Below are 102,123 nucleotides of genomic sequence, written 5' to 3' on the forward strand. Positions count from 1 at the left end.
CTTTAATAACAAAATCTATTAAACCGCTGCATGCTGTTACGCGTAATGGTTAAGCGTTTTTACTACACTATCCTATTTGAATGAGTCACTATCTCTTTTAACTGCACCTGTGAGCAGCTTTGGTTGACCAATAAAAGGCATAAAGGTGTGAAAAAGTGATTAATTAAATACTTTTTTCGATCTTCAATTCAACACACCAGCGACAATTAATTTCACAGTAATGGATTTTTCCGATAGTCATATTGATGATTTAATCACCGATATTGAAAATTTAAAGATATTATGGCATTCTCTCTATCCCCCGTTTTATATGCGTTCGATCTCTGTTCACAAAAAGTCATATAGGAAGTTAAGTGCAAGATTCTTTACTACAATACTTTGGTGAGAGTGAAATTTCTTTTGACCATTTTGTTATTAAAACGCCTTCCGGGTCGGTCCTTAAAGACACAAAGCCAGTCAGGTTAGAGCCCCAAGTTTTTACCTTTCTACTATTACTCATTCGACATAAAGATCACATTGTTAGTCGAGATGAAATAATCGCACAGGTTTGGATGGGCAAAAAAGCAAGCGATGATGCAATTCGTTCTCTGGTTAAAAAGTTAAGAATAGCATTAGGTGATAACGCAAGAGCCCCTAAGTTTCTTAAGACTGTTCCGCTGCAAGGATATTTGTTCATCATGCCGGTGCACATTGAATTTAATCAATCCAATTGGTGGCAATCAAAATATGTCATGTATGGCACTTCTGCAGTGGCAATTATCTCAATTACTCTCTTGCTTCAGGCTAAGTTTGGTACATTTAACCGAAATGAAAACAAGCCAAAACGAGACGTCCTCGTTTCTACAATCACCCAAATGAAAGGTGCAGAAGTAAGCCCTTACTTATCAAAAAATGAGCGACTACTGTTTTCTCATCGAGGGATAAACGACACGTCTTTACAACTATATGTGAAAGACCTTAATGCGGTAGTTTCAAAGCGAGTGACTTGGGACTCAGCAGATTATGTAGAGGGTATTTTTTCTTCTGATGCAAGTCAGGCGATCGTTAAGCGAAAAGACGGTAATGAAGAGTCACTTATACTATTTAATTTTGACGCCAATTTTAACGTAGTGGACTTCCAAGAAATCAAACTAGATAACGCAATATTGTCGCAGCGCATTAACGCTATTTCTTATTCTCAAGATGACAATAACCTATACCTTTTTGATGAGGCAAACACAAACGATGCATTTACATCCAGTGCCTTGCTAAATAGCGACTCGACAAATACCACGGATGTATTGTTGTCACCAGTCGACAACGTTGAAAATGAAGCTGAACTCAGCGACGACTCATATACAGCGTATACTGAGGTCATCGACCAAAATGTGAATATTCAAGTCCAAGCAATTAACTTTGGGCTAATTCGTTACAATATAGAATCAACACAGTCTGTGGTGTTAGCATTCCCAGTGCCCAAAGGCTCTCGTGTTATTGATGCTAAGGAATCTGCTGATGGCGAATTTCTTGGAGTGTTAATTCGCGATGCAAACCACGCTGACATATACATTCAAGAATTAAACTCTAAAGAAACCAAATTGGTCAAACGAGTTCCTTGGCTTTCCAATAGCCTAGTGTGGGCAGCGGACAACAGTTCAATTACATTTTCAACCGAAGGCGGTGAGTTATTAAATCTTAATATCGCTAAGCAGCGCTTATACAGTTGGGGAGAATTACCAGTTAAGGCCAGTGAAGTGGTCAGTCAGTGCGGTGAGTATTGTTTTGTAATAAAGGAAAGAGAGGCTGACTTAATAAATATTGTTGAACGCCCGTTTGTGTTCAACAGTCAAGCCTATATAAGTACAAACCAATTTTCATTAACCTCGAATGACCGTTTCCCTCAGTATTTTGGACAAACAACCGGAATTTATTTTTTATCTCTTTGCGACAACGTATTAGCGATTAAACGCTACGTCGACGGTAAAGGTGTGGAGTCAATCTATGAGCTACCAAGAACCAGTGATATTAACTCGTTGGTATTGAGTCCAAATGAAAACTTATTTGCTGGTGAACTCGATGGCAGGATATTTTTGTATAACCTAAACATGAGAACGTTTATGTTCCTAACTTCCACTGCCAGCAAAAATACCAACCCAGTGTGGATTACCGACGATATAGTATTGTATCAACAAGCCCAAAGTGAGGGTTCAGTGATATACGCTCATGACGTTGTGTCTAATAAAGTGAAGGTGCAAGCCAAGGGACTGCAGTTTATTAAACCGGTAGGTAAAAATCAGTGGCTGTTAGTAGATGAAAAATCCCAAGGCTATCTTTATAAAAGCAGTTCAAGTGAATCCGATGTACGTAAATCAGAGTCTGAATTACCTGTATTTTCTCCCGATTTACTACATGAAAATATGAAGTTTGCTGACCTAGATTCGATAAGTAGCAGTGGTTTTCATGTTCTTAACGATGGCCTATTTTTTATTAGCCATCATAACGGTCTTTATCTTATGAATAGAGTGGCACTCGATACTGGGGAGCTTGAAAGTCGTGATTTAGGGCGACAATCAGTGTTACCTCAATTTGATATTCACCCCAATATGCAAAAAATGTTGTTGGTCGAATCGTCATTAGCACAAAGTAATTTGCTTAAGGTAGACGGACTCACTCTCACCACTCGCCAGATCAATCAGGTGGTTACCGAAACTCCCTCGTTTTAGTGTCTAATTGCGCAAGCAGGTGAGTTTGGTCAATCAGCCTGCCTGCAATAATATGTATTACATCGCCATCACCCCGCTCCAAAATACCCTTTATTTGTAGTATTTTAGCATTCATATAAGCCTTCTTTTGTTCCCTCGCAGACGATTGCCACACTACAACATTAATATTCCCTGTATGATCTTCTAAGGTAATAAATGTGACTCCTGCAGCGGTGCCAGGGCTTTGTTTACCGGTCACAACACCAACCACACTGACTAGCGTTTGATGCGGTACAGTGGCCAAAGTATTCGCCAAATAAAACTTGGGTAACAAATTCGCCTGGCTAAGTAAGGCAATAGGATGTAAGTCGATAGAAAGGCCTGTACTGGCATAGTCTTCAACTAAATTATCAAATAATGAGGGCTGTTTTGCATAGCTGTCATTAGCGCTAGTATGCTGTGCAAACAAAGGTAATTCCATAACTGAATCCATTAATTCCCATCGAGCTTGATAACGGTTATCTGCCATACTTGAAAAGGCATTCGCACTGGCTAGCGCCTGTAAACAAGGAGAAGGGATCGCTAACTGACGTATCTGGTCAATGCTTTGATAACCACCTACCGGTCGGTATTTAACGACGGTGTTTATTGACTCGGACTTGAGCCCTTTAATTAGACGTAAGCCCATTCGAATAGATAAACCTGTGTTATCTTCAAGTTCAGTAGCGCTCTTAATACTGGGCATTGAGCGTTGTAAACTATGGTCATAATTTGACTTGTTGACACAAAAACCAAGTACTTTCACGTGATGTTGTTTGGCGTCTTGAATAATCTGCGAGGCGGAATAAAACCCCATGGGTAAACTGTTAAGCAAACCAACATAAAAGGCCTCCGGATAATAATGTTTCAACCAAGCTGACACATAAGCAAGTACCGCAAATGATGCGGAATGTGACTCCGGAAATCCATATTCACCGAAACCACAAATTTGCTCAAAAAGGCGCATAGCGTAATCATGGCTATAACCTCTTTGTGTCATACCGTCGGTAAGCTTCTGTTTGAATTTATAAAGGTCTCCGTTTTTCTTCCAGCTAGCCATCGCTCTTCTCAATCCATCGGCTTCACCACCGGTAAAGCCGGCAGCGACCATTGCTAGTTGAATAACTTGTTCTTGAAAGATGGGAACGCCCATTGTGCGCTCGAGTATTTTTTGAACTTCGGGTGAAGGGTATTCAACGTGTTCTTTGCCATCCCTGCGCCGCAAATAGGGGTGCACCATGTCGCCTTGAATAGGACCTGGTCTAACAATTGCTATTTGTACCACTAAATCATAATATTTTTTAGGTTTGAGGCGCGGTAACATACTCATTTGTGCACGTGATTCGATTTGAAAAACGCCAACAGTGTCCGCTTTTTGGATTTGTTTAAATACTTGAGGGTCGTCCGGTAGAGCGGTAATAAAGGGAATATTGTAGTCATGCTGATAATACTGCTTTATTAAGCTAAAACTTTTGCGAATAGCGGTTAACATGCCTAAGGCTAATACATCTACTTTAAGTAGTTTTAAGGTTTCTAAATCATCCTTATCCCATTGGATCACAGTCCGATCTTGCATTGATGCGTTTTCAATCGGTACCATTTCATACAATGGCCCTGCTGAAATCACGAAGCCACCTACGTGTTGCGATAAATGCCTTGGAAAGCCAATGAGTTGTTCAACTAAGTGAATAAAATGTTTACCACTTTGTGAGTCAGGGTCGATGCCCAGTTCACTCAGTTGTGATTGCCAACTTAGGTCGCGATCGCGACGGTTAACGTTCTTAATAAAATAATCAAGGTCGGTTGTATTCACGCCAAGGACTTTACCCACTTCTCGTAATGCGCTTTTAAAGCGATAACACACAACAGTCGCTGCAATAGCGGTACGTTCACGACCGTATTTTGCGTAAATGTATTGAATCACCTCTTCACGTCGTTCGTGCTCAAAATCGACATCGATATCAGGAGGCTCATTGCGCTCTTTGGAAATGAAACGTTCAAACAATACGCTAATTTGACGCGGGTCTACGGCCGTAATCTCTAAGCAATAACAGACAATAGAATTAGCTGCCGAACCACGTCCTTGATAAAGAATATGTTTTGACTTAGCAAATTGTACAACATCATAAATGGTCAAGAAAAAGTACTCATACGCTTGCTCGTGAATGAGTTTTAGTTCTTTTTCGATGATGTCGCGAATACCTTGGCTAACACCATTTGGAAAGCGTTCTTGAATTCCTTGCTCGACCAATATTCGTAAATATTCTGATGGCGTATATTTGGAAGGCAATATTTCAGCCGGGTATTGGTAGGCTAATTCAGATAAATCAAAAGTACAAAGCTTGGCCACTAATACCGAATTATCTAGCCATTCGGTGGGATATAAATTAGCCAATTTATTCAATGGCCGCAAACAAGCTTCTTTATTAGACAATGCATGACGGCCCAATTCCTTAATTAATTTTCCTTCGCGAATGGCATGCTGGCAATGCTGTAAAGCTTGTCGATTAGGGTCGTGCATGAGTGCACAAGAGGTTGCAACTATTTCTAAATGAAAGTGTTCAGCGAGTGTTTCACAATGACTAATATATTCGTACTCGTTGGCGGTTAACCATCGTTTAATACCCAACCACACACGCCCAGAGTAATGTTTTATTAGCCAGCGGGCCCAATCTTGATCTTTACTTTCATTGCCACAGGGAAGCCAAATACACAAACAGTGTTTAATTGATTTCAAATCCCATTCGCTGAGTTCGTATTCCCCTTTGTTAGCGCGTCGTCGCGCATTAGTGATAATTCTGCAACACTCACTGTATGCTAATTTATTCGGGCACAGGAGTACGATGGTATTACCGTCAAATACGAACTTACTACCAACAATCATCTTAATGGGTAAGTGATGTTGGGATATTTCGGCATAGGCTCGCACAATACCGGCCATTGAACATTCATCCGTTATTGCTATCGCTTTGTATTGCAAAAAATAAGCTTGGCGTACCATTTCTTGAGGATGTGACGCCCCATGTAAGAATGAAAAGTTAGTTTGGCAGACTAATTCGGCAAAGCCAATATGCCGCTTAGGTTTAGATAAAGTAGCCATGCACAAACCAGTTATCGTCGATGGTTCTAAATATCCACATTTGTTGGCCTTGATGACTTTGCGCTAAAAAGTAGTCACGTTGAACCTCGTGATTGTCCCACCAACCTGAAGCGATGCGTTCAGGACCATCAATAATACTTACTTTTGTATTCAGTGGAATGGGTACTCTAAGTAAAAAACCTGGACGATCCAAAAAATGAGGTTTATTAAGGTTATTATTTTTCTGCTGTTTATTGATGGTTTTAGTGAATAACTGAGTGCAGCATTCAGGACGGTAATCATCGTGGTATTGCATTAGTTTCACTTGCTGCTCACCTAGCTTGGCTTTTAATCGCGATAATAAGGTCATGGCTGCAACATGCGTTGACTTTTCACTAAAAAAATCGCTCTCACAACCATCGGCCTGCTCTATTTTGTCGCATCTAATAGTAATGCCGTAGACCCCTGAACTTAGAGCAAGGTGTTCAAAACGCAGTGCGATAATGTCCAGCCAATGTGCACTTTTATAAATAGGCAGAGCGCTGTTGATAACTTGCGTAATAGGTTCATGTTCACGTTGAAATAGAGTGATATTAATGCTCAGCGCCAATCCATTTCGGACCAATAAATAAGCCTCTAATGTATCCAAACATTTTCCAATAACAGGCAGTAATCTGGCCGTGATTTCAAGGTCATACAACAGCTCAAGATAATGTTCATAGCGCTGTGGTGGCTGATAAAAACGTAACTTTGCCGCCGATTCACCGCGTAATTCCGACATAATTTGTAAGCTAAACTTAGACACTCTGCTAGCAAAGGCTGACAAGGGTTGCTCAAATAAATCGGCAATGCTTTTAATGCCGATACGTTGTAGCTTTTCAATGTCCTTTTTATCAATGTCGGTAAGCAACAATGAGCACTCTTGCAATTTTTTATGGATTAGCTTTTTGTTATCAACAACATAGTGCTGTTCGTGCTTAGCAATCAGTTTAGCTACATTCACGGAGTAAGCGCTCGCATAATAAACGTCGTAACTTTGCTTGCTGATAACCTCCATAATGACTTGCCAGTATTGCGCTAACCCCCCATATAAGCGCAACATATTTTGCGCGCGTAAAAACAGACCCGAGGGCTCATCGATGACAATGTCTGAAGTAACCAAGTAAAGTTGATTCGCGAGTTCCTGCAGTGCCTGTATCGCAATAGTTTCTTTATATTCACTGACCACTAAGTGGCTACATATAATACTTGCGCTAGCGAGGCCCATTCCTTTCTTTATACCAAGTTTTTGAGCTTGCGCATTCAATTGTAATACTTGGTTCAATTTTGGATGATAGATGATTTGAGCTGGCGACTCATCAATCTCACGATGTTTATCGCCAGCACTCAGGTGTTCGGCATGTACTTGCTGAATATTGAGTTGCAAATTAGGTAAATATAAATATATCCACAATGAAGAGGTATCAAACTGCATCTGTTCTGGTTACTTAGTTTTTGGCGTTAAATGCAATGACATTGTGCGCAGGTTTAGGTTTTGAGCGATAACGCATGGGCGACCCAAGCTTCGCTTTAAAGGGAACTTTGACGCTGAAAGCGGGTATTGGCCACCCCACCTTTTGTTTATTGACACAAATCTCCAACTGGCTGTTTTTACGTTGGATAGACAATGACAAACTCACTGGTAAATTATCGGCTTGGTGCTTTGCATCGGCGAAGAAAAAGCTCAAGCAGTCACCTTTTAATGCTGCCAGTTCCAGTTTTTTTGCCTGTATTTGCTGTAGCTTCGTTTGCCAAATAAAAACCGCACTACAAGCGCCACTTTTTGCACATTGTTCTGCGCTCCAAAATGCTTGTTCTGGCGTGTCAGCTTGAATAAACAAAACCTGTTCAAGTTCGATACCTTGCGCCATTAAAAATTCTGCATTAAGCAGATATGGTGGTGCAATAAAAGCATATAAACGATTCTCTCGCTGTCTGCTTACAATCGCGGGAACGACTAAACGCATTTCGCCGCATCCCATTACTGAGGTGATATGAATAAGACCAGACTGCGGAAAGCCACCATTGAGAGCGTCATCAAGTTGCTTGTAACCTGTTGCAACACGTTCCTTATGTTGGTCGAGATTAGCGGCAGTCCACACGAGCTGTTTTTTCTGTAAATCATGCAGGAGAGATTTCATTTTTAACCTAATCATTACTAGTTCACATGTATATACGTACAGTATAAATATTTGTGTTTGATGATCAACAAAATGTTTTGCTAACCACACGAAAACCCCATATAAAAAAAGTAACATTATGATTTAATTAACTATTTAGATCTCACAAAGTAGTATCTAAAATAAGCTTAAAAGTGTTTCATTCAAAATTGCTTAAAATTCAGTGATCTCTCTATTCTATTTGGCTAGCACACAAGAATAAACATAAAAAAAGACCAGAGTTAAGTCGATAACTCTGGTCTTTTTTAAAATTTACTTACAACGGCTAACTACAATAGCTACTTATAGGCGCATTACTTTCCCGCTTAACGTAATTAGAAAGGAAGCGGCATCGGATTGCCATTTAGCATTGCTTGACCGTCTTGCATAGTGAAGGTCATTTCATATTCACCATCAACATTAACGGTAATCATGCCTTGCTGAGTAAACATCTCAATCATGCCTTCGACTTGTTCACCAGCAATCGCTTTAATTTCTTCATCCGTCATACCAGCAGCATTAGGATCAGATTGAATTTGGTTAGCAACAAATTGCTCACCAACCCAAAGTGCCATTGCTTTATCCAGTTTTAGATTTGAATCTATAACCGCTTTTGACAGCCAAAATGCAGGATCCTCAAGTGGCTCTGGTAAGCTGTCAACGGCGCTGACTTTTGCCATTACTTTACCTGAGAAATTACCTTCAGCCACTTTGCCAGACATTTCGGTAATGTTGAATTCAGGAGAGGCTTGTAATTGAGGGAGTAATTTAGTTTCAATTATATCTGCAATTGATTGTTCCATCTGTGCTGGCTTTGCTGACGCTTCTTGATATGCTTTAAAGAACGCTCTTTCCAGATTATTTACTTCAGTTTTAACGATTAAATCACGACCAGAAAACTGAGGAGCTTGGATAGATCCAACAGCATAGGTGATATCCATATCCATTAAACTATCGTCTTCACTTTTCTGTGTTTTCACATCAATAAAAAGTTTTTCAAGTTTTGCATTTGTATCCAGCATAGGCATATCAAAATTAATTGAAGCAATTGCTAATTGACTCGCTGAATTATAAAAATCACCTTGCATTGGTGCAGTCCAGTCGCCTTCAAGTGATCCTTCAAAGATCATTGATTGCATTTCAAAACTAACACCTTCAGCACTCACGGTAACTAAATCAATAGCACCAGAATATGCGGCACTCTCAGAAGATGCCGTGCCTTTACCATTCCAGCCACTGAAAGTGATAGCCTCGTCGCCACCATCCTGAGGAATGACAGTAAACTTAGGCATTATATCTTCAAAGCTAACACCACCAAATAAACCGACGCTGCCGGTAACGCTATACAATTTTTCATCTTCAGCATAAGCTAAGAATTCGCGAAATACAGATTGATCAACTTCCGCTTTCCACGCAGACAAACCTAAGCTTAAACCGTTAAGCGTCAGAAATGGGCCATGCTGTACAGTCACATTAATAGTTGCAGACAAGTCTTCAAAAGGCGCAATTTCTGCAGGGTCCAAACCAGATCCAGCAAACATAAGGGGATCAATACCGACATTGATAAGCGCAGAACTTGAGAACCAGTTTGTTTCACGACTCTCAATAGTGGCGATATAACCAGGTGATTTATCTAGGATAGAAACGAAGTTATCTAGTCCTTCATTGATGCCGTTACCAGTGAACTTTGGACCAACAACACCAATTAGGACTATCGCGGCCACTGGAATAATAATTTTTTTCATGTTACATCCTTGTTAGGAATTCGGTGTAAAACAATGAACAGGATTGAATCAAGTTTACTCTAAAATAGTTCAACAGATTAAAGGCCAGCCATCGTTTTGATTTGATTTAACATGTAGCTTACCTGACAAATAATGGCTTTGCGACTATATATCTTTGGCTACACACCGACTTATTATCAGGTAGATATCATTTTAGTTATCTTTTTCCACTGCGCTTTTTTGTTCAATAAAACGTTTAATGTTTTTTTCAAGTACAAATAAAGGAACGGAACCATGCGCTAGCACGGCATCATGAAATTCACGAATATCAAACTTATCACCTAATCTTTCTTCTGCCTCTGCACGCAGCTGTTTAATTTTAATTTCGCCAATTTTGTATGACAATGCTTGTGCAGGCCATGAAATGTATCTGTCGATTTCAGTACGCACGTTATGCTCAGACAATGCGGTGTTTTCTAACATATAATTTAAGGCTTTATCGCGACTCCAGCCAAACATATGCATGCCGGTGTCGACGACTAAGCGACAAGCACGCCACATTTCATAGCTTAAACGACCAAAATTGTCATACGGGTCGTCATACATACCCACTTCTAATCCAAGGTATTCTGAGTATAACCCCCAGCCTTCGCCGAACGCTGAAATGTAGGTTGAACGCCTAACTTCGGGTAGTTCGGTCATTTCCGCAGCTAATGATATCTGCAGGTGATGACCAGGAACGGCTTCATGCAAGGTCAGTGCTGGTAAGGCATATAATGGACGTTTATCGAGTGCATATGTGTTAACCCAATAATAGCCTGGTTGGTCGTCACTGCTAGGGGATATATACCGTCCTGTGGTATATTTAGGTGCGATGCTTTCTGGCACAGGCGCTACACCGTATGGTGTTCGTGGTAGCTTTTTGAATAATTTAGGTAACTGAGCATCCATTTTTTTAGCAATGTATGAGGCTGTAATGATTAAGTCTTCGGGTGTTTGTGCATAAAAACGAGGGTCGGTGCGCAAAAACTCGATGAATTGGTTAATGTTACCGTCAAACTCTAATTCATCAACAATAATCTGCATTTCTGCCCGAATACGTGCCACTTCTGACAAACCTAGTTGGTGGATTTCCTGAGCTGTCATCTCTGTAGTGGTGTAATATTTAATACGGTTTTGATAAAAAGCTTCACCTTCTGGCCAGGTTTTCACCGAAATATCGCGCTTCGCCATTGGAATATAGTCGTTAGTTAAAAAGTCATAAAACTGCTGATAACTCTCACTAACCTTAGCAATTGCGTTTTTGGCAACTTGCAAATTTTGGTCCGTTTTGAACTCGTCAGGCATGTCCGCAAAAGCTTGATAAAAAGGGCTTTCGTTAGGTGTTTCTGCAATAAAAGCGAGTACCGATTCTTCGTAACCTTTTAAGGCCACTTTCGGTTGAACTTGGCCTGCTTGCATACCTTCTTGCATATATAAAATTTGCTGCGAAAAGTGCCCTGGCATTTCGGTTAACAACATCATATAGTCAGCCAGTTGCTGTGCATTGGTAATACGAGCATTGCTAGCTTGGCGACCCAATCCACTATGGAAACCATATTCAGAGGTAATAGGTACCCGGTATTCTTTGAATTTGTGCATATCGACGTAGTTCTGAATACGATATTTTTGCATCAGCAAGGTGATATTTTCAGAGTCAGATAATTGCGTTGAATCAACTGTATCTAAGGCTGTTAAGAAGCTCTGAAATTTTGCTGCTTCAGCGTCCAGAGCCGCTATGCTGATATCTCCCAATGCACGCTTTGTTTTTTGACCTCTGGATTTTGCCATGCCCGGTGAAATTGACAATTCATATTGCCAAATATCATCTATCAGGGTTTGCAGTTGCGTTGAAGTCTGCTTTTGCAACACTTCAACTGTCGCTAACACTGGTTCTGTTATTGGCTGTATTGTTGAGCCGCAAGATCCTACAGACAAGGCCACAGACACCGTCATTGCAATTGAGTAAACTAGCTTTTTCATAGACCGCTCTTATTTTGTTAGTTATTTTTGAAGCTCTAAAGGCTTCCTTGAGTTACCTCTTTGACGCTGTCCAGCTCAATAGGGTAATAGGGTAATAATTGTAATCCTAAATGCGTAACAAGTTGCTCAATAGTGCAGCTTGTTTCATATTTCTATACTCGACATCAGCTCGCTCATGGCAATAATGACATCGTCTTCGCCGTCTTGCAGGATGCTCGAAATAGCAAAACCTTGAGTAAAGCAGGTGAGCTGTAATGCCACCGACTCTATATTGATTGTTGATTGAATTTGTTGATGTCGTTGCGCTCTTTCTAAGCAAGCGATGAAGCACAGTTGTAACGTATCATAATAATGTCGAGCTATAGATTGGACTACTTCATCATTTCTACCTAGCTCACTAATGCAATTAACTAGTAAGCAACCTTGTTTAGATATCAACTGATGATAAGCACTAAAATAGTCGTAAATAGCTTGTGTGCCATACTCGGCACGAGCAATCAAACTTTCCTGACATGCCGACAACTGATGCTTAATGTAATATTGCAGTACGGCATGTAAAAAGCCCTGTTTGCTTTTGAATTCGATGTAAAACGCGCGCCGATTAAACTGTGTTCGCGCAATAATCTCTTCCATCGATGTTTTCGCGAAACCTTGTTGTGTAAAAATATCAGCGGCATAAGTCAGAATTTCGGGTAAATCATATTGGGCTTGTTTCGGCATGTTGGGCTTCTTTTCAGCACGTTTTGTGGCGTTTCATTTTAAGTCTATTTAGAATCGATAAACAGCCTACTAGTAACATAAGAATACACATTCTTTAATTCTACTATAGCGATATATAGCAGTCTTTTTGTTAAAAACCAAATTTGCTTGTGTTTTTCTTCTTGCTAGTTTTCCTGCTACTCTTTTTGCTACTCTTCCTATTACGTACCTCATGATGCTAACTACTTTAGAAAATGAAAATGTTACACAATATTTCAAAACCACCCTTAAGCAGCAAATTCATTTGAACTTGTGATATAACACGGCAGTAAAAATGGTGATGTTTACGCACTCAGTTTAGACTTGTAGATAGAGATAAATTGAAAAAACACCCACCAGTCATCATCATTAACCATCGAGTATCCACGATGGTTCTCTCTATGGAAAATTATATGAAGCGTCAAACACACATGTTAATAAAAGTATTCATAAAGGCGACACTCGCGGCAGCGACTAGCGTTTTAGTCTTAGGTTGCTCAGCCAATGACCAGTCCACAACAGAGGCAGCTAAAACGCAGCGCGCTTCTTTTGTGCCGACACCTAATGTAGAAAATATTAAATCGCACATGCATTTTCTAGCCGACGATTTGTTACAAGGTCGTGAAACTGGGTCACAAGGTCATGAAATTGCGTCTTTGTATATTGCCGGTGAATTTGCTAAATATGGTTTAAAACCGGCGGGCGACCAAGTTGATGGCAAAACAAGCTTTGTACAACGCATAAATTTTCGCAAAGGTTTACTGGTTCAAGAGTCACCTAGTTTCAAGGTTGAGGGCCCTAACGAAAACTTTGAATTATCTTATCCAGATGACTTTTTAAGTAGTCCTGATTTAGTCTCAACTGAATCTGACGTGACCGCGCCACTGGTCTTCGTTGGATATGGCATTGTTGCCCCAAACCTAAATCACGATGATTACGCAGGGCTAGACGTTACAGGTAAAATCGTGGTCGCGCTGTCAGGCAAGCCTAGGTCATTCCCTTCTGAAGAGGGGGCTCATGTTGCTTCTAGTTCGCAAAAGTCAACGTATGCAGTGGAGCATGGTGCCGTTGGTTATATTACGCTAACAACACCGAGTAATGAAAAAGTAAGGCCTTACAAGAACTCGCTTAACTACATTTATTCACCCCGTATGCGTTGGGTCCAAAACAATGGCATTCCAGCTAACGTCAACCCTGAATTAAAAGGGGCTGCTTATTTGAGCTTACCAGCCGCAGAAAAATTGTTTGCTCAGGGTCCAACGCCCATTGACGACATATTTGCTCAATTAGAAAAGGATGAATCACCACTAGGATTTGAGCTACCGCTAACCGTTAGCTTACAAAGACAAACCACACATGAAGATCTCACAAGTCCAAATGTAGTGGCTATTTTAGAGGGCAGTGACCCAATATTAAAAAATGAATATATCGTTTTTTCAGCGCATTCTGATCATATCGGGATTGCTAAAACCGTGAAAAAGGACAAAATTAATAACGGTGCTATGGATAACGCCAGCGGTACCTCTGTATTAATGGAAACGGCACGTATATTTGCCAATTTACCGACGCCACCAAAACGTTCAATTATCTTCATTGCGGTAACAGGGGAGGAAAAAGGACTATTGGGTGCGGACTACTTCGCACGTAACCCAACCGTGCCGGTGGGCAGTATGGTTGCTAACGTAAACTTAGATATGCCTATCCTCACTTATGAGTTTGCCGACATTATCGCGTTTGGTGCAAATCACAGTTCGATGAAGTCTTCTGTAGAAGCTGCTGCGAAGTATGTAGGACTTACATTAAGTGATGACCCTTGGCCAGAGCAAAATTTGTTTACACGCTCCGATCACTACAGTTTTGTGAAGCAAGGTATTCCAGCCGTATTCTTAGTACCGGGTTTGCAAGCTAAGGACCCTAATGTCGATGGCAGTAAGGTATTTGGTGAATTTTTATCTACAAATTACCATAAACCAGGTGACGATATGACTCAAGCATTTAAGTGGGAAGCGGCTAAAACATTTACTGAAGTAAACTTTCAAATTGGCTTAGCCTTGGCAAATCAAGCACAAAAACCCACTTGGAATGAAGGTGACTTCTTTGGCGAAACGTTTGCCAAATGAGTGGTAGGTATTAGACCAAAAATAGGCAAAACCATGGCTCACATTGAGCCGTGGTTTTGATATTTCACTTACGGTATTAATGCACGCTATCGGGGGTGGTGTTAAAGATATAGTTCGACCGTGTTTTGCTTTTTAAAAATAATTTTTTATTCCACCTAAGGCCTGTTTCTAGGTAAACTAATGTCGAATGTTACACCGCGTTAATTTCTGATATGGTTGATAGTAATATTGACATTAATAGCGATAATATGAAAACTGTTTATTTCGACCTCTTACATTTATACTACCTGCCGCAATTTTTACCTGTCGCTCAGGCTTTGTGGGATAAAGGAACTAAGGTACTGTTTGTTGTTTATGTTGAGAATGACGTCATTGATATCACCAAGAAAGCGATTAATGACGAAGGTTTTGATTACGTCACCGTAAGTGATAAAAAATCGGCAATCGAGTATTATTTTCAGCATAAACCCGATTGGATTATTTTTGGTAAAGCGCCCGCTACTATTTACAACGCCCTCAACGATACGTCTATCAAAATGGCTTTTATGCAACACGGCATAGGTCCAAAAGCTTGTTATTATTCGTCTAGTGAATTTCCGTTTGATGTCAGGTTTGTTGAAGGGGATACACGTAAACAACGGCTGCAAGAAATGTTTCCAAAAGGAACGTTCGTCGATGTTGGTTATGCCAAGTTAGACCCATTATTCAATGGTGTCGAGCAAGCTATATCTTTAACATCTTTGGGCCTAGACCCAAACAAAAAAACATTGCTGTATGCACCCACTTTTTATCCTTCTAGCATTGAATGTTTTGGTGAAGACTGGCCGCAGGACTTAGCTAATTATAATTTAATAATAAAACCTCATTTTTTCAGCCTGACTAAATCGAAATATCGAAAACAGCAGGCTTTATTAGAGAAGTGGTCTAGCTACGATAATGTCTATCTTGGTTCAGTAGACTGCTATTCATTGTTACCTTTTATGCAAGTTTCTGATGTTCTTTTATCTGAAGCGTCATCAACTGTATTTGAATTTGCAGCGTTAGATAAACCCGTTGTTTGGTGTGATTTCTACCATGTTAGATGGAGCTACAAAGGACTCTTTAAATTCAGGTTTACGAAGCGTATGGACAAAGATATCGGTTTATTTGAGGAGCTGTGTGAGCGCGCAAAAACGCCAAGTGAGGTGTTATCAAAAGTTCAGTATTGTTTGGCCAATAAAGAAGAAAAATCAGCATTGAGACAAAAGATTACATTCTCGATGGCGGGTAGAACAGATGGAAAATGCAGTGAGCGTATTGTTCATTTTTTGTTAGAAAATTAACGCCGATAGCTGTCAATTCAAACCCGCTTTGTGCAACATAATTTATCTTCTCAAATGGGCATAACGCAAGCGTTGCTGCTAAATATCTTTAATAACTTCGATAATTTCAGTAGTTGAAATAGACGGTGTTCTGGTGAGGTATTTTACCTCACAAATATCTGTAAATTGGTCGAATTTGCCGGTCCAATCATCGCCCATTACTAAAATATCAGCTTGATGCTCAATAATATATTTACGCTTTAAATCTAAGGACTCTTCTACAAATACTTGATCTATATATTTAATTGCATGAAGAATGTTCATTCTGCTCCTTAGCGGATAAATAGGATTGCGGCCTTTTTTACTGAAATTAAGCTGGTCGGATGAAATGCCAACAACCAAACGGTCGCCCATTTCTCTGGACCGACGTAGTATATTTACATGACCCGAATGAAACACATCAAAGGTGCCAAAAGTAATGACGGTTTTCAGTTTCGTGTGCCCCTCAAAATTTAACGTGAATGCAACGTAGATGAATGCTAGTGAAATAAACGGGATTCACAACGAGAGTGTTTAAACACGCTACATTTACTTATCAGGATTACCCTAGTTTGCAAAATAATGATTTTTAATTGCTAACCAATGCTCACCGAACTGATGGGTTGGTGTGCGTTGAAATTTAGTGCGAACAAACTGGTTAATTTTACCATCGACAAAGCAAATCAGCATGTTAGCAAGAATAGCTTCATCTACATCCAACGACTTGCCTTCACGCAATTTACGTTCACGTAATATCTGTTTAAGTTGCGATTCTAAGCGTTCAAATAATTTTGCGATACGTTCGCGCAAGCGTTCTTGTTCTCCTAGCAATGCATCACCATTAAGCAAACGCGTAATTCCTGGGTTTTTTTCAGCAAAACCAAGAATGAGATGCAATATTAGCTGACAACGCGTTGCTGCTTCTTTTTCTTCATCCATAATTTTGTTGATGCGAGAAAAGAGGGTTTCTTCAATGAATTCAATCAAACCTTCGAACATACGCGCTTTGCTTGGGAAGTGACGATATAAAGCTGCTTCCGAAACGCCGACTTGCTCAGCTAATTTAGCTGTTGTAATTCTCTGACCATGATTGCTTTCTAACATTCCTGCGAGGGCTTGCAGTATCTGCGCGCGCCTGTTGGGTCTTTTTGTTGCGGGCATGATGGTACCTATTTGCTTTTCTTATTATTTTGACTGGCTGAATATTCACTACTCAACAACTTCAACAACTCAATGGCGAGTGTGTATTTACTGGCAGCCGGTAGGCTGACTTTACTATTCTTACTAATAACCGTTAAGGCATTTCGATCAGAATTAAATCCCAAACCAGATAATGACACATCATTGGCCGCTATCATATTTAATTTTTTGCGCGCAAGTTTGCTTTTTGCGTAGGCTTCAATATCATTTGTTTCGGCTGCGAAACCCAGTGTAAAGGGCGGGTTTGCTTGTGCCGCAACTACCTGAAGAATATCCGGGTTGGGCTCGAATGAAAGCGTTAATATACCGTCTTTTTTCTTCACTTTATGCGTTGGGATGTCGGCAAGTCTAAAATCAGCAACGGCAGCACAAGCAATAAAGATGTCTTGTTGTTGAATATCGCGCATGACGGCATCGTGCATTTCCTGTGCACTGGTGACGGAAATGAGCTCAACGTTTGGCGGCGCGGAGATACTTACCGGACCCGAAACGAGAGTCACATGGGCACCCATTTTGCGCGCTGCTTCAGCTATTGCATAGCCCATTTTTCCGGAGCTATGATTTGATATATAACGCACTGGATCCAATGCTTCTCGGGTTGGCCCAGCCGTGACCATTATTTTTTTGCCTGCAAATAGAGCCGGCGCTTCATTTGCTTGCCCTGCAAAATAATCAGCAACGAAGGCAACAATATCTTCAGGTTCAGTCATGCGACCATAGCCTATATCACCACACGCTTGTTGGCCGCTGGCAGGACCAATTTGCATGACGCCTCGGTGTTGCAGTTTTAGCAGATTCTCAGTGGTTGCGGGCGCAGCCCACATTTGCTGATTCATCGCCGGTGCAATGACTATTGGCGCTGCAGTGGCCAATGCCAGGGTTGTTAACAGATCGTCTGCGAGGCCGTGTGTGAGTTTGGCCATAACGTTAGCAGTTGCTGGAGCAATAACAAAAATATCTGCCCAACGAGCAAGCTCAATATGACCCATCGCAGCTTCAGCATCTTCATCCAGTAAGCTGTTACTTATTTTATTCCCAGATACTGCCTGTAAGGCCAATGGACTGACGAATTCCTTTGCAGAATCAGTCATAACAACTCTCACATTTGCGCCTTGAGCTATAAATTTACGAACAAGGTCGGGAGTTTTGTAGGCGGCTATGCCACCACTAATACCAAGTAAAACGTTCTTTTGTTCAAGTTGCATATTTTGCTATAGCGAGTACAACTGTGCGTTGCATTCGTTCATCAAAGGGATAGATGGATAGCATTGTGACAAAGTTAACCAAGGAATGGAAACATGAAAATGACTAATTGGCCTAAATATGAACGCCCAAGAGAAAAGTTACTGCAATTTGGTGCTGAAGCATTGTCTGACGCCGAGCTACTTGCCATCGTTCTAAATACTGGCGTGAAAGGTAAAAATGCACTTGAAATTGCGCGTGAGACCTTGAATTCTTATGGTTCTGTGCGTGGTTTAATGAACGCACGTAAAAGCCAACTTACGGCTAGTTTAGGGTTTGGTGTAGCAAAATATGCAACCCTGACGGCTTGCTTTGAGTTAACTAAACGCTCGCTCGCTGAAAACTTACAAAAACCACATTGTTTCACCCAAGCGGATGCTGCTTCAAACTATTTATTGGCTGAATTGCGAGATAAGCCACACGAAGTCTTTTCAATGTTATTGCTCAATAGTCAACATCAACTCATTGCGTTCAGGCATATGTTTAGAGGCACAATTAACAGCGCTGCAGTGTATCCTCGAGAATTAGTTAAACAAGCCCTAGAGGACAATGCAGCCGCAGTTATTTTAGCCCACAATCATCCCAGCGGAGTTGCAGAACCTAGCCAAGCAGACATACAAATAACCAAGAGAATTAAGCAAGCCATGGAATTAATCGACGTTAGAGTATTAGATCACTTTGTTATCGGCGACGGAACTGCGGTATCATTTGCGCAAAGAGGTTTGTTATAGTTTTATATTGCACATGAAAAAATGGAAAATTTGTTTAATTAATTTGGCAAGGTCTACGGATAGACTAGCAGCCTGTGCGCGTCAGCTTGAAGCTCATAGTTTGTCTTTTGACCGTGTTGAGGCTGTAAACGGTGATACGCTAGATGTGTCTACGGTCAACGCTTTGTACAATTTTAGTGATGCTTCGTATCATAAGCACATGACTAGCGGTGAGTTAGGCTGTTATCTAAGTCACGTGCGTGTATGGCAAAAAATCGTTGATGAGCAGTTGGACTATGGTGTTATTTTAGAAGACGATATATTACTGCAAGACCATATTAAACAGGGTTTAGAGGCGATTAAAGATATACAGCAGCCTTGGGATTTAATTAAGTTAGCTGAAGAGCCCGTTAAACGTAAAGCGGTACATCAAATTCCAGTTGGTGATTTTTCGTTGATTACTTACAATAAGATACCGAGTAGAGCTTGTGCGCAAGCTATTAGTTTAAGCGGAGCTCAAAAACTGTTAGCAACGAGCGCTAATATTAATCGGCCTATTGACATTGAATTACAATATTGGTGGAAATCCCAATTGAATGTGTTTGGGCTAAAGCCATACATAGTAAAAGTAAATCATGATGAAGTTAGTGAAATTGATCGTCATCTTAATCGTAACAAGGCGACACAAAGCTTTTTTAAAAAAGTAGTGAGTGGGTTCTATTTTCTCTTTAAAAATAAAAAAGAGTTAAAAAAGCGTATACAAAAATTAAACCAGCAATAGCGGTTTGGCAGTAACCAACTGCTGCGGATATTTAAATTACCGTTGCTTTTGAATAGAAGACACTTCTGATAGTTCCCCCCTTAAAAACATGGGTTTTTTACAAGCAAAAACGCGATTGCTGTCAAGCCCTTCAGCGTAATAAAAAATTCTGTCTGCTTGCAATTTCACAGGCTGTTGATAATCACAATAATATTTAGCGGCATCTAAAGAAATACTATATGCATGAGCTCCAGACAGCCGGCCTGCGAGATAAAAATGGGTGTTGTATGGTCGCATCAACATTTTGTCTATCAATGACAATGAGACTGTATGCCAGTTAGAAATTCTCAAATAGTGATATATTTTGTATATTTGACGCCTCAACAGCCCCTTGGTATCTGCATAATGAGAACCATAGTAGTCAAATAGCACTACTTTCCAATCCTCAGGTAAAGTCGCAATGCGTTGCGTAAAGTAGTTAAGCTCTTGCAGATCAGGAACAGCATCATCTTCAAATATGAGTACACGTTGCAGATTATTGTCCAGCATATGTTGGTAGATACCGCGATGTGAGCAAGCGCAAGCATATTCAGATAAAGACATAGAGCGATGCGTTCTTTTTATGTTTTGATGAGATTCATTATCATATTGACTATTATCAAGCAAAACACGGTCGTCTAATTTTCTTTTGTCGGTCCCAAACCAAAATTCAAAATTCAGTCCTTGCATATTTTGCTTAATGCTATTTTGCCTCGCCTCATAACCGTCAAGCGTAATAACAAATATTCCGTCGAAATAATGATTTAGTGGAGTAAAAACATCGGACATAAGTACCCTTATCTGTACAAATTGATTTAGTTTAAAAGTTACACGTCAAATTTTAACGTTGTTTTTCGCTATTAACTGCGTCGCAAGTCTGCTGAATTTCCTTGAAAAATCAAGTCAAATCCATATAAACACATCTTAATATCCAAGTAATCCAAATATATACTTATTTTGTGGGAGTATTAAAAATAACTAAATAGAGTGTATTGCCTCAATCGAAGCAAATATCTAAGCAGTTGCCCAAACTATTTTGCGTTTCACAAAAAGGCACTATTTAATAAAAAAGAACTGCTATGCAACATCAATAGTTTGCTATACTACGTGCGGCGATATAGCCATTATTACTAGAATATTGATCAAAAATAAAAGCGCTCAGTTGAATAGTTTGTAATGATTTTTGCGACCTCTGGAAGCAAAAATAGACCGCTAATCCGTTAAAAATGCAAAAAACAGCTTAAAAGCGAAGTTTTTGTTGAATTAAAGTGGCGTTTACTGTATAAAATGCGCCCTCATTATTAAAGACGTTTAACAGCAATTTTTGTTTGCTTGGGTTAGACGGCAAACAGTTTTTCTGGAGACAATAAGATGTCAAAAGTTTGTATAGTTACAGGTAAGCGTCCTGCAGTTGGTAACAACCGCTCACACGCTAGAAACGCGACTCGTCGTCGCTTTTTGCCAAATCTTCAAACTCACCGTTTTTGGGTTGAGAGCGAGACCCGTTTTGTGAAATTACGCCTAACCACTAAAGGTATGCGTATTATTGATAAGAAGGGCATTGATACAGTATTAGCTGATATCCGTGCTCGTGGCGAGAAAGTTTAAGGAATTACCATGAGAGATAAAATTAAATTAGTTTCTTCTGCTGGTACTGGTTTTTACTACACCACAGACAAAAATAAACGCAACATGCCGGGCAAAATGGAGATCAAGAAGTTTGATCCTAAAATTCGCCAACACGTTATGTTCAAGGAAGCAAAAATCAAGTAATTAACTTGCTTTTCGTCTCTAAAAAAACCTAGCTTTTGCTGGGTTTTTTGTTTTTAGACTTCACCCCAGCCACTTTTATGCAAACAGCTCAAGCACCAAAAATCATGCAAGCAAACAAACGTGCCGTTGATAAACACTATTGATCAATTGCGCTGCAACCTGTCTAATAAGCACAGATGTCGTTCTAGTTAATGGTCCAATGAAGAAATATCTGTTTTACATCTCTCAAAATTACTCCTTTGAAGTTTTGCGGCCTTTGCAAAATGAAATTAGGCGTCAGGGTGGTGAGGTTGCCTGGTTTGCCGAAGGTGCAAACGTGAACGTTTCTTTTTTTAGACCAAATGAGCAAGTGATTGCTTGTATAGCAGGCGCAATCGCATTCAACCCATTTGCCGTTTTTGTCCCCGGAAATATGGTTCCCACTTTTTTACCTGGTTTGAAAGTGTGTATCTTCCACGGTTTTGTCGGTTTCAAAAAGCGCAAGAAAGATAATGTAAACTATCATTTTATTATTAGAGATTGTTTTGATTTATATTGCACGCACGGTCAATCATCAACAGCCACATTCGAAGCGTTAGCGGCAAAGCATAAACACTTCCAAGTCATAGAAACGGGCTACTGTAAAATGGACCCGTATTTTTCATCCTCCCTAGTCAGTAAAAAGGTAAATCAAAAGCCAGTCATTTTGTTTAGCTCGACATTTTCGCTAAGAATGACGCAAGCACCCACTTTATTACCTTATATTGACAAGCTATCGCGTCATTCTAAGTGGAAATGGATAGTCACTTTTCACCCTAAAATGGCTAAAGAAACAGTTGCAGCATATAAAAATATTCAACATGACAACCTCACATTTTTAGAAACAGATGAGCTCGCACCGTATATGGTTGAAGCTGATCTGATGCTCGGCGATAACTCGTCAATGATTACCGACTATCTTTTATTAAATAAACCGGTTGTCACTATTAACAATGAAGCACCAACACCTTACTTACACAATATTACTAACCCAGAAGAGCTTGAAAGTGCGATTGAATATGCCTTAACACAACCCGATGAGCTAATGAAGGAAATTCGAGACTTTACTCAATACACCCATCCATATACAGATGGCAAGTCGTCACAAAGAGTTTTGCAGGCCGTTGATAACGCCGCCACTGATTTACAAAAAATGAAAAATAAGCCAAACAACTTTATTCGTAATTTAAAAGCCAGAAATAAATTTGGCTATTGGACGTTTTAACTTGAGTTAACAACATATCAACGCAAAGAAAGTCAGGCGCTTAAAATGATACGATTTACACATTGACTATTACGCACAAATTGACATCCATCAGACAGTAGATAAAAGCCTTTTAGGCGTAATTAAAAAGAATAAAACGAGGGAACGCAATGCTTCGACTATCTCAAAAAGGATGGAATAACGTTATTATTTTTACCATGTTAGCAATGATCCTGATGTTAAATATCAGCAGCTTCGATTCTGATGACTCCCAGTTACCGCAACCGATAATAGAACAAGGAGCCATTCTATTGAGTCTGCAGATTGATCAAGATGTTATTGAGCGCGCTGGTCAAACGTGGCGTTTTTCTTCTTCGAGTCCTATGGCAAGCACTGCTGCATTAGAAGGACAAGCAGGCGCATTAGCCGCATTAGTCAATAATTGGCAGAGAGCACTGGTTAAATCACAACGTGAGGTCAGCGCTGAATTACTCAAATCCCCCGACTTTGTGGTGGTTTTATGGTTAGCAGGTGAACGAAACGGCCGTGTTTTATCTATTAAGACTATTCACCAACAAACTTATTTAATGCTCGACAACGAAGTCATGTTATTGGACTTCCCAACAGTCGAACAACTTACTCAGTGGTAACATAATCCATGCCCGAATTACCTGAAGTCGAAGTCACTAAGCTTGGTATTGCCCCGTTTTTAGAAGGCAATGTCATTAGCAAAATAGCCGTTTATCAACCACAGTTGCGTTGGATGGTGCCGGATGAGGTCCAGTTAGCCTGCCAACAAGCAATCAATTCAGTAACGCGTCGAGCCAAGTACCTTTTTATTAATACGGATGTTGGCGCCTTGGTTATGCACTTGGGGATGTCTGGAAAGATGCGCGTGGTAGATATAGGCCTTCCTCGCAAAAAGCATGACCATATAGAAATTGAGTTAGTGACGGGTAAAAAGCTCGTCTTTAATGATGCTCGTCGTTTTGGTTCGTGCTTGTGGCAGTCACCAACTGAATTGCCATTGAAGATATTGCGTTCGTTGGGACCAGAGCCGTTAACCGATGAGTTTGACGCCAGTGTGTTATTTAGCAAATCACGGGGTAAGGTATCGCCGGTGAAGAGCTTCATCATGGATAATGCGGTTGTTGTTGGTGTGGGTAATATTTATGCCAATGAATCGTTATTCAAGTCGGGTATTGACCCAAGGCGAGCGGCGGGTAAAGTCAGTTTAAAACGCTATAAATTGCTTACCAATAATATTAAAGAAGTATTGGCCAGCGCCATTAATCAGGGAGGAACAACGCTTAAAGATTTTGCACAAGCAGACGGCAGCCCCGGCTACTTTGCGCAGCATTTACTGGTTTATGGTCGTGCGGGTGATGACTGTGAGGTGTGTCAAAGACCGATCCGCTCGGTGGTTATTGGACAACGAAATACATTTTATTGCATTCAATGCCAAAAATAGCCTGTGGGCTTGCGGCTAAATTTTGAGCTTTGGAACTAAACTTGGGGCCTATAGATAAACAGCCCCAAGTGAACAAATCAAACCTCGCTAGTGCTTGCTAGTGTGCCATCATCATTATCCATTTTTATGTAACCTCTGTTGCAATGCCGCTAATACCTCTGGTGCGCAAAAACCACTAACATCGCCATTATGCAATGCCACTTCCTTCACTATGGTGGAAGAAATAAATGAGTTCTCTTCAGATGGGGTTAGAAACACACTCTCAAGTTCACTGTTGAGTCGTCGATTCATATTAGCCAGTTGAAATTCATATTCAAAATCTGATACTGCACGTAAACCACGAATAAGAATATTAGCGTTTTCAGTTCTAGCTAAATCGGCTAGTAAGCCAGTAAAGCCCTTTACTTCCACGTTAGGCAAGTGACGAGTCACTTGCCTAACCATATTGACCCTTTCTTCTAGACTGAATAACGGCTGCTTATTAGGGTTGCATGCAATAGCTATCATGACGTGTGAGAACATTTTCGATGCTCTAGCGATAAGATCGGCATGACCGTTAGTGATGGGGTCAAAAGTGCCAGGATAAATCGCTTTTATTTGTGTCATAACTACTGCGCCTGTGGTGTTTGTTTTGAATGGGAACAGACAGTAACTGAAAGCAGATAATAATTGCAATTAATTATCGATAAAAAGTGTTTAACTCTAGGCCAATGCGCTAACATTGGTGCCGGATTTATTTATTAACACGGATTGGGTTATTTTGTGATTTTTCGCGTCTTCGCTATTCTTTTTTTAGCTCTTGCTTTTAACGCTCCAGTACTGGGTTCGCCTTGGGTTGGCACGGTTGACAAGCAACTGCACTATGACCTGCAAACATTGCAAGAATGGGGCTACTTAGATGCCACCGTGCTTACTTTTCCCGTTCCTTGGAAGGGTGTTGCCGATCAAATACTCTCATTGGACGAAGGTAAAATGCAGCCAATGCCAAGACAAGCGGCACAACGACTGCGCTATTACTTGAATTTACAAAAGCAAGAAAGACGCAGAACCTTCTTGGAACTGCAAGCGTCAAGTGACCAGCCCAGACTAACCTCGTTTGATGGTATCAGTGATGTGAAAGCGTCGGCTAAAGTGACCAACGAGTTTTATTGGGGGCGCTTAAGTGGGCAGTTAAGTGTTAACTATCAATCGGGCGGCGAGAAAAATCTCGACAACAGTTTTTTAGCCTATCAATTTGGGGCTTGGAATATCCGTGCAGGCTCGATTGATCAATGGTGGGGACCCGGTCAGTCGAGTAGTCTGATATTGTCGAACAACACAAGACCTATCCCAACCGTTGCGTTATCGCGTTCATCAGCAGTCGCCTCTAAAAGCCCGTGGTTGTCTTGGTTAGGCCCTTGGTATTTTACCAGTCAACTTGGCCAACTTGAAAGTGACAGAGCGGTACCTAATACTAATTTATTGTTAAATCGTTTCACCTTTAGCCCGTTCAAACGCTTTGAGTTTGGTGCTTCTTGGGCGGCAATGTGGGGCGGTGAAGGTCAGCCTAGCAGCTTAGGAGATTTTATCGATGTCATTACATTTAAAGCTGTTTGCACTCGAAATCGTGATGTTTGTGGTGATGAAGACTTAACCAAACAAGGTAATCATCTTGCCGGGTTTGATATAAAATATAGCTTTGACCTTTTTGAACGTCCTATTTCAGTGTATGCCCAGCGTATTGGTGAAGACGCCGTAGATGGTATTAATATTACGGATCAAGCCAATTTAGTTGGTATTTCTACTTATTTTGCGAATGCCAAAGTGTACATTGAAACCAGTGATACCAACATTGCATGCGCTGGAAATGGCAGCACTATTACCAATTGCTATTATGAAAATGGCGTATATAGCAGTGGTTATCGCTTTAGAGGAAGAGTCATCGGCAGTACCTTTGACAGTGATGTTAAACAAATTACCGTAGGCGCTAATATCCGTTTTGATGGTGGCGCTATTGCTGAGATTATTTTGCGTAAAGCCGAGTTAAACCCAGATGGTACGAGACCTTCTCCAGTGCTTACCAGTGATGTTACCGAAGACGTAGTGCAAGTGAGTGGGTTTTATCAGCGTCCATTTGGCGACTGGTTATTAAAAGCGGGCGGTAGTATTGAATCACGTCAGTTTGTGACTAAAGATAACGAAGTTGACGCATTGCTCTATTTTAGCGCGACTTACGCATTTGATTAGTGGCTAATTTAGGTCATCAAGATTGATATCCTCGTTCAATCGACGTCCAACAAGATTCATCATAATAATAGGGCGAGTATTTCGCCCTTTGTTTTTCTAAAGAACGTTTAAATCTGACTAAATTAGCGCGCTTCCACTTGTCACCATTGCGGATAGCGCAACCATCGAAATCCAATAAGTAGATAGTTATACTTTGTTCGTCTGCGTTGTCGGTGTTGTCCTGTGCTTTCACCAATGGGTCTGACGTTTCGCCGTTGTTAGCTTCTCTTGCCACTGTTTTTTCTTGTCTGTAAGCGGGGGCTTGTAACAATACATTTTTCACATTGATATCATAATGACACGCTTGTAAGTCATGCATTTTGCGTAATGTTACGCCTATTCTCTCCCATACAGCCTGTTGAAGTGCTTGCTGTAATATATATTCATGCAACTCTTGTGCTCGCGGAATAGTGCCGGTAATGACATCTGCTGTATAAGTGAAACTCGTGTGTTTGATCCTCGCTGCTATGGGCTTAGGCACATTTAAACCGGCAGCGTGTAACGTAGCCAGTAAATTGAGCTCTTTATAAGGGCGAGATTGCTGTGTTTGTTTAAATAGAAACGCGTCGTTTGACAACTTAGCGACTAAACCACCCCGATAATAGTGACGTAAAACACAGTTCTCTCCTAATATAAAAAAAAAGTAAACTAACCCGCGCCCAGAAGCGGTATGTGTAATTAAGTTTTCAGCCATTAACCAGCTAGGATCAAAGCATTTTTGAAGACTTAGCAAATCATCATTTAGCGCATCAGAGGAAGGTGTCCAAGTACTTTGTTTGGGCACTAAAATAAACTCATTTAGCCCCACAGGAAAGGTCTCGATCATTGACATATTGGTGCTGCGCGCTTCAAAAACTAATAATATGCTGTAACATACCAAAATTCATGTAGTTAGCACAACGGTATTCATTTGAGCCAAGCTTTTCAACTTTGTATCTTACGTTTGTCAGCAATCGGCGATGTATGTCATGCCGTTGCGATGGTGACACGCATTCGTCAACATCGGCCAGACATTAAAATTACCTGGATCATCGGTAAAATAGAGCATCAACTACTGCGAGGTATGTTGGGTGTTGACTTTATTGTATATGACAAAAAAGCCGGCAAAAAAGCCAAACAGGAGGTAAGGCAAGCGCTCGCGGGGCGGACCTTTGATGCTATGTTTGTAATGCAGGTGGCTTTACGTGCTAACTTACTATCCACAGTGGTGAAGGCAAAGCGCCGAATAGGTTTTGACTGGAAGCGCAGTAAAGAAGGTCACTGGTGGTTTACTAATGAACGTATTGAAGCACAAAAATATGCACACGTTCTTGAAGGCTTCATGGGATTTGCCGATAAGTTAGGCATTCCTAAAGACCCTGATCCGCAATGGGATATGCCGCTCGATAAAACGGATTGGGAGTGGGCTCAAAAGCAAACCGCTGCGCTAGGGAAATATGCGGTCATTAGTCCCGCTGCATCTAAGGCTGAACGAAATTGGACTGTTCAGGGTTATGTAGCGGTAGCCCAAAATTTAATAGAAAAAGGTTATAAAGTTGTACTTTGTGGTGGCCCTGGTCCCGTAGATTTTGAGATTTCAGTTAAAATATTACAAACGCCAAATATTATTGCACTGAATTTGGTAGGTCAAACAAGTTTGAAACAAATGTTAGCCGTGCTGGCTGATGCAGCATTGGTATTAGCGCCGGATACCGGGCCTGCTCATATGGCGACGACGATGGGCACACCCGTTGTTGGCTTGTATGCGCATAGTAACTTCAGGCGCACAGGGCCCTATTTATCGCAAGGGCTGGTGGCATCAGTGTACGATGTTCAAATAAAAAGCCAAAAAGGCAAAAACTGGGCTCATCTTCCTTGGGGGATAAGGGCCAAGGGTAAAGATTTAATGACGTATCTACTGGTCCTAACAGTATTGAAAAAAGTTGATCAAGCCCTAAGTGAACTGGACACTGAGTAAACAATACTGGACAATACGCAGGTCGAAAATTCACTTATAAAGCGCTGGGTTGCAATAGGCCCTATGTAAACGCTTTCACCCACTGAGGGTTCATCATGTCGCAAGGTTTCATCTCACACATTCAAGCTCAATTAGACGCCGCTAAAAACGATGGTTTGTACAAAAAAGAGCGTATTATTACGTCACAGCAAAGCGCAGATATTACAGTAGCTGGTGACGATCACGTCATTAACTTTTGTGCGAATAACTATTTAGGTCTCGCCAATCACCCTGATTTGATTGCGGCGGCTAAACAAGGTCTCGATTCCCACGGGTTTGGTGTGGCATCGGTTCGCTTTATTTGTGGCACCCAAGATATTCATAAGCAGCTAGAAAAAAAAATTAGCGAGTTTGTGGGCACAGAAGACACTATTTTGTATCCTTCTTGTTTTGATGCCAACGGTGGTTTATTCGAAACCGTACTGGATGCTGAAGATGCGATTATTTCTGATGCATTGAATCATGCAAGTATTATTGATGGCGTGCGTTTGAGCAAAGCAAAACGTTATCGCTATGCAAGCAACGATATGCAAGCTCTGGAAGAACAACTAAAGCAGGCAAGCGCTGATGGTGTCAGATTCAAACTGATTGCCACTGACGGTGTTTTTTCTATGGATGGGGTTATTGCTAACCTGAAAGGTATTTGTGATTTAGCTGACAAATACGATGCTATGGTGATGGTTGATGATTGTCACGCAACGGGCTTTGTAGGTGAAGACGGTCGTGGTAGTCATGAGTATTGTGATGTCATGGGCCGAGTCGATATTATTACGGGTACCTTAGGTAAAGCCTTGGGCGGGGCTTCAGGTGGCTACACGTCAGGGAAAAAAGAAGTTGTTGACTGGCTGCGCCAACGTTCTAGACCTTATCTGTTCTCTAATTCAGTCGCGCCTCCGATTGTAGCGGCGTCATTGAAAGTATTCGATATGCTGGCAGATGGCAAAGGCCTTCGCGATGCGTTAATTCGTAACTCTGTGCACTTTAGAACACGCATGGAAAAGGCAGGTTTTACTTTGTCAGGCAAAGACCATGCAATTATTCCCGTCATGCTAGGTGACGCTAAACTTGCCAGCGATATGGCAGACAAAATGTTAGCGCGCGGTATTTACGTCGTGGGTTTCTCGTTTCCTGTTGTACCTAAAGGTGGTGCTCGTATTCGCACGCAAATGTCTGCAGCGCACAGCATTGCGCATATCGATAAAGCGGTTGATGCCTTTATTGAGGTCGGTAAAGAGTTAGGAGTAATTTAATGAATTCACCATTAAAAGGGGCACAAGCAAAACAAATGAAGGCGTTGGCTAAGCTACACAGAGAACCCGGTATTTGGCTGACCGATAATCCGGTGCCCGAAATGGGGCCGAATGATTTGATGATAAAGATTCGTAAAACGGCCATTTGCGGTACTGATATGCACATTTTCAATTGGGATGAATGGTCTCAGCAGACTATTCCGGTTCCCATGATTGTGGGCCACGAATATGTCGGTGAAGTGGTTGAAATAGGACAAGAAGTCGCTGGCTTTACAAAAGGTGACCGGGTTTCAGGCGAAGGACACATTACATGCGGACACTGCAGAAATTGCCGAGCTGGTCGCAGACACTTGTGCCGTAACACCACGGGCGTTGGTGTCAATAGACAGGGCGCTTTTGCCGAGTACCTTGTGATACCGGCGTTTAATGCATTTAAGATCCCAGCTAATATTAGCGACGACATGGCCGCTATTTTCGACCCCTTTGGGAATGCTGTACACACTGCGCTGTCGTTTGATTTAGTCGGTGAAGATGTGTTAATTACTGGTGCAGGACCTATTGGCATAATGGCTGCAGCTGTGGCTAAGCATGCCGGGGCTCGCTTCGTTGTTATCACTGATGTCAATGATTATCGACTCGACCTGGCCAAAAAGATGGGGGCAACACGGGTAGTCAATGTTGCTTCTGAAAACTTAAACGATGTAATGAATGAATTAGGTATGACCGAAGGTTTCGATATTGGTTTAGAAATGTCAGGTGTTCCTTCTGCATTTCGCGACATGCTGGATAAAATGAACCACGGTGGAAAGATAGCAATGTTAGGAATTCCACCGCAGAGTGTTGCTGTTGACTGGAACACGGTTATTTTCAAAGGCTTAACCATTAAAGGTGTGTATGGTCGCGAAATGTTCGAGACTTGGTATAAAATGGTAAGTTTGCTGCAAAGTGGCTTGGACTTAAGTCCGATGATTACTCATCAATTCAGTATTAATGATTTCGCCAAAGGTTTTGAAGTGATGGGTTCAGGGCAAAGCGGTAAAGTCTTACTTGACTGGCAAGGATAAATAAATGCAACAGTTTGAACATATTTCAATACAAGATACCAAAGCAAAACTAGATATAGATGCTGCGAAAATTGTCGATATTCGCGATGACCAGTCATTTGAGCAAGCCCATATTCCTGGCGCATTCCATCTGACTAATGGCAGTATTCAGCGTTTTATGGATGCAAATGACTTTGATACGCCAGTTATTGTGGTTTGTTATCATGGGCACAGTAGCCAGCAAGCGGCGGCATATATACTGCAACAAGGCTTTGAGACAGTCTATAGCATGGACGGTGGTTTCGAAGGTTGGCGAACTCAATTCCCGTCGCAGTCAAGCGATGTCCAAGGTAGTGATTCTTGAGTGATTTAGGTAAGCATGGCACGCCGATACTGGCTTTTTCTGATAAAAAGCCGGCGCGATTACTTGCCGATTATCTCACTAGTTGTAACATTGATGTTCGTATTGGCAAAGGAAAGCCTGCGGTACCCGAACATGACACTGCAGACGTCAACCAAGAGTCGGTTGACAAGAGACATGATCCAAATGAAACGTCACATTATCAAATTATTGTCCTTAACCCTGATGATGTGCAACAGGCGCTAAAAATTGCCGAAGATTTTGTGACTAATCCAAACCAAGCCAAATATCAGCAAGCGGCTTGGGAGGTAGGGAAATCGGTTGCTGGACCAAAAGACTTACCGCAACGCGCAAGGGCTAAAAATGCCGGATTACCTGTTTGGCTGCAAGACCTAAAGTCCACACCGTTTATGTCATTGGTACTTGCTATCTGTCTCGGTGTTTTCTTACTTAGTTATCTCGGCGCGTCCAATGTCATTTATCAGAATCTAACAATTCGCAGTATAGATGAACTTTTACAAAGCCAACAATGGTGGCGTTTATTTACCCCTGCCTTCCTGCATTTTGGTGCTATCCACATCATTTTCAACTTAATTTGGTGGTGGCTCTTAGGCTCACAGTTAGAACGTGCTTTTGGTAGCGTATCGCTCGCCGTTATATTTGCAATTGCTGCGATAAGTTCGAACATTGCGCAACTGCTTGTCTCAGGCCCTAATTTTGGTGGCTTATCTGGGGTCGTTTACGCTTTGTTTGGCTATGTCTGGTGGATAGGCTTGCTTCGCCCGCAATGGGGTATGGGCTTACCCAATAATTTGGTGTATTTCTTACTGGGTTGGTTAGTACTCGGTTATTTTGATGTACTGTGGGTCAACATGGCAAACGAGGCACATTTGTTCGGCTTAATTTCAGGTTGCTTAATGGCGTTGGCAACACATCAATTAGCCGGAAATCGTCGCCCTAGAAACTAGCCACCTTGGCGTAAATATTTGGTGAAAATGATGTTTTCAATGACATTTTCACCGGTCTCGCGCTTCATAATATCTTTAAATCTTTGTAATACTATTCTGCGTATATCTTCGCGCCCAGTCAAGGAGCGTATTTTGTCTTCAGGTTGCGCTCCCAATACTTCTATTGCGGTTGCTCTTAGCAATGGCATATGGTGTTCCACGTCAATTATTTTGGCTGGATCCGCTACCATCATTTCAATAGTCACGCGCACATAACCAAGCTTTTTTGAGTTATCGCCAGCATAGTTGGTAACGATATCGGGCTCCAAGGCAACATAAGCATAGTTTCGCTGTTGCGCATGCACCAGTTCAGGTGTCGTTAACAGCCCTATTGCGAGGGTGAGCAGTGCCATGCCTTTGCACATTGAACAAACATATCTATGCTTTTTAGTCTGCACACGCTGAGTTTCATATAGTTTACGCAAAATTTTCATGTTAGTGCCTCTGGTAAAGTACAATACGGATGCAGATATAATCTTTGCTGTGTTAGACTTATTATATCGGATTAAACTCAGTTTTCTAAATCACTTGTTGCAAATAAATCAATTTCCCTTGGGTATTCACGCAGCTTGGAAGAGTGCGTCGCAATACAATATTCCTAATCAGCACTTGGCTGACTGGTTACTTCATACCGGCTCTCTGACAGAGCGCTTGCAGGCGCTCACTAATAAATTTGAAGTCAAGGTATTGGGGCAGGCTACAATAGATGCCGATCAAAGCGAGCAAGCCGCGTTAGTAGACTACCACAAGCATCGATGGCAAATACGAGAGGTTATCCTATACGGTGATGGCAAGCCATGGGTTTTTGCTCGCAGTGTGCTGCCTGAACATTTATGTAAAACGACCTGGGCAACGTTAGGTAATCAACCTCTTGGCCAGCGAATTTTCAACGACAATAAGTTTGTGCGTAGCGAATTTGTCATTACGCAATTGGATAATAATCCAATTGCGGGCCTTGCTATTGATCCGCCATCACCCGCTGCAATTAATGCATTGTGGGGTAGGCGCTCTGCATTCAAGATTGAGGATTGGCATCTACTAGTGGCTGAAGTCTTTTTACCTGACTGTCCCAGTTACATTAGCGATCCCGCTTTCGGGAAAATCAGCAATGTGATAGTTAAATGATGCAGTTGCGTTGGCAAAACAGGAATGCTTACTGGCGTTTAATGCGGGCCGATAAACCGATCGGCACCTATTTATTATTATGGCCAACGGTTTGGGGCTTGCTGTGGGCCGCAAATGGACTGCCGCCATGGCATATCACTGTTATTTTTATTTTAGGCGTTTTCCTTATGCGGTCTGCCGGTTGCGTTATTAACGACTATGCTGACCGCAACGTTGATGGTGCAGTCAAAAGAACACAAGCGAGGCCGATTGTTTCTGGTGAAGTAAAACCCAAAGAAGCATTGCAACTGTTTTATCTGCTAGTCGTTCTGGCTTTTGTTTTGGTTTTATTTCTCAATGCAAACACTATTATACTGTCACTGGGTGCCTTATTTCTCGCCAGCCTCTATCCGTTTATGAAACGCTACACACATTTGCCACAGGTAGTATTAGGCGCTGCTTTTAGTTGGGCTATTCCGATGGCTTTTATGGCCATTACTGGAGAATTACCGGCATGGCTTTGGCTCATCTATCTAGCTAACTTAACTTGGACGGTGTCGTATGATACAGCGTATGCGATGGTCGATCGAGAAGACGACATACGCATTGGGGTAAAGTCCAGCGCCATCTTATTTGGCCGTTTTGACGTCGCCGTTATTGTATTCTTAAATGCGGTAACGTTGATTTTGTTGGCATACGTTGGCTGGATTACCCATCTGCACTTGAGCTTTTTTGTTGGCTTAATGTTCGCTGCAGTGATGTTTATATATCAGTTTGGGCTAATAAAAACGCGCCGAAGAGACGCGTGTTTTGCTGCCTTTTTGCATAACCATTGGGTTGGTTTGGTCATCGCATTTGGCTTACTGCTTGGCCTACTGATATAGCAAACTTGGTCAACAATTCTTTTATGAGGTATTGCTCATTAGTTTAGTAGTTTATTCTGGTCCAGACTCTAATGCTGCAATACGCGCTTCCATTGCTTCCATTTTTTCTCTAGTACGAATAAGCACTTGGTTTTGAACGTCAAATTCTTCGCGCGTTACTAAATCAAGCTTCGACAATTGGGCTTGCAGCACTTGCTTTACTTTACCTTCCGCTTCACCTGCCATTGTTTTCACACCGGCGGGTATCGCATTACTGATATTTTTAGCAATTTCTTCTAATTTCTTGGGATCTAGCATTGTTTGTCCTTGGCTTCACGTTCAGGTTGTGATTGTATCCCGAAATGAAAAAGAAAAAAGCGTTATTAACTGCTCATTTGTTATAATTCGTTTCTTTGCAACCTTTTCCCCTTGAGAACTCTAAATGCGCTTAAATGATGCCCAACAAGAAGCCGTCGAATATGTATCAGGTCCCTGCTTGGTGCTCGCAGGGGCGGGCAGCGGGAAAACCCGTGTTATTACTAATAAAATTGCTTATTTAGTGCGTGAATGTGGTTACAAAGCAAGACAAATTGCGGCGGTTACCTTTACCAATAAAGCCGCTCGAGAGATGAAGGAGCGTGTTGCACAAACGCTAGGCAAAGCAGAAGCACGTGGTTTAAAAGTATCAACTTTTCACACACTTGGACTCAGTATTATCAAGAAGCATGTCTTACAGTTAGGCTATAAAGCGGGCTTTTCACTATTTGATGATAAAGATTCAATGAGCCTGCTACGCGACCTTACCGAAGCAGAATATGATGGTGATAAAGACTTACTGTCAGCATTGCAGTCGACGATTTCAAATTGGAAAAACGATCTGATCCTACCTCAGGCTGCATTAAAAATGGCCCGTGGCGACAGTGAAATTGAGCAAGCAAACTACTACGTGGAATATGCCTCAAACCTCAAAGCATATAATGCTCTGGACTTCGACGACCTTATTTTGTTACCCACGCTATTGCTGAAAACCAATGAAGCGGTGCGTAACAAATGGCAGAGTATGCTCAAATACCTGCTGGTGGATGAGTATCAGGATACCAACACCAGTCAATATGAATTAGTTCGAATATTGGTCGGTCAGCGAGCCAGATTCACGGTGGTGGGTGATGACGACCAATCTATTTATTCATGGCGAGGTGCAAGGCCGCAAAACTTAGTTTTGCTACAAAAGGACTTTCCAAGTCTTCGTCTGATTAAGTTGGAGCAAAACTACCGTTCATCAGGACGGATATTGCACAACGCTAATATTCTGATCCAAAATAACCCGCATGTTTATGAAAAGCGTCTATTTAGCGAATTGCCGTATGGTCAAAAGCTCAAAGTCGTGGTCGCTAAAAATGAAGAACACGAAGCTGAAAAAGTAATCGCTGAACTAATGGCGCATCGCTTTATGAACAACACGGGCTATGGCGACTACGCTATTTTGTACAGAGGAAATCATCAATCTCGCTTGTTTGAAAAAGTATTAATGACAAACCGGATCCCTTACAAAATAAGTGGTGGAACGTCATTTTTTGGGCGCACCGAAGTTAAAGATGTTATGGCCTACTTACGTTTACTGGTTAATCAAGATGATGACAATGCATTGCTTAGAGTCATCAATACACCTTCTCGAGGTATTGGACGTGCAACTCTAGAAAAAGTGGGGCACTTTTCAAACGCCAATAGAACGGGCTTATTTGAGGCTTGTTGTCACGATGGTCTGAATAGCATATTAGGTGCAAAAGCCTACCAATCGGTCGACCAGTTTTCACGCTGGGTAGTTGAAGCCGCCGACAACGCAAAGCGTGGCGATACCGTTGCCGTATTACGCGATTTCATCAAAGCCATGGGCTATGAAGAGTGGTTGTATGAGCAAAGTACCAGTCCTAAGGCGGCGGAAATGGGAATGGCAAATGTCAGTACGTTATTTGCTTGGGTTGACAAGATGCTAAAGGGCGACGATTTAGAGCCACCAATGACCTTACAAGAAATTGTGAATCGATTAATTTTGCGGGATATGATGGAGCGAGGTGAAGATGACACTGAAGCCGATCAGGTGCAATTGATGACACTGCATTCATCCAAGGGGCTGGAATTCCCTTATGTCTTCATGGTCGGCATGGAGGAGGGAATGCTGCCACATAAAAGTAGTATTGAAGAGGATAATATTGATGAAGAACGTCGTTTAGCATATGTCGGCATTACACGTGCTCAAAAAGAGCTGGTGTTTAGCATCGCCAGAGAGCGTCGTCAATTTGGTGAAGTTATTCAGCCTGAACCGTCTCGTTTCCTCTATGAATTGCCGCAGGACGATATTGAATGGGAGTTTCAAAAGAAAAAAGCAACGCCCGAAGAGAGAAAAGAAAAAGGCACTAAAGGGATAGCCAATTTACGAGACCTGCTATAAGTTTAATGCGGGTCAGCTATCATCATCCACAAAGTCGAGTAATATCGTGCTACCTAATATATCACCTTGGCCGTATTCGCAGCCCAAGCCCTTTAAACTCTCCAGCTTACTTTTACTTGAAACGCCTTCGGCAATAACAATTAGACCCACTTTTTCCGCGACTAAAATAACCGATTCAATGAAGCGTAAATTCTTCTCGGAGCGCGTAAAAGATTGAATAAACCGTTCATCAATTTTGACAAAATCAAATGGGTACGAGAACAAATAATTTAATGACGCGGTGCCGCTACCAAAGTTATCTAAAATTAAACCAAAACCGTGGCGCTTTAACTTCTTTATAGACGGCAATATATATTGTGAACGATTGCTCAGCGCACTTTCTGAAAACTCCAGTAGCAATTTTTCAGTGTCAAATGCGCTTTCCTTTACATTTGCAATGAGCTCGTCCACGAGGTCTTTTTTCATTAGGTGTTCAACTGATAAACTGACGCCAATGCGCTGACCTGCGTGTTCAGCATCATTATGCCATTGGCCTAGTAAACCAATAGCGCCATCTAACAAGAATTGATTTAATTCCAGTGTCAAACCACATTGTTCAGCGATTTGCCAAAATTGCTCGCGGTTTATTTTGCCAAACGACTCATTGTGCCATTGTAGTGTGCATTCAAAATACAGTACTGATTCATCTTCAAGCTTAACAACGGGCTGCAATATGCAATCGAAACCTTTCTCTCTTAACGTTCTACGGAATTCTGATTCTAACTGAATATCTCCAAGTAGTTTTTCGCGCATGCTTTTATCAAAAGTTACATAGCGTCCCCGACCCAGACTTTTAGCATGATACATAGCTGCATCAGCGTCTCGTAAAACTTCATCGGCTGACATATAGTTGTCATCAAGATGCGTAATACCGATGCTCGCACCGCTGAACATTTCCTTACCGTCTAGCATAAATGGGATGGACACAGAGTTGATAACACGGGAGGCTACTTCTTCAACTGCTTTAATATCTTCGAAGTTGTCTAATAGAATAACGAATTCGTCACCGCCCAAACGAGCTAATAAATCGTGGCCACGTTTACATAATAAAATACGTTGGCTAACTTCGACTAAAAACTCATCTCCTGCATGATGGCCTAAGGTGTCGTTAATCACCTTAAATCGGTCTAAGTCGATAAACAACACCGCAAATTTATTTTCGGTGTGGCGCTTTTTGTTAGCAATGGCGAGCTCTAGGCGACTATTAAACATAACACGATTAGGTAAATCGGTAAGCGCGTCATGATGTGCGTCATGAATTAGTTTTAACTCAATTTCTTTACGCTGTTCTATCTGTTTTTTCAGATATTCGTTAGTTTGGTTAAGCTCTTCGGTTCGTTCCTGTACCTTGTTCGTCAATTGCAGGTTATATTCCTTGAGTGCTTCAGCGCTTCTTCTACGTTCCATTGCTACAGCAATATGATGAGATACAAAGCGTAAAATTTCTAAATCTTTTTGTGTATACTTTTCAAGCTTACCGTAGGTTTGTACCGCAATGACGCCTTGCACTTCACCGTCTATGATTAATGGTGCACCCAACCAAGAGTTATTATGCTCCATCATATTCTGCGCTACAGTGACGTCAACTTCACCTTCTTCGACCAAGGACAAAATTTTTGAATTGTCGATCAATGAAGCTTCCCCGTGACGAATAATATATTCGGTTAAACCTAAACCTAATGGTCGCTCATCAACAGAGTCATGTAATTCATCACTAAGATATGGGAAGGTAAGTTTATCTTTGTCTTTGGTTAACACGGCAACAAAACAATTTGGTGCGCTGATTAAGCGAGCCAGGACTTCATGCAATTTTGAATAAAAACGAGGAATATCATCATCCAGAGAAACTGACAATTCAGATATTTCAAATAGCGCGGTTTGCAGTGATTCAATCTTTTGGCGTTCGAGAATTTCTTCTTGTAAATCGTCATTGATACTGCGTAACTGCTTAGTGCGATCACGAATGGTTCGTTCAGTCACTTCGCGGCTTTTAACTCGATCAACGGTTGTTACAATGTGTTGTGAGATAAATGAGAGAACTTCGAAATCGTCTGGACTATAGCGCACATCGTCATTATAGCTCTGCACTACCATGGCGCCAATTACCTCAGCATTACGCTTTAAAGGCACACCAATAAGGTCGACCGGAGGCGTTCCCAACATCTGAATACCGGTTTGTTCTAAAACAGATTCAGTATTTTCTTTGGTTATCACCAAGCTTTTCCCATTTTTGAGAATATAACCAGTGATGCCATCCATAATACGCTCATATGGAACTAACGAAATTACTTCTTCATCTAGTTCATCCACGAAGTAAGCAAAATCGACGTTTTTATCGGTGGGGTCGAAAAAAGCAACATAGAAGTTGTCTGCATTCATAAAATCGCTAACAATGCCATGAACTGCTTTATAAAGACGATCAAGACTACTCACTGAACTCGCTAATTCACTGATCTCAAAAAGTGCCTTCTGAATTTTTTCAGCGCGCTTATACTTGTCGGTGAGATTCTGAAGCTGTGGAATTAGCTCGCGCAATTCTTGTTCAGAAAGCTCACCTATAACGGTATCATCTTTATTCATTTAAACAAAAACCCTTGGTAACCCTTTACCTACAACTTTCTCAGGTAAACGTTTTCCATGTAATCTACAAAGAATTAAATCCCTTCGATCATATAATTTATTGCTGTTTTTATATCGTCGTCGGAACAGTCACCACAGGCTCCCATTGCTGGCATTGCGTTAATACCGACAAGCGCATTTTTCCAAACTTGGTCAAAGCCTTTCTCATCTAAACGTGGCTGCCATTCAGCCGCAACTTGTGACTTAGGAGCACCTAAAACACCTGCTGCATGGCACGCAACACATGCGCCATTATATATTTGTTCACCGGTACGAGGACCCGCTGCAACTGCCGGTGCTGCGCCTGCAATATGAACATTACCGCTAGGTTTAATCCGTTGGGCAATATCATCATCTGTCATGTCTTGTGCGTTTGCACTGACGAAAAATAACGCGGATATGAGAAGACTTACTAATACTCTGAATTTCACTACTTTCTCCTGCAATTTGTGTTAGCTCACAACAACTTAGCCTGATTATAAACATTAGTCAGGGGTAAACAACTATTAGTTGCACTATCCCTGTGGGTATTTATCGAAAAAAGTTCTTTGCTGTGTACTTATCGGTTAACAAATGGTTTTTGTTAATATTTTGAATTACAAGCCAAACTGACCCTGCAGCAATGCAATAAATTTTCGTTTTTGCTTAAAATCAAAAATCAATTCACTGATTAAAAAGTCAAAGGATTGATGCTGCTTTTTACTCTTTAACGCAGACTTTAGTTCTTTTAGTAACGTAATCGCAGTTTCATAACCTTGTGTATCGGTATTTTTTGGATATGTCCTGATAAGCCTGCGATACAAGACAAAACCTAAGTCTGGTTGCATTTCTATGCCTAACTTCGAAATTTTATGCAGCAATGGATTCGACAAAATTACGTCTTGGGCTTCAGCTATCGCGATATCTTTTTTGCCGCATGCCAGATACAGTTCAAATAAAGTATCTTGATTGTCGGTATCATCTAAGCGCCCAATCAATAGCGCTTGAGCTTTTTCAAACCAATGTTGAACATCGGCTTCACTCTTATTATCTGAGGCCTCAAGCAAACTAAGCACAGCTTGGAAATCGTTTACTTCTAACGAACGTTCATATGCTGACCAATGTAAGTCCAGCGAAGCGTCGATATCCTCTACCTGCTCTTGCGTATTAGCGCTCAGCGTCAGCAGCTTACTTTCTTGCCTATAATTGAGTGTATGACTTTCGATCTCCGCAATGTATTTTCTAGCTACATCCTTGCAGCCTAATGAAACGCATAACTCAGCTAATTCTATATACTCAGTCAGATTAGTAGCCAACTTATGCTTACATTCAATAAGCTTAAGTTTGTTTTCAGTTGACACTTCTGGACCGCTCTCTGCGTAGTATAGAGCGAGATCAGTCAGTATTAGTATATGCGTATCGTCTACCGTTTTGTCGATTTGGATCGAGCTAGTATCTGTTTGTTCAAATTGGCATTCGAGATTAACTAGCTTCTCAATGAACAATTCGATTAACTCAGGGTATTTTTGTACGAATCTCTTATAAATTGATGGCAAAGAAAAGTTAGAAAATGGCTGATGATAAAGTGACATTAAAAAGCTCACCTTACGCTGAGGCGTCCAATTCAATTCACTAGTGAAGGTTGCGAAAGCCTGCACCAGGGTCACTTCAACTTTGAGTCGATAGCCTTTGTCATCTTTAATTTTCCCAAGCGCTTTGTTATATCTCAGTAAGGCAGTTTGGGTAAGTTCAAACGCGGGATCAGTTGGTAATTTATGTAATATTGAAATTAGCCGGTTAAACTTTTCTATTGCGGTCTCAAAGTAGGTTTTTACTCTGTTTTGACGCCACACTTCTCGCAGAGGGAGCGCTTTATTAATAATATCTATTAACGCTTTTTTATTTATTTTTCCATTGCGAACATCGGCAAACAGAACCCATTGTTCGGTTTTATCAATGTCGCTAGTAATTTGTTTTAATAGCGTTGCTTTTGCTTCCGCTTCGGACATGCTTTCAATATATCCAGTGATCCGCTGAATTTCATCACCTTCTTGCAAAACTTCTAGTTCGGCTTCACGCGAAATGTCGGTGAGCGCGACAGCAACACAATGTTTGCAAAAGTCGAACCCTTCAGAATCAGAACAATTGCAACTTCCTTCGTACTGGCCCTCTACGATAGAAAGTTTCACAGTGAACTCCTGAATTTCTTGAACTATAGCTGTCACTATTAACTGATTTCTAGTGAAGCGATGGACTGCTTCTTGAAAATACAGCATCTCTCCTTTGTCGAAAGTGCGTCTTCCGGCAAGTTTTTGTAACTGTAAAATTGGATTACTATCTGGCATAGGGTATTTTGTTTACGCTCAAAGGTTAAACTACGGATTAATAAGGTAGCGAAAAAATAGCTAAAGTGCTAAACACGCTCGTTGTTCACTCATACCCATTGTATAAACCTCGTGGCTTATAGAATGACATACAAAAGCTTTTAAAATTCGAAAGCGCGGATCAAGTAAAAAGCACGATCAACTGAATATTATATAACAGTTTGTACACAATGAAAATGGATCTACAGCAGATGCATGAAAAGTAGAGGCATGACTCGCTCGTAAGCCTCTATTTAATTGCCGTTTATATTAAGCAAGATATTTTTTGAGAAAAGCCGTCCCTTACTGCCGAGATAACTCAGCGTCAGCTAGGCCATAATGACGTGTTGGATCAGGTCGGTGCACGCTCGATATTTCATGCAATAATGGCCTTTAAATCCTATCTAGCTTAGGTATTGAGAACGACTAAGCCAACACATATGACCACAAACTCGGGGCCTTAAAATGCTATGTAAACAGTCCAACCAGCTTATGCTGAGGACTATTTCAGATCGAGTATATATCGAAGCAAAAATACTGCTGCCATAAAATAGGTAATCAGGCTCACCTTTTTAAATTCACCGGTGCCGACCTTAATTCCAACATAAGTGATGAAACCCAAAGCAATTCCTTCGCTGATGCTAAAGGTTAGCGGCATTGCCATCAACGCAATGGAAGCGGTAGCTACACTAGCCAAGTCCGAAAAATCGAGTTCTTTAATCGAATCCATCATAAAAATACCCACCATAACTAGTGCAGGTGTTGTGGCCATAATAGGAATGACCAGCATAAGTGGCGACAAAAACAAGGCAAGTAAAAAACAAATAGCCACTACAACCGCCGTTAATCCTGTACGCCCGCCAGCAGAGACGCCTGCCGCAGATTCAACATAACTGGTCACCGGTGATGTACCAAACGCTGCGCCAACCACACTAGATGCGGCATCGGCCGTCATAGCATGGCCCATTTTGGGGAGTTTACCGTTGCTGTCTACTAGCTTTGCGCGTTTAGATACACCAATGAGAGTGCCAATAGTATCAAACATATTGACAAACATAAGGGCAAAAATTAAGTCCCAAGTTGTTGCAAAATTAACGATGGGATAACGTAAATCCATGGCAAAAAAGGTATCAGAGATAGGCGCTGGAAGCCCCACAATACCGTCGGGCATGGCTGTTAAATAGCCACCTTCAATGGGAACGAACAGACCAATGACAGTCAATGTTGCAATGGATATTAAGATAGCCCCAGTGACTTTTTTAATTACCAATACAATAGTGAAAATAATGCCTAGGAAAGCCAGTAATATTTCAGGCTGCGACAAGTCACCCAGACCGACAAAAGTTGCCTGATTGTCTATAATGAGCTCTGCATTTTTTAAACCGATAAAGGCAATAAATAAACCAATACCGCATTGCACACCGATCTTGAGCGCGGCGGGAATGGCATCTGCAATTTTTTGTCGTAAGCCAGACAGTGTTAGTAATAAAAATAATATGCCGTTGTAAAAAACAATGCCCAAGGCCGCTTCCCAAGGAATTTCGCGCGTTAAACAAATAGTGAAAGCAAAAAACGCATTGAGACCCATACCCGGCGCAAGCGCGATAGGATAGTTTGTTAGCCATGCCATTAGTAAGGTGCCAACACACGCGGCTAATGCAGTCACTGTAATTAATCCGGCGACTGGCATACCGCTTAGGCCCAAAATGCTGGGATTGACGATAAGAATGTAGGACATGGCAGCAAAGGTGGTTAAGCCGGCAATAATCTCAGTTTTTACGGTTGTTGCATGTTGGCTGAGGGAAAAGGTTTTATCTAAAAAACGAGTGATCATTGGCTTTCCTTATTGTTTTTATTTCGCCATTTTGTCACGCTGCCGTGGCTAAGCTCTTTATTAGAATGCTGTTTATCGCAATACTACCAGCAATGAGCAAGGCAATCCCGACTGCGTTAGTATTACTGACTATTTGTTTTATTAGAAGGCTTGATTAATATCTATATGACTGACAAGACTGCACATTTCATAAAAAAAGTAAGAATTTGAGTAATTAGTCAAAAAATGATTATCAAAAGGCTATCTTACTTAGTATTGTGCATGCGCATCAGAATGAAACGATTCGGTAAGTGAATTAAATTCAAACCTTGTCGGCAGCAACATTGGTTTTCGACAGGAATACAAATAATGAGCACTGAAAGCAAAATGAGCAAACTCAAGCAACTAATTCAACAGTTGCCGAAAGCAGAACTGCATGTGCACATTGAGGGTACATTAGAGCCCGAATTAATGTGGCGCCTAGCACAAAAACATCATATTACGCTGCCATTTTTAAACGTTGAAGCCATTCAAAATGCATATCAGTTCAACAACCTACAAAGTTTCCTTGACCTGTATTATCAGGGCGCGGAGGTGTTGCGCGACGAAGACGATTTCTTCGAGCTGATGTGGGCTTATTTAGGCAAATGTCACCAACAAAATATTGTGCATACTGAAATTATGTTTGACCCGCAAACGCATACTCAAAGAGGCATTCCTTACGACGTTTTTATGCCTGGGTTTGCAAGAGCAATTGAGAAAGCTAAAACAGAACTTGGTATTTCTGTTTACTTGATCTTGTCATTCTTAAGGCACTTAAGTGAAGACAAAGCTATTCAAACCCTACAACAAGCGCAGCCCTATTATTCAATGATTAAGGCCGTTGGCTTAGACAGTGCTGAATTGCATAATCCGCCGTCAAAGTTTCAACGCGTATTTGCACAGGCTGCATTATTGGGCTTTAAGTTAGTTGCTCATGCGGGAGAAGAGGGTCCACCCGAATACATATGGGAAGCGATTAATTCACTCAAAGTAGACCGCCTTGATCACGGCGTTCGCAGCGTCGAAGACCCTAAATTAATGGCCTATTTGAAGCAACATCAGGTGCCACTGACGGTATGCCCGCTGAGCAATTTAAAACTCTGTGTTATTAACGATATGAGCGAGCACAATATCATTGAACTGTTAAATGAGGGTTTGCGGGTAATGGTAAATTCCGATGACCCGTCGTATTTTGGTGGCTATTTAAATGAAAATTTCTATGCCTTAGTCGACACACTTGGTTTGACAGAGGAGAATACTGTAAGGCTCATCAGCAATAGCATTAGCGCCAGTTTTTTACCCGATAATGACAAGCAAGAATGGCTAATGCGCATTCAACATTTGACACAAATTTCAAGGATGACTAAGCATGCGTAAACTTGTCTTACTCACTCTGATTATAATGTTACCTGCATTATATAGTGTTGCATCGGCCGAACAGAAGTATGGCCCTCGTGAATTCGCCGATAGCGATAAATGGACGGCTATTGTTGCTGCATATGAACCTGAAATTAACGCAATTGATGGTGCCTTTGACAAAATCGAAAGCGCAAAAATCGATGAAACGATCATTATCAAAGGTGTTAAATATCAACTAGGGACGTACAAAGGCCAACGAGTGATTATTTTTACCACAGGCATTAGTGTCGTCAATGCAGCACTGACGATACAAATGGCCCTTGATTATTTTCCCATTGACACGGTTGTCATGATGGGTATTGCTGGCGCTGTTAACCCTATTTTTGAACCCGGAGATATCGCTATTCCTGAACGTTGGTATTATCATGACGAGTCAGTTTATGTTAATCCAGATCCTCAAAATGAAGGTGCATATGTGCTTCCTGGTTATTATGAAGCGGCTTCAAATCGTCACAAGGAACGAGCAAAAATCGACGCTAACGCGCCTAAATATAAGAATTTTGGTTATCAGTTTCCAAGAGAAGTTGCGATCGTCAAAGAGGGGATCGCAAGCCCACAAAAAATGCCCTATTTTACGGTTTCCGACAATTTATTAGCGCTTGCTAAAAAAGCCCTAATGAATGTCGATACAATCAAAATGCCTTCTGGTAAACCAATCAAAATAAGTATCGGTGGCAATGGTGTAACTGGGTCAGTGTTTGTTGACAGTGCTAAGTATCGAATGTGGTTACAAGATGTCTTTAACGCGCAAGTAACGGAAATGGAATCGGCTGCTGTTGGTCAAGTTTGTTTTATAAACAACGTCGATTGGATTGTTATTCGTTCGGTTAGTGATTTAGCCGGTGGCCAAAAAGGCCAGAATGACGAAAACGTATTTAATGCCATTGCATCCGGCACGGGTACCAAGTTAATGATGGCTTTATTGGATGAGATCGTTAGCGCAAAAGCAAAAGACATAAAATAAGACTGGAAAATCCAGTTTAAATCTTTAGACACACGGTCTATTATCGATGACAACGACAAATTGTCGGATAACAATGCACCCGTAGCTCAGCTGGATAGAGTATCGGCCTCCGAAGGCTGGGGTCGAAATGCAGAACTATTATCCGCTTTAGGGCACATTGCGTTTAACGTAAATGACACACAGTTAGCATAAAAAAGTCAGAAGGCGAACAATAACACGCGCTAAAGTTCTAAAAGCAGAATATGGAAAATCATGGTGTACATTCTCTAAGTCCGACTGAAACGTCAGCCATATTTGAGCTAGTCACATTAGGTGACTCTAGTGGTATTCAAGATGGCAACCTTGGTGCTTTTTTATTCAGAGCTTCATCAGAACCTCGCTATATCGTATTAGATGCTTATACTTTTGTTAACGGCATCGATGTATCGTTGACAAACAATGCTTTTAAAGACTTAGAGCTTAACGAAGATAAAAAGTTATATCTCACGGGCAACATTCTGCATCATCACATCAAAGGTTATCTAATTAACCATGGTCGCCCATACCATGTTGCGGGTCTGTTGATTACAGCGTCAGACGACAGTAATCAACCTATTTATGCATTTAAGTCAGTTAACTAAACCATGAGGGATAACCACTTCAATTGGAAGGCTTAGCCGAACTTCACCACTAGCGGGAGGGAAGTGGCTGCCTTTTTTAAACAAATACCAAGTAATCGACTTAGTAACTCAAAGAGTTAATGATAGAAGTATCATTTGATAATCAACAACCCGAGCATCAACTTTATATTTGCAAAAAAGAGGCAAAAAATCGTATCGTGTTTGGAATAAGTGTCTTATTTTCAATATTTTATTAAAAAATGAAATAATTCAGATGGAAAGGCAAGCTACCGTATTACATTTGTATTAGACTGCTATATATCGAAAAATGTGGGGTGTCGGCCACCGTTTATTTTATTTTCAGGGGTTATAAATGATTAGTTATATGGATAATAAATTAAAATTATCAGCTACCTTTTTAGTGGCTGGGCTAATTTTATCAGGATGTGGTGCAACAGGTGGGGATAGTTCGGTTGGAAACGCAGCTCCACCTACTATAAATAAACAAATGTTCACTGCCGAAGTAGGATTGACAGCCAGACAGCGTTTTAGCAGCGCTTTAGAGAAGCTAGAGAACGGTGAAGAAGGGCCAGCATTAGCAGAACTAGAGGCCTATTTGATCGAAGTGCCTAGCAGCAATAGTGCGAGAAGTTTGGTTGAACAAATTTCGACTGACTCAAGTCAATACTTTCCTTCTGAGCATTTTAACGTTAACTTAACATCTGGAGTCAGCCTTTCTACACTAGCAAAAAAGTATTTGGGTTCACCATTAAAGTTTTATGCTTTAGCTAAATACAATAATATTTCCAATCCCAGTCGCGTTAACATCGGACAAGAAATCAAAATACCCTTGACACAACTTGCACAGGCTCAACGTGATAAAGATAACTCCTTAGAGCTTGAGACATTAGCAGAAACAAATGAGCAGTCTTTTGATGAGTTAGCCATGAGAGAAAAATCCAGTGATGCACTGGATGATACATCCGATTCAGTTGACTTGCCCGAAAATGTTTCCGTGTTAGCAGACGTTATTCCAATTGCGCCTAAGGAAACGGCGGAGTCTATATTAAATGATTTACAAGATTTGATTCAGAACAATGATTTTACAGTTGCTATTGAAAAACTAACGCGGCTGAAGACATTTGGTCAGTTCAATACGTTAGGAAGAGAGTTGGCAATAGCAGCGTATACCGGACGTGCAAAAGAAATTGCTGAAACAGACAATCTGCTAGCAGCAACATACTATGCTCAAGTAGGGCAGCTAAAATTGCTAGAAGAGGAGACATTCGCAGCCTTTGAAAACTTTAGAATGGCTACCGATCTTGATGAGAACAATGACCAAGCTATGGAAGAAATGCTTGTGCTGCAGAAAGAAATTGCTGATAAGTACCACAGAGAGGCATCATCAGCTTTTCGCCGTCAAGAACTAGACCTAGCTATCGAAAAATGGGACATGGTGTTAACGGTCAATCCTAATCATTCAAGTGCAAAATTATATAGAGTTCAAGCTTTAGAACTAAAAGAAAAACTAGATAATATTAATCAGAATTAGCGTTTAGTTTTTTAATTTTCATCAAATTATGCCTAATCTTGATGGCTCGCTGCATTAGTTGGCGAGCCTTTGTATTATTTGGCTGATACTTAAGAGAAAGCTCGAAGTATTCAATAGCCTTATCTAAATTAGTTTTAAATGCCTTATTCGCTAAATTGAAATACCTGTTTGCAATTGACTCTGAGAGTATATCTATATTTTTTTGTGTTACAGGTAATTTTTTATTATCAAGAGCGGCGATATTTATCGCTTGTTGGTAGTATCCAATGGCTTCTTCCGGTTTTTTTTGTTGCTGCTGGCTCTCCCCCAATTTGGTATACGCTAATATACGATAATTGTTTGGCTGCCTATGTCTCGGATAATACCCCTCGAATTTATCCGCTAATTGTAATAACCTTTTATATTCTTTATCTTGTATGAGCTTGTCACCCTGCTCAAGATACTGTGTTAGTTGGATTGAACTTTTGGCCTCTTCTTGGGACTCGATAAAATATTTCTTAATGTTTGCCGTTTTTGAACTGGCCTCTTCAATTGCAAATTGCCACTCAAACTTTCTTAACTCTTGCATCGCAATTTCGTTACTTGGCTCTAAGGCTAATATCTTCAAGTAGACTATTCGTTCTAATTTTTGGTTACCTGCTTTTTTAGCTTTGTCCAATATGCCAAGTTGCTCAATAATACGATCTGATATTAAAAATTCAAGTCGACGAATATGGTCATTGACGATCTGTTCTTTAGGATAGGCTATGTGTAAAACTTTCCATTGCGTCAACGCTTCTGCGAGGCGCTGCTGATTTTCTAATGATTGAGCAACAGGACCACGTTGTTCTAATAAAGCACTGTTATCTACAAAACTTGTGCTGCAAGAAAAACAAAGAATAATAGCGGTACCATAGATTATTTTCTTTATCATTTTAGGTCTACCTGACTAAAAGTGTCTAAACTTTTTTTGAACGTATTTAGACTATCTCCTCCATATATCATGGTTCGATGCAGCAAAAATGGGGTTGAAAACGAGGGATTACTGCCTTTTTGAACGGTTACTGCCAGCTCGTAATCATTTTGTTCGAGCAGTTCAACAATTTCCAAACTACTATTCCCATATGGATAGGCAAAATGATTAATTGTTTGTTCTATTCTGCTAAACAATATTTTTTCTGCACCTTCAACTTCTATCTTAAGTCGTGCCAGATAGTCTTTGCCTGATTCACCACCTGGCAATGGCGACAAGCTATCATGGGACTTTGAGTGGGATTGAATGTCCACCAAACCTGTTTCACTCAGGAATTTGACATCCCCCCATTTTAGTGCTGATCCAGCCCCTATAAAGTCAGGATAGACGAACATTGTAGACGGAAAGTTATGCTTCTTAAGAATTGGATACGCAACATCAAGATAACTTTTATAACCGTCATCTATGGTTATCACAACAGATTTAATCGGTAACTCTTTCTTACCATTGATGAAACTTCCTAACTCACTCAACGTTAATACTTGGTAGTTATTTGCAGCGAGATAATCCATTTGACTTTCAAATTCTGCACGTGTTACAACCATTTTATTTTGGCTTTCAGAGTCTTCAGTAAATTGGTGATAGCAAAGAATGGGAACACGTTGGTAGCCGTCAACAAAAACACCCGACTGGTTGATAGTCCGCTTGGGTACTGCAATAAAGGTACCTGTAGTTATTGACGTTTCTGGATTGTATCTTTCCAACACCTCAGAATATTTTTTGCTGCCTAAAAACTCTTCGGCTAATGACCCATAAGTGTCATTATCACTTGTCTGTATCACAATAAAATTATCGTTGCTTGCAATCACTTGACGTTGAGTTGAGGCACAACTTGCTAACAAGCATGACAAAATAAGGAGAGGTAAATACTTCAATTTTTTATACCCTCATCGGTCTTGGTATTAGTCCCGCCATTTTCCTCATCGCTAACTTTATCTGTAATATCACTTTCTTCTTTCGCTTTAACTGGCTTTTTACGCAGTTTACGTTTAACAGAAGGCGTTTTAGCTGACGTATCTGCTTTGGTATCTTCAGAGATCTCTAACGGATTGTCTGTTTTAGCTGAGGTATCGGCTGAGCCATACGTATCCTTATTATCAGCAATAAGGTTGGATTTTTTATCAACATTAATCTGACTAGTCGAAATAATAGTTTCATCAGGATTTAAATCTAACTCAGGCTCTGAGTGCGACACTAGAGCCGAAATAGACCCTTCAGGTTGTTCGGCGTCTATATCCTGATTCATTTTACTGGGCTCTATTTCGAGTCCAATCTGACTATTGGTTTTTGAATCTGACTCATCATTAATATTATGTTCGACCTGTGAAGGTAACTTAGATTCTGTTTCTTGATCTGTTACTTCCTTAAAACTTGGCTGCTCAGCTTGTGTAGCCAAATCATCTTGTTTTTCCTTAACGATCTCAGTCTTATCAATTCCTGTTTGCGTTAACTCATCAGTAACTTCCGTATATCTGTCCTGAATTGCTGCAGCCATGTTATTAAAACCATTAAACACTTCGCCTATCTCGTCATTCCGTGTAAGCGATATTCGAGTATCTAAATTGCCTGCTGAAAATTCTTTTAAAGACTGATTTAAAACGTTAAGCGGTCGTGCAATCAAACCACCAAATATAAACATAACGACAGCAACAGAGCTGGTTGTTATTAAGGCTAGGAAAAACATCAGCCAACCTGTAATGCTCTTGACTTCATCTAAGCCATCTTGGGATAAACCTAAAATTATGTGACCCACTTCAGTGCTTTGAAACAGGATAGGTGTTTTAATGTTAAACATTTTTTTGCCATCCGTTGTCTCTGCACTAGTAGTATAAACATCCTCAGTCTTACTGATAAGTTCTGCATTTTCATTTGGCTCATACATGTTGCCTACTAAGCTATTGTCACTGGCTCCTCTAACAACGCCTGCTCGGTCGGTGACAATTAAATAAGAAAATGTATCTCTACTTGCGGCATCACCTATAAACGTTTCTAGGGAGATCCAATCTTCACTGAGCATAGGTATTGCTGTATTAGTAGAAATAAACTTTGCAAAAGAAGAACCAGAGTCCACGGCCTGTTTGGTCATAGCAGCTGACTGGATATTAAATATAATTTTTATACTTATAAAAGACACTAGGCCAACAATAGCGACAACGGACAAGGTCCAACGTATTTTTAAAGGGATATATTTGTGTTTTTTCTGCTCGATTTGTTGGTCATTCAAGGTACTTAATTCTTTGCCTAACGCTTCTGCCAATTTGTTACCCGTCTGAAATCTTTTATCAGGAGATTTTTGCAGTAGCTTTTGTATTATTTGACGCACGCCAGCAGGTATATCCGGACATACGGTTTTTAGGGATTCAGGTTGTTTTTGAGCAATTTGTATCATTAAGGTAGCCATGTTGCTGGCATCAAAAGCTTTATTCCCACTTAGCATTTCGTACATTATGGTGCCTACAGAAAATAGATCTGAACGACCATCAACTGATTCACCTAATGCTTGCTCAGGTGACATATAACGAGGTGTTCCCAATACAGCGCCGACCTGAGTTTTTTGCGACTCTTTATTCTCATTCATCCGCGCAATACCGAAGTCTGCAACCTTAATCGATTCGCCATCAGGCATTACGATAATGTTGTCAGGTTTGATATCACGATGGACAATGCCAGATTTGTGAGCATAATCTAAGGATTTAGCCAATTGTAAAGCTATTATCAGAGTTTGTTTTAGGGGGAGTTTTTTCTTATCTTTAAGCACCTCACCTAAATCACAACCCGCTAAAAGCTCCATCATGATATAAGGGGCATTTTCTAATTTACCCACATCAAAAACTGTCACAATGCCCGAATGAGAAAGTGCTCCAGCGGCTTTTGCTTCCCGTAAAAATCTAGATAAGTATTCTTCATCTACACAATGATCTTCTTTGAGTATTTTAAAGGCCACAGAACGGTCTATTTCGGGATCATAGGCACGATAGACTTTAGCCATTGCGCCTTCACCGATCATCTCCTTTATCTCGTAACGCCCAATCGTCTTGTCCAACATATCTTGTTCCATCAAACTTCCTTGATTTTTTGATTTTTGTTGCAAGAATGGCTTCAATATGTGAGTAAATTCGTGCAGTGCTTATATCTCAGTCTACCTAAAAAAATACCAGCAATCAAAGACATTTATCCCTATACTATCTATAATTAGTGTATTAAAAGTGATAGGGAAATTGACCCGTCTAAAAATAGTAATGTGATTTATAAATCGGCCTCACTGGAATTAATAATTATGCTTGAATGTTCATGGAAATCGGTAGCGAAGACAGACATTGGTACAATAAGAAAGGTTAACGAAGATGCATTTTTGGATAGCCCTCATGTAGGTATGTGGTGTGTTGCTGATGGAATGGGAGGCCATGCCAAAGGTGATGTCGCCAGTAAATTGATAGTAGATAGTTTGCAGGTTATCGCAAATACGAATAGCTATCCTTTGAGGACAGAACAAATCAAACATGTATTACAGGATGTCAATAACCGTTTAGTTGCAATGGCTAGTGAGAAACAAGCTGTTATTGGCAGTACTGTAGTGGTTCTTATTTTTGATCAGCAATATGCTCACTGTATTTGGGCCGGTGATAGTCGCATATACCGGATACGCAATAATAAGCTCACACGGCTTACGCAAGATCATAGCCAAGTAGAGGAAATGGTTCAACAGGGACTCTTAACTCCTGAACAAGCCGAAAGTCATCCAAATGCAAATGTTATTACTCGAGCGGTTGGTGCCTGTGAAGAGTTGGACTTGGATGTCGTAAGTGATGTAAGACTGGATGGAGATAAGTACTTTTTATGTAGTGACGGTCTTAACAAAGTTATTGATGATGTGGAGATTGAAAAATTGTTACTTAATACGCCATTAGATTCTATTGCACCTTTGTTAATTCAAACTTCTTTAGAACTCAAAGCTCGTGATAATGTCACTGTTATAGTGGTTGACAATCAACAGTCTTTAGAGATATCTGATGGAATGAACAATATTCCTTTAAGCACATCATATTTAGATGACACCTTACCGTTAAGTAGATAACCTAAGGTTGTTATACGATATTTCTTAGTTCTATTCGGTCACTAAAAAAGAATAATAGTTGTCTGTTGGGGGCATCCCAGAGAAATATCGTATCTGTGGATTAGTCCCCTCGGTATTTCCCATCGACCAAATTGATATATCGGTATTCTGTTTTGCCAGTAACATTTGTAAGAAAGACTCATTACCAACGGTAAACTCAAGTGCATCGATTCCTGTAACACAACCAAGCTCCATAATTGAAGATATCTCTTTAACCTCTGCACTTTGACATGTGGACTCTTTAAGGCTTTGATAAATATCATTCAGTACGATGGTTATTTCGTCGAGGTCTGGCCTTTTATTTTCCAATAAACTTAATGCAAAGTCTTCTCCGACTTCGTGTATGAGGTCAACTTTTCGTGCAAATATAAATGGATTAACGTCTGCTTCAGCCTGGCAAACAACAGTGAAAGGGTAACATCGACCCGCTTTATCAACACTTGGCATTATAAACCCAGCAACAGGTGTATCACTAACTGTCTTTTGGTTAATAACAAAACGCCAAATGGGGCTGTTAAAGTATTTGCTTCTCCATAAACTCCCTAATTGTTCATTAGACGAGCTCAAAGACTTTAATACCCAATTATCCCAATATTTTATAAATTCGGGACACACGTTGCGTTGCACAAAATCGCCATAGCCAGGTAGCTTGCCAAAATATCCAATTTTCATTATGTCTCGCTAAAATTCACGGAGACATTTGAAATTAGACAACTGGGACATAATCAAGGGATTCACTCTGCCGTTCCCAGTAATTTCATATATCGCTTCATAATCGTTTTTAGCAAATGTCACCTCTACTTTATTTTCATTTATCTGTTTGCGTTTTGCGTTGTCAATAAGTCTAAATAATGCAAATAACCCATTTTTGCTTTCAACCACATCACTACCATCACGACGCTGAAAAGCAAATTGACTGCTTGAGCCGAAGTCTTGTGGCGGCCACACAATATTGGTACTTGCAGGTCGACCAAATTGATAACTCAAATTTTGACCGTGGATCGACATTTTGAACTTTGAAACCCGAGAATCTAAGTAAATGGGCTTGAAGGCCAAGGTAAGTGAGGCACTATCGCTATCGTTCGCAAATAAACTATCCCGTATCTTGTTTACTTGCTCAAAGAATGGCAATACATCATCATCAAAACCATAGGTTCCAGCAATGTTCGCTTTCCATTGGAATGGATAAGAGTTACTTCTGATTAATGGACGTATATGTTCAGAGAAAAACTGATAAATGCTACCTGATGACCCGAATAATTGGGTTAAATCTCTCAGATTCGCATCTGTTTGTGCCGATCGCTCAAAAGGATATTTAAAGTTAATAGTATCATTACACTTAGCTAATACACTTTGCTGCCAAAGATTTTCAATTTTGATTCTATGTGTTTGGTTGCGCATTGCTTTAATACTATTGGCCATTTCCGCACCCCAACGATTTAGGGGAGCGGGTTGACTAAAAGCAAAGGCCTGTAAAGGTTTTAAGATGTCATCGTTACCGCTGACGTCCTCATTTCTAAAATCAAAATCTAGCGCCACAGAAATATCCGAAACAATCGAGGACATTCTTTGCAGAACAACGGTTTTTTGCTCTTCGCTTAAAAGCTCGTGCAATTTACTAAACTGCGAGGTGATCAGATATTCGGGAGTATCAGTGCTGCGCAAGCTACTGAGTCTTTTAGCCCTATCAGTAGCTCGGTCAGCCGAAACAGACAAATTTGATAGTTGTAGGTCAGAGCTAATTTCCACCAGTTTTGTTGCTTGGGAAACCGATTCAAGTAACTGAAATAGTGGTGAGCTTATTCCGCTGGCTAACTTTAATGCTGAATCTAATGCTGCCATATTGGTTGTTTGTTTTACAGAAACTGATTGCAATAATTGTTGCCAGTTATTTACATAGTCTCGTGCATATGATTTTTCAATCTGTGATGACAATGCGCCTTTGTTGATCACATTACCCTCGCCTAATATCCATGTTTCGGTTTCTAATTGGTCTAGGTAATTTTCAATTTCCTCATCCAACACCAGCGAAAATATTTCAGGTGTAAAAAGGCGTGCAATAGTTTGAATGTCATCTTGAGTGGTTGTTAACAAGGTACGCCAGTCTGATCCCGCTAATTGGGCCATTGATAACATATCTTCTGACTTATTCATGTAGGCAATTTTAAATTGTGCATAATAAATATCTGATACAGTTTGTGATTGCAAAATACGTCTCGAATTGTCCACCAAAGGCTGATCCACACTAGCAAATGACATATTATTTTTAACAAGGTTGTTAGCGTGAGCGGATACCTGAACAAATTCAGTATTTGTAAAAAACTCATTACTGTTAAGATTTTTAAACAACCAATACCTTAGAAAAGTACGGTCTCTTTTATCTGCATTTGCAAGCATTAAATAAGCCTTTAATGCTTGATATTTTTCACTTATATCGTCGCTACTCCTTAGCTGGTCTTCTACCTGTTTTTTTACATAAGGCATAAGGACTGTAGAGAGCAGTCTGTCGTAACTCGCTGTCAGTGCATTTTCTAATGAGTTCGACTGGGCCAAGCCTAAGCCTGAAAACTGAGATTCACTTTGCTCAACGACTGCTGCAATGTTATCGGCAAAGTCATTTAGGGCTGGGATATAACTCCTTACATCAGCACCACTGGAAACTGAGCTTTCATACTGTTTGCTCCATTTATCTACAGATGATTCACTTAGTTCAACATACCGTGCATTATTGCCGAAACTAATAAAAAAACCTATTATAATGAATAATGTAAAAACGCTAGCGCTAGCCATTGTTATGCGTTTTATCAAGCTTTTTCGTTTTTCATAGCCGACTAATACGCCAAACTGGTCTGATTCTGGGAAAATAACTTGCTGCAGCAGCTCTTTAATAAAATAACTACGCTGGTCGTTATTCCATAACGCTTTTGCTTTATTTTTCAAACCAAAAGCGGAAGATACTTTAGCGATAATACGGTCAATAGGTGCTCCACTTTGAGTCCCACTAGTAAAATAAACACCTCTTACAATACCTGAGGTCAATCCTTCATCAACTTTGGCTAAATTACCCACTATACTGTCAAGTGTTGGTTTTAACGATGAAAACTGGTCACTAAAGCTATAAATGAGTGACTTGCGATTGGGATCTCTTTCTAGCGAAATTCGATGCCACTGGCGCCTTGTAATCGATTGGGTTAACTGTCTAAATTCTTGAGAAAAATGCGTTAACAAATTACCTTGTATACTATTGTTTTTATCAAAAGTAATACCGAATGCTTGTTCTCTTTCCTTATGTGAAAAGGTCTCATAGAACTGACTAAACCCAGCCAGCATATCGGATTTAGTAATCACAATATAAACAGGAAATCTGGTTTTAAAAAAGTCATTTACTTCTGCAATACGTTTTTTCATTTGCAAAATATGTTGACTCATTTCATATTCATTCATCGTCATCAGATCTGACATACTAAAACTGACTATTAATCCACTAATAGGTTTGCGACGATATTTTTTAATTAAGCCTAAAAAGTTATTCCATCCTGTCTGATCGGCTTTTTGGTGACTATCTTGGGAGCTATATCGACCTGCTGTGTCCAACAATACTGCATCCTGAGTTATCCACCAATCGCAGTTTTTAGTACCTCCAACGCCTTGTACTGCTTGATTTCCAAGCTCATTGAAGAGTGGGAATTGCAGACCTGAATTAGACAGTAAAGTGGTTTTCCCACTTCCTGGAGAGCCAATTATCATATACCAAGGCATATCAGTCAGTGAATTTTGCCTGCCTTTTTTATTTTTTAACATGTTAAAGGCTTCGTCAAACTTACTCTTTAACTCCGCAGACTCAGAGTTAATAATATCATTGAGCCCATCTTCTTCGGTGATGTCTTTAACCAAATTTTGCTGTTTTTTCATTTGTCGGTGATATTTGATAAATTGAACAATTAAATAAATAAACAACACCAAAAGAATAATAATAAACCGGCTGCTTAATGAGGCTAGGAAAAAATAACCTGCAAAATTAAAGTAAGGCCCAGCAAAATAAATTAACAAGGAAAAAAGTAGAAAACAGATGACTGGGATAAACCATCTGCTAGCGGTTATTTTTTTTATCTTTTCCATTATATGAGGTCATCCTTCAAAATCAGAGTCAATTCTACGCGGCGATTAATACTTTGATTGTAATCACTATCATTAGTTACCAATGGCTGCGTATCAGCGACGCCTCTGGTCATGGTATTCGGCAACTGTTTGTTGCTTTTTGTTAACCATTTAGCAATAGCTTCAGCTCTCTTGCGAGAGATGACCCAATTTGATTCTGGTTGACCTGTCGAGTCAGTGTGCCCCACAACCAGTATGCGATCCGCATAATCCTGTATAGCATTGACTAAAACATTCACATCAGGCAGCGCTTGTTCATTGACTGTGCTACTCCCTGACTTGAACAAACCGGTACTAACAAAACGAATAATAAGTTGATCGTTTCGAACATCAACAGATACAATTTTTCCCTCAATATAGACGCTTAGTGCGTCCTTTAATGAATTGGCAACACTATTGATATCAAGTAGGTTTGATTGAGGACCTGCGGCTTTGGGTACTAATTGCTCCCAGCCGATAGACTCTATTTTCTGATATAGTGGTTCTACTTTGGTTTGCAAATTGGATAAAAATACTAAATACACAACTAGTAAAATGAACCCCATAAATAAGAAAAATACTGGAAGTGGAAATTGTTTAACAAAACCGGTTTCTGTATTCCCTGCACCTTGCCAACTAGGAGACAAGTCACGACTAATCGGGCGAATTTGCTCTATTGGACCGTACAATTGTTGACTTATTTGCAGTAATTCAGACTCTCCCTGTTTTGAGAGTCGATACTTTCCACAGAACCCTGATGACAAACAAACATAACATAATTCAATTAAGTCAATGTTGCGTTGTGGTTGTTCGAGCAATTTGTTTACGATAATAAAAAATTTTTCTCCTCCGGATGTTTCATTATGATATTTACTTAATAAGGTCTGTTGACTCCAAACACTGTCTGACCCCCAAGGGGTAGACAGTGCTAACTCATCAACTAAACAACAGATGAGATAACGTGCAGTCAGCCCTACTTCTTTACTTAAATTGAGTTGACTAATCTGTTGGTCAAACTTAGTAATTAAGGTTTCTATGTCTCTTCGAAGTTGTTCAATACTGTTGCTGGGCTCTAATGAACGAATATGACTGGCTAAAATGACTAGATCGCTGGCACAGGATAAAATAATATTCTCGCCGTCACATTGTGCGGAAGCATTCAAATTAACTTGTTCTGTTACATTGTTAGGCTGAGAAGATGCTATAGGTGAAGATTCAAAACCTTGTGAGCTTGCTGATTTTCGTCGGCCACCCGGGTTAGGAATAATCATAGTCTTAGACAAATCATCGTCTTGCATTATTACTTGCTCCTAATGGCCCACAGTTCCATATTCAAATTTGGGAACTTCGTCCCTACGTGCAATGCGATACCGCCAGATTCTGCCAGGGCATTCCAATATTCACCATTTTGAATCAACTCATAATAAATATAATTGCGTTGATAAGGAATTTCTCGCGGTGCTACTGCTAAATTATTGAGTTGAATACCCGGTAATTGAACATTAACCAGTTCTTTGATTTGTTCAATAGCCCCGATTTTGACTTGAGCTTGAAAGTATGTACGAAGTTCTTCCGTTGATATGTCTGCGGTCACTGCAAGTATAAAGGATGCAGAAGAGAATAATGTTTTATCCGCAATGACACCAATACTGATCCCATACTGCTTCTCTTGCAACGGAATGTTGAGTGAGTTTTGTTCTAAAACAACGCTGAATATTTGTCGTAATTCCTCAATAAGAGAACTAAACATCTCAGTTAGTTTGTTGTGCTGATAAATTGGTAGCTCGGGTACTAACTTATCCGCTTTGATAAAAGTGCTCATGTCGCCGATTAGACCAATAAATCTTTCATACAATTCAAAGGGTGCTAGGATTTCTGCCTGGTCTAGATTGTTCAAAATAGGGGCGTGTCGATTAAGAGTCTGCAGCATCAAAAAGTCGGTTACTTCTGTCGTGGTCGCTTTACCTGCTACAGACACTCGGGAAGCAAGTGCACTGGTGCGATGTTTAACTAGTTTTACTAACTCACTTAAAAAACCAGAGATAAAAGCATTACTCTTAATATTTAGGCTAGGAGCGATATAATTTTCTTGTAAACTAACGTTATTACTGGCACTCACATCATTTACAAAGGCAATTGGAATGCAGCTAAACTCATTATTGTCATCTTTGTCAGTGCGTAAACTAAAGCTCAGTCCAGATACTTCAACAATTTGTTTTGTCGAAGATGTGCCAGATACATCTCTTGCTTCATGTTCAGCTATTGAATATCGGCTACGAATCGCGCTGTCACGGGATGTTTCTGTATTGCCATTGCGTCTAATTGACACCGCTAAATAGATGGTTGTATTCAATAAATTTTCATTTATATCGATGGCCATAGGTAAGCTATCAATACTCGGGAAGTTGAAGTAACTTCCATCTGGCAATATGCCTTCAGCGGCATTTAGGCAAAATTTACCATTTTTCAAATGAGATTTATCAATTTCTATAGAAGACATTCCCCAGAAATGAGGGCGGCATAAAGAACTGCTATATCTTAACTGAGATTCATGATATCTGGATTGTTGCTGAAAATGATGGGGTTGGAGCATCATTCCTTCCGACCAAATTACCTTCTTTTCCCATGCCATATCAACCGATCCTTTATTTATATTCTATTTATTAAAATTTATATTTCTACTACACGTACAGACAGCTTATCTATTTTAATTTCGATTCCAGAACTGCTCCATAAACTACCTTCGGGCACCGCTTTTACGGTCCGCCAAGTCACCATATCGGTACTGCGATAACCTACAACAACCCCAATATACTTAGCATTTTCAGATATTTTCAGTTCAACTTCTTTTTTACTATTTGGATCAATCAAATACTCGTCTAACGTTATATATTCTGTACCAAGAGCATTATGGTTACTTTCAAAAAGTGCATCATAACTTGAATTTTCAAAATTAATTTTATTTGATAATTGATATATCCGCACAATAACAGACGACGGACGCCCCGCTATGTCAGGGTTGATATCTGCAGACGCAGTAATGAAATAATTAAAATTCACGGTATTTTCAGTTGTACTGGAACAAGCTGTGAGTGCAAAACACACGTAAATAATACTGATTTTTGTTAGATGCCTTAGCATATTTTTTTCCTTTCTATTGTTCATTTTTGAAATTGTTAATTTGAGATTGATAAGCATCAGAGAAATACGAGCCAAGTATTTCATTAAGATTTTCAGTGACACTTTTGGCTAACGTACTTTGCTTTTCTTTGTATAACTGCCAACACTGTGAATTAGCATTTAACCCCATAAACCGTTTTGATTTTTCATTGACTTGTTTTTCAATGGTTTCGGGGGCCAGTTCGGCGAGCAAGCCAATAAGTGTACCCTGTAATCCCGCCATAAATGCCATTTGATGCAATTGTATGTCTTTTAATGCCTCGTCGTATGCATCGCCTGTCGTCATATACCCCTTTTTCTTCTTAACGAGCAACATTTCCAAAGTATCCTCTGGGTCAATAGAAAACTTGATTGGGTTGTTTGATCTAGGTTGTATTAGTGTTGCTGACAGTCTGGATTCTTGTTTAAATGCCGTTCTACTGGCTAAAAGAGACATCACCCCTTTTGTGGTCGACAACATCACGGTGGCAACGTCCTCGGCAAAGGTTTCTTTATCGACCGTACTCATAAACTCTTTCGGCAAGCCCAATTTTTCGTACAACATGCAAAAAAATGTATCGTCACCACTGACTGCAAGTGAGACTTTCTCGCTAACCCCTTGGTTTGTATTATTTTGTTGTGGGATATCAGCGGTGACTGATGGCGGAATAACAGGACGCTCATTCTTTGAATCATAAACATCAGGTGCTGGCGCAGGAGCAACCGTGGGAGCAAGAACCTGAGCCCCCTGGTTATTTATGTCTTGTGAAGGGGTAGGCGTAAGCCACTCGGACCCTGCAGATGTAGGTGTTAAAGGTTCAAAAATGGGCTTTTCTAGTTCCTCAGCAAAGGGATTAGCGATCTCTTGTTGGGGTGCAGGTTGTTGAGTATCGTTTGCTGGTTTGAGGTCACCAACATCAAACATCTCCCAATCATCGGGAATAACGCCATCACCAACCTTTACGACACTGTCAGAGGCAGTGGAGAAGGGTGAATTCGTCTGAGCACTAGGATTAAATTGATTACTTGGTATTTGGGGCGTGCTCGCGGCGGGTGATATTAACGGTTCAGATAATAGTTCCTTTAGTCCTAGGTCGCCCGACGGACTGGCATTATGACCAAAATTTTGTGGTCCTGATGGTGTAAAAAAACTTGACGGGTTTGCTTCTAGTGGCGCAGCAGCTTCAGCTCCCATTACCAAACCCAACAAGTCGCCGTCAGTCTGATTATCTGTTAGCTGCGCAGTGCTATCCTCCGTATATTGCAGATTAATTTCTTCCACCTGTACTGAGTGTTTACCAATAACCAGGACATCTGATTTTTGCAAAACGTGTTCATTGCCGTGGCCTAACGGAGCGTTAGCATTGTTAATGACAGCCCCATTACTGCTTACATCGGTAAGAATAAACTGTTGATTTCTAAACGAGATCAGCAAATGTTTTTTAGACACAAATCTGTCCGTATCGATTAAGGTCCAATCACAATCTGGAGCCCGTCCAATCGAACCGCCGAGGTCTGTAAAACTACATTCATCGTTTTGACCAATAACTGTGGCCGATAAAAGTTTCAATTTCAAATATGACATAGGTACAAACAAATCCTTAATACTTTTAGTTTACCAATAGCTTTGAGGCCACTATCAATATTGCTAATATAGGGATTAATAGCAATAACACTTTAATCTGTCATTAAAAAGCTGGTACTTTTGTTCCTGATGCTTCGCCTTTATTTTTGCCGCATCACCAGGCTTTGCAACATCAGCCGCGGTCGACTCTACTGCAGTTACTGTTTTACCGCTTTTTGCTAACACAGTATTCTCTTTCACTATTCATTTTTACGTTTGATGGTATAGGCAAAATATAATGCTCATTATTTTGAGGATAATACCAAGCAACTTAGTTAATTTTCACCATACTGCCTTTGACAGAGGCATTTGCCCCCGCTTTGATTTCGGCATTTGCCCCGGCATTAATTTTAGTATCGGCGCCTGATTTGATATCTATTTTCGCACCGGCATCCAATTCAATATCACTATCTGTTTTAATTGTTATGCCTCCACCTTCAATAGAAATTGATGATCCCCCGACTTTAAGCGTAATTTTGTCAGTCGCTTCAATGCAAATATTGCTACCTTTGACATAGCTATCATCGGACACCTGCATTGAATGATTCGCCTTAAAGACCTCAGTTACGTCACCTGTAACGGTAAGCGATAATGAGTCCCCTACTTTTTTTGCTTCTTTGCCGATAACATCCAAATGACGGTCTTTACCTATTTTTTCAACGTGGTCAGCTTTAACTTCTTCACTGCGATTATTTTCAACAAGTTCTGTTTGGTCATTTTTAATAATTAAATGACGGTCATTACCTATTGTTTCAAAGCAATCATTTTTAATATTGATCTCTTGGTTTTTCTGTCCTTGAATAAAAATCTGTTCTTCGTCTTTTTTATCTTCAAAACGAATCTCATTAAAACCATCCCCCCCTTTAGTCGATCGTGATTTGACCCCTGACATAGTGGCATTAGCGGGCAGGTCATAAGGTGGCATAGCACTGCCATTATATACGCTACCAATAACGATTGGGCGATCAGGGTCTCCATGAATAAAGTCCACTAAGACTTCTTGTCCAATACGGGGAATTTGCATGCTTCCCCAATTTTTTCCCGCCCATGATTGTGATACCCTGATCCAGCAAGAGCTTTTTTCATCAGCCTCTGCATCTCTATCCCAATGAAACAACACTTTGATCCGGCCGTATTTGTCGGTCCATATTTCTTCGCCTTTTTTACCCACTACCATAGCTGTTTGTGGCCCGGTGATCCTGGGCTTAATGGCAACTTGCTGTGGACGATAGGTTACATTCGAAGGGATCGCGGTAAAGTTACATGTGAATAAGTTTGTTTCCTGCTCATTTGGACTTGGAATGTATTGTTCAGATTTTAAGATACAGGAAAAATTGACCACTAAATAATTGTCGTTTTGATCGTCACGGTGATGATCAATCAACGCAAATTGGCTACCTGCATAGAGTGTTCTAAAATTACCCTCGGCATATTTTTGATCGTAACGAACGTTTTCTTTCTCCATCAAAATTTTGGTATAGCTGATACCTTTATCTCGTTCTGTATATTTTCCGGGATAATTAAATTTTTGTAATGAAGCAAGTGATCCCGTTTTAGGATCTGTGGTGACCGCATTGAGGTTTTTAGAAGGCAACGTAAAATCAAAGTCGGCCAGACTCACTCCCCCAGTGCGGATTTTTCGGTAGTTTTCCCATTTTATTATTCCTTCCAAGCCGATGTGATAATCAGACTCTTCCTTTTCGTAAAAAGGAACATCGCCAATATCCGGTTGCACCGAACTGTCGTCAGCTAATATTAAAGTGTGTTTACCATCGGTATGGATAAAATAATAGTAGATCCCTTCCTGCTCCATTAGTCTGGATACAAAGTTGAAATCGCTCTCATTGTATTGAACTACATATTCTTGGGGGCTATATGTATCTTTAAGTCGGTCTTCATAGTCAGAGAAACCCAAGTCGTCAAAGACCATTTTGATAATATCAGGGTAGGTTTTTTCTTGGAAAATTCGGCAATTTTCACTTAAGGAAAGTAACCAGAACCAGGGCTTAATCACTGCCCCAAAACAGGCATTTCTATCGATATTTTCTTTTTGAAAAAATTCGGTAACGATGCCATTAAAAAAGCGGGTTTCATTTTCGGTTTCTAGACGGATAGTAACATTTTGTCCCAATATATCGTCCAATGAAATATCTTCATCGCTACTCAAAAGTTCCGCTTCTATGGAAAACGGTTGGCCAAGTTCTTCATTTATTCGTGCTTGTCGCAATAATAACTTTTCGTCGCCAAGGGGGGTAGAAATCGCAACAAATTTGTTGTCAGCGGGCATGTATGCATCCTTCGATTGATAAAAAAAGCCTTATTAGCGCCCATGCTTTGGTGAACTGGCTAATTAAAATCATTTACCAGAGATTAATGCCACTTCAAGGATAACAATGCTTTGCACATTTTAATATTCGCTCCAAAAACAGTCAGCGCTTAATCGCCTTGCCTGCATTAAATTAAATACTTTATTTAAACGATAGCTAAACTTTATTAATCTATCACATTCTTTTCTCTCACATTCTTTTTTTTTGCGCTTGCATTATATTATGTTTTTGTATTATTGTGGATTACGTAAATTTTTTACATTACATTGTCTCTACTGCAACTGGCTTCTTGTTTGTTCTAGACTAGAGCTTTAAAGACTTTTTAAATGTAATATAATAAGAAAAAAATGGATTACGATAAGAAAATCAGCTCAGAAGTGTCGAATAGTGAAGCATGCGGTGTAAATCTTGAGGATGACCCCGGCTTTCAAAATTTCTTCTTTGCATCTCAGGGAACACCCGAAAGATTTGACGGGCAGTCAACGATCCCACCAGAGGCTCCAGATTGGCGAACAGTCAAAAAGCAAGCGCTTGAATATCTAGAAAAGACTCGAGACCTTAAATTAATTAGTGTGCTTGCGCAGGCGGTACTAAATACTGAGGGCTTAGTCAAATTCGAACAATGCTTAAATGGTTTGGCGCAACAAGTGAAAGGGCATTGGCAAGAATTACTGCCCCCATTAGACGAAGATGACGGTGACCCCTTAGAAAGAATATCTGCTCTGGGTCATTTATGTGACAAAGATTTTGTAATCAACATTATAAAAAAACTCCCTATCGCCCATTCCAAAGGGTTGGGTGGCGTCACATTACAGGTCATTGATCGCGCTGTCGGTCCCGCAGGCTCTAAAATTGAAGGTGACTTAGCAATACCTCAAATTATCGGCATATTTAAAGAGTCCGATCCTGAACAGATCGTCGCCACCTACACTGCTGTAAACCAATGTATTGCGCACTTAAACGAGATCAATAATACGTTTATTGAACGCGCTGGAAATGAGTACAACGTTAACTGTGACGCAACCATTGATGTATTGACTCACCTTGGTAATTCATTGCAAAAATATGGCAATCTGCATATTGAAGTAATTACTGAGGCAGAAGAAATTACCGAGTCACCGACTTCACAGCAACCTGCGAATGGTTCAACGTCTTCTAATACACCAAATCATCCCAATTTTGATAGTGCCAATATGGAATTAACCTCTCGAAACGATGTAGAACGATGTTTTGATTTGATACTTGCTTACTACCAGCAATGTGAGCCATCAAGTCCTGTGCCGATTTTGATCAATAGAGCGAAGAAACTCGTCAACTCAGATTTTCTCGACATAGTGAAAGACATTTTCCCTGATGCGCTGGAACAAGTTCAAAAGCTCGGCGGTATTACCGACCAAGAGCCCGAGGCAAATACGACTGGAAGTACAGGTTCATCAGGCAGTTCCTGGTAAATAAAACTGAATTAAAAACCTAACAACATTCGCTAAGTAAAAAATTACATTATTACTAACAGAGTAGGAGAGTCAACGTGGCTAGTGGTCAAAAATTTATCGGGCGCAATAGAGCGCCGAGAGTTCAAATCGATTACGATGTAGAGCTGTATGGTGCAGAAAAAAAAGTTCAAATTCCGTTTGTAATGGGTGTTATGGCAGATTTAAGTGGTAACCCGGCCGAACCTTTAGCACCATTATCGGAACGTAAGATATTAGAGATTGATGTTGATAATTTTGACGATAGGTTAAAAGCAGCAAAGCCTCGCGTGCAGTTAAGTGTGCCCAACACGTTAACCGGTGAAGGTAACTTATCGGTAGAAATCAACTTTGAAAGCATGGACGACTTTACACCCGCAGCTATTGCCAAGAAAACCGACGGCCTCAAACAATTGCTTGAAGCCAGAACGCAGCTATCCAATTTAGTGACTTACATGGACGGTAAAGAGGGCGCAGAGCAGCTGATCGCCAAGGCACTGGCCGATCCTACCTTATTAGCGACCTTAAGTGCGGCACCTAAACCAGACGAAAGTGGGGAGGAATAAACGTGGCTGAACAAGAATCAATACAAACAGAACAAACCGCATGGGAAGATCTTGACCAAAATAGCTTCGCATCATTATTACAAAAAGAGTTTAAACCTAAATCTGAGAATGCTAAAACTGAAGTTGAAAAAGCGGTTAATACCTTGGCAGGTTACGCACTAGCAGATGCAAATATCATTTCTGAAGATACGGTTAATTCGATTGAGGCCATTATTGCTGAAATTGATAAAAAGCTATCAGAGCAAGTTAATTTAATTTTACATCATGAAGATTACCAGACACTTGAAGGCACCTGGAGAGGTTTGCATTACTTAGTGAATAACACTGAAACAGACGAATTCCTTAAAGTACGTGTTTTCAACATTTCCAAGAAAGAGCTCGGCAAAAACTTAAAGAAATTTGCCGGAACAGCCTGGGACCAAAGCCCAATATTTAAGAAATTCTATGAAGAAGAATACGGTCAGTTTGGTGGCGAACCCTTTGGCGCAATAGTAGGTGATTATTATTTCGATAATAGTCCTGCTGATGTTAACTTGCTCACTAATATGTCAAAAATTTGTGCCGCCTCACACTCTCCCTTTATTACGGCAGCGTCACCTGGACTTTTACAATTAGACAATTGGAGCGAGTTAAGTAATCCACGGGATCTGACTAAAGTTTTCTCTACTCCGGACTTCGCTGCATTCAGGTCGCTACGTGAAACTGAAGACGCCAAGTATATTGCGTTGACTATGCCCAGAGTACTTTCCCGTCTGCCTTATGGTGATAAAACGGACCCAGTAGAAGCTTTCGATTTTGAAGAAGATGTCAGTGGCCCCGATTCATCTAAATACGCCTGGACTAACGCCGCCTATTCTATGGCAGTAAACATTAACCGTTCATTTAAAGAATATGGCTGGTGTTCACGTATTCGAGGTATTGAATCTGGTGGCGACGTACAAGGTCTTCCTGTACATACCTTCCCCAGTGATGATGGTGGCGTAGACATGAAATGCCCCACAGAAGTGGCTATTAGCGATCGCCGTGAAGCGGAACTTTCGTCTTGTGGTTTAATGCCGCTTATTCATCGTAAAAACAGTGATATGGCAGCTTTTATTGGCGCGCAGTCTTTACAAAAACCGGCCGAATATGATGACCCGGATGCGACGTCAAATGCTGCATTAGCGGCACGCTTGCCCTATTTATTTGCTACCTGCCGTTTTGCCCATTATTTGAAGTGTATTGTGCGAGATAAGGTAGGTTCATTTAAAGAGCGTGCTGACATGCAGCGCTGGTTACAAGATTGGGTTAACAATTATGTAGACGGCGATCCTGCAAATTCATCAGAAGAAACCAAAGCCCGTAAACCTATGTCTGCAGCGGAAGTAGTAGTCGAGGAGGTAGAAGGAAGCCCAGGCTATTACAGCGCCAAATTCTTTTTACGCCCTCATTACCAATTAGAAGGTTTAACAGCATCATTACGATTGGTGTCAAAATTACCATCTGAAAAATAAACGCATTAAACGAGTAAACTAATAAACAATAAACTAATAAAAGGAAAGTAATTATGGCTGTTGATATGTTTTTAAAATTGGATGGGATTGAAGGTGAGTCTCAAGATAAAACTCATGCCAAATCTATTGATGTTTTAGCGTGGAGTTGGGGTCTATCGCAAAGTGGTAGCTTTCATGCAGGTGGTGGTGGTGGTGCAGGTAAAGCCAATTTTCAAGATATCAGTGTTACTAAATATGTTGATAAATCGTCTATGACGCTAATGGGGAAAATAGCGACTGGTCAACACATTGAAAAAGCAAAACTTATTGTACGCAAGGCGGGCGGCACCGCTCCTATTGAGTACGTAGTCATTGAGATGGAAAAAGTAATGATAACGTCACTATCCACCGGTGGTTCTGGTGGAGAAGACAAGCTGACTGAAAATATTACACTAAATTTTGCTATTGCTAAGGTTTCGTATCTGCCTCAAAAAGCTGATGGCGGCGCTGATGCAGCGGTTGAGTTTAAGTGGGATATTGCGCAAAACACAACGGCTTAAACTAAAAAAAGCCACTCACAAATTTGAGTGGCTATTTTATTTTTATCTTAGTCTATTTCATTAGCGGGATAGACCATCTTTAAGTTCATATAAGTAAAGTAATAATGAATGCCGAAAGTCTATTAAAGTCAGGTGACTTAATCGCTTGTAAAGCGCAACTATTTAGCGACATAAAAAAAGACCCTAGTAACGTAAACCTACGTGTTTTTTTGTTTCAGCTGTCTTGTATCAAGCGTGATTGGCAAAAAGCGAAAACGCAGCTTGATGTGTTAAAAGACTTATCAGACTCAACATTAGCCATGGTTAATACCTATACACAATTGCTTGAATGTGAGTTAAAACGCGAAAAAGTGCTTTCAGGTGACGTAGAGCCTATTTGTTTCGGTGAACCCTCAGATTGGTTAGCTTGCTATGTTAAGGCTTACCAACTTTATTGCACTAATGAGATAGAGCAAGCTAAGCAATTAATTCAACAAGGAGCTGAACTCGCTCCGATGATAAGTGGCACGGTTGATGAACAACCTTTTGAGTGGCTTAGTGATGCTGATGTAAGATTTGGCCCCGCGATTGAGGTGATGTTAAACGGTGGGTATTACTGGTTGCCACTTGAGTATATTTCAGAGATTAATTTTGAACCGGTAGACGACCTGCGAGACTTGGTATGGCGTGCCGCAAATTTGACCTTAAAAAACAAAGGACAGCTTATCGTGTTTATACCGGTACGTTACCCTATTAACGCTGAGACCAGCGACCTTCAGTTGCTTGCCAGAACGTGTGACTGGCAAGAGCCTGTTGCTGATTTTTATGTGGGCAACGGTCAACGCGTTTTTATGTCTGATAAAAATGAGTACCCCTTACTCAATATTAAAACGATTAAGTTTACTCACCAATAATGCCGGAACTTTCTCAAAAAGAACGCTTACAATTGTCATTACTTGACCGTTTGTCAGATGATGAACCGGATAAATTATCCGAATCCAGAGATAAGCGGGTTATAACCGTGTCGCGATTAAAGCAACTGGTGCAGCGAGACTTGGCATGGTTACTTAACTGCGTGGCAGCGTCAGCCAATTTTGATTTGACAGATTACCCTGAAGTCGCAAAATCCAGCTTTAATTACGGGATCATCGACTTGTCTGGCCTGACGGCAATGAGCCTCAGTGCCAAACATATTGAAAGAGAACTGACCAAATGCATCAAAAACTATGAACCGCGTATTATACCCCGATCGTTGAAAATAAAGATTTCCCTGGCCAGACAAGAGATGAGCAGCAATACCTTATCGTTTGAGATTACTGGTGATCTTTGGGCTCAACCTCTGCCGCTACAATTGTTTTTAAAAACAGAAGTAGATATCGAAAACGGTATCGTCAAACTAAATAGTTGGAAGTGACACAGAATGGATGCAAAATTCTTAAAATTTTACAATCAGGAATTAAAATTCATTCGCGAATCGGGTGCTGAATTTGCCAAAGAATACCCTAAAATTGCCGGTCGTCTTGGCCTCGATGGGTTTGATTGCTCTGATCCCTACGTAGAGCGTTTACTGGAAGGGTTTGCCTTCCTGTCAGCCCGTATTCACGTAAAACTTGATGCTTCTTTTCCAAAATTTACCCAGCATTTAATGGAGCAGCTTTTCCCCACTTTTTTACAACCTTCTCCTTCGATGTTGATTGCACAATTTAATCCTGATCATGATGAGGGTAGTTTGACCCAAGGAGTAGCGATACCCAGGCAAACCGCCCTGCACAGTCTACTAGGAAAAGGCGAACAAACGCCTTGCGAATACAGAACTTCAAACGACGTGACCTTATGGCCCATAAAGTTAGTTAAAGCCAAGTATATAAATGCTCAGGAACTAGCGTCGTATACCACTAAGACTCCGCTGGGGTACACCCCAAAGAGCGGGATTATGATCACCCTAGAAAGTATCCCCGGTACCAAGTTCTCAGACCTATCATTGGACTCGCTGATGCTGCATATTCGCGGAGCTGAGTCTTTCCCAATGTACTTGTTTGAAGCTATATTTAAAGGCTACCAAGGGTGTTTATATAAAAGTGGTGACAAGCTTTGGCGCCATGCAGAGGCAAGCACGCAGGTGACGTCACATGGTTATGATAAGGACGAGGCGTTACTGCCTTATTGCAATCGTCAATTTGATGGTTTTCGCTTGCTTAAAGAATACTTCGCCTTTGCCCGACGTTTTTTGTTTTTGTCGTTAGATAATTTGCAGGCCACCCTGAGCCAGTGTAATGAAGAAAAAATACAACTGCTGCTATTACTGGATCATAACGACAACCGCTTGGAAAATTTAGTCTCAGCGGACAATTTTGCACTGCACTGTACCCCAGCTATTAATTTATTTCCCAAGCGTGCCGAACGTATCAATGTATCAAGGTCAACCAGTGAGTTTCATGTGGTGCCCGATAAATTGCGGCCATTGGACTTTGAAGTGTGTTCGATTAGCCACATCAAAGGATTTAATACGGGTATTGAATCGAGTACTGATTTTTTACCTCTTTATGGCGCCGACGAGAGTCACAACAGTCAGCGTAACGCTTATTACACCTTAAGCAGAAATACCCGTAATCTTAATGGCAATCAACGAAAGTTTGGCCATCGTTCAAGCTATATAGGGACAGAAGTCTACGTATCACTGGTTGACCCAAAAAATGCGCCCGTGGCCGATAATTTACGCCAGCTCGCCGTTGAAACAATGTGTTGTAACCGGGATTTACCCCTTATGATGCCCTTGGGTAAAAGTAAAACCGACTTCACTATCGAAACTGGGGCACCATGTGAATCGGTCCGTTGTGTTGGCGAGCCCACCCGCCCAAGCTCGCCCTTAAGTGAAGGTAATATTGCTTGGGATCTGATCCAGCAACTGTCGATTAACTTCCTGGGCATGAGTGATAATGACAGTGTGTCTGCATTGACTACGCTGAAAACCCTGCTGGGCTTGATGATGAATAAGAAAGACCACAGCCAAATAAAACAAGTGGATGGCATCATCGCTTTCACAACTCGGCAGATCACCAGCCGCTTACCCTTTGCTGGACCGATTTGCTTTGGTCGGGGTGTGGCCATCGACATCACCGTAGATGAGCTCGCTTACGAAGGCAACAGCACCTTTATGCTGGGCATGGTTTTAGAGCGGTTTTTTGCTCAATACGTCAGTATCAATTCGTTTACCCAACTTATTTTACACTCATCTGATAGGGGGGAAATATATCGATGGCCAATTCGAATCGGCTCGCAAAGCGCTATTTAGACGAGTTATCTAAGGATCCTGATGAGCTGTATCAACAAGGATTTGCCCCCCTGTTGCGCTATCTGGATGCGAATGCGCCTTTAACAGCGCGTATTGGCTATTCTGTTTCGCCGAAACAAGATTGCGTACGATTTGGCCAAACACCTTTATTACATTTTCACTCATCAGCGTTTACCGAGGTTAGATTTGGGTCGGTTAATGGTGATTACAAACTCAAAAATAGTTATTGGGGAATGTTCGGGATCAACGGCCCTTTGCCGTCTCACTTGACGGAATATGCCATTGAAAGGAATTATCGCCTAAAAGATAAAACCCTTGCTGAGTTTTTAGATGTTTTTCATCATCGTTTTATCTCGTTGTTTTATCGGGCATGGGCAGACGCAGAGCCAACGGTGAGTCATGACAGGCCTGAGCAAGACAACTTTAAACGTATGGTCAATGCTTTTTCGGGTGATGTGGGCGCTGGGCAAGACAGCTTTAATCAAGACCAAAATATCCACCAATATCTGTCAGGGTTATACAGCCAAAAAAATCGCAGCAGCCAAACTCTACGTCAGTTGTTGTCGGAAAGTTTACACCTAGATGTGGGTATCGAAGAATTTCAGGGTCGTTGGTGCACCATAGAACCATCGGAGCAAAGCCGACTGGGTCAAGCTAATGCCACGCTGGGGATGGATACCATCGCAGGTGGGCGCACCTATCAACGTAGTTTTAGTTTTGCGATTAATATTGGCCCCGTTAACTACGACCAATACATTGGGTTGCTGAACAACAAACATCGTATTAAAAATATTATCAAGCTTACCCAAAAATCGGTAGGACAAGAATATGAATTTTCAATCAATATTTTATTGAAAGCCTACCAGACGCAATCTTGTCAGTTAGGGTCAGCACAACTGGGTATTAATTCATGGTGTCAAAATAAGTCTAGCCACTTAGCACAGCGCGACCCCATTTTAATCTATACGACTACATGTTAATCATTATTACATAAGGGAATAATCACCATGGCTGAAATAAGTCGCGTCAACCTGTTTGGTAAGTTAGATCCTATTGCTTATAAAGCCATAGAAAGTGCCACGGTATTTTGTAAATTACGTGGTAACCCCTACGTAGAGCTCATTCATTGGTTTCAGCAAATTGTGCAACTGCAAGACTCTGACCTACACCGGATCATTGCCCACTTTGATATCAATCCCTCCGTTTTAGCCAAAGATATGACTAATGCCCTAGACGCTCTCCCCCGGGGAGCCAGTTCCATATCCGATCTCTCCAGCAAAATTGAAGACTCGATTGAGCGTGCTTGGGTATATGGCAGCTTAGTGTACGGTGATTCAAAAGTGAGAATGGGTTACATCATTTTAGGCATGTTAAAAACCCGTGAGCTAAAAAGTAGCTTATTGAATATGTCTGGCGAGTTTGCAAAAATCAAAGCCGAACAATTAGGCGATGACTTCGCGCAGATAGTAGCAGGCTCCTGTGAAGATAATACCCAAGCGAGCGATGGCTCGGCCATAGGCGGTGCCCAGCCAGGTTCTGCAAGTGACGCCATGTCGCCAGCGACCATGGGTAAACAAGAAGCCTTAAATCAGTTCACCACCAATTTAACCGAGCAAGCCGCTAAAGGCGAGTTAGACCCGATCATTGGCCGTGACGAAGAAATTCGACAATTAATTGATATATTAATGCGCCGCCGTCAAAACAACCCTATCTTAACGGGTGAAGCCGGCGTGGGTAAAACTGCCGTAGTCGAGGGCTTTGCCCACCGTATTAACAAAGGTGATGTGCCCCCAGCATTAAAAGGCGTCAAATTGCTGTGTTTAGACATTGGTTTATTACAAGCCGGTGCCAGCATGAAAGGCGAGTTTGAAAACCGCCTGAAACAAGTGATTGAAGAAGTCAAATCCTCCCCAACTCCCATTATTATGTTTATTGATGAAACCCATACTCTAATCGGTGCAGGTGGCGCAGCAGGTACTGGCGACGCCGCTAACTTATTAAAGCCGGCTTTAGCAAGGGGTGAACTGCGGACCATAGGCGCCACCACCTGGGCAGAATACAAAAAGCATATTGAAAAAGATCCTGCCCTTACCCGTCGTTTTCAGGTAGTCAAAGTTGAAGAGCCCAGTGAAGAAAAAGCCATTCTTATGCTGCGTAATATTGCCGGCATGCTGGAAAAACACCACAAGGTAGAAATGCTTGATAAAGCCATAGAAGCCGCCGTTAAACTGTCTCACCGTTATATTCCTGCTAGGCAATTACCCGATAAAGCAGTGAGCCTGTTAGATACCGCTGCAGCACGTGTGGCAGTAAGCCAATTTGCCACTCCAGCAGAGCTCGAAGACTGTAAACAACGCATTGAAAACTTAACCGTTGAACAAAACGTGCTGGAAAAAGAAGCGGCGATTGGTGTGGTTAACCAAAAACGTATGAATGACATTGTTGAATGTTTAACCTTTGAGCAAGACAAAGAACAAGCCTTAACCGAAAAATGGCAACAAGAAAAAGAAGTGGTGAATGCGGTACTCAGCGCAAGAAAAACCTTACGTGATTTACTCACCGAGCAAAAAGCCTCAGCGCTGCAAGTAGCAGAAGCAGCCCAGAATGCTGATGGTACTCCCGTTACATTGATTGATAATGCCGCCGCCATCACCGCAGCCAAAGCCGAGCTGGATGAGCAACATGCAAAACTAAGTGAGCTGCAAGGTGAAAACCCGCTTATCCTGCCCGCTTGTGATGAGCAAGCTGTTGCCTCAGTGGTAGCGGATTGGACAGGCGTGCCGGTGGGCAAAATGGTCAATGATGAAATCAATACTGTGCTTAACCTCGCCAACATCATGAAGCAACGCGTCATCGGCCAGGATCATGGCATGGAAATGATCGCCAAGCGTATTCAAACCTCTCGTGCAGGACTCGATAACCCGAACAAACCCATAGGCGTATTTATGTTATGCGGCCCATCCGGCACCGGTAAAACCGAAACCGCTTTGGCACTGGCTGAAGCTTTGTATGGCGGCGAGCAAAACGTGATCACCATCAACATGAGTGAATTCCAGGAAGCCCATACGGTATCCACTTTAAAAGGTGCACCTCCAGGCTATGTCGGTTATGGCGAAGGCGGCATTTTAACCGAAGCCGTGCGCCGTAAACCTTATTCCGTGGTCTTATTGGATGAAGTGGAAAAAGCCCACTCAGACGTGCATGAAATTTTCTTTCAGGTATTCGATAAAGGCGTCATGGAAGACGGCGAAGGCCGCTCCATTGACTTTAAAAACACCCTTATTTTACTTACATCCAACGTCGGCAGCGACTTGATCATGAACATGTGTAAAGACCCAGACTTAATGCCAGAGCCAGAAGGTATGGCTAAAGCCTTACGGGAGCCACAATTAGGGGTATTCCCCGCCGCTTTACTCGGGCGCATCGTGACTATTCCTTACTTCCCTTTATCAGACGATATGATCAAATCTATCACCCGTTTACAACTGGACAGAATTAAGCATCGCGTTGAAACAGGGCAAGGCATTGATTTTGTATATGACGATTCGGTGGTTGATTTAGTGGTCAGTCGTTGTACTGAACTAGAAAGTGGTGGACGGATGATTGATTCTATTTTGACCAATACTTTGTTGCCGGAAATTAGTAATAAGTTTTTGACGCATATGCTGGAGGGGTCACCTATTAGTAAGGTGGAGGTGACGGCTGAAGGTGGTGAGTTTGTTTATGAGTTGAGTCATTAGAGATTTAGTTTAAAAAGGTGCCTGTGAGGTTTGTGGGCTTTTGTTTTAGAAGATAATCAACAGGGTAAGAGACTTTGATTTCAACGTCTCTGACCCCTTTGGTTTGGAGATACTCACATCATTTATATAATGATGTGAGTATTTACAATCGGTAGAGACAAAATTAACGTTAAAGGGAATGAATAAAGCATAACTTTATACTCCCATATACAACTTACAAAAATGAAATGGAAGCACTAATATGCCTAAAGTAATACTTGAATATAAAAGGTGGATGAAACTAACTTATGTTGGGCCACTAGCAACCCGTAGTGCTATCTTAAAAAAAGTTGATATATCACTGGAGAGATATAGTAATTCAAAAAATGTATCTAATTTTGAAGACCTACGCAAAGCAGTAATCCAATACGTAAAATCAGAAGGCGCAAACTGGAAATCTAGTAAACGTAATAACAATGGTGCTGTTCAAGACCTATATCGACAAGTGATGGAAGTTAATGGTCCAGCCAAAACATCAAGCGATATACTTGCATTAAGTGCGGTAAAAAATGAATCGCGAGCAATACTCACTGACCTATTTAAAAAAAAGGAGCTTGAATGGCGACCTAGCTTTTGGAATAAGGTTAAAGTTCCCAAAAAAGATAGCATAAAGAACGTGAGGACTTTTGCCAAGAATGTTAACACCATAAGCAAAGAATATGTAAGTGATTTAGTTCCCAAAGATAGTTCGACTGAAGTATTCAACATAATGTCTTTAATTCCTTCCTTTAACGTTGAGTTGGCCGCATCCGTGACGCCAATCTTAGGTGTTGGTTTTACTGGCGCATCAGCATTAAAGCAAATTGCTACGGCCTCTTATAAACAATATCAAATAAAAGAGGCTAGAATGCATCAAGAAAGAAGCCTTAGTATAGGAGAGCCTAATAGTGCAATTTCCGCCCTAATAATATTATTACAACGGGAAAGAACTTCAGTGGCTGCACGTGCAGCCATAACAACGGGAGAGTTTGGCGGAAAACTTGGTGGTTTGCTACTTGATGCAGGCACACTAACCAACGCTGTTGTTGGCATGACCGCACAGCTTGCCAAACTCACTGTTCTAATAATGGAAATATATCGTGATGTAAAAGAGAGAAACGCTGCAAACATTTTAATGCAAAAACCTGAAAATATCGATATAACGTTGTTTGAAACTTGTCCTATTCTTGGTGCTTACCTTATATGTTGTGCCCCTACTAGCGTAATGGTTAACGCTATATTCGAAAAGTTCTTCGAACAAGCCTGGAAAGGAGAAGTAGTTTACACAGTGAAAAAACATCTAAAACCACTTCAAGACCAAGCTCAAGGATTAGTATTAGAGCACAGGTTTTGGATTCCTAGTTTGAAAGATTATCCTGGTATGTTTAAAGTAAATACGATTAAACTCGAGGCTATGGAAAAAAGCAAAGGAATGAATGGCATTGCATGGGATAATCATATTTCATCACCATTTGATGTATCTACAACAAATACTCAAGGGACGATTTCTTTGCAAGAAGCGCAGACAAGAGGATATAGCTAATCCTATATTCAAAAAATACTGAATTGGAGTTTCCGTCATGAAAGGAAGGGACTCCCTACTTTAGCCTTAATTTAATATAAATCGATGCTCTCTATAGTGGATAATTACTGTAACTTATATTTTTAAGACGATTGGAATTCTAATAACAACTTTAATAGGCCACCCATAATAATTTGACTGTTTTTTTTACTGCACTAAGCTTTGATAACACCAATTAAAATAGCGCAAATTGAAAGGAGTTACTTATGCCCAAGCCTCGTTCATCTCAGGTCCGGAACTTACATAGACACCCATGATAATCTTTATCAATTTAAAATGGGTGTCTTATTAATTAGAAGGATTGGTCAAAGCCTTACGGGAGCCACAATTAGGGGTATTCCCCGGCGCTTTACTCGGGCGTATCGTGACTATCCCTTACTCCCCCTTATCAGACGATATGATCAAGTCTATCACCCGCTTACAGCTGGATAGAACTAAGCATCGTGTTGAAACAGGTCAAGGCATTGATTTTGTATATGACGATTCGGTGGTTGATTTAGTGGTCAGTCGTTGTACTGGACTAGAAAGTGGTGGACGGATGATTGATTCTATTTTGACCAATACTTTGTTGCCGGAAATTAGTAATCAGTTTTTGACGCATTTGCTGGAAGGTTCACCTATTTCTAAGGTGAAAGTGACGGCTGAAGGTGGTGAGTTTGTTTATGGGTCGAGTCATTAGGGATTTAGTTTAAAAAGGTGCCCATGAGGTTTGTGGGCAACATTAATATAGAAGGGATGACGATATATAAAATATAAGACAATATGAATTGACATTTTATGAAAAATGATGTTTTATTCTACCTATACTCACTTTCAGAAAATGGTAAGCCGGATTTTCACTGTATTACTATGGGTTGATTATATCGGATAGGGCGTTAATATTATCTATACTGTTATGAGATCAAGAATTTAAAAATCTACTATTTAAATAATCAACTTAATCGGTCTTTTTTATTACTAATAAAACAAAAGGAATCATTATGCCTAATATCGGTCGCGAGGAAGCCAAAGCTGCTATTATAAATGTCTTAAAAACAGGTAAAAAGGTAGAGCAATTTTGCAAAATAGCTGACGGTTTTTATCAAATTGAATCAGCATTCTTTTTAATGAGTTATATGGATTATGTTGCATTAGAAAATGGCGGCGCGCAGGCATGTAAATCTATAGCTGCGAATATTGCGGCCGGTGATTATCGTGGAAAAAAAATGTCTGATGATAAGATTTCTGATAAGAATGCTTCTGTTGGGACTTGGATGTATGAGCATTATATTGCTAAAGCAGCGATTGGTGGACTTAAAGGTTTATCTAATCAAATCAACTTAGGCCGGCCTACTTTCGATGCCTTAACTGCCATTTATAACAGCCCAGGCAAACCATTTACATCAGCGAGTTATTTTCAGGCTTATACTGTAACAATCAAAACCTTGGTAAACGATGTACGTTACTCGGTTGCTTATTGTGCGCTTGCTTAATTTATATGTTTCGATATGAATATTATTTACATAGATTAAGCTTTATCTGGACGATGTAAAATATTCTCATAGCAATTATTGTAATGAGTATCCCTATAGATACGAAGTTTTATGAGTATAGTCACTGGCTATTCCTAAAACTTGGGTTAAGCAACAAATACTGACTGAACGTAACTAACAACTTACAATTAAGTACAGTCAGTTTTTATCCATATGCATATGCAATTCTCGAAGTTCAAAATGTGTTTTAACATCAAATCGACAACTAATGGGGTCAGAGACGTTGAAACGCAGTGATGGCTACGTTATTTCTCTAAAGGTCTTAGATCTTCTATCTCCACCGTTAACCAGTGACTCTGACCTACTTCCCGTTTACTGCTCAATCTGTCGTTTAAAACGGTCTTCACCTAACACCCAGGCTTTGTTGGTTGCATCGCGTATTTCCTGAAGCGTTAAGGCGGGAATGTAATGTCCAAAGCGCCCGAGGTGCTCCACCGCCTGTAACCCACTGCTCTGCTCTGACAGGGTTGAGCTCAATATAGCGACTGACCAACAAAAAGTAGTTAGCACTATCAACCAAGGTCGATTTATAGCGACCTTGCCATAGGGTACCCGTGCGCTGATAGGTTTTGTTGATGTAGATAACATAATACCGTCCCAATGACTGCATCAGCTGACTCACCCCTTTTTCCATTTCAGGCGTGACGAGCAAATGCACATGATTAGCCATCAATACAAAGGTATCTACATCCATAAAATAAAGGAATAGCTCAAGTGTTGATGGGCAAGTTATATCAGGAGGTCACTAACCTTATTGAGCTTTTATCCTCAATCCTCAATCCTCAATCCTCAATTCTTAATTCAAATAACTCACTGCATCCTTGTTTTTTCTGTAATATTTATCTTTAGTAACATAACTATTTATTGAAAAGGAGTAAATTACCATGTCACCTTATCAGTGCGCGCATTGCAAAGAGACTTTATCTTTTATTGAGCAAGCCCGGAGCCCGTATTGTGAAAAGCCTATTTGCCAGCGTGCTAAGGTTCAACTTTACGTAGCTGAAAATAAACAGCGCTTAACCGCTCAGGTGATCGCTGAACTTGAAAAATTTATAAAGCACACCCCTACCCGAAAATTACCATCACGATTACGTAAAGAATTAAAAAAAACCTCTCCACTGATTGCTTTGTTACCTGCAAATACCAACCAGCTAACAGAGTTAGGTCAGAAACGGAAACTCGAATTTTTACGCCATGTCAGCATGATATATAAAGACGTTAAAACACATAATCCATCTGCCAATCGCGTTTACTCTGAGCAACTCGAACCACCTTTACCAAAAAATGAAGCTCAACTATTAGGAAATGCATGTGCTACCTGTATGGGTTACTGTTGCCGGCTAGGACAAACACATGCATTTGTCGATTACCCAACATTAAAAAACTTGTTAGCATCTAAACCCGCTGAGTTTTCTGAAAAAGATTTGCTTGATTTATACAGTGATTATTTCCCTAAACAAAGTTATCAAAACTCTTGCGTTTTTCAAGGTAACAAAGGATGTACCTTACCAAGAGATGTGCGCTCTATCACCTGTAATAATTTTCTCTGTGACGAGGTTAAAAAGTATCGCCATGAAGTTTTGCAGACAGATTCGGAGCTTACTTTTGCAGTCGCCGTCGACAAAAAAACAATCGTGTTTACAAGTGTCTATAGCCATGAAAACTTTATTAGGGTGAAAGAAAAAAAGGCATAGAGTCATATTTTATAAGTCAATAAAACTCAAAAATGACATCTGATTAATTAATAATTAGTACCATCCCACGACAATATACTTTCTGTGAGCTTACGGGAGAGGGTCCCTATTTTTTTGAAATATCATTGCCAACATTTAACCAGAAACTTTAGCAAGCTTACAAAAAGGGGACATGAGCAAAAGAACAACTCGGCTGAAGCGAAGGCATGGTGACAGTTTGACAATTGAGGCAGCAATCAACGGGGCGATCTTATCGCATTGGTTGTGCTTTTCCGATTATTATGAATGGAATTTTTCTACAATTGCCGTATTATAAATGAGCTTACTTTATAGGGGTAAGTACCAGTTAATATACTAAACAAGCTAATAATAGGAGTGAGACGATGCCAGCGGACTATATATTAAGAACGTCAGATATGCTAAAAATCACCATTTCGCCGCCGGCTGTTGTTCCCACCTTGATCCCTCCCATTCCTCTTATTGGATCAAGTGCCAATTTCATGGTTATGGGTATGCCTGTGTGTTTAGAAGGTGATGAATTACCGAAGATGTTATTAGCACCCATGCCGTATATCAGTCCTCCCTTTGTTATTCCGGGTGTAGGCACAGTCAGCGTGACATTAACACCAACAAACAAAACAGCCACGACTGACAATGGTAAAAAGATTTTAATAAAAGGTGGAACGTTTCAAGCCAAGTTTCAAGTTTCCTCCCCAGCGATGATGCCAACACCTGCAGGACCGCAACCCGATCCAGTATCGGTTAAACCGGGAACAGCTACTTTTATTACTACTAATGTGAGCACTAAAGCGGGCTAACACAAACGATTATAAAGACATCCATTTTAACATTAACATGGGTGTTTTGTTAATATTAGTTGTGCCAATCCTATCGTTCTTGATGTTTATATGTTAACGCATGTCAACAATGCAGACGCTTATCAAGCATGGACCTGTCGCGGTTGGGCCGACACAGGAGATAAAGATACCTTTAGTCAAACCAGACCTTAGCATATCCTTTGGATGCCACTGCGATAATAGAAGTATAGTCGTTAGCCACTTATAGAAAATTAATCAGATTACCTTTTTGGAGTAAATAATGTCAGGTCGACTCGATTTTGAATATGGATTTAACAGTAATAATGCCCAGCGTAGTGAGCCAGATACACCTATGAGAGTATATTTTATGGGTGGTTTTAGCGGTGCTCAATCGGCAATTGAAAACAACACAGTTAACAAAATCGTAAAAATTGATATCGATAACTTTGATAAAGTTATGACTAAGCTTTGCCCTTATGTCGATTTGCCTTCGGGGCACCAACTTACCTTTAACGAATTAGAAGACTTTCATCCTGATAGTATATTTGAAACCAGTATTTTCAAAAATTTACGTCGTTTAAAAAATGAGCTAGGCCATTCAGTGACTTCTGAGCAAGCGGCTCAAGAGATAATCACAAGATTTCAATTAGGCTCTGAGCCAGAGTCACAAGGAATAGATACGGATAACATGAGTAAAACCGTGGTGGCAGAAAATAGTGATGATATGTTTGAGCGTCTTTTGGGGCAAAAACAGTCAGCCCCTGTTGCACTCACTGAATCTGGCGCTGAAAGCAAAGGAAGTGTAGATCGCTTTTTGGCTCACTTACTGAGCCCGCATATCATTAAAAATGCAACACCTGAACATCAAAATCTGATGATGTTTATTGATACCGCTATGGAAGTATTAATGAATTCAATCATACATGCCAAGGAATTTCAGGCATTAGAGTCGGCGTGGCGATCTGTTAGAGATGTTGTCTTTAATGAAGAATATGATGATGAAAATCAACTTTTCTATATCATCAATACCGATGACGAAGCACTTGAAAGCGCAGTCGCCGGTGATCCAACTTTAGTAACTAAACTCAGTCAACATATAAAAGACACCGATCTTGATACTTATGATGTGCTGATTGGTAATTATCTGTTTTCAGCCGACAATGAGGATATTACAAGGTTAAATTACCTCGCTAGTTTGGCTGAAACACTTAAATGTCAATTGGTCGCAGCGGCAGGCGATGACCTAATTAAAGCTGATGAAACATCGCTTTGGACCGAATTTAGAAAAACGCCTCAGTCGAGTCATGTAGCGCTTACATATCCAAGAGTACTGTTGCGTATTCCTTATGGTGCAAAGCACGAAGAGGTCGATGGCTTTAAGTTTGAAGAGTTTCGCCAGACACATCAGCATAATGAATTGTTATGGGGGAATTCGTCCTTTGCCTGTGCCAGATTATTAGTCAGGCAATATCATGGCTTCGTGCCTTTTGATGCAAACATCACAGAACTCCCTGCCTTTGTATATACAGCTGGTGACGAGCAAAAGTTACATGCCTGTGGCGAATATTTATTATCAGAACAGCAGCTGATAGATATTCGAAAACAAGGAATAAGCCCCTTTGCCAGTTTCAGAAATAAAAACTGCATTAGGTTGTTTGGTGATGAAATTAGAGCAGTAAATGCATGTTAATAGAACAAGCTTACATAAAATACATGTGAATCAGATGTAGCTGTGAAATTATGGGATTAAAAGGGCGTTAAAAATGAGGCTGTATAAGCATTTCTGGACATCCCTCAGTCTGATAGACAAAGATCGTCTAGTATCAGCATAGGGGAAACATATGAGCAACTAACATTATACACCGGAATTTAAAGATAAAGCAGTAAGACAAGTTATTGATGGTCGGCATTCTGTTTAAGAGGTGGGGCAGCGATTAGATATGAAGAAAAAGTACTTTACTATTGAGATAGATCTAACAATGGAAAGTAAAAGCATTATTAGTACGCTATCTTTTTATGCCCCTTTGGAAAGTAAAAGCATTATTAGTACGCTATCTTTTTATGCCCCTTTGGAAAGTAAACGTGTAATAATTAGCCAATAGTTTATCAGTGACTATTGAATTTATTTACGACCGGTAATTATCCAGTAAGTTTAGAATTTGGCACATAGATGACATGGCCACTTTACAGTAGTAAAAATCGACACAAAAAGCAAAGGTCATTACACCTTACTATTTTAATATGTTAATATCTCGTCGCAAAATTTTTAGCACCCGTAGCTCAGCTGGATAGAGTAACGGCCTCCGAAGCCGTGGGTCGCGCGTTCGAATCGCGCCGGGTGCACCACTTTTTCATTGTTTTGAGTTTTTTTGCGGCTAGATTTGGGGTGATTGTAGGGTTGTGACCGCTATGTGACCAAGTTTTGATTAATCTAATTAAAAATAGTAGTACGCTTGTTGGCACAGCGAACAAAATATTGAATTAGCGTTTTATCTGCCAGCTTAGGCTTCTGATTGTTTAATTTTATATTTTTTAAGTGAATACCGTGTTGATGTTGTAGTATATTACAAGCTTGCTCTCTCGCTGACATTGCATCTAGTAAGATCGAATGCGTTCAGAATAACTTCGCTCTTAGTTTTTTGCCTGACGTATTTTAGGTCTTGCGACTGATAAACATCTGCATACTCATCTACTGTTTCTTCAACCCATTCAAGATGAAACCTGAATCTTTTGGCTTCTCAATGAACACTCTCAAACCAATTAGACATTCTTTTAATATTAACTCTCCGATTTGAGTGTATTAATGTGTGAAACTGAAACGTCTCGCAACACGCGGTTCATCCTACCTAGACTTTGTAAAAACTTCGTAAAGTTTGGAACTGAGAAAATCCAAAGCCCAATTACCATAATAATTCGATAAATCAATGTTTGGAACTCAGAGCTTATGGATAAGCGAATTAGCCGGAATGCAAGAAAGCGGACAGTAAGCGCTTTTTATTGGATTACTGCGCAGTGCCATTCGCCAAGGTTGCAAGAATAATCTGATGGCGGTCTCAAATAGGCAGAAAGCAGCCGCAACGATGCTCTATCAAAACTGTCTTTTAAAGCTACTAGCGTACTCTTGCATGCTCGGCAGTAGGTTGCTATTTTTGCCGCCTTATCGATGGTTTTAATTCGACAGAGGGCTGTGTTTAAAGTGTTCAGTCGTCCTTATATTACAACAATTTTACTTATTGCTAGCGCCTTTTTCTCTGCAGCTAATGCCACTTCAAACCGTTCGAAAGAATGACTTCCCCAATTAACCATCATTGCTGAGGAGATTGCATCTAAATATCATGTAACGGGAGGATTTTCAGGAAGTTTGTTGCTAGCAAAAGACGGCCAAGTGTTTTTTGAAGCCTCATACGGTTATGAAGATAAAAATGAAAAAAGTATAACTTAATCAATACAAAATTTGCATTGGGTTCAATAGTTAAAAATTATACTAAAGTGCTTATTCTTCAGAAGTTAGAGTTAGGAAAACTAAGCTTAGAAGATACAATTGACCAATATGAATTAGGTTTTCCGACAGAAATATCCTCAAAAGTAATTATAAAGGACTACTCAATTATCGTGCAGGATTCGCTGATATATTCACAGCAGAGTACAGAGAAAACCAACTAGCATTTGACACACTAGAAAAAAGTCACAAACCAATCCTTTGAAGACCTTTTGAACAAGGATATTTACGAACGCATAAATTTACAAAATACATCATTTAAAGTCGATACCACAGCAAAACACCAATCAACTAGATATAGTTACTGATACGACGGCTCTTTAACTGATGTTGTTGTGAGTGCTGCTGTAGAAGTTAATTTGGTAGATGGAATTGAAGTAATCGTCTTGGCAAATGCCGATAAATTAATAGCAGAGTCTATATCTGGAAGAATTCAGCCGTTCATTAAAGTGGGCACTTATGAAGAAACTCATCCTCTTGAGATTAACTATGCATATGGCATTTACAAAAAAGATGGCAAAGAGAGTTTTTACATAAACTTTCAAAAATATTACGCAGCTAAGGGGTACACGCAGTTTATCGGAGGAACTATCAATGAATTAGGAATGCAATTGCTGAAAGCAAGCTCATGGAAAGAATCGATTGATATTTTTAGCTATTTTTTTTCAATTTTTCCGAATGCTCCGCAAGTCCATGATAGCTTGGCATTTGCATATTTGAGTATGGATGAACCGAAGAAAGGCGATTTTAACAGTGATTATGTCAGCAATAATTATGTTTATGGACAATAATAAGGGTTACTTCGATATAAGCGCTATCGAGAAAAGCCTGTGGTTTATGACGGTTGGCTCTAAGGCACTTTGCTGGCCTTGCCTGTGAATACCCTAGTTAGACTGCATGGACCATATTAAAGCACTTTCCTCATGACTTTTTAACCTGCTATGATGATACGACTAGCCGGGTAATTAGGTTACTTGGCAACCAATGGAAGGGGTCACGCACCACTTTCCTTGGAGTCGGGAGCCGGCGCATTAGACTGGGTGTTTGAAGTGCTATCTAATCAGCTTTTACAAACTCTTTGATGAAGATAACACTCTCTCGACCTCGCTTTTCAACTCTTCTTTGTTAAATGGTTTGACGATATAACCGATACCATTAGGTATGGGCAACTCGCCAGATACAGATACCGTTTTGTCTCCGTAGGCGGTTACATAAATGACAGGTATGTTGTCCCTTTCTTGGATTATTAAGGTAGCTTGTAGACCATTCATTTCACCGTTCAACTTAATGTCCATTAAAATTAGGTCTGGCAAGTCCCTGTGAGATTGGATGATCGCCTCTTCAGCAGACATGGCAATACCTATTACCTCATAACCAAGCTCACGCATGATCTCTGATTCATCGAATGCAGTGATGGCTTGGTCTTCAACGATAAGTACACGTTTCTTGGTCATAATTTTTTCCCCTCAAAAGTAATCCGCACAGAAGTGCCGCAGGAACCGTCTATAGTAATTTTGCCATTGAGTTGTGTCGTCAGTGCACCTACCAATTTCATACCTAGAGTCGCACTTTCATGAATATTAAACCCTTCCAGAAGTCCAATACCATCATCAACAACTTTCAATTCCATCCTTCCTTCTTCAGCTCCTCGCATTATCACTTTAATGCTTCCAGAACGTTCGTCAGGGAAGGCGTGTTTTATACAGTTAGAGTACAATTCGCTGAAAATTTGTCCACAAACGATTGCGGTATCTATGTCGATATTTATTTTGTCCACTTCGACGAGAGTCTCCACATGTTGACTATTAATCTGGCTGCTATCAACCGTGTCTGCTGCAATCGCGTTGATGTAGTCTCTGGCGTCAACAGCTGTGACATTATTGGATCGATGAAGACTCTCATGGATGCGAGCCATAACCTTTATGCGCCGTTGGCATTCTTCTAGCGCTTTTCTAGAGGCTGCGTCAGATTCAGCTCGTGCCTGAAGTGACAACATACTGGAAATTATTTGTAAGTTATTTTTAACTCGGTGATGCACTTCTTTAAGAAGCACCTCTTTTTCTTGCAGTGAAGCTTTAGCTTTTTCTCCGGCTCTCTCTAGGTCCACCGCACGCGCATCTTTTTCTTTATTAGCAATGACTAGCTCAGCAGCGCGTTGATCCTTCTCTTTATTGGCGATGTCCAATGCAGCCAATCGCGCATCTTTTTCTTGGTTTTCAGAAACTAGTTTTTCTTTAGCGATGACTAGCTCAGCTGCCCGTGCATCTTTGTCTTTGTTGGCGATAACTAACTCAGCCGCTCGTTGATCTTTCTCTTTGTTGGCGATATCTAGCGCAGCTAAACGTGCATCTTTATCTTGATTTTCGGAGACCAATTGTTCTTTGGCTATGACTAGCTGAGCAGCCCATATACCTTTATCTATGTTGGCGACATCTAACTCTTCGACCGTGGCCATGAGTTCCGCATAGTTGGATTTATCATTTTTGAGTTGGTCTCGATTAATTTTTCTCGTTCTATCCAGTGTAGTTTCTAAGACTATAATTTGAGCTTGTAACTCTTCTTCTTTATTTTTTGCAATATTGGCGACAGTTTCTGCTTGCAAAGCAACGCATTTATAAGCTTTATGAGCATCTTCAAGCTGGCTACTCAGTTCGGTTATTCGAAGAAGCAATTCAACATTTTTAGTCTGAGTCATAAATTTTAACACCAAGTTCAAATGATATTATAAAATGCAGGAAGTGAGATGTTGTCTATAAGTTATATACAATTTAATAGCGGACTGTCAAGGTAACAGGACGCTTGAATTGAATGGCACGTTAACTACCTATGCCCAATTTTAGACATAGCTCGCCCTTCTCCATTCAACGGAGGATCTGTCTCGGATGAGTCTTTATTATTCGCTTTCGTTAAATAGCAACCAAGCTTAAACAGATTATGAACGACTCCATGACAAGAAACAAATCTATGATAAAGCCACATAGCACGACTGATAATTGCCTATGGATAGAAGTATCCAGCAGAAATAGTAGTATTTTTCATACCCTATTATCGCTAAAGAGTTTAACCAAACCTGACGTTCGCTTCCACGGCAGCTACGAGGTTGCTGGAGAGAAATTAGGTCAAGAAGAGATGCAATCAATATAGTTTAAGAAAGACTCGTATTCGCTATTAAGATGCAGATAGCCTCTATTTTATATAATTAATTTGATAACTTTTGGTTAAGCAGGCGGGGACAGAAAAGTTTTTCAACGGATAGACTATCTGTATGGCTTTATCATAGGTTTACACGCGGCTTTCGTGACATCGAAGAATTGCTGGCAGCAAGAGGCGTTGCCGTCAGTTACGAAACTATCAGAAATTGGTGTGAAAAATTTGGTCAAATGTATTGTAGTCAAATCAGGATAGTCACCGATAAATTAGGCAGTTATTCAGCAGCAAAGAAAGAGCTAATATCTAGCGTGAAACACTCAACCGAGCCTTACGAAAACAACCGATGCGAATTATCCCATCAACCGAGTCAACAACAGGAAAGGCAGATGAGGAAATTTAAATCACGACGCCAGGCTCAACGAGTTCTTTGCTGTCATGGAGTGGTTAATAATCTATTTCGGCTTGCTCGCCATTTAATGAGTGCTACAAATTATCGGTTCTTTCGAGAACGAGCGTTTAACGAATGGTCGCAGGCTAGTTCCATTCAACATTAGGCGTAGGCGGTTGAAAACTGGTTTTTACCGTCTAATACCAATAAGTTGATAGTACCGAGCGCATTGCTGAGGCCATCGAATACACAGTACTTTTTGAATATGGCGGCCGCGTGTTCTGGGTTGGCCTGTTGCAATGAAAGTTATAAGACGCCGCACTCCTGCAAGGCATCCGCCACTTTGATGAAGCCACCGATGTTTGCCCCGCGCACATAGTCGGTTTTATCACCCGCCCCTTTACCTTCGCCGTGTTTGATGCACTTGTCGTGAATGTCTTTCATGATTCCCTGCAGACGCTTGTCGACTTCTTCGAGCGACCAGCTGATGCGTTGTGAGTTCTGGCTTTGTTCCAATCCAGATACGGCCACACCGCCTGCGTTGGACGCTTTGCCGGGAGCGTAGAGCACGTGCTTCCTTAGCAGGTGCTGCGCTTCGGATTCGCAGGGCATGTTCGCGCCTTCGGCCAGTGCGATCAGCCCGTTGTCGATCAATGATTTCGCTTCGTCGCCGTTCATCTCGTTCTGCGTGGCGCATGGAAATGCCAGGTCGGCTTTCACTCCCCATGGGCGTCCCTCTGTGAAAGTGCAACCGAATTTCTCCGCATACTCCTCGATGCGCCCACGCCGCACTTCTTTCAAATCTTTGAGGAAGGCGAGTTTCTCCTCGTCGATGCCGTCAGGATCGTGGATGAACCCAGAGCTGTCGCTAGCGGTCAGCGGCTTGGCTCCGAGCTGCACTAACTTTTCGATGCAGTAGAGAGCTACATTCCCGGAGCCAGAGACGACGGCTGTCTTGCCTTTAATGCCATCATCGACCGCGCACAGGATCTCGCGCATGAAGTAGACGACGCCGTAGCCAGTCGCCTCTTTCCTGCCGACACTACCACCGAACGAGATTCCCTTGCCGGTCATTGCACCGGTGAAGGTGTGCGATAGGCGACGATATTGGCCGAACATGTAGCCGATCTCCCTCGCGCCGACTCCTATGTCTCCCGCGGGCACGTCCTTATCCGGGCCGATGTAGCGGTGCAGTTCGGTCATCAGTGACTGGCAGAAGCGCATCACCTCGCCATCGCTCTTGCCTTTCGGATTAAAGTTAGAGCCACCCTTGGCACCGCCCATAGGCAGGCCGGTAAGACTGTTCTTGAAGATCTGTTCGAAGCCGAGGAACTTCAGCACGCTCTCGGTGACGGTTGCGTCAAAACGCATGCCGCCCTTGTAAGGACCGATGGCGTTGCAGAACTGCACTCGCCAAGCACGGTTGGCACGGACGTTGCCTTCATCATCGACCCAGCTCACGCGGAATGAGATGATGCGGTCGGGTTCGGTTAGGCGCTCCAGCAGGCATTCACCTTGGTAGTCTTTGTGATTCGCGATGAATGGCAGCACGTCGGCGGCCACCTCTTGGACGGCTTCGTGAAATTCTTCCTGGCCTGGATTGCGCTTGCGCAAGCCAGCCATGAATTGGTCGATATCGGTGCATGTGTTCTTCATCGGCATACTCGATTGGTAATCGTTGATTACTTGGTTAGGAGTTTATGAACAATAATACACCACCCTGATCTATGCAATAGGGGTTATACTTACTCGCCGGCCACCGACGCTGAGCACTCCCTGCTAGCCACGACATCCCTATGACGTGATAATGTTTAGTGATTTGACTACCTTCCAGGTCGTTTAGTTTTGGACTGTTTTTTCCACGTTGCCCGCGCGTGAGGCCTATCGTAAAGAGCTTTCCTTTCTCTTATTTGACAAAGGCCTTGCTAGTTTGATAGCGTGAATGAGTCAAGGAGAGGCGCTTTTGCCGATTTTGGCAAGTTACACCTCTCCGGTTATTTTGAACCATACAGGAGAAATAATGACCATAAGTAATAAAAGCAATCAGCAAAAAGCAACGAAATTCACAGTGCCAGGCATGGACGAAACGTCTACTGATCGAGCAATAGCTACGTTAGATAATCGCATGGTAGCGCTGGTCGATTTAGCCCTTACACTAAAGCACGTTCATTGGAATGTTGTTGGTCCCAATTTCATCGGTGTTCATGAAATGCTAGACCCCCAAGTAGACGCAGTACGCGAGATGACAGACACCATCGCAGAGCGAATAGCTACGTTGGGCGGCTCACCGGTAGGAACCCCACAATCTATTGCTGACCGTCGCACTTGGCATGACTATTCGCTAGGTAAAGCATTGGCCATCGAGCATTTGGGTGCCCTTGATTTGGTATATAACGGGGTAAACAGCGACCATCGCAAAGCAGTTGGTGAAATGTCAGAACTTGATCCGGTATCGGAAGATATGCTAATTGGTCAGTTGACTGATCTTGAGCAGTTCCAATGGTTTATTCGTGCACATCTTGAATCTTCTGATGGTGATTTACTCACTGCCAACAGCCAAACCGAGTTAGATGCAGCGAAATCCGCACGTTCTTAAACTCCGTTGAGTGAATTACCTTTATCTACGATGGCGCATTCGGCGTCATCAACTTACTCTACGGTAATGCCAAGTTAACGAGTTGACTCAGAAACATGCGATAATCTGGGCATGAAAAATACTACTATTTATGCCGGACATCGCTATCCCCCCTCCTAATAATCAATCACTCTGCAGATAGTTGAGGCAGTCGCAAGACCCTAAGATGGACAGTTAAGGCTAGACCTAATTATTTCATCAGTGATCCGGGAAGCCATCACCTAATATACCTCTATATAGTTGACATCAAAAAACAGGCAATCCATATTGGTTAATAAGGATTAGTTTAGGTGGAATATAATATTGGAAAATGACAAAAGGCACATCTCTTTTTCACCGCAGAACGCTATCTTGTGGTATTCAGTTATAGCAGGTGTATTTTCAGCATGTTTCATTGCATTTGTTCTGTTGTATATCGAGAGACAAGAGCGAGCACACATTGACCGGGTAACACAAAGTACTGCAGATGGAATTAAAACAGTACTTGAAGAAGATATTTACAGGCGGATGGAATCGCTTACCGAGTTTGCTAAATTGTCTGAAACTTCTAATATTATGTCAGATAATGAATGGGATCTACTCAGCAAGGCTTTGTATTATTCTAAGCAGGGATACCATTCAATTGTTTGGGTGGATAGTTCATTTCACGTCCTCAGAAGAATGCCGATTGAAGGGAGTGAAACAGCGATAGATTTTGATTTGGCCTCACAGCCCATGGCGCTACTAGCCAAATTAAAATATCAACAACAAAACAGTAAAGTGATAGCGGTTCCACTGACTTCAATTAATGGGAACCGAGGATTAGGGATTTACGTTCCAGTCTTGAACAAAACACTAACCAGTAAAAAAGTAGAAGGTTTCATCGTCAATGTGCTTCTTTTTGATCCCTATATTAAATCTGTATTACCTACCTATTTACTAGCAGAGTATAAGCTCACTTTATTTATTGACGATCAAAAAGTCTATTCAGACCAAACTAAACACCCACCGACTTCAGGGACATGGGACAGGCAAGCAGCTTTTGAAATACTGGGTCAGAGATGGCAAGTTAATCTTGTGCCCAACAATGAATTTCGCCCCTTTATACTCTTCAGAATGTTCAGTCTTTTAATTGTGCTTGGCATTTTATTGAGCATTTTTATTACCCTAGCAGTTTATACATTAATGTCTGCACGCAATAAAACAAAACTAACTAAAGATGACCGCAAGAAAACAGAACAACTACTCAAAAATCTTCCGGGGATGGCTTATCAAGCTTCTAATAGAACTAACAGGCCCATGATATTCGTTAGTGAGGGATGTACGCTTTTGACGGGGTATTCAAAAAAGCAATTCGAGAAACAAAACATATTATGGGGTAAATTGATTCACCCCGACGACGATGAACGGGTATGCCGAACCATTAACCAAGCCCTAAAAACAAAGCACCTTTTTGAACTTGAATATCGCATCATAACTAAAAATAATGATGTGCGCTTAGTATTGGAAAGGGGAGAGCCAGTAAGTTCTATTATAAATGACGAGTTCATAATTGAAGGTTTCATTGCGGATATCACCTCTATTAAGCAGGCTGAAGTTGACCTGCTTCAAAGTTACGCATTTTCTCAAGCAATAGTTAACTCCGTGGTCGAGGCCGTTATTACTATTAACAATAAGGGACTGATCCTAAGCTTTAATGATGCGGCACAAAAGATGTTTGGCTATACCTTTAGTGAAGTAAAAGATAAAAATGTGAAAACTCTAATACCACGATCCTATAACGAGCATCACGACCAGTATTTAGCCCAATATAAAAGAACCAACAAAACCCATATTATTGGAACCGGGCGAGAACTTGTGGCCAAGCGCAAAGATGGCACAACGTTCCCCATTCACCTATCTGTCAGTGAAATTCCCAACCATGAGGAAAAAATGTATGTTGAGCTGATTCGAGATATTACCCAACAACGAGTATTAGAAGACGAAGCCAGTTCGCATATCGAACAAATGGCTCACGCAGACAGACTAAATGCGTTGGGTGAAATGGCCGCGGGTATTGCACATGAAATCAATCAGCCCTTAACTGCTATTTCACTGTTTTCTCAAACCGCTAAAAATTTCTGCGAAATAGGTAAATTTGAAAGACTCCCAGAGTTATTTGATAAGATTAGTCAACAATCTCTTCGTGCAGGCTCGGTGCTTGAACGTGTGCAGATGATGACAAGACAGGGAGACCGGTCTAAAGAAGTACTTGATAGCAATATGTTGATAGATGAAGTGAAAAAACTAGCAGAGTCAGAGGCTAGGTTGCGTGATATCAAAATACAACTGCTTCCTTGTCATCAGAAAAAGAATGTATTTGTTGATCGCGTACAAATACAACAAGTTATCCTCAATTTACTGCGTAATGGCATGGAGGCAATGCAGTCGATAGATTGCAAAAATGGCGCGATAATAAAACTTCAAATAAAACTTCAAATAAAAATTAAAGCTGATAATTATATTAAAATATTAGTAATAGATACGGGCTGTGGAATTCCTAATTCGATGATTAACGAATTGTTTACCCCATTCTCGACCACTAAAAAGAATGGCACAGGTATTGGACTTTCAATTTCTAAAAGCATAGTAGAAGAGCATGGTGGCCATATTCACTTTTCTAAAAATAAACCGGCAGGCGCTATTTTTTACTTTACCTTGCCAATACATGAAGAAGGGATCCCCAATGACAAATAAACAGACGGTTTTTATAATTGATGATGATAAAGGTATCCGTGATGGATTGGAAATGCTACTTGAATCAATTGGCCTAGAGTCGCGAAGTTTCGCTTCAGGTAGCGCATTTTTAGACGTATATGACGCCAAAATGACAGGGTGTTTAATTTTAGACATACGCATGCCCAAGATGAGTGGTTTAGAAGTTCAACGCAAACTTAAACAGCTTAATTGCTTAATACCTATCATTTTTATCACTGGCCATGGGGATATACCCATGGCTGTAGAGGCTATGAGGCTAGGGGCAATCGACTTCATTCGTAAGCCATTTAAGGAACAGGATTTGATTGACCGCATCAATGAAGCGCTTAAAATTGATGAAAAAATAATCAACGAACACAATAGTAAAAGTAAAGTCGATTCGTTATCAGCTCGTGAATACGAAGTGTTTGAACGAGTAGCGGATGGGTCTATGAACAAAGTAATTGCAGCAGATCTTGGGATCAGCGAGCGCACTGTTGAAGTACATCGTTCTCATGTTATGGAGAAGCTAAAAGTGAGAACACTTGCAGAATTAGTCAGGATTAAGATTATTTATGAGCAACTAAATTAGTTTTTTTGCATTGTGGCAATCGCACCAAACTTATATTCAAAAATCGAGCTACTAGTCTATCGTATTTTCAGAATTATCAATATTAGTGAATTGTAATTTTGGAATGAACATGCTTCTTTTCTGTATAAAACTCCTCGCCTTAAGTTAAAAAAAGAGCCCATCTAGCTTGGGAGTGGTGGACTCAAAAAAGTGAGATGTTTTTATTTTGAGAAATTCTATAAATCCAGCAACCTTCATGTTGACTAGAAACGAAAGTTACAAATATTAGGGGTTTCCTCATATTGACGCTCTCTAGTAAGGGGTATCCACAATAGAAGCAATCGGACAAAAATGAGAATCTAACAACAATTCCATTTGAGCGCGGCTGACTTAATAAATCTTAATCTTCGCTTTTTATACTACCTCGCAACAACTGAAAGTAGGAGCAGCTTAATGTCGACACTGAGCTGGATAATTATCAGTGGAGTATCGATGAGTTCAATAGCACTGGTAGGCAGTTTAATTCTGCTACTGATCCCATCGACCCTTGAAAAAGTGCTAAAACTTTTAGTAACGTTTGCTGCCGGTTCGCTTCTTGGTGGAGCGTTTTTTCATTTGATCCCAAGCGCCCTTAAAGCCAATCTCAGCATTATGACTATTGGCATATTAATCGGTTGTGGATTTACAGCTATTTTAGTCCTTGAGCGATTTTTTTATTGGCATCATAATCATCAACTGCCAATGAAGCGCAAGGAGCCTTTGACATATCTGATTCTAGTTGGTGATGGGCTCCACAATTTTTTGGGCGGTGTGGCAATAGCCGGTGCGTTTATAATAGATATTCGTTTAGGCATTGTTTGTTGGTTTGTAGCCGCAGCACATGAGGTGGCGCAAGAGTTAGGAGATTTTGCTGTGTTAATACATGGTGGCTGGTCCAAGCTTTCAGTACTACTTTTCAATTTTCTATCGGGGCTAACTTTTTTATTTGGAGGATTAATTGCCTATATATTATCGTTTCAATTCGATGTTTCTTGGCTTATTCCCTTTGCGGCGGGCAATTTTATTTATATTGGTGCGGCAGATTTAATCCCGCAAATGAGCAAAGATACAGATATCAATCTAAAAAGTAGGGGGGTGACTATAGCAGCATTTATATCAGGTATTTACTTGTTGGTATTGGCAATGCCCTAATTGAGCTATCCGTTATTCCTCCTCAAGTAGATATTGGACGCAATGTTGATATTCATTGAGCAATTATAGACACCGGTTGCACTATTCCTGATGAAATGAATATAAGTATTGATAGACACTTGGATTTGGTGAGGGGATGCCGAATTAGCCAAGGTAGAATAGTATTAGTCACTAAAAATATGTTGGCAAAGATAAATGAAGATTCGGAGAATCAATATAATTAGCTGCAAGTAAGGAAGACCGCATAATCAATTTATATTACGATGCAGATTGTTTGTTGTTTTATGATGCAATTAACGGCAAATAGGTCCGGTGTCCAATAACATATTGAGTAAAATACCGGAAGACAGTGAGGTCCGGCATATAGCATCAGCGCACTGCCAAGGAATGGGCTCGCATCGGCATCCATGCATTAGGTCAACAATAACAGACTGCTTACTTCAGAAGTTTTTGCTTGAATAGCTGTAAGTCAAGCTTACGTTGTTCATCACTAATCGGATAATTCATATTCAAGGCCTTCAATGTTTTATGCATGATTTTGGCAACAATTAAGCGTGCATTTTTTTTATCATCGGCCGGCACAACATACCAAGGGTTATTGCTGGTGCTTGTTGCTCGTAAACACTCTTGATAAGCCTTTTGATATTCTGGCCAAAACTTTCTTTCTTGAATATCCGCATCAGTAAACTTCCAGTTTTTGTTTGGATTATCAATGCGTGCAATAAATCGTGATTGCTGTTCATCCTGCGAAAGGTGTAAAAATATCTTTATAATGCGAGTACCGCCGTTATACAAGTGTCTTTCTAAATTATTGATTGAACGAAAACGCTCTTCCCATAAGTCGTCTTTATCCAGATTGTCCACTGGAATTTTCTGAGCTTCGAGTATTTCAGGGTGCACTCGCACTATCAATACTTCTTCATAGTACGACCGATTGAATACGCCAATACGCCCTCGTTCAGGCAATGCTTGGTTGGTTCGCCATAAAAAATCATGTTCTAATTCAACCGCGCTAGGGTGTTTAAAGCTGGTGACTTGACATCCCTGAGGGTTAATCCCAGACATAACATGACGAATAACACCATCTTTACCGGCCGCATCCATTGCTTGGAATATCAGTAAAAGGGAATACCTGTTAGACCCATACAATAACTGTTGTAGCTTACTTAATTTCTTAACCTGCTTTTTAAGCTTTTTTTTATAATGTTTCTTAGAATGATAAAGCGGGGCGATGTTGGTAGGGCATTCGTTAAGTGTATATTTTTCGGTGTTTTTCGCATTTTGTATCTTAAAAGCAGTTGTTTTTATGCTCACGTTTATCTCCATAAAAAAGTATTGATACACGGCCTCTTTTTGCACCCAAACTCCACTAGTGAGTTCATGATATTTTTGGATTAACCTAAGAAGTGGTATTCCATCTGTGGTGTTAACTTCTCCAAAGCACTCACCACGATACTCCTTTATACAACAAAGTTTTCGATTATTCAGAATACGAAAGCGGAATCAATTTAATTATTTATACCCGTTAGTTAAGAATAAACTCTAAGTGTTATCCCTTACATACCTATTCAATTAATTACTCTAGGCTTATATGACAGTCTTTTGCATTAACGTAATTGGCGAGAAATAAGAGGTCATGATGAAAGTCCCAAATGATGATAAGAATAGACTCATAAAACGATTTCTAGTTTCTAAAAAAAGAGAACTTCATGTCCCCACAAAATGAAAGTAAAAGTGGCCCCCCCGATTTAGATAAAGTAGCGAGTGAAATGTTACATAAATATAAGATGTTGTCGGGTGGTAAGTTTAAAACTGGTGTATCAGTTTTAATCTTGGTGCTGTTGAGTATGACTGCCTACACCTCTTTATACACAGTGCCTAGTGATTCTGTTGCTGTGGTCTTAAGATTTGGTAAGTTCCAAGAAGTTTTGCGACCAGGCTTACACTTAAAAGTGCCATTAGGAATTGATCGAGTCAATATAGTACCGACCAAACGTCAGTTAAAACAGGAGTTTGGGTTTTCTACCCCCGGCGCTACTGATCCTGATCAGAACATTAATCCAAATAATAATATTCGTTCAACTCGGTCCAGTATTTCACCAGCAAATGATCAAGTGGCGGAAACCCAAATGGTGACAGGTGATTTAAACACTGCGTTGGTTGAATGGGTGATTCAATATCGCATAGCCGATCCTAAAAATTATTTGTTTGAGGTCCGTGATCCTGCTGGCACTTTGCGCTATGTATCGGAATCAGTTATGCGCGAAGTGGTGGGTGATAGAACAGTGGATGAAGTTATTACTATCGGCCGACAAGAGATTGAGGTTGAAGCCTTGAGAAAGATGCAAGCATTAGCAAGTCAATATGTGATGGGAATAAGTATTGATCAGGTACAGCTAAAAAATATTAACCCTCCTGTCCCAGTGCAGGCTTCATTCAATGAAGTTAATCAAGCTCAGCAAGAAAAAGAGAAGCTGATCAACGAGGCTCGACGTGAATATAACCGCATTATTCCGCTGGCCGAGGGGGAACGTGACCAACGTATAAGGGAAGCCGACGGTTATCGGCTTAAACGAATTAATGAGGCCGAGGGCGACGCACTCCGTTTTAATGCACTGTTTGCTGAGTACCAGCAGGCACCGGAAGTAACTCGCAGGCGAATATATCTAGAAACAATGCAAGAAGTGATGCCAACGATTAAAGACAAAATTATTATTGATAACGCAGCGCTCGGTGTATTGCCCTTGCTCAACTTAACGCCTCCCAGCATTCAAAAAATAAAAGGACAACAACCATGAAACCTTATTTGATAGCCGGCAGCAGTATCATAGCCGCGGTTGTAGCAGTGACGTTGTATAGCGCTTTGTATACCGTCAACGAAGTAGAACAGGCGATTATTACCCAGTTTGGCAAACCAGTGGGAGAGCCCATTATTGACGCTGGTATACAACTTAAGCTGCCATTTGTTCAGAAAGTTAATACTATTGATAAGCGAGTATTGGAATGGGAAGGTACACCGTCTGATATGCCGACCAAAGACAAACTCTATATCTCTGTCAGTCTTTATGCACGTTGGCAGGTGACTGACCCTCTGCAATACTTCTTACGTTTGGGCAATGAGCGCAGCGCACAATCTAGACTGGATGATATTTTTGGTAGTGAAACCCGAAACGCAGTAGCCACACACGAGCTAATTGAAATTATTCGAACCACTAAAGATCGCCAGCCTTTACGTGACGCATCACTCACCCAAGCTGAAAAAGAGCAGAATATTGGCAGTTTGGTGCCCATTACTAAGGGCCGCTTAGTCGTAGAGCAAGATATATTCAATGCAGCTGCTGAAAAAGTCCGAGTGTTCGGTATTGAGCTCATGGATATTCGCTTTAAACGCATTAATTATAATGAAAGCGTACGGCCTAAAATTTACGAGCGCATGATAAGCGAACGTCGTCAAATAGCGGAACGCTTTTTGTCAGAAGGTAAAGGTGAAGCTGCACGCATACGAGGCAATCGAGAGCGAGACCTGGATAAGATTCAATCGGAAGCCTATCGTGAGGTAGTAGAAATTCGAGGTAAAGCCGACGCAAAAGCCGCCGCTATCTACGCTTCAGCCTACAATCAAAATGAACAAGCTGTCGCATTTTATGCATTTACCCGTTCTTTGCAGGCTCTTGAGCCGACCCTTGGTCAAAATACGACATTGGTGCTGTCGACTGACAGCGAACTATTTCAGTATTTGCAAGACACCCAAACCGGTGAGTTAAGCCCTAAAAACTAGTATGCATCCAGTTGGTTGAGTGAGTTTTAGACGTCCAAATAAAAGTGACTTTAACTGATTGCAAAAACGCTTCTGAAAACACCATCAGAGATCGTTTTACATGTTTAGCTTATACAGAAAATTGAATGTAGCAGACACGATAATATTGCTTAAATTAAAAACTTAATAACGGATAATTAACGGAGTAAAACTAATGAGAACGAACAAGACGCATCAAAATAAAGCGAATATTGGAAACTTTGCGGCCTTGAACACCTCCATAGTGAATGAGGAAGAACAATTGGTAAAAAAATTATTGGTAAAAGAGTTATTGGAAAACGAAGCAATGCAAGAGCTTGAAAAAAACTATCTCATTGATATAGCTAAACATAAAAATAATAGGACTATCATAAAGCTACTTGAAGATATTCCCTTAAAACAATAGGTGAAGTGGTCAAGTCATTTTGGCCACGGGTTTGTAGTAGTTGAAAGGCCAGAGAATAAGATGTTTGAACCACCGAGGACACGCAGAGCACAGAGAAAAGCAAAGTCTCCTGATTAAGCAAATCTTGCTCTGCTCCTGAATTCGGAGAGCAATTAGAGCACTCTTTTATATGGAATGGTATAAAACATGTGGCAAGCAGGCGCAATCGAGCATTTAAACGGTACGTCTTTTGGTGCACTTAACAAGCCAACGAAATATCGCAAATTGTGAAGGTAAATAAGGTATTCAGGATGCCATTGCAGGCCGATTGTAAGTATGCTGGCGTAACGATCTAATATCTTGAAAAAGAGAGCCTCCCAAAACCACGTTAATCAGCTGGGCTCCCCGGCAAATGCCTATCAGGGGGATGGTTTTCTTAAGTGCCTTTTTAACCACTGGTCTAAATATTTCACCCATTTGTTGCGGATTACTCCGATTAGAGGCTGACCACCTCCTTCAGCAATAAGTGCCATTTTACCGCGCGGTGTATTACCGGGTTAATAAATGGTTTTGATGATAGGAGATCCATGTTGGGCCTTTTGCAAATATGTACTTTTTAAGAGAAGTGTAAATAACCAGCGAGCAGGGGGTCTTTAACATACGTTGTACGTCGCTTAGATGCGAGTCGACAACCATCAGTATCACCTCCTAATCTCGTGTTCGATGCAGGATGAACTAAGTCCAAAGTGACCCGATCAATCTATGTTTGAATGGTATGATAGAGCGGTAATTAATTTTATGAAATAAGAGATTCCCGAGCTCAAGTAAGGGTTATCCCTAATTTTAAACCCTGAAGGTTCGCTGTAGTTTGTAGCCTTCGACTGCTGCATCTGGTTCAAATGAAGGAGAATTTAAAACATTACAACGAAAAAGTGTTTAGTTAGACTATCGCCAGGGGGGAAAGCAAGCATGGGAGATACAAAAAATGACAACTGCAATTCAATTTGCGCTGATCACTTTGTCTTGCATCGTCAGTAACCAAGCCATCGATATAGATTACATAAGTGAGCCGGAGCCGGTGGGCAATTTTCGTTGAGTTAAGTGCGGCTAAGGTTTTTGGCAGTTCTAGATATGCTGAATTTGGGCTTGAATATTGCGAGATATAAACCTTGGCGTTACCGCGTAATGCAACTAGTCCTGAGTAAATAAGCGGAGCCAGATACTACTAAAATTAGGAGTAACAATATGCAAGTTGAAACAATTAGAGATGTACTCAATTGGACGGTTTTATTTCACAAAAATTTAAAAATCAGCTTAAAACATAGCTCTAAACAAAATAAAGATGAACGAGCAAGAATGATTCTTAGTTACTTATCAGAGCATGAAGAGAATTTAGAGAACATTGTACAGGGGTTTGAAAATACCGCTGACGAAAAAGCATTGAATACCTGGTGTGTCGATTATATCGAAAAACACACGATTATTGAGTATGTCCATTGTGACTCACTCTTTGAAGAATTAGATATGTCGCACATTATGGAAAAAATAGTAAACCATCACGAACAAGTTATTGAGTTGTACATTCATATTTATTTCCGTGTCGATATAGACAGCGCAAAAAAATTGCTTGATGCGATAAAAGACATTGAGGAAAACGAAATAAAGCGAATAGTACAATCGGCTAATCGGTTTTCGGATATGTAATTGGCATTTGGGGAGGTGACAATATTGCGGTATCGCTACAACATGTCCTTTCACCAAATGTCCGAGTATATTAAAGTTTGAAACTAGGCATTAAAGATTGTAACTGAATGGGCATGAAATTATATTTTTCGTAGTCAATGGTTAGTATTCTAATAGCAGCAGATCCGACAATTGCAGACATATGAACGAAGAATTAAATTGCTGTATTCTGCTGCTAAAACCCTTCAATATCAACTTCCTCTATCCGTCGGCCATCTGCCCAGCCTGTATAAAAACGATTGATCACCTTTTGGTCTAAGCAGATAATGCTTATGGTCAATCAGTCTTAGTAAGCGATCCAAATTAATAGTCAAGTTTAGTATAATAGATGGTAAGCCAAATCAGAGGAAATCTGCAATGTCTCACCATATTAAAGGTCAATCAAGAGCGCAAACAACGCTTTTCCCTGAAGCAATTGATGACTTTGTTACCGAAGACAGTCCAATAAGAGTCATCGATGTGTTTGTCGACCAACTTGATTTACTCGCTCTTGGTTTCGAGGCAGTTAATGCTAAGCTAACTGGCCGCCCAGGCTATCATCCATCCACGATGCTAAAACTCTATATCTGCGGTTACTTAAATCGTATTCAATCATCTCGCCGGTTCCATATCGACCGAGTAGAGAAAAGTATTGAAAATACTTAAATCAAATGGACACCAAAGACGGCGATGAAGAGGATATCGACACCACAGTATCAACGTCAAAACTGGCATAGCTTGAAGCGCGTTTAGTTGAAGGTAAAGCGCTTGAAAAAGAAGTGAATGAACACCCTGATAAGCAAGTGTCACAAACTGACCCAGATGCCCGTTTAATGCATACGCATCACATGGAAAGACGCGTTTGTTACAACGTGCAAAGCGCAGTGGATA

At 40.7% G+C, this 102,123-nt stretch carries 84 protein-coding genes, 1 tRNA gene and 1 pseudogene; 51 read left to right on the forward strand and 35 right to left on the reverse strand.

Going from position 1 to position 102,123, the window contains the following annotated elements; all coding sequences use genetic code 11:
• The first annotated feature begins 353 nt into the window (after nt 1-353).
• Nucleotides 354-2,702, forward strand: a complete 2,349-nt coding sequence (locus CXF81_RS03820; RefSeq protein WP_101180059.1) for a winged helix-turn-helix domain-containing protein — start codon at nt 354-356, stop codon at nt 2,700-2,702.
• Here the strand turns inward: CXF81_RS03820 and CXF81_RS03825 are convergent.
• From CXF81_RS03825 to CXF81_RS03850, 6 genes are all read right to left on the reverse strand, one after another.
• On the reverse strand, nt 2,680-5,820 hold the full coding sequence (locus tag CXF81_RS03825) for an error-prone DNA polymerase (protein ID WP_101180060.1): 3,141 nt from the start codon (nt 5,818-5,820) through the stop codon (nt 2,680-2,682). The two genes, CXF81_RS03820 and CXF81_RS03825, sit on opposite strands and share 23 nt — an antisense overlap.
• On the reverse strand, nt 5,804-7,273 hold the full coding sequence (locus CXF81_RS03830; RefSeq protein ID WP_101180061.1) for a DNA polymerase Y family protein: 1,470 nt from the start codon (nt 7,271-7,273) through the stop codon (nt 5,804-5,806). The genes CXF81_RS03825 and CXF81_RS03830 overlap by 17 nt, the downstream gene beginning before the upstream one ends.
• A 13-nt stretch (nt 7,274-7,286) precedes the next feature.
• Nucleotides 7,287-7,979, reverse strand: coding sequence for a translesion DNA synthesis-associated protein ImuA (imuA, locus tag CXF81_RS03835; protein ID WP_101180128.1), 693 nt, complete (start codon nt 7,977-7,979; stop codon nt 7,287-7,289).
• Nucleotides 7,980-8,332: 353 nt separating this feature from the next.
• A complete protein-coding gene (locus CXF81_RS03840; protein ID WP_101180062.1) occupies nt 8,333-9,742 on the reverse strand; it encodes a YdgA family protein in 1,410 nt (469 codons plus the stop codon).
• A 192-nt stretch (nt 9,743-9,934) separates the two neighbouring features.
• The gene (locus CXF81_RS03845; RefSeq protein WP_101180063.1) at nt 9,935-11,743 is read right to left on the reverse strand and encodes a DUF885 family protein; all 1,809 of its coding nucleotides are present in this window, start codon (nt 11,741-11,743) and stop codon (nt 9,935-9,937) included.
• Nucleotides 11,744-11,887: 144 nt separating this feature from the next.
• Nucleotides 11,888-12,463 carry a TetR/AcrR family transcriptional regulator gene (locus CXF81_RS03850; protein ID WP_101180064.1) on the reverse strand — a complete coding sequence of 192 codons (576 nt, stop codon included), beginning with the start codon at nt 12,461-12,463 and terminating at the stop codon, nt 11,888-11,890.
• A 431-nt stretch (nt 12,464-12,894) separates the two neighbouring features.
• Here CXF81_RS03850 and CXF81_RS03855 point away from each other — a divergent pair, with 431 nt between their 5' ends.
• Together CXF81_RS03855 and CXF81_RS03860 are read left to right on the forward strand one after the other, a co-directional pair.
• On the forward strand, nt 12,895-14,601 hold the full coding sequence (locus CXF81_RS03855; protein WP_101180065.1) for a M28 family peptidase: 1,707 nt from the start codon (nt 12,895-12,897) through the stop codon (nt 14,599-14,601).
• A gap of 248 nt (nt 14,602-14,849) precedes the next feature.
• Nucleotides 14,850-15,923 carry a CDP-glycerol glycerophosphotransferase family protein gene (locus CXF81_RS03860; RefSeq protein ID WP_101180129.1) on the forward strand — a complete coding sequence of 358 codons (1,074 nt, stop codon included), beginning with the start codon at nt 14,850-14,852 and terminating at the stop codon, nt 15,921-15,923.
• Between the two features lie 78 nt (nt 15,924-16,001).
• Here CXF81_RS03860 and CXF81_RS03865 read toward each other — a convergent pair whose 3' ends face one another.
• The 3 genes from CXF81_RS03865 to coaBC all read right to left on the reverse strand — a co-directional run bounded on the left by CXF81_RS03865 (nt 16,002) and on the right by coaBC (nt 18,346).
• The gene (locus CXF81_RS03865; protein ID WP_101180066.1) at nt 16,002-16,394 is read right to left on the reverse strand and encodes an adenylyltransferase/cytidyltransferase family protein; all 393 of its coding nucleotides are present in this window, start codon (nt 16,392-16,394) and stop codon (nt 16,002-16,004) included.
• Between the two features lie 114 nt (nt 16,395-16,508).
• Nucleotides 16,509-17,102, reverse strand: a complete 594-nt coding sequence (slmA, locus tag CXF81_RS03870; RefSeq protein ID WP_101180067.1) for a nucleoid occlusion factor SlmA — start codon at nt 17,100-17,102, stop codon at nt 16,509-16,511.
• 8 nt (nt 17,103-17,110) lie between these two features.
• Nucleotides 17,111-18,346, reverse strand: a complete 1,236-nt coding sequence (gene coaBC / locus CXF81_RS03875; RefSeq protein WP_101180068.1) for a bifunctional phosphopantothenoylcysteine decarboxylase/phosphopantothenate--cysteine ligase CoaBC — start codon at nt 18,344-18,346, stop codon at nt 17,111-17,113.
• Between the two features lie 93 nt (nt 18,347-18,439).
• Between coaBC and radC the strand changes: the two genes are divergently transcribed.
• Together radC and CXF81_RS03885 are read left to right on the forward strand one after the other, a co-directional pair.
• The gene (radC, locus tag CXF81_RS03880) at nt 18,440-19,114 is read left to right on the forward strand and encodes a DNA repair protein RadC (protein ID WP_101180069.1); all 675 of its coding nucleotides are present in this window, start codon (nt 18,440-18,442) and stop codon (nt 19,112-19,114) included.
• A gap of 13 nt (nt 19,115-19,127) precedes the next feature.
• Nucleotides 19,128-19,874, forward strand: coding sequence for a glycosyltransferase family 25 protein (locus CXF81_RS03885; protein WP_101180070.1), 747 nt, complete (start codon nt 19,128-19,130; stop codon nt 19,872-19,874).
• Between the two features lie 36 nt (nt 19,875-19,910).
• On the opposite strand, the gene CXF81_RS03890 is transcribed toward CXF81_RS03885, so the two are convergent.
• The gene (locus CXF81_RS03890; protein WP_101180071.1) at nt 19,911-20,681 is read right to left on the reverse strand and encodes a glycosyltransferase family 25 protein; all 771 of its coding nucleotides are present in this window, start codon (nt 20,679-20,681) and stop codon (nt 19,911-19,913) included.
• 582 nt (nt 20,682-21,263) lie between these two features.
• Between CXF81_RS03890 and rpmB the strand changes: the two genes are divergently transcribed.
• From rpmB to mutM, 5 genes are all read left to right on the forward strand, one after another.
• On the forward strand, nt 21,264-21,500 hold the full coding sequence (gene rpmB, locus CXF81_RS03895) for a 50S ribosomal protein L28 (protein ID WP_006008014.1): 237 nt from the start codon (nt 21,264-21,266) through the stop codon (nt 21,498-21,500).
• 9 nt (nt 21,501-21,509) lie between these two features.
• A complete protein-coding gene (rpmG, locus tag CXF81_RS03900) occupies nt 21,510-21,665 on the forward strand; it encodes a 50S ribosomal protein L33 (RefSeq protein ID WP_006008015.1) in 156 nt (51 codons plus the stop codon).
• Between the two features lie 199 nt (nt 21,666-21,864).
• On the forward strand, nt 21,865-22,908 hold the full coding sequence (locus CXF81_RS03905; RefSeq protein WP_101180072.1) for a CDP-glycerol glycerophosphotransferase family protein: 1,044 nt from the start codon (nt 21,865-21,867) through the stop codon (nt 22,906-22,908).
• 149 nt (nt 22,909-23,057) lie between these two features.
• The gene (locus CXF81_RS03910; RefSeq protein ID WP_101180073.1) at nt 23,058-23,537 is read left to right on the forward strand and encodes a hypothetical protein; all 480 of its coding nucleotides are present in this window, start codon (nt 23,058-23,060) and stop codon (nt 23,535-23,537) included.
• Between the two features lie 8 nt (nt 23,538-23,545).
• The gene (gene mutM / locus CXF81_RS03915; RefSeq protein ID WP_101180074.1) at nt 23,546-24,358 is read left to right on the forward strand and encodes a bifunctional DNA-formamidopyrimidine glycosylase/DNA-(apurinic or apyrimidinic site) lyase; all 813 of its coding nucleotides are present in this window, start codon (nt 23,546-23,548) and stop codon (nt 24,356-24,358) included.
• Nucleotides 24,359-24,472: 114 nt separating this feature from the next.
• Here mutM and coaD read toward each other — a convergent pair whose 3' ends face one another.
• Nucleotides 24,473-24,964, reverse strand: a complete 492-nt coding sequence (gene coaD / locus CXF81_RS03920; RefSeq protein WP_101180075.1) for a pantetheine-phosphate adenylyltransferase — start codon at nt 24,962-24,964, stop codon at nt 24,473-24,475.
• Nucleotides 24,965-25,120: 156 nt separating this feature from the next.
• Between coaD and CXF81_RS03925 the strand changes: the two genes are divergently transcribed.
• Nucleotides 25,121-26,584 (forward strand): capsule assembly Wzi family protein, encoded by a 1,464-nt coding sequence (locus tag CXF81_RS03925; protein ID WP_101180076.1) that lies wholly within the window; start codon nt 25,121-25,123, stop codon nt 26,582-26,584.
• A 16-nt stretch (nt 26,585-26,600) separates the two neighbouring features.
• Here CXF81_RS03925 and CXF81_RS03930 read toward each other — a convergent pair whose 3' ends face one another.
• A complete protein-coding gene (locus tag CXF81_RS03930; RefSeq protein ID WP_232771770.1) occupies nt 26,601-27,455 on the reverse strand; it encodes a 3-deoxy-D-manno-octulosonic acid kinase in 855 nt (284 codons plus the stop codon).
• 78 nt (nt 27,456-27,533) lie between these two features.
• On the opposite strand from CXF81_RS03930, the gene CXF81_RS03935 reads away from it, so the two are divergent.
• From CXF81_RS03935 to glpG, 5 genes are all read left to right on the forward strand, one after another.
• Nucleotides 27,534-28,580 carry a glycosyltransferase family 9 protein gene (locus CXF81_RS03935; RefSeq protein ID WP_101180077.1) on the forward strand — a complete coding sequence of 349 codons (1,047 nt, stop codon included), beginning with the start codon at nt 27,534-27,536 and terminating at the stop codon, nt 28,578-28,580.
• Nucleotides 28,581-28,675: 95 nt separating this feature from the next.
• Nucleotides 28,676-29,869, forward strand: coding sequence for a glycine C-acetyltransferase (locus CXF81_RS03940; protein WP_101180078.1), 1,194 nt, complete (start codon nt 28,676-28,678; stop codon nt 29,867-29,869).
• 35 nt (nt 29,870-29,904) lie between these two features.
• Nucleotides 29,905-30,933, forward strand: coding sequence for an L-threonine 3-dehydrogenase (tdh, locus tag CXF81_RS03945; RefSeq protein ID WP_101180131.1), 1,029 nt, complete (start codon nt 29,905-29,907; stop codon nt 30,931-30,933).
• Between the two features lie 4 nt (nt 30,934-30,937).
• Nucleotides 30,938-31,276, forward strand: a complete 339-nt coding sequence (gene glpE, locus CXF81_RS03950; protein ID WP_101180079.1) for a thiosulfate sulfurtransferase GlpE — start codon at nt 30,938-30,940, stop codon at nt 31,274-31,276.
• Nucleotides 31,273-32,241, forward strand: coding sequence for a rhomboid family intramembrane serine protease GlpG (glpG, locus tag CXF81_RS03955; protein ID WP_101180080.1), 969 nt, complete (start codon nt 31,273-31,275; stop codon nt 32,239-32,241). The genes glpE and glpG overlap by 4 nt, the downstream gene beginning before the upstream one ends.
• Here glpG and CXF81_RS03960 read toward each other — a convergent pair.
• Nucleotides 32,238-32,645, reverse strand: coding sequence for a flagellar basal body-associated protein FliL (locus tag CXF81_RS03960; protein WP_101180132.1), 408 nt, complete (start codon nt 32,643-32,645; stop codon nt 32,238-32,240). The two genes, glpG and CXF81_RS03960, sit on opposite strands and share 4 nt — an antisense overlap.
• Nucleotides 32,646-32,712: 67 nt before the next feature.
• Between CXF81_RS03960 and CXF81_RS03965 the strand changes: the two genes are divergently transcribed.
• Entirely contained in the window at nt 32,713-33,405 is a 693-nt protein-coding gene (locus tag CXF81_RS03965) for a chorismate lyase (protein WP_101180081.1), read from the forward strand.
• A complete protein-coding gene (ubiA, locus tag CXF81_RS03970) occupies nt 33,402-34,268 on the forward strand; it encodes a 4-hydroxybenzoate octaprenyltransferase (RefSeq protein WP_369828631.1) in 867 nt (288 codons plus the stop codon). Before CXF81_RS03965 ends, ubiA begins: the two co-directional genes overlap by 4 nt.
• A gap of 51 nt (nt 34,269-34,319) precedes the next feature.
• Here ubiA and CXF81_RS03975 read toward each other — a convergent pair whose 3' ends face one another.
• Entirely contained in the window at nt 34,320-34,565 is a 246-nt protein-coding gene (locus CXF81_RS03975) for an accessory factor UbiK family protein (protein WP_101180082.1), read from the reverse strand.
• A 124-nt stretch (nt 34,566-34,689) separates the two neighbouring features.
• Here CXF81_RS03975 and rep point away from each other — a divergent pair, with 124 nt between their 5' ends.
• Complete coding sequence (rep, locus tag CXF81_RS03980; protein ID WP_101180083.1) at nt 34,690-36,696, forward strand: DNA helicase Rep; 2,007 nt, start codon at nt 34,690-34,692, stop codon at nt 36,694-36,696.
• Between the two features lie 12 nt (nt 36,697-36,708).
• Here rep and CXF81_RS03985 read toward each other — a convergent pair whose 3' ends face one another.
• The 4 genes from CXF81_RS03985 to CXF81_RS04000 form a co-directional block, all read right to left on the reverse strand.
• Entirely contained in the window at nt 36,709-39,315 is a 2,607-nt protein-coding gene (locus CXF81_RS03985; RefSeq protein ID WP_101180084.1) for an EAL domain-containing protein, read from the reverse strand.
• A gap of 74 nt (nt 39,316-39,389) precedes the next feature.
• The gene (locus CXF81_RS03990) at nt 39,390-39,785 is read right to left on the reverse strand and encodes a cytochrome c5 family protein (RefSeq protein WP_101180085.1); all 396 of its coding nucleotides are present in this window, start codon (nt 39,783-39,785) and stop codon (nt 39,390-39,392) included.
• A 165-nt stretch (nt 39,786-39,950) separates the two neighbouring features.
• Nucleotides 39,951-41,678: an SWIM zinc finger domain-containing protein gene (locus CXF81_RS03995; protein ID WP_101180086.1), complete on the reverse strand. Its 1,728-nt coding sequence runs from the start codon at nt 41,676-41,678 to the stop codon at nt 39,951-39,953.
• A 520-nt stretch (nt 41,679-42,198) separates the two neighbouring features.
• Nucleotides 42,199-43,530: an NCS2 family permease gene (locus CXF81_RS04000; RefSeq protein ID WP_101180087.1), complete on the reverse strand. Its 1,332-nt coding sequence runs from the start codon at nt 43,528-43,530 to the stop codon at nt 42,199-42,201.
• A gap of 348 nt (nt 43,531-43,878) precedes the next feature.
• Here CXF81_RS04000 and CXF81_RS04005 point away from each other — a divergent pair, with 348 nt between their 5' ends.
• From CXF81_RS04005 to CXF81_RS04020, 4 genes are all read left to right on the forward strand, one after another.
• Nucleotides 43,879-44,928, forward strand: coding sequence for an adenosine deaminase (locus CXF81_RS04005; protein WP_101180088.1), 1,050 nt, complete (start codon nt 43,879-43,881; stop codon nt 44,926-44,928).
• A complete protein-coding gene (locus CXF81_RS04010) occupies nt 44,921-45,934 on the forward strand; it encodes a 5'-methylthioadenosine/S-adenosylhomocysteine nucleosidase (protein WP_101180089.1) in 1,014 nt (337 codons plus the stop codon). Before CXF81_RS04005 ends, CXF81_RS04010 begins: the two co-directional genes overlap by 8 nt.
• Nucleotides 45,935-46,176: 242 nt before the next feature.
• On the forward strand, nt 46,177-46,554 hold the full coding sequence (locus tag CXF81_RS04015) for a hypothetical protein (RefSeq protein ID WP_232771772.1): 378 nt from the start codon (nt 46,177-46,179) through the stop codon (nt 46,552-46,554).
• A 352-nt stretch (nt 46,555-46,906) separates the two neighbouring features.
• Complete coding sequence (locus CXF81_RS04020; RefSeq protein WP_101180090.1) at nt 46,907-48,085, forward strand: LysM peptidoglycan-binding domain-containing protein; 1,179 nt, start codon at nt 46,907-46,909, stop codon at nt 48,083-48,085.
• Here the strand turns inward: CXF81_RS04020 and CXF81_RS04025 are convergent.
• From CXF81_RS04025 to CXF81_RS04035, 3 genes are read right to left on the reverse strand one after another with little or no spacing between them, the layout of a single operon-like run.
• Entirely contained in the window at nt 48,072-48,998 is a 927-nt protein-coding gene (locus CXF81_RS04025; RefSeq protein ID WP_101180091.1) for a tetratricopeptide repeat protein, read from the reverse strand. The two genes, CXF81_RS04020 and CXF81_RS04025, sit on opposite strands and share 14 nt — an antisense overlap.
• Complete coding sequence (locus CXF81_RS04030; protein WP_101180092.1) at nt 48,995-49,972, reverse strand: polysaccharide deacetylase family protein; 978 nt, start codon at nt 49,970-49,972, stop codon at nt 48,995-48,997. Before CXF81_RS04030 ends, CXF81_RS04025 begins: the two co-directional genes overlap by 4 nt.
• A complete protein-coding gene (locus CXF81_RS04035) occupies nt 49,969-52,155 on the reverse strand; it encodes a protein kinase (protein WP_101180093.1) in 2,187 nt (728 codons plus the stop codon). The genes CXF81_RS04030 and CXF81_RS04035 overlap by 4 nt, the downstream gene beginning before the upstream one ends.
• Before the next feature lie 219 nt (nt 52,156-52,374).
• On the opposite strand from CXF81_RS04035, the gene CXF81_RS04040 reads away from it, so the two are divergent.
• A complete protein-coding gene (locus CXF81_RS04040; protein WP_101180094.1) occupies nt 52,375-53,172 on the forward strand; it encodes a PP2C family serine/threonine-protein phosphatase in 798 nt (265 codons plus the stop codon).
• Nucleotides 53,173-53,202: 30 nt separating this feature from the next.
• Here the strand turns inward: CXF81_RS04040 and tagF are convergent, their stop codons facing one another.
• The 8 genes from tagF to CXF81_RS04075 all read right to left on the reverse strand — a co-directional run bounded on the left by tagF (nt 53,203) and on the right by CXF81_RS04075 (nt 64,418).
• Entirely contained in the window at nt 53,203-53,883 is a 681-nt protein-coding gene (tagF, locus tag CXF81_RS04045; protein WP_101180095.1) for a type VI secretion system-associated protein TagF, read from the reverse strand.
• A gap of 9 nt (nt 53,884-53,892) precedes the next feature.
• A complete protein-coding gene (tssM, locus tag CXF81_RS04050; protein WP_101180096.1) occupies nt 53,893-57,330 on the reverse strand; it encodes a type VI secretion system membrane subunit TssM in 3,438 nt (1,145 codons plus the stop codon).
• Nucleotides 57,330-58,646: a type IVB secretion system protein IcmH/DotU gene (gene icmH, locus CXF81_RS04055; protein WP_101180097.1), complete on the reverse strand. Its 1,317-nt coding sequence runs from the start codon at nt 58,644-58,646 to the stop codon at nt 57,330-57,332. Before icmH ends, tssM begins: the two co-directional genes overlap by 1 nt.
• Nucleotides 58,647-58,648: 2 nt before the next feature.
• Entirely contained in the window at nt 58,649-59,980 is a 1,332-nt protein-coding gene (gene tssK, locus CXF81_RS04060) for a type VI secretion system baseplate subunit TssK (protein WP_101180098.1), read from the reverse strand.
• Nucleotides 59,981-60,018: 38 nt separating this feature from the next.
• Nucleotides 60,019-60,489, reverse strand: a complete 471-nt coding sequence (tssJ, locus tag CXF81_RS04065; protein ID WP_157825490.1) for a type VI secretion system lipoprotein TssJ — start codon at nt 60,487-60,489, stop codon at nt 60,019-60,021.
• A 13-nt stretch (nt 60,490-60,502) separates the two neighbouring features.
• Nucleotides 60,503-62,092 (reverse strand): type VI secretion system-associated FHA domain protein TagH, encoded by a 1,590-nt coding sequence (gene tagH / locus CXF81_RS04070; protein WP_101180100.1) that lies wholly within the window; start codon nt 62,090-62,092, stop codon nt 60,503-60,505.
• Nucleotides 62,093-62,167: 75 nt separating this feature from the next.
• A complete protein-coding gene (locus tag CXF81_RS19800; protein ID WP_157825491.1) occupies nt 62,168-62,317 on the reverse strand; it encodes a hypothetical protein in 150 nt (49 codons plus the stop codon).
• A gap of 85 nt (nt 62,318-62,402) precedes the next feature.
• Entirely contained in the window at nt 62,403-64,418 is a 2,016-nt protein-coding gene (locus CXF81_RS04075) for a type VI secretion system Vgr family protein (protein ID WP_101180101.1), read from the reverse strand.
• 387 nt (nt 64,419-64,805) lie between these two features.
• Here CXF81_RS04075 and tssA point away from each other — a divergent pair, with 387 nt between their 5' ends.
• The 12 genes from tssA to CXF81_RS04135 all read left to right on the forward strand — a co-directional run bounded on the left by tssA (nt 64,806) and on the right by CXF81_RS04135 (nt 78,608).
• Nucleotides 64,806-65,909 (forward strand): type VI secretion system protein TssA, encoded by a 1,104-nt coding sequence (gene tssA / locus CXF81_RS04080; protein WP_101180102.1) that lies wholly within the window; start codon nt 64,806-64,808, stop codon nt 65,907-65,909.
• A gap of 77 nt (nt 65,910-65,986) precedes the next feature.
• On the forward strand, nt 65,987-66,493 hold the full coding sequence (gene tssB / locus CXF81_RS04085; RefSeq protein ID WP_101180103.1) for a type VI secretion system contractile sheath small subunit: 507 nt from the start codon (nt 65,987-65,989) through the stop codon (nt 66,491-66,493).
• A gap of 2 nt (nt 66,494-66,495) precedes the next feature.
• Nucleotides 66,496-67,986, forward strand: a complete 1,491-nt coding sequence (gene tssC, locus CXF81_RS04090; RefSeq protein WP_101180104.1) for a type VI secretion system contractile sheath large subunit — start codon at nt 66,496-66,498, stop codon at nt 67,984-67,986.
• Nucleotides 67,987-68,039: 53 nt separating this feature from the next.
• Complete coding sequence (locus CXF81_RS04095) at nt 68,040-68,525, forward strand: type VI secretion system tube protein Hcp (RefSeq protein WP_101180105.1); 486 nt, start codon at nt 68,040-68,042, stop codon at nt 68,523-68,525.
• A gap of 104 nt (nt 68,526-68,629) precedes the next feature.
• A complete protein-coding gene (locus tag CXF81_RS04100; RefSeq protein ID WP_101180106.1) occupies nt 68,630-69,418 on the forward strand; it encodes a type VI secretion system accessory protein TagJ in 789 nt (262 codons plus the stop codon).
• Nucleotides 69,418-69,918 carry a type VI secretion system baseplate subunit TssE gene (gene tssE, locus CXF81_RS04105; RefSeq protein ID WP_101180107.1) on the forward strand — a complete coding sequence of 167 codons (501 nt, stop codon included), beginning with the start codon at nt 69,418-69,420 and terminating at the stop codon, nt 69,916-69,918. Before CXF81_RS04100 ends, tssE begins: the two co-directional genes overlap by 1 nt.
• 6 nt (nt 69,919-69,924) lie before the next feature.
• On the forward strand, nt 69,925-71,796 hold the full coding sequence (gene tssF, locus CXF81_RS04110) for a type VI secretion system baseplate subunit TssF (RefSeq protein ID WP_101180108.1): 1,872 nt from the start codon (nt 69,925-69,927) through the stop codon (nt 71,794-71,796).
• A complete protein-coding gene (gene tssG / locus CXF81_RS04115; RefSeq protein ID WP_101180109.1) occupies nt 71,760-72,776 on the forward strand; it encodes a type VI secretion system baseplate subunit TssG in 1,017 nt (338 codons plus the stop codon). Before tssF ends, tssG begins: the two co-directional genes overlap by 37 nt.
• A gap of 27 nt (nt 72,777-72,803) precedes the next feature.
• Complete coding sequence (gene tssH, locus CXF81_RS04120) at nt 72,804-75,536, forward strand: type VI secretion system ATPase TssH (protein ID WP_101180110.1); 2,733 nt, start codon at nt 72,804-72,806, stop codon at nt 75,534-75,536.
• A 241-nt stretch (nt 75,537-75,777) separates the two neighbouring features.
• Nucleotides 75,778-77,097, forward strand: coding sequence for a hypothetical protein (locus CXF81_RS04125; protein ID WP_101180111.1), 1,320 nt, complete (start codon nt 75,778-75,780; stop codon nt 77,095-77,097).
• Between the two features lie 340 nt (nt 77,098-77,437).
• The gene (locus tag CXF81_RS04130) at nt 77,438-77,815 is read left to right on the forward strand and encodes a hypothetical protein (RefSeq protein ID WP_232771773.1); all 378 of its coding nucleotides are present in this window, start codon (nt 77,438-77,440) and stop codon (nt 77,813-77,815) included.
• A 301-nt stretch (nt 77,816-78,116) separates the two neighbouring features.
• Nucleotides 78,117-78,608 carry a hypothetical protein gene (locus CXF81_RS04135; RefSeq protein WP_101180112.1) on the forward strand — a complete coding sequence of 164 codons (492 nt, stop codon included), beginning with the start codon at nt 78,117-78,119 and terminating at the stop codon, nt 78,606-78,608.
• A 403-nt stretch (nt 78,609-79,011) separates the two neighbouring features.
• Here CXF81_RS04135 and CXF81_RS20605 read toward each other — a convergent pair whose 3' ends face one another.
• Nucleotides 79,012-79,362 carry a transposase gene (locus CXF81_RS20605; protein ID WP_369828633.1) on the reverse strand — a complete coding sequence of 117 codons (351 nt, stop codon included), beginning with the start codon at nt 79,360-79,362 and terminating at the stop codon, nt 79,012-79,014.
• Nucleotides 79,363-79,552: 190 nt separating this feature from the next.
• On the opposite strand from CXF81_RS20605, the gene CXF81_RS20020 reads away from it, so the two are divergent.
• The 5 genes from CXF81_RS20020 to CXF81_RS04165 all read left to right on the forward strand — a co-directional run bounded on the left by CXF81_RS20020 (nt 79,553) and on the right by CXF81_RS04165 (nt 85,470).
• Nucleotides 79,553-80,362, forward strand: a complete 810-nt coding sequence (locus CXF81_RS20020; protein ID WP_198556317.1) for a hypothetical protein — start codon at nt 79,553-79,555, stop codon at nt 80,360-80,362.
• Between the two features lie 383 nt (nt 80,363-80,745).
• Nucleotides 80,746-81,180, forward strand: coding sequence for a hypothetical protein (locus CXF81_RS04150; RefSeq protein WP_101180113.1), 435 nt, complete (start codon nt 80,746-80,748; stop codon nt 81,178-81,180).
• A 280-nt stretch (nt 81,181-81,460) separates the two neighbouring features.
• Entirely contained in the window at nt 81,461-82,870 is a 1,410-nt protein-coding gene (locus tag CXF81_RS04155; protein WP_101180114.1) for a type VI secretion system contractile sheath domain-containing protein, read from the forward strand.
• A gap of 579 nt (nt 82,871-83,449) precedes the next feature.
• Nucleotides 83,450-83,526, forward strand: a tRNA-Arg gene (locus CXF81_RS04160).
• Between the two features lie 1,488 nt (nt 83,527-85,014).
• A complete protein-coding gene (locus CXF81_RS04165; RefSeq protein WP_101180115.1) occupies nt 85,015-85,470 on the forward strand; it encodes a hypothetical protein in 456 nt (151 codons plus the stop codon).
• Nucleotides 85,471-85,746: 276 nt separating this feature from the next.
• Here CXF81_RS04165 and CXF81_RS04170 read toward each other — a convergent pair whose 3' ends face one another.
• Complete coding sequence (locus CXF81_RS04170; RefSeq protein ID WP_101180116.1) at nt 85,747-86,133, reverse strand: response regulator; 387 nt, start codon at nt 86,131-86,133, stop codon at nt 85,747-85,749.
• Nucleotides 86,130-87,374, reverse strand: coding sequence for a sensor histidine kinase (locus CXF81_RS04175; protein ID WP_101180117.1), 1,245 nt, complete (start codon nt 87,372-87,374; stop codon nt 86,130-86,132). The genes CXF81_RS04170 and CXF81_RS04175 overlap by 4 nt, the downstream gene beginning before the upstream one ends.
• 616 nt (nt 87,375-87,990) lie before the next feature.
• Between CXF81_RS04175 and CXF81_RS04185 the strand changes: the two genes are divergently transcribed.
• Nucleotides 87,991-88,383 carry a DDE-type integrase/transposase/recombinase gene (locus CXF81_RS04185; RefSeq protein ID WP_369828634.1) on the forward strand — a complete coding sequence of 131 codons (393 nt, stop codon included), beginning with the start codon at nt 87,991-87,993 and terminating at the stop codon, nt 88,381-88,383.
• 140 nt (nt 88,384-88,523) lie between these two features.
• Here the strand turns inward: CXF81_RS04185 and gdhA are convergent, their stop codons facing one another.
• Nucleotides 88,524-89,873 (reverse strand): NADP-specific glutamate dehydrogenase, encoded by a 1,350-nt coding sequence (gene gdhA, locus CXF81_RS04190; protein WP_101180118.1) that lies wholly within the window; start codon nt 89,871-89,873, stop codon nt 88,524-88,526.
• Nucleotides 89,874-90,237: 364 nt separating this feature from the next.
• Here gdhA and dps point away from each other — a divergent pair, with 364 nt between their 5' ends.
• From dps to CXF81_RS04210, 4 genes are all read left to right on the forward strand, one after another.
• Complete coding sequence (dps, locus tag CXF81_RS04195; protein ID WP_198556318.1) at nt 90,238-90,813, forward strand: DNA starvation/stationary phase protection protein Dps; 576 nt, start codon at nt 90,238-90,240, stop codon at nt 90,811-90,813.
• Nucleotides 90,814-91,155: 342 nt separating this feature from the next.
• On the forward strand, nt 91,156-93,567 hold the full coding sequence (locus CXF81_RS04200; protein WP_101180119.1) for a PAS domain S-box protein: 2,412 nt from the start codon (nt 91,156-91,158) through the stop codon (nt 93,565-93,567).
• Complete coding sequence (locus tag CXF81_RS04205; protein ID WP_101180120.1) at nt 93,557-94,159, forward strand: response regulator transcription factor; 603 nt, start codon at nt 93,557-93,559, stop codon at nt 94,157-94,159. Before CXF81_RS04200 ends, CXF81_RS04205 begins: the two co-directional genes overlap by 11 nt.
• Before the next feature lie 471 nt (nt 94,160-94,630).
• Nucleotides 94,631-95,329, forward strand: coding sequence for a ZIP family metal transporter (locus CXF81_RS04210; protein ID WP_232771774.1), 699 nt, complete (start codon nt 94,631-94,633; stop codon nt 95,327-95,329).
• 435 nt (nt 95,330-95,764) lie between these two features.
• On the opposite strand, the gene CXF81_RS04215 is transcribed toward CXF81_RS04210, so the two are convergent.
• On the reverse strand, nt 95,765-96,643 hold the full coding sequence (locus CXF81_RS04215) for an ADP-polyphosphate phosphotransferase (RefSeq protein ID WP_232771775.1): 879 nt from the start codon (nt 96,641-96,643) through the stop codon (nt 95,765-95,767).
• A gap of 395 nt (nt 96,644-97,038) precedes the next feature.
• Here CXF81_RS04215 and hflK point away from each other — a divergent pair, with 395 nt between their 5' ends.
• From hflK to CXF81_RS04230, 3 genes are all read left to right on the forward strand, one after another.
• Complete coding sequence (gene hflK, locus CXF81_RS04220) at nt 97,039-98,127, forward strand: FtsH protease activity modulator HflK (protein WP_101180123.1); 1,089 nt, start codon at nt 97,039-97,041, stop codon at nt 98,125-98,127.
• On the forward strand, nt 98,124-99,107 hold the full coding sequence (gene hflC / locus CXF81_RS04225) for a protease modulator HflC (RefSeq protein WP_101180124.1): 984 nt from the start codon (nt 98,124-98,126) through the stop codon (nt 99,105-99,107). Before hflK ends, hflC begins: the two co-directional genes overlap by 4 nt.
• A 193-nt stretch (nt 99,108-99,300) precedes the next feature.
• Nucleotides 99,301-99,531, forward strand: a complete 231-nt coding sequence (locus CXF81_RS04230) for a hypothetical protein (protein ID WP_101180125.1) — start codon at nt 99,301-99,303, stop codon at nt 99,529-99,531.
• A gap of 285 nt (nt 99,532-99,816) precedes the next feature.
• Here the strand turns inward: CXF81_RS04230 and CXF81_RS04235 are convergent, their stop codons facing one another.
• Nucleotides 99,817-99,987, reverse strand: a complete 171-nt coding sequence (locus CXF81_RS04235; RefSeq protein ID WP_101180126.1) for a gamma-glutamyl-gamma-aminobutyrate hydrolase family protein — start codon at nt 99,985-99,987, stop codon at nt 99,817-99,819.
• Between the two features lie 768 nt (nt 99,988-100,755).
• Between CXF81_RS04235 and CXF81_RS04240 the strand changes: the two genes are divergently transcribed.
• Entirely contained in the window at nt 100,756-101,214 is a 459-nt protein-coding gene (locus tag CXF81_RS04240; protein WP_101180127.1) for an ATPase, read from the forward strand.
• A 396-nt stretch (nt 101,215-101,610) separates the two neighbouring features.
• Nucleotides 101,611-102,123 (forward strand): annotated as a pseudogene (locus CXF81_RS04245) (transposase); the annotation flags it as partial.

This window comes from Glaciecola sp. 33A (genome assembly GCF_002836745.1).
Classification (GTDB): domain Bacteria; phylum Pseudomonadota; class Gammaproteobacteria; order Enterobacterales; family Alteromonadaceae; genus Glaciecola.

Excerpts from the sequence above, each read along its gene's own strand:
- CXF81_RS03825 (WP_101180060.1), bottom strand. The coding sequence starts at position 5,820 with ATGGCTACTTTATCTAAACCTAAGCGGCATATTGGCTTTGCCGAATTA.
- CXF81_RS03830 (WP_101180061.1), bottom strand. The coding sequence starts at position 7,273 with ATGCAGTTTGATACCTCTTCATTGTGGATATATTTATATTTACCTAAT.
- imuA (WP_101180128.1), bottom strand. The coding sequence starts at position 7,979 with ATGAAATCTCTCCTGCATGATTTACAGAAAAAACAGCTCGTGTGGACT.
- CXF81_RS03840 (WP_101180062.1), bottom strand. The coding sequence starts at position 9,742 with ATGAAAAAAATTATTATTCCAGTGGCCGCGATAGTCCTAATTGGTGTT.
- CXF81_RS03845 (WP_101180063.1), bottom strand. The coding sequence starts at position 11,743 with ATGAAAAAGCTAGTTTACTCAATTGCAATGACGGTGTCTGTGGCCTTG.
- CXF81_RS03850 (WP_101180064.1), bottom strand. The coding sequence starts at position 12,463 with ATGCCGAAACAAGCCCAATATGATTTACCCGAAATTCTGACTTATGCC.
- CXF81_RS03855 (WP_101180065.1), top strand. The coding sequence starts at position 12,895 with ATGAAGCGTCAAACACACATGTTAATAAAAGTATTCATAAAGGCGACA.
- CXF81_RS03860 (WP_101180129.1), top strand. The coding sequence starts at position 14,850 with ATGAAAACTGTTTATTTCGACCTCTTACATTTATACTACCTGCCGCAA.
- slmA (WP_101180067.1), bottom strand. The coding sequence starts at position 17,102 with ATGCCCGCAACAAAAAGACCCAACAGGCGCGCGCAGATACTGCAAGCC.
- coaBC (WP_101180068.1), bottom strand. The coding sequence starts at position 18,346 with ATGCAACTTGAACAAAAGAACGTTTTACTTGGTATTAGTGGTGGCATA.
- radC (WP_101180069.1), top strand. The coding sequence starts at position 18,440 with ATGAAAATGACTAATTGGCCTAAATATGAACGCCCAAGAGAAAAGTTA.
- CXF81_RS03885 (WP_101180070.1), top strand. The coding sequence starts at position 19,128 with ATGAAAAAATGGAAAATTTGTTTAATTAATTTGGCAAGGTCTACGGAT.
- CXF81_RS03890 (WP_101180071.1), bottom strand. The coding sequence starts at position 20,681 with ATGTCCGATGTTTTTACTCCACTAAATCATTATTTCGACGGAATATTT.
- rpmB (WP_006008014.1), top strand. The coding sequence starts at position 21,264 with ATGTCAAAAGTTTGTATAGTTACAGGTAAGCGTCCTGCAGTTGGTAAC.
- rpmG (WP_006008015.1), top strand. The coding sequence starts at position 21,510 with ATGAGAGATAAAATTAAATTAGTTTCTTCTGCTGGTACTGGTTTTTAC.
- CXF81_RS03905 (WP_101180072.1), top strand. The coding sequence starts at position 21,865 with ATGAAGAAATATCTGTTTTACATCTCTCAAAATTACTCCTTTGAAGTT.
- CXF81_RS03910 (WP_101180073.1), top strand. The coding sequence starts at position 23,058 with ATGCTTCGACTATCTCAAAAAGGATGGAATAACGTTATTATTTTTACC.
- mutM (WP_101180074.1), top strand. The coding sequence starts at position 23,546 with ATGCCCGAATTACCTGAAGTCGAAGTCACTAAGCTTGGTATTGCCCCG.
- coaD (WP_101180075.1), bottom strand. The coding sequence starts at position 24,964 with ATGACACAAATAAAAGCGATTTATCCTGGCACTTTTGACCCCATCACT.
- CXF81_RS03930 (WP_232771770.1), bottom strand. The coding sequence starts at position 27,455 with ATGTCAATGATCGAGACCTTTCCTGTGGGGCTAAATGAGTTTATTTTA.
- CXF81_RS03940 (WP_101180078.1), top strand. The coding sequence starts at position 28,676 with ATGTCGCAAGGTTTCATCTCACACATTCAAGCTCAATTAGACGCCGCT.
- tdh (WP_101180131.1), top strand. The coding sequence starts at position 29,905 with ATGAAGGCGTTGGCTAAGCTACACAGAGAACCCGGTATTTGGCTGACC.
- glpE (WP_101180079.1), top strand. The coding sequence starts at position 30,938 with ATGCAACAGTTTGAACATATTTCAATACAAGATACCAAAGCAAAACTA.
- CXF81_RS03960 (WP_101180132.1), bottom strand. The coding sequence starts at position 32,645 with ATGTGCAAAGGCATGGCACTGCTCACCCTCGCAATAGGGCTGTTAACG.
- CXF81_RS03965 (WP_101180081.1), top strand. The coding sequence starts at position 32,713 with ATGTTAGTGCCTCTGGTAAAGTACAATACGGATGCAGATATAATCTTT.
- ubiA (WP_369828631.1), top strand. The coding sequence starts at position 33,402 with ATGATGCAGTTGCGTTGGCAAAACAGGAATGCTTACTGGCGTTTAATG.
- CXF81_RS03975 (WP_101180082.1), bottom strand. The coding sequence starts at position 34,565 with ATGCTAGATCCCAAGAAATTAGAAGAAATTGCTAAAAATATCAGTAAT.
- rep (WP_101180083.1), top strand. The coding sequence starts at position 34,690 with ATGCGCTTAAATGATGCCCAACAAGAAGCCGTCGAATATGTATCAGGT.
- CXF81_RS03985 (WP_101180084.1), bottom strand. The coding sequence starts at position 39,315 with ATGAATAAAGATGATACCGTTATAGGTGAGCTTTCTGAACAAGAATTG.
- CXF81_RS03995 (WP_101180086.1), bottom strand. The coding sequence starts at position 41,678 with ATGCCAGATAGTAATCCAATTTTACAGTTACAAAAACTTGCCGGAAGA.
- CXF81_RS04000 (WP_101180087.1), bottom strand. The coding sequence starts at position 43,530 with ATGATCACTCGTTTTTTAGATAAAACCTTTTCCCTCAGCCAACATGCA.
- CXF81_RS04005 (WP_101180088.1), top strand. The coding sequence starts at position 43,879 with ATGAGCACTGAAAGCAAAATGAGCAAACTCAAGCAACTAATTCAACAG.
- CXF81_RS04010 (WP_101180089.1), top strand. The coding sequence starts at position 44,921 with ATGCGTAAACTTGTCTTACTCACTCTGATTATAATGTTACCTGCATTA.
- CXF81_RS04015 (WP_232771772.1), top strand. The coding sequence starts at position 46,177 with ATGGAAAATCATGGTGTACATTCTCTAAGTCCGACTGAAACGTCAGCC.
- CXF81_RS04020 (WP_101180090.1), top strand. The coding sequence starts at position 46,907 with ATGATTAGTTATATGGATAATAAATTAAAATTATCAGCTACCTTTTTA.
- CXF81_RS04025 (WP_101180091.1), bottom strand. The coding sequence starts at position 48,998 with ATGATAAAGAAAATAATCTATGGTACCGCTATTATTCTTTGTTTTTCT.
- CXF81_RS04035 (WP_101180093.1), bottom strand. The coding sequence starts at position 52,155 with ATGGAACAAGATATGTTGGACAAGACGATTGGGCGTTACGAGATAAAG.
- CXF81_RS04040 (WP_101180094.1), top strand. The coding sequence starts at position 52,375 with ATGCTTGAATGTTCATGGAAATCGGTAGCGAAGACAGACATTGGTACA.
- tagF (WP_101180095.1), bottom strand. The coding sequence starts at position 53,883 with ATGAAAATTGGATATTTTGGCAAGCTACCTGGCTATGGCGATTTTGTG.
- tssM (WP_101180096.1), bottom strand. The coding sequence starts at position 57,330 with ATGGAAAAGATAAAAAAAATAACCGCTAGCAGATGGTTTATCCCAGTC.
- icmH (WP_101180097.1), bottom strand. The coding sequence starts at position 58,646 with ATGCAAGACGATGATTTGTCTAAGACTATGATTATTCCTAACCCGGGT.
- tssK (WP_101180098.1), bottom strand. The coding sequence starts at position 59,980 with ATGGCATGGGAAAAGAAGGTAATTTGGTCGGAAGGAATGATGCTCCAA.
- tssJ (WP_157825490.1), bottom strand. The coding sequence starts at position 60,489 with ATGCTAAGGCATCTAACAAAAATCAGTATTATTTACGTGTGTTTTGCA.
- tagH (WP_101180100.1), bottom strand. The coding sequence starts at position 62,092 with ATGTCATATTTGAAATTGAAACTTTTATCGGCCACAGTTATTGGTCAA.
- CXF81_RS04075 (WP_101180101.1), bottom strand. The coding sequence starts at position 64,418 with ATGCCCGCTGACAACAAATTTGTTGCGATTTCTACCCCCCTTGGCGAC.
- tssA (WP_101180102.1), top strand. The coding sequence starts at position 64,806 with ATGGATTACGATAAGAAAATCAGCTCAGAAGTGTCGAATAGTGAAGCA.
- CXF81_RS04095 (WP_101180105.1), top strand. The coding sequence starts at position 68,040 with ATGGCTGTTGATATGTTTTTAAAATTGGATGGGATTGAAGGTGAGTCT.
- CXF81_RS04100 (WP_101180106.1), top strand. The coding sequence starts at position 68,630 with ATGAATGCCGAAAGTCTATTAAAGTCAGGTGACTTAATCGCTTGTAAA.
- tssE (WP_101180107.1), top strand. The coding sequence starts at position 69,418 with ATGCCGGAACTTTCTCAAAAAGAACGCTTACAATTGTCATTACTTGAC.
- tssF (WP_101180108.1), top strand. The coding sequence starts at position 69,925 with ATGGATGCAAAATTCTTAAAATTTTACAATCAGGAATTAAAATTCATT.
- tssG (WP_101180109.1), top strand. The coding sequence starts at position 71,760 with ATGGCCAATTCGAATCGGCTCGCAAAGCGCTATTTAGACGAGTTATCT.
- tssH (WP_101180110.1), top strand. The coding sequence starts at position 72,804 with ATGGCTGAAATAAGTCGCGTCAACCTGTTTGGTAAGTTAGATCCTATT.
- CXF81_RS04125 (WP_101180111.1), top strand. The coding sequence starts at position 75,778 with ATGCCTAAAGTAATACTTGAATATAAAAGGTGGATGAAACTAACTTAT.
- CXF81_RS04135 (WP_101180112.1), top strand. The coding sequence starts at position 78,117 with ATGCCTAATATCGGTCGCGAGGAAGCCAAAGCTGCTATTATAAATGTC.
- CXF81_RS20605 (WP_369828633.1), bottom strand. The coding sequence starts at position 79,362 with ATGGATGTAGATACCTTTGTATTGATGGCTAATCATGTGCATTTGCTC.
- CXF81_RS20020 (WP_198556317.1), top strand. The coding sequence starts at position 79,553 with ATGTCACCTTATCAGTGCGCGCATTGCAAAGAGACTTTATCTTTTATT.
- CXF81_RS04150 (WP_101180113.1), top strand. The coding sequence starts at position 80,746 with ATGCCAGCGGACTATATATTAAGAACGTCAGATATGCTAAAAATCACC.
- CXF81_RS04155 (WP_101180114.1), top strand. The coding sequence starts at position 81,461 with ATGTCAGGTCGACTCGATTTTGAATATGGATTTAACAGTAATAATGCC.
- CXF81_RS04170 (WP_101180116.1), bottom strand. The coding sequence starts at position 86,133 with ATGACCAAGAAACGTGTACTTATCGTTGAAGACCAAGCCATCACTGCA.
- CXF81_RS04175 (WP_101180117.1), bottom strand. The coding sequence starts at position 87,374 with ATGACTCAGACTAAAAATGTTGAATTGCTTCTTCGAATAACCGAACTG.
- gdhA (WP_101180118.1), bottom strand. The coding sequence starts at position 89,873 with ATGAAGAACACATGCACCGATATCGACCAATTCATGGCTGGCTTGCGC.
- dps (WP_198556318.1), top strand. The coding sequence starts at position 90,238 with ATGACCATAAGTAATAAAAGCAATCAGCAAAAAGCAACGAAATTCACA.
- CXF81_RS04205 (WP_101180120.1), top strand. The coding sequence starts at position 93,557 with ATGACAAATAAACAGACGGTTTTTATAATTGATGATGATAAAGGTATC.
- CXF81_RS04210 (WP_232771774.1), top strand. The coding sequence starts at position 94,631 with ATGAGTTCAATAGCACTGGTAGGCAGTTTAATTCTGCTACTGATCCCA.
- hflK (WP_101180123.1), top strand. The coding sequence starts at position 97,039 with ATGTCCCCACAAAATGAAAGTAAAAGTGGCCCCCCCGATTTAGATAAA.
- hflC (WP_101180124.1), top strand. The coding sequence starts at position 98,124 with ATGAAACCTTATTTGATAGCCGGCAGCAGTATCATAGCCGCGGTTGTA.
- CXF81_RS04230 (WP_101180125.1), top strand. The coding sequence starts at position 99,301 with ATGAGAACGAACAAGACGCATCAAAATAAAGCGAATATTGGAAACTTT.
- CXF81_RS04235 (WP_101180126.1), bottom strand. The coding sequence starts at position 99,987 with ATGGGTGAAATATTTAGACCAGTGGTTAAAAAGGCACTTAAGAAAACC.
- CXF81_RS04240 (WP_101180127.1), top strand. The coding sequence starts at position 100,756 with ATGCAAGTTGAAACAATTAGAGATGTACTCAATTGGACGGTTTTATTT.